This window comes from Burkholderia latens, assembly GCF_902499045.1.
Classification (GTDB): domain Bacteria; phylum Pseudomonadota; class Gammaproteobacteria; order Burkholderiales; family Burkholderiaceae; genus Burkholderia; species Burkholderia latens.
The window spans coordinates 1-115343 of sequence record NZ_CABVPL010000006.1; the positions used below are offsets into that span (position 1 = coordinate 1).

The window sequence follows — 115343 nt, forward strand, 5'->3', positions numbered from 1 at the left end:
TTTTCCGACGCGATCAGCTCGATGTGATCTTCCTGGCGGCGGTTTTCCTGCTCGATCGCTGCAAAAAGTTCGGGATCGACGTTGGCTACGGTGCTGGTAGAGCGATTGAACATGATGATTGGTCGAAAGAGAGTGATGGATTGACCCCGGCACGCCGGACTGCCCCGGACGCGCGATGCCGGCCGAACGGTTATTCGCCATTGCCATTCCAGCAGACGCAAATTCGTTCAGATAGAAGGATTACGACAATCCGCTAGGACGCATCGCGCGGCGCATCGGCAAAAAAAAGAAGGTCCGCAGCGATGCGGACCTTCGACGGAACCAGCCGTTCGTGGAGACGCTGCGCCCGGCCGGCAACTGCCTACGCCCCATCGGCACCGGCCGTCCGCGCTACATGCGTCCCCACTACCCCGTCACTCCTGCTGATCCTGCTGTTCCTGTTGCGCCTGCACCTGGCGCTGCTGGATGAACTGCCGCACGTCGCTCATCGTCACGCGACCGGTGTGTTTCGCATCGATCTCGTCGAAGTGCTTCGCGACGAACCCGAGCCCGCTGCTCTGCGCCTGCGCTTTCGTCACCGCCGCGCCGTTGCTCAGCACCGTGTTGCCGCCGAGCCGCGCATCGACGCGCTTCTGCGCCTGCTGCTGCAGCGTCGCGCCGGTCGACGGCAGCACCGGCGCCGCCCGGGTCGAAGGAAAGAACGGACCGTCGACGCCGTGCGCGCCGTGCGGCAGCTTCACCGGCGCGACCGCCTGCGGCGGCAGCGCGTACGCGCCGCTCGTCACGGCACCGGCGACGATCAACGCAGACATATGACGCATCAAGTTGAGTAGAGACATGATCGCTCGCATTCAATGGATGAATAGAGGGTTGCCGTTCGCACCGCAGCGGTCGCTCACGGCGCCGCCGCCAGCGTCGTCGCGGCCGTCGCGCCCGGCGTGCTGCCGGTCGGCGTGCCGGCCGGGTTCTCGTCCGGCCACGGCGGCGGCAGCGTGCGCAGCGTCAGCGCGGTCGGAATCCGCTTGCCCTGATAGAAGATCTTCAGGTCGCGCTTCATCTGCGGACGCGCGACGTCGTCCAGATACGTCATGTGCCCGCCCTGGAAGAAGTTCACCTGCAGCTTCGGATTCAACCCCTTGACCGTCTGCAGACGCGCGAGCTGCTTCTCCGTGTTGAAGAACGGCGTCGCCAGATCGTGCAGGCCGTTTTCCGCGAGCACGTGGAGCTTCGGATTGAGCTGCAGCGCGCCGAGCAGATCGGGAATCGTGTCCGGCATCGGCTGGCCGTCATGCGAGAAGTCCCACACCTGGATGATGTCGTCGTTCAGCGGCAGGTATGTCGCGTTCGGCGCGGTGTAGCCGAGGTAGTCGGGCATCTGCGCCGCGAGCGCATTCGTGAACGGCTGCGAGATCAGGATGTCCGACGGATCGCCGTCCGTTTGCAGCCGCGGGTCCGAGTTGGGCAGCGACACGCGTCCGTCGTAACGGCCGATCGTCGTGCCGGGCAAGAGGCTCGTGCCGAACGGATTCGCGTTGAAGTAGCCGCGCAGCGCCTGCAGCGTCAGGCTCGACGGCACCGACCACAGCGTCAGCGTCGCATCGCTCGGGAACACCGGCGTGCCGAGCGCATCCGGAATGCCGAGCTGGCTCAGCACCCACGACTGCGAGTATTTCTGCAGCTGGTTGTAGATCAGCGTCGTGAACAGTTCCGTCTGCAGTGCATACAGATACGGGTTGACGGGCGCCGGCGACACCTGGTTGAAGTACTCGGCGACCGCCGCGTAACCGGGCAGATAGCCGGCTACGGTATCGGTATCGAGCAGCAGCCCTTCGGTCGACTGCGTGATCGCGACCGCTTCGACCGCATCGGCGAAGTAGTTCAGGATCGCCGACTGCAGCACGATCCCCGTCAGGTGCACGCCGGCCGATTCGAGCGCGAGCGCGAGCATGTCGGTGCGCGGCGTGCCGTACGATTCGCCGTACAGGTAGATCGGCGACGCGCCGCGGCCGTTCACGCTCAGGTAGCGCTGGATGAAGTCGCGCATGATGTTCACGTCCGCGTCCGAACTCCAGTACTTCTGGTTCGTGTTCGGCAGCACGGCTTCCGACAACCCGGTTCCGGGCGGGTCGATGAACACGAGGTCGGTCGTGTCGATCAGGCTTTCAGCGTTGTCGACGAGCGGATAGTTCGGCCAGTTGCTGCCGAACAGCGGATCGGGCGTCGCGACGCGCGTCGGCGCGAACGAGCCGAGGCGCAGCCAGATCGACGACGAGCCGGGGCCGCCGTTATAGACGAACGTGACCGGCCGTGGCTTGCCGTTCGTGCTCGGCGCGGTGTACGCGACGTACGACATCGATGCTTCCGCGTTGCCGTTCGCGTCCTGCGCGGTCAGGTGGCCGGTGGTCGTCGTGTAGTCGACCGTCGTGCCGCCGGACTTCCACTGGTAATGCATCACCGCCGCCTTCTCCGACACCTGTGCGGGCGCGAGGCCGTCGGTGGCGTTCATCGAATACGCGACGGGGTCCACGTAAGGCTGGTTCGCCGCCGGCGTCTGGTTGGCGGCCGCCTGTTGCGCACTGGCCTGCCGGCTCACGGTGGCCTGCGCGAGGCTCGACGCGCCGGCGGACGACGAATCGTCGCCGCCGCAGGCTGCGACCGCGAGTGTCATCGCCGTCAATGCGCCTAGGCCGGCCAGCCGGCCGCGACGTTCGCGGCGGCTGCCGGTACTGCTCCTGTCTGGTTTCATGCCTCTGTCCTTGTGTTGGATCGGATATCGCTTCACACTCGGGCCGTCATCGCCGGCGAAAAACGCGCAGGCGCACCCGCCATTCGCGTTGCACGGTCGGCAGACGGCGATCGGGGATTGGACTACGTCGAGAGACTGAACTTGATACAGACACAGCAAACTGCTGGCGGAGAATGATGCGAGAACGCCGCCCCCTTGCAGTTGTGACGACTTTTGTATTACCTGAATTTACGACATCACAAAAATAGGCGGTGCTGCGCCGCGTTGTCAAAGATCATTCGGATATTAAAAAATCACTGATAATGCGGATGGAGAGCAGTGTCTGGATTTTGAAAGAAACCGGATTGTTCGCCTTTCCGGCGCGGCACGAGTCGTTTCGTATCGACCGCCGCCGCTGCGCGATTAATTGTGCGGCGCTCTCCGCCGTGCTGGTCTTGCGTCTGCAATCCCTTCAAATCGACAGGATTTTTCTTTCATTTCAATTATCCAGAATCGATCAGCACGAATCGTCGAATAAACTCACCACCACCCACAAAATACCGAATTGCCCGGTTTTCTCAATACTCGACGGAATTATTTACACGATATAAGAGTGGGAACGCGAGCCGCTTGAAATGTGCATTGAAGACTACTACGCCGGTATTCGCAATGAAGCCGCGCTCGTTCGTGCCGCGCAATGCAGACTGGATTGCGACCATCGCGAATCGGGCGCGCGATGCATGGGAAGGGAGAGCCGCGTGAGCGAGCGGCGGTGCCGCCGCTCACGCGCCGACATGCGGCTGACGCCGCACGCCGTACTTCAACTGCTCGACTCGGCCGTGCTCAGCGCCCGCCACCCGGCAGCGCGATATCGATCAGCACCGGATCGTGATCCGACGAGCGATACGCATCCGGCGCGTAGTACGTGCTCTGCTGCTCGGCCGACTTGTATGCGAGCGTGTACTGCAGCGCGAGCGGCTCGTCCGCGTTGATGTGCCATTCGTGCACGGCCTTCACGTGCGACGCGAGCGGCAGCGACGCGAGCGCGTGATCGAGATAGCCGGCTTCGCCGTTGTACACGTAGCTGTACGCGTTCGCGCCGATCCAGCGCGCGACGAGGTTGCGATAGCCGCGCGATTCGAGCAGGCGGATCGGATCTTCATACGTGTAGCTGTTGAAATCGCCGATCAGCAGCGTGCCCTGCCCCGCGACGCCCGTCGGCGTGCCCGCGAGCCAGTCGGCCAGCTTCGCGGCCGCACGCGTGCGCGTCGGGTTCCAGCAGCCCTGTCCGTCGCCCTGGTCGAGGTCGTCATTCGCCGCGTCCGGGCAGTTCTTCGACTTCAGATGGTTGACTGCGATCGTCAGCGCCTGCTTGCCGCCGATGCGGCGGAACGATTGCGCAAGCGGCTGGCGGTTCTTGTCGTCGATCGCGAGCGTCGCCGCGCGGCCGACCGGCTCCACCGAGCGGCTGTCGTAGATCATCGCGACCGCGATCGCATCGCCGCCGAGACGCGACGTGCCGGGATCGACCACGCGCCAGTGGCTGCCGAGCTTCGCCGCGAGCTGACGCACCGCGCTCAGTTCGCCGTAGCCGTTGTTCTGGATTTCCATCAGGCCGATCACGTCGGCATTCAGCGCCTTCAGCGCGCTGACGATCTTCGCTTCCTGACGCTGGAACTCCTGGTAGTTCTTCGCGCCGCGGTTGTTCGGATCGTCGAAGCCGCCGCCGAGACCGTTGCCGTTGAAGTAGTTGAGCACGTTGAACGATGCGACGCGCAGGTTCGCTTTCGGATCGCGCGCCGGCGCGCTCGTGCGCGGGTTCGAGCGCGCGTCGAACGCCGGCGCGGCCGCGCCCGGCAGCGGCTGCACGCGCCACGCGCCGTACCGCACTTCGAGCACGCCTTCGACGTCGCGCACCGTGTAGCCCGAGCGCAGCGTGTTCGCGGCCGACAGTTCCGGCGCCGGATACGGGACGCTCGCCGGATTCTGCTTGTTCGAGCCGTCGTCGAGGATCAGCCGGTTGCGTGCGTTCGCATCGATCTGCGTCTGCGCCTGCGACGGCGGCACCACGCTCGTCGGCGTGCGCAGGCGGCCGTTGCTCAGCATCACGCTGCCATAGCGGCCGAGTTCGTAGTTCTCGGTGACGGTCAGCGTCTGCGGCAGGCGCACCCGCATCCCTTCATACGCGGCGAACGTGGCCGCGTGGTCGACGGGCAGCGTGAGCGTCGCCGGCGTGACCGTCTGCCCGTTCGCGCACACCGCGATCGCGCCCGCCAGCGTGAGCTGCGTTTGCCCGTACTTCTCCTCGACCTTGCCCGTCACGTGCACGAGATCGCCGGCCTTCGCGCGCGCTTTCGGCGCGTAGACGAACAGCCCTTCCGACACGCCCGGCTGGTTGCGGCGCTGCGCGTCGGCCTGCTGGACGAAGAAGCCGCCGAAGCCGTCGGTGCCGCCGAAATCGGCGGTGACCACCGCTTCGATCGACACGTTCTGCCCGGCGAGCGGCGACGGCGCGCCCGGCCCCTGAATGTCGGCGATCGGCGTCGTGCTGCCGCCGCAGTTCGGGCTGACGGGAGCCGCCGTGGCGGCGAACACCGGCGCGGCCAGCGTCGGCAGCAGCAATAGCGGGGCAAACAGGCGGATTGTCGAGTGCATGGCGGGGAATCCCGGTGGTGAGGGTGGCGAAAGCTTAGCGGCGCTCGGTGACAGTTTTTGGTAATCGCAAGACAGCGGTATGTAATTTGCTCGGTCCGTTTTGCGCGCCGCCGTTCGCGTGCTGCCGGTGCGCCGGGCCGGGCTCGTGCGCGTTCCGGCAGCTGTGCGGCGGCCCGCCGCATCGCATCGTGACGCGCCGACGCACCCGTTGCGGCGCCGGACCGGCGGCAGCCGGTGCATGCTTGCCGAAAGCAGCCGCCTCGGCTAGACTGCCGTTCGTCTTTGGGGAGTAGCCTGCTTTCCTTCCCCGGAAAGCGAACGCGTCAACACACTCGGCCTGCGGCCGTGGCGCGTTCGGCCGAATCGGTCTGGCGAGACCATCGACGCATCGCGTCGTTCCTGGTCGGACGTCGGCAGATGCGTCATGGTTCGTCAACGTCCGACCACGGAGTCCCCATGTATCTCGTTGCCTTCCCTTCCCGTTTCGCGAATTCCTCGACCGCCCGTGCACGTGCCTGCGGAGGTGCCGCATGACGCTGATGCTCGTCGAACTGGCGTTCATGCTGCTCGTCATCCTGGTCGCCGCCGAACTCTTCACCAACGCGCTCGAACATCTCGGCGAACGGCTGAAGATCTCCGAAGGCGTGACGGGTTCGCTGTTCGCGGCGGTCGGTACCGCGCTGCCCGAAACGATGGTGCCGCTGCTCGCACTCGCGGGCGGCACGTCGAACGCGGCCGTCAACGAGGAGATCGGCGTCGGCGCGATTCTCGGCGCGCCGCTGATGCTCGCGACGCTGACCACGTTCCTGATGACGCTCGCCGTGATCGGCTCGCGCGGGCTGACGGGGACGATCACGCCGGAGCGAACCGGCTTCGTGCGCGACCTGAACTACTTCATCGCCGCGTTCGCGCTCGCGACGATCGCGATGTTCGTTCCGCATCACGTGTGGGCCGTGCGCGCACTGCTCGCCGCGATGCTCGTCGGCATCTATGCGCTGTACGTCGTGATGACGTTCCGCGCATCGACGCAACTGGTCGACGCCGGGCACGGCACCGAAGCGCCGCACGCGATGTTCCTGTCGCGCGTCGGGCTGCCGACGAATCTCGCGACCATCGCGCTGCAGCTCGCGGTCGGCGTCGCGCTGCTCGTCGGCGGTGCGAAGGGCTTCATTCACGGCGTCGAAGGCGTGTCGCACCTGCTCGGCATCTCGGCGCTGCTGCTGTCGCTGATCATCGTGCCGATCGCGACGGAGTTGCCGGAGAAGGTCAACAGCGTGCTGTGGATCCGCCGCAAGAAAGACACGCTCGCGTTCGGCAACATCACCGGCGCGATGGTGTTCCAGGGCACGCTGCTGCCGGCGATCGGCATCATGCTGACGCCGTGGGAGCCGCGCCCCGAAGTGCTGAGTGGCGTCGTCATCACGCTTGCGGCGGCGGTCTGGCTGCGCATCAATGCGCGTGCGCGCGGGCTCGCGATCTGGGCGCTGCTCGCGAACGGCGCCGGGTATGCGGGCTATCTGCTCGTGACGCTCACGCGCTGAACGGCGCGCCCCGCATCTGCCCCATCGAGAGAAACATCATGGAACTACACGCTACCGTCGGCGCGGCCACGTTCGACATCGACGACGATGAAAGTTGCGCGAACATCTATTGCCACGATGCGACGCAGGACTATTGCTTCTCGCTGCTGCGCTTTCCTGACGAGTCGGCGATCGAGGTGATGGTGCGCGACCGGCTCACCGCGCACGTGAAGGATCTGTCGGTGCGCCTGGCCGGCAACACGCTCGAAGTCGAGCTCGATGAGCGCACCGCCGCGCGACTCGACGGCACCACGCATTACGTGATCCATCTCGCGCCCGGTGAACACGATCCGGTCGTGCTGCGCGCCGCACTGAAGGAGATCTTCGACGGCAAGAACGGGTATCGCGACGAAAGCGCGGATGCGTAAGCCGCGTCCTCCCGATACGCCGACAACGCCGCTCACGACGCGCGTGTCGCGGCTCGATGCGCCGCACTACGCGGCCAGCGCGGCCGCCTTCACGTTGAACGCACGCAGCAGGTCCTCGCAGAACGCGTCGACGATCGGCTTGCCGCTCGCACTGCGTTTCATCGCGAGATGCAGCGGCACGTCGAAGCTGAACGTGTCGCGGCCGACGGCCTTCACGAGCCCGCGCTGCTCGAACGGCTCCGCATAGTGCGCGGGCAGGTAGCCGAGATGGCCGCCCGACAGGATCAGAATCGTCGCGGCTTCGATGCTGTCCGCGCTCGCGGTCACGCGCCGCTCCGGCAGCGGATACTGCTCCTCCGGCACCGGATACGTGCGCCATACCCAGTCGTGCGCCTGCAGGTCGTCGGCCGACACCGGGCGCGACGCATGAAAGAGCGGATGCCCGCGGCCGCAGTAGATCACCTGCTCCTCGGTAAACAGCGGCGTGTAGTCGAGGCCCGGCACGCGATGCCAGAAGTACCCGATCGCGAGGTCGAGCTGGTTGTTGACGAGGCTTTCCTCGAGCTCCTGCGGCGACGCGACCTTCATCGAGAACGTGACGGCCTGGTCGCGCTTGCGAAACGCACCGATCGCATCGGCGAGGCGCGCGTTCTCGACCAGCGGCGCCTGGCCGATCAAGCCGATCGACAGCGTGCCGACCAGCTTGCGGTCGATGTCGCGTACGCGCGCGACGAACTCGGACGTCGCGGCGACGAGCGTGCGTGCGGTGGCCGCGAACCGTTCGCCCTTCGACGTCAGCCGAAAGCCGCCGCGGCCGCGATCGCACAGCTTGAAGCCGACGCGCGCCTCGAGCGCGGAGAGCTGCGTGCTGATCGTCGATTGCCGCACGCCGAGCGACGCTTCGGCGGCGGTGATGCCGCGCGCGTCGACGACGGCCAGAAAGACCCGGATGAGCCGGAGATCGAGATCGGTGGTATTCGAGAACATGCTTGAAGCCGCTGCGCGTGCGCGCGTTGTCGGACCGGCACGGCACCGGCCGCGTTCGCCGATGGACCAGCCCGGACGCGCGCCGCCATCGGCAACGGCGCACGCCATACGCGTCGTTCATCGACTACCGTCGCTCACATCGGGAAGCCCATCGCCTTGATCGCGTTGATCCACGCGCGCTTCCAGCCGCCTTCGGCATCCGCGCCGTCGAACGCGTGAAACGTGATCTTCGCGGCGATCCAGCGCATCGGCTCGGGCGGGATGTAGCTCGGACTCTGGTTCGCGATGTCGAGCTTGCGCTCCGGGCTGTCGCGATCGAACAGGATGTTCAGCCCCATGAATGCGCCGAACCGGCTCGCGGCGACGCCGAAGCCCGTATAGCCGGCAACGAACACGGCCTTGCCGCCGAGATAGCGCTTCGCGAACACCGAGCCGCGCGAACAGTAGTCGATCGGGCCGCCCCACGCATGCGAGAAGCGCACGTCGCCGAGTTGCGGGAACGTCCGGTAGAACGCTTCCGCGAGCCGGTGGTAGGTTTCGCGCCGGCCGTCCTGATGCGGCTCGGGATCGCCGTCGAAGTGATAGCTGACCAGCCCGCCGAAGATGATGCTGTTGTGCTTCGTCAGCCGGAAATAGTTGAGCTGCGTGCGCGTGTCGTACACGCCCTGGCGGTTCTTCCAGCCGATCCGCGCGAGCTGCTCGTCGGTGAGCGGCTCGGTCGCGAGCACATGGTCGCGCACCTGCATCACGCGGCGGTTGATGTCGGCAATGCCGACCTTCGCCGTGCCGCTGCCGAACACGACGCGCGGCGCGCGCACGCTGCCCTTCGGCGTCGTGACGTACACGGTGCTGCCTTCGTCGGTGACGGTCGTGAGCGGCGTGTGCTCGTGCAGCTTCACGCCAAGCTGCAGCGCCGCGCGCTTGAGCCCCCACGCGAGCTTTGCCGGATGCACGATGCCGCTGCGATTGCGCGACCACAGCGCGCCCGCGAACAGCGGCGAATTCAGTTGCTCGAGCGTTTCGTCGCGGTTCAGCAGCACGACGTCGTGCCCGTATTCGCGATGCAGGTCGTAGTCGGCCTTCAGGTGCGCGACGTGCTCGGGGTCCACCGCGACCGTCATCTCGCCGTTCCACTCGATGTCGGCGTCGATGTCGTAGCGCTTCAGCGTGTCCTCGAAGCCGTCGAGGTTGCGATGGCCGAACGCCTCGAGCTGCGCGATGTCGTTCGGGAACACGCGCACCGCGTTCGGCAGCCCGTGCATCACCGACGTCGAGATGATCCCGCCCGCGCGACCCGATGCGCCGTGCGCGACCTTGCCGGCCTCGATCAGCACCACGTTCAGGTGCGGCATCTGCTCCTTCGCCTGCACGGCCGCCCACAACCCGGTGAAGCCGCCGCCGACGATCAGCAGGTCGGCCGTCGTGTCGCCGACGAGTTCCGGCTCCGCCGCCGGCGCGGCCGGGTTGTCGAGCCAGTACGGGAACAGCTTCGTGTTCGCGAGCGCGTCGGCGGCGCTCGGTGCGGCCGGTGCGCGGCGCGCGGCCTGCGCGTGAGCCGGTGCGGCGTGTGTTGCGCGTTGGGTGGCGCGTTGCGTTGCTTCGTTGACTTCCATGTCCATGATCCCAGCCAGTTCACGTGATCGCGACCGCGCATGCGATTCCTGCACGGCGTGCCGAATTCGCCCATCTCACCGATGTGCGCACTCGCCGCGGTTTCGCCGATGGCGACGACGATCCGCGCGTGCACCGCAAGCCGCAATGGATGCCGCCGGTGGAAACGCGGCAGACATCGGCGTCGTTTGCGGTCGATCGAAACCGCCCCCGCCGCCGGGCCTGCGTCAATCTGACGACCACGCCGCGGCGGCGGCTCCTCGCATCACGACTTCTCGAGCAGCACGTAGAACTTCTTCGCGTCCTCGATCGTCTCCCAGCGGCCCGCGAACCCGGCCGGCAGCAGGTAGCCCTGGCCCGGCGCGAATTCCTTGCGGTTGCCCTCGACGTCGGTCAGCGCGATACGGCCCTCGACGAGCCACACCGCTTCGTCGGCGGCGGTTTCAGGGAACTCGACCGAGCCGATCTTGCCTTCCCACCAGCCGACGACGTAGTTGCCGCTCTTGCCTTCGGCCGCGCGCCAGTCGCTCTCGTCCATCCCGAAGTCGAGCTTCGTGAATTCGCCAATGCCTGCGCCGAGCGGCAGGATGTCCTTGATCAGTTTGGTCATCTGAATCTTCGTCTCTCGATTGAAAAAAGCAGAAACAAAGTTACTCATTTACACTGCGCCGGTATGCCCCCCCTCGGGGGGGACAAACCGCGTTTTTCGGGCGCAAGCCGGGCGGCCGCGCACCCGCAGGTATTTCTCCCTACTGACGCTTCCGGCCGCAACCGCTAGAATCGCGCCCGATTTTCACCGGGGAACCGCATGCAGCTCGACGTGAACCCCTTCCACCGCGACACCGACCGTTTCAACGTGTCGTTCAAGGCGCTGGGCGAACTGATCGAGACGGTCGGCACGCCGCACTTCGTGCCGCGCCTCACGCAACTGCTGAACGAAGTCGTGCCGCTCGACGTCGCGCACGTCGAACGTTCGCGCGTCGACGGCTCGATGCCGACCGGCTATCGCTGCGAATGGATCGGCAGCAGCGGCATCGGCACCGCGACCGCCGAAATCTCCGACGTGATGACGCTCTATTACGAGCGCTTTCTCGACAGCGATCCGCTGTTCGCGGGGCTGCGCGGCAAGACGGGCACGATGCTCGTCGTGCGCGACATCGCGGCGATCCCGCCCGGCGAATTCCGGCAGCGGCTGTTCGACGACGTGCATATCGGCCACGAATGCGTGCTCGCGCGCGGCACCCGCTACGCGCAGCATTCGATCGCGCTCGAACGCGGCCGCGACCGCCCGCCGTTCACGCTCGCCGAGATGAACCGCTTTCGCAGCATCAGCGACGTGCTGTTCCCGCTGCTCGAATTGCACACGTCGACCACCGCCGCGCGGCGCGTCGCGCATCCGACGCCGGAAGTGCATCCGCTCGCGCAGTTCGATGCGCGGGTCGCGGCCGACGGCATCAAGCTGTCGAAGCGCGAATACGAAACGTGCAAGCACCTGATCTCGGGCAAGACCGTGCCGGAAGCCGCCGGCATCCTCGGCGTGCGCGTCGCGACGGCCGAGTCGTACGTGAAGCGCGCATTCGCGAAGCTCGGCGTGCGCACGAAGCGCGAGCTCGCCGCCTGGGGCTCGGCGGCGCCGGCATGTCCGTCCGCCGCGGCGCACGATGACGACATCGGCGCGCGGCCCGCGATCGCCGGTGATCCGGTCGCTCGCTGACGGTTGCATCGGATCGATGCGGCAGCGCCGTTCGCATCGAGATCCGTCGATGTAAACGTTGCGACTTCGAAATCTTCCCGCGCGCGTTCTCCTCTACCATCGGCCGATCGCTTTTCACCAGCACGAGGAGACGGCCCCATGCGCCGCGAACTGAACCAGCCGATGGGCGGCAACGAGATGCCGCGCTTCGGCGGCATTGCCACGATGATGCGGCTGCCGCAAGCCGCGACCACCGACGGCCTCGACGTATGCTTCGTCGGCGTGCCGCTCGACCTCGGCACGTCGAACCGCTCGGGTTCGCGCTTCGGCCCGCGCCAGATCCGCACCGAATCCGTGCTGCTGCGCCCGTACAACATGGCGACCCGCGCCGCACCGTTCGACTCGCTGCAGGTCGCCGACATCGGAGACGTCGCGACCAACCCGTACGACCTGAAGGATTCGGTGCGCCGCATCGAGCACGCGTACGACGACATCGTCGCGAACGGCTGCCGGCCGATCACGCTCGGCGGCGACCACACGATCGCGTGGCCGATCCTGCGCGCGCTGCACCGGAAGTACGGCAAGGTCGCGGTCGTGCACGTCGACGCGCATGCGGACGTCAACGACACCATGTTCGGCGAGAAGATCGCGCACGGCACGCCGTTTCGCCGCGCGGTCGAGGACGGCCTGCTGCAATGCGACAAGGTCACGCAGATCGGCCTGCGCGGCACCGGCTACCACGCGGACGATTTCGACTGGTGCCGCCAGCAGGGCTTCACCGTCGTGCAAGCCGAAGCATGCTGGAACACGTCGCTCGCGCCGCTGATGGCGCAGGTGCGCGAGCGCGTCGGCGACACGCCCGTCTATCTGAGCTTCGACATCGACGGGCTCGATCCGTCGTTCGCGCCCGGCACCGGCACGCCGGAAATCGGCGGTCTGTCGGTGCAGCAGGGTCTCGAAATCGTTCGCGGGATGAAGGGGCTGAACATCGTCGGCGCGGATCTCGTCGAAGTGTCGCCGCCGTACGATCCGACCGGCACCACCGCGCTCGTCGGCGCGAACCTCGCGTTCGAGATGCTCTGCGTGATGCCGGGCGTCGCGTACCGCTGAACCAGCCATTCGTCCGACAGGAACATCGACATGTCCGCTCCCGAGCTTTCCCCTTCCGCCGCGGCGCGCGTGCTGCCCGCCGCACACATCGGCGGCCAGCCGGTGCGCACGCATTCCGTCGAAGCCGGCGCGCCGATCTTCAACGCGTCGACCGGCGACACGATCGGCTGGCAGGAATTCGCGACGCCCGCGCACGTCGACGCCGCGGTCCGCGCCGCGCGCGACGCATTCGCCGGCTGGCGCGACACGCCGCCGGCCGAGCGCGGCCGGCTGCTCGCGAAGATCGCCGAGCGCGTCGAGGCCAATCGCGCGCGCCTCGCTGCATTGCAGATGCAGGTCAGCGGCAAGCCGCCGTCCGAAGCCGATGCCGACGTCGGCGACGTCGCCGCGACGTTCGCCTACTACGCGACGCTGTGCGACGACGCCGCGCTGTTCGCGGCCGAACCGGTCGCGCTGCCGGTCGACGCGTTCGCGGCCGAGCGCTTTTACGACGCGGTCGGCGTCGCCGCCCTCATCGTGCCGTGGAACTTCCCGATGGTCACGACCGCGTGGAAGCTCGCGCCCGCGCTCGCGGCCGGCTGCACGGCCGTGCTGAAGCCGTCCGAACTGACGTCGCCGGCCGAGCACGCGCTGCTCGAACTGATCGCCGAAGCCGGCGTGCCGGACGGTGTCGTCAACGTCGTCAATGGCGGCGCCGACGTCGGCGCGGCGCTGACCGCGCATCCGCAGATCGACAAGATCTCGTTCACCGGCAGCACCGCCGCCGGCCGCAAGGTGATGCGGTCCGCGGCCGACGACATGAAGCGCGTGACGCTCGAGCTCGGCGGCAAGTCGTCGCTGATCGTGCGCGACGATGCCGATCTCGACGTCGCGGTGTCGCTGGCCGTGGCCGGCGCGTTCACGAACGCGGGCCAGATGTGCTCGGCCACCGCGCGCATCCTCGTGCACGACAGCCTGTACCGCAGCTTCATGGCCGCGTTCGAGACGGCCGTGCGCGCGCTCGTCGTCGCGCCGCCCGGCACCGAACAGGCCGCGATGGGGCCGATGATTTCCGCCGCGCAGCGCACGCGCGTCGAGACGATGGTCGAGCAAGGGATCGCGGCAGGCGCGCGCGTCGCGTTCGGCGGCCGCGTCGCCGACGCGGGCGGCGGCGGCTTCTTCATGGCGCCCGTCGTGATCGCGGAACCGCCGGCCGACAACCTGCTGTGGACCGACGAAGTGTTCGGTCCGGTCGCGTGCGTGAAGTCGTTCCGCACCGACGACGAAGCGATCGCGCTCGCGAACGACACACGCTATGGGCTCGTCGCGACCGTCGTCACGCGCGATGCGGCGGCGGCCAACGCGTTCCGGGCGCGCGTGCGAGCGGGGCTCGTGTGGATCAATGCGCCGCAGCTCATCTATCCGCATGTGTGCTGGGGTGGCCTCGGGCTCAGCGGGATCGGCCGCGAACTTGGCGTGACCGGGCTGCGCAGCTATCAGGAACTGCGTCACGCGATGCGCGCGGTGGATTGATCGCGGCGGCCGCGCAGGGCGGACGCGGCGCGTCGGGAGCAGCGGGTTGGCGTTGTTTTTTTGGTGTGACTTCGCCGGATGCCGGCGAGCGCGGCAGAACCTCGTGGCATCCCGTTCGCCACGCTCGCATCCGCACCGCCATCGCGCACGAGGCAAGCGGAATACGGACCAGCCATTGCGCGCTTGGGGATGCGGCCCGCGTCTGCTATACATCAAGCCATCGCCCCCGCGAGAGATGCCCATGCCGCGTGTTATCCGCCCCGCAGGCGCCGACGACCTGCCAATCGCCGAAGCACTGGTCGTCCGCAGCATCAACGATCTGACCGTCCGTCATGGGTTCGGCTCGATCGCGACGTCGCGACCGCCGGATTTCCAGGCCTTCTGCGTCCGGGACGATTCACGCGGGGCGTGGCTCGCCGAAGATGGCGGCGAAATCGTCGGCTTTGCGCTGAGCTGGGTATGCGATCGGCTCTGGTTCCTCGCCGAATTGTTCGTCGCCCCCCGGGCACCAGGGGCAGGGCATCGGCGAAGCGTTGCTGGAGCGCACGCTCCAGCATGCAGACGCGGCCGGCGCCACCACCAGAAGCCTGATCACGTTCGCGTTCAACGTCGTATCCCAAGGGCTGTACGTGCGCCACGGCATGCTGCCGCACGTGCCGATTCACCTGTGCAGCGCCGCGCGCGACGCGTTGGCGTGTTGCGCGCACGGTCCATTGCTCCGCACGACGCCGATCCGGCTGACCGACGACGATCTCCACGTGCTGCGGCGGATCGATCTTGCCGCGCTGGGGGTCTCGCGGGAGAAGCATCACCGGTATCTGGCCGGCGACTCGACGATGCAACGCGTATTCGTCGAAGAGGCGGGCGAGCGTGTCGGCTACGCGTACGTTGCGGCCACCGGCCATATCGGTCCGCTGGCGGTCATGCATGCGCACGCAATGCCCGATGCATTCCGCACGGCACTCGCGCTGGCGCTGCGCGGCGACGCACCGCGGGTCTCCGCGTTCGTGCCCGGGACGAGCGACGCGCTGCCGATCGCCGCCAGCTGCGGCATGCGATTCACGCTTCCGATGGTGGCGATGTCCGCGCACGACAGCAGCGACTGGACGCGCTATCTTCCGAGGAATCCGGGCTTCATGTGACATCGCCTCGCGCGGCAGCCCGGCCCCGGGCATGTGTACGGCACCGTCACCGTCGATGAGCGGCCGCTTCGGCCTCGGTATCGTGATACTCGACGAACGCCGCGATCTTTCCGCAGTGGATCGTGAAGAGGTGCACCCAGTCGTCCTCGTACGTACGCCCGGTCGAATGGACGCGCCAGCGCTGCGTGCCGAGCACGACGACGCGGTCGCCGCTCGCGATGAATTCGAGCGGTTCGAACCGTTCCGCCGTCTGCGCGGACGCAAGCGCCGCGAAGAATGCCGCGACCTCCCGCGGCCCTTGTCGCCGGCCGGCGAACGGAACGACGTCCGCCGGGCCCGGGATGAACCAGTCGATGCTGTCGGACAGCGTCCGCAGAATGCCGTCGATATCGGCCCTGCCGAACGCCGCGTACGCGTGCTGCACCAGTTGCACGTTGGCTTGTTCGCTCATCGCGTCCTCCCGTCGTCGCCGGTCCGCCGTGTCGCGGCGCGGAGTCCGGCCGCAGACAATTCAGCATAGGCGAACCGACGCGCATCGCGGCGAGGATTCGCGAGCAATACGGTCGAGCGGATTCCTGTGAGCAATCGGCACACCGCTATCCGGCGGCGACGATGACGTGCGCCTGGATCTTGCCGGCCACCGGCCCGTCGCCATGGCGCGCCGCAATCGCCTCCGTCGCGCGGTCCATCGCGAGCTGAATCAGGCCGGGGTCGCGCGAGACGATTTCGTCGTACAGCGGCGTGCCGCGGCAATACGCGGTGGCGGCATCGCGTGCCGAAGCCGCGCGACTGGTCTTCTCGCGCGTCGCGACATCGACGTCGATGAAACCCGCGCGATGCAAGTCGTCGCGGATCAGCGCGACATCGTGATAGCCGTGCGGCGTGCGCGCGAGGAATCGTGGCGGGTCGTGCGGAAACAGCGTGGCGAGCGCGCCGGTGATTTCGTCGGCGAACGCGTTTTCCTCGATGCGGTCCCACACGCTGAAGACGAAATGCCCGTGCGGCGCCAGCACGCGCCGCGCCTCGGCGTAGCCGGCAACCCGGTCGGGAAAGAACATCGCGCCGAACTGACAGCAGACGACATCGAACGACGCGTCGTCGAACGGCAGCGCGAGCGCGTCCGCCTGCCGCCATTCGATACGGCCGTCGGGCGCCTGCCTGGTCATCGCGTAGTCGAGCATCGGCTGGTTGAGGTCGGTCACCACGTAGCGCGCATCCGCGCCGAGCCACGGCGCAAGCGCCCGCGTGACCGCGCCGCTGCCGGCAGCCGTTTCGAGCACCGTGCGGGGCGAAAACCCGGCCACGAGCGCCGCCAGGTCGGCCGCATAGGCGTCGAAGATCAGCGGGACCATCAGCGTGTCGTAGAACGCCGGGATCGGGCCCGCAAACACCTTGTCGCGATCGGTCATGACACCCCCTTCGTTCGCGTATTCGTTTCGCCACACGCGGCACCAAGCCGGCGCGGGACGGGCTTCATACAGGATAGGTGCTGGAACGGCGGAACGTGGCCCGCGACGAACGGGGCCGGAGCGTACCTTGTTGGGGCACTCGCACTCGGCAGTCGATGCGTGCCAGAATCCGCGCCGATATCGCGCATAATCGGGCGTTGAACGCTGCCGCAACGATGAAGCATCGTGCGCGCGCAGCCGCTCGAAGCAGGAACGGGCGCGATCCGGCTCGCCGCGGTGCGGCGGCGCTCGCGTTCGCGACAACCCAGGCAATCCCGCTGAAGACAGGACACCGACACATGGACCGAGCCGGGCACATCAGCATCGAGCAGGCAGCCGATCTGACCGCCGACGAACTGAACGGATGCGACTTCTCGTTCGACATCGCGTGGGAGCTGAACGCACCGTACGCGGACCTGCTCGACTTGCGCGCGCTGCCCGTGCGGCGCAAGGACTACGGCTTCGATCCGGCCGTCTTGGCGCGCGACGCGTCCGGCCGCAACGCGCTGTTCCGCGCGACCGTGGGCGGCCGCCTCGCGGGGTTCGTCGCGATCGGCGAAAGCTGGAACGGCATGGCCGAGATCGCGGAACTCGCGGTCGACCGCGCATGCAGGCGGCAAGGGATCGGCCAGTTCCTGCTGGCGGCCGCCGAAGCCTGGGCGCGCGGCTGCGAGTTCGGCTTCATGCGGCTGGAAACGCAGGCGAACAACGTCGCGGCCTGCTGCACGTATGCGCGTGCCGGCTTCGTCGTCGGCGGCCACGACCGCTTCCTGTATGCCGACGGCATAAACGACGGCGAAGTCGCGCTGTTCTGGTACAAGGATCTGCGCGACGGCCAGCGTGCCAGGAGCCGCATCGTCGATCCGGAATCGATGCGGCCGCTATCGTGACGTGCGGCCACACGCGGCGTCGCCGGTTGCGGTTCTACATTTTCATGACCGGCGAGTCGCGACGATGAACAGCCGCGGAAACGGCAGCAGCACGGTGCCGTCGTCGAGCACCGGATAGCCGTCCGGTCCGGCGAGCGCATCGCGGTAGCGCGCGATGAACGCATCGCGTTCGCTGTCGTCGTCCAGCGCGGCGAGGAATGGCCGCAACGCACTGCCCTTGAACCATTCGACGACCGCATCGGTGCCGCGCAGCGGATGGTAGTAAGTCGTGCGCCACACATCGACCCGAGAACACGACGGCGACAACAGCGCGTAGTAGTAGCGCGCGTCGAACCGCTCGGTGCGCGCGGCGTCTTTCAGCTTGTGCGACCACGGCCCGGCCGCCGCGACTTCGCGCATCAGCCGGTGCGCGGGTTCGTCGAGGTTGTCGGGCATCTGCACCGCAAGGTGGCCGCCCGGCGCGAGCCGCGCGACCAGCGACGGAAAGAGCGTGTCGTGCGCGGGCACCCATTGCAGCACCGCATTCGACAGGATCAGGTCGTAGCCGCCCGGATCGTCCCACGTCGACACGTCCGCGAGATCGAAACGCAGCGCGGGCAGCCGCTTGCGCGCGGCGGCGATCATGTCCGGCGATGCATCGATGCCGTGGACCGTTGCGTCGGGCGCACGCGCGATCAGCGCCTCGGTCGAATTGCCGGGCCCGCAGCCAATGTCGATCGCGGTACGGATCGGCGTATCCGGCACCGCGGCGAGCAGGTCGCGTACGGGGCGCGTGCGCTCGTCTTCGAATCGCACGTACTGGTTCGCGTATTGATCGAGTGGGGTCGTCACGGCATGCCTCCTGGTCGGCGTGGGTGGTGTCGGTGGTCGATCGGTCATCGACGCGGCCCATTCTGCGATTCCGTCGTTCGTCAGTAAAATGAATTTAATTTCGTCATTGATTCATATTTCTGATGAAGATCGATACGCTGGGTGTTCAGGCTTTCGTCGCCATCGCCGACGGTGGCAGCTTCAGGCAGGCAGCCGATTCGCTGCACGTCACGCAAACGGCCATCACGCAACGGCTGCGCAAGCTGGAGTCGTTTCTCGGTGTCGCGCTGATCGAGCGAACGACGCGCCGCACGACCCTCACCGAAATTGGCCGGCGTTTCCTGCCGCAGGCGCGGCGGCTGCTGAACGAGTTGTCGGACGCGCTGACCGAAATTCGCGAAACGGGCCTGAGCCAGCGCGGCGACGTGACGATCGCATGCGTGCCGACGGTGGGCGTGCAGTATCTGCCGCGCATTCTGCGCGCGTTCTCCGGACATCGGCCGCACGATCGCGTGAAGATCCTCGATCACGCTTCGGCATCGGTGCTGCAGGCGGTGCTGCGTCGCGAAGCGGAATTCGGCATCGGCATCGCCGGCGATCAGCATCCGGAACTCGTCAGCGTGCCGCTCACGCACGATCCGTACGTGCTCGTGTGCCGCGACGATCATCCGCTCGCAAAGCGGCGACGGATCCGCTGGGAAGCCCTGCAACCGCATCCGCTGATCTTCGCGGGCGAGGTCAGCGGCAATCGCGGGTTGCTCGAAGGTGCGCTGAAGACGAGCGGCGTGTCGCTGCATTCGTTCTACGAAGTGCAGCGCAGTTCGACCGCGCTCGGGCTCGTCGCGGAAGGCCTCGGCGCGGCCGTGGTGCCGAAGCTCGCGATCCAGAAGAACGCGTATCCGATGATCCGCACGATCGAACTCGTCGAACCGTCGGTGTCGCGCACGCTCGTGCTGGTCAAGCGCAAGGCCGCGCAGCTGTCGCCGGCGGCGCAGGCGCTGTACGACATGATCGTCGAGCGCGGCACGCCGGGACGATGACTCAGGGGCGCCTCTCAGAGCACCTTGACCATGAACACGCGCGCCGCCCCTTCCGGTTCGCACGGCACTTCGCCGAAAGCCTCGTACCCGTGCTTGCGGTAGAACTCGGGTGCCTGGAACGAAATCGTGTACAGCACCGCGCGCGCGCAGCCACGCCGCTTCGCCTCCGCTTCGGCCTCGCGCAGCAGCCTGCTGCCGAAGCCGCCGCCGCGCAACGATTCCGGCAGATAGAAGAGATCGATGAAGAACAGGCCGAGCGACGTGCGGCCGGTGAGGCCGCCGAGCACCTCGCCGGTCGCGGGATCGGTCACGTAGACGTCGAGCGCCGCCGAATCGGCGCGCCCCGTCATCGCATGGTTGAATTCGCCGAGCTTGCGACTGATGAAATCGCGCGCTGCCGGCTGCTCGGTATCCGTCAGTTGAAGGGAAACGGCGGGATGCGGGGTCATGAATGGCGAACGCGCGTCAGTTGTACCCGAGAATCGCGACCGCCGCGACATCCGGCCGATCGGCCGTCCCGCCGACCAGCGACGTCATCGGCTCTTGCAGCACTGCCTGATACGACGTGACCTGCGTTTCTTCCGGCGCGCCGGATTCGTCCCAAACGGGCTCATCGAATGCATCGAGGCCGGTGAAAAACTCAGGTTGCGTTTGCGTAAAAGTCATCTCCACTCCTGTTGATATGTCGTTGATGTTCTAACTTGCCTGCTTCAACGCCGCCGTGTGCACCGCCGGCGCGGCTGCGCGGTCATGCGCGGCCTCCGAGTGCGCCAGCTGCGCGCGCGTACGCCGCGTGATGTGAATCACCGCGAACACGACCGGCGCGATCAGCAGGCCTTCCGCCAGTTCTGGATCGACCGGCAGGTTCATCACGTGCAGCGCCTTGAACGCCGCGGTCGCGAGCGACAGCACATAGTACGAAATGGCCGCCACCGACAGCCCTTCGACCGCATGCTGAAGATGAAGCTGATTGCGCGCGGTGCGCTCCATGCCGGCCAGCAGCCGCGTCACGTCCTTTTCCTGCGCGAGATTCACGCGCGTACGCAACAGGTCGACCGCGCGCGCGATCCGCGCGGCGATCTGCTCGTGGCGCGCCCACACGCTGCGGCACGTTTCCATTGCCGGCGCGAAACGCCGCTCCATGAATTCGGCGATCGTCGGCATCCCTTCGATGCGCTCCTCGCGCAGTTCGTGAATGCGCGCCAGCACGAGCTTTTCGTACGCGCGCGATGCACTGAAGCGGCCGCCGGAACCCGACAGCGCTTCGACCCGCACTGCGAGGTGCGTGAGCTTCACGAGCAGCGCCGCGTCGTCGCCGTCGGCGCCGCTCGCGTCCATCCGCTGCATCAGCGCGTGCAGCGCCGCATGAATCTCGTCGAGCTCGCGGCTCATCTGCCGCGCGACCGGCAGCGCGAGCAGCGCCATCATCCGGTACGTCTCGATCTCATGGAAGCGTTGCAGCAGACGGCCGCCCTGTTCCTCGCGGAAATCCTCGTCGACGACGAGAAAGCGCATGAAGCCGTCGTCGCGCACATGCCAGTCGCAGAACACCTTGCCGCCGCCGAGCACGTTGCTGCCGACGAGCGCGGGCCCGTCGATCCAGCGGCGCAGGTCGCCGCACACGAGCCGCGCCGCATCGCCGGACAGCAGCTCCATGCGCACCGCGACGAAACGGATGCCCGCAAGCCGCGCGAACCACTCGGCAGGAATCCCTTCGATCGCCAGATCGTCGAAATAGCCGGTGTCGCGGCGCGGCGCGACGAACGTGAACGTCGAAAATTCGGTATGGCGCTCCCACTTCAGATGCCAGCCGCACGGCGACTGCGCCGCGTAGTGGGTCGCGCCTTCGTGCGGCGCGGTGATGCCGGTGTCGCGGCACAGCGCGTGCAACAGCGTTTCGTGGATGTCGGGCTGGCCGTCCGCGTAGATCGCGTAATGCGTAAGCGACACGGCTTCGGCGATCCGCAGGAATGGCCGCGCATGCAATTCCGCGGCCAGTGCGGCGCGCAACGGATGATCGATCATCGGTACACACTCTTCCCTGTTCAACGCTGCATGCCGGGCGCGCCGGCGTGATTTGCCGCCCTGCATCGAACGATACGGGGCCCGCTTCGTTCCACTATGGCAGACACATTGCGACAATAAAAACGCATAATGCTGATCGTTACGTTCAGTTTTCCTGATACCGATGAAGATGCTCGATCACGACGTGCTGGCCACCGTCGTCGCCGTTGCGGAAACCGGCAACATGACCCGCGCCGCCGAGGCGGTGAACCGCTCGCAGTCCGCCGTGAGCATGCAGATCAAGAGCCTCGAGGACGCGATCGGGCGGCCGCTGTTCGTGCGCAAGCCGCGCAGCATCGTGCTGACGCGCGAAGGCGAGGTGCTGCTGGGATTCGCCAGACGAATGCTGGCGCTGCGCGACGAGGCGTGGGCGGCCGTCGTGCGCCCGGAAGTGACCGGTAAAGTCGTGATCGGCGTGCCGGACGACTATGCATCGTCGCTGCTGCCGTCGGTGCTGAAGAAGTTTTCGGCGACCTATCCGAAGGTCGAGATCCAGGTGATCGGGCTGCCGAGCAGCGCGCTCGCGCCGCTTCTGAAGGAAGGCACCGTCGATCTCGTATGCGGCACGCGCATCAAGGGGCTGTCCGGCGATTTCATTCGCCACGAACCGATGGCGTGGGCCGCGATGACGAACGGCCCGCGCGTGTGGGAAGAACGGCCGCTGCCGATCGCGGTGTTCATGCCGGGCAGCGTCGCGCGCGAGAACGCAATCCGCAGCCTCGAACGCGCGAAGCTACCGTTCCGCACGTCGTATGAAAGCCCGAGCCTGCTCGGGCTGCTCAGCATGGTCGAGGCCGGCCTGGCCGTCGCGCCGCTCGCGCGCTGCGCGATTCCCGCGCAGCTGTCGATGCTCGGCCGCTCGCACGGGCTGCCCGATCTGCCGCCGCTGGAACTGATCCTCGCGCGCAGCACGAAATCGAAGCGCCCGCCGTGCGACTTTCTCGCGGAACAACTGATGGAAGACCTGCAACGGCAAACCGGCCAGACCGCCGACGCGTGAACCATCGTCAGGCGCGCGCCGCGTGCGCCGTCACGAACCGCCGGATTTCGAATGGTGCGACTGACCGGCCGTGATCAGCGCGGTGTTCACGATGCCCGCCACCGTGTCGACGAGCGCTTCCAGCGTGTCGCCATGCACGTGCCGTCCGGCGGGCGGAATGCATTCGTTGCGGCGGCCGCCCCACTTCGATCCGGCCGTCACGGATAGCGTCGCACCGAACCGGTTGCCGTGCCGCCGGCCGAAGATGCCGACGCGGTGCTCGCCCATATACGCCTGCTCGGGCAGAAACAGCCGGATCTCGACTTCGACCTGGTCGGGATCCGCGGCGCGCGCGTTCGCGTCGACCGTCGGCGGGAACACCTTCGCGACGCGGAACGTCACGTGTGAATCCCACGCGGCCAGCGGGCCGCCGGCCGCGTCGACACGCTCGATGTCGACCGACCATTGATGACGATCCGGCAACCGGATCGCCTGGCGCAGCAGCACGTCCGCCGCGCGAACCGTCACCAGCAGCTGCCGGGCAAGCTGTCTGCTCGACGGCAGCGTCACCACGCGCACGCGACGGCTGGCGGGGCGCGCGGTGTGTACTTCTTCGGTGAGATACATGGATCCTCCTTGTCGAAGGCCAGCGCCGCGTTCGACGCGGCGCACAAACGTCCGCCGCACGCGGCCGGCGGACAGCACGGCGGCCAGCGAAACGGCAGCGGATCGTACGAGCAATCAGCGTGCCTCCGCCGGCACCCCGCGCCCGCCGGCCGCCGACCGGCGTGCGACCGGGCCGATCACGGCGTCGGCCTGCTGCGCGATCAGCATGTGCAGCGTGAAGCCGAGGTCGTCGGGCGCGATGTCGAATCGCACATGGATCACGTCGTGCACGACGCGCGCACTGGCGACATATACGCCGAGCGGCGAATGCAGCAGCGCCGCCAGCCGGGCGGGTGCGGGCGCGCCGGCATCGGCCGTCAGCGTGACGGGCAACTGCAGGCGCGGGGACGGTGGAAGCCGGGCGACGGCGCGGCGGCCGCCAACGTCGAACGCGGGTACGGGATCGATGACGGGCATGGTGCGGACGGACGGCGTCCCAGGCTGTCGAACACGTCACCAGCTTAGAAAGCACGCCCTAAATACCGTGCAAAAAAACGGCATTGCGGTGCAAAAACGGCATGCGGTTCTTCCACCCGGCGTTCGCTGGCGGACAACGGTCGATCCGGCGGCTCGTCGGCCAACGCGCGCGCGCCGCGCGGCAGGCGGGCTGACGCTCCGCTGCGAGAATTCCGTGAGCGCCCCCTCGCCGCTCGTCGCAACGCGTCGACCGTCACGTCGTCAAGCAATACGAGCTCGCCTGTCGCCCAATCGCGGATGCCGATCCGGCCCCGACACGTGCGGTCGCATCGGAGCCGTGCGGACGACGAACGGCTACGGGCGCCCGCTCGCCGCCGCGGCGCGCCGCGCTCGCCGAAAGCGGCACGTCGTTTGCTTCCCTCTGGCCGCACAGGGACACGACCATGACGACTCATCTCGGGCAATCCGGACTTCCGCGCGGGCTGGCCGGGCGCATCGCCGGCCGGATCATGCGTCGGCACAACCGGCTGGACAACGTATGGACGCTATCGCTGTTGTCGGTTGGGGACAGCGACCGCGTACTCGAGGTCGGTTTCGGCCCCGGCGATGCAATCAAGCTCGCCACCGACATGGCGCCATCCTGCCGAATCGCCGGCGTCGATCATTCGCTGACGATGCTGGCCGCGGCGAAGCGTCTGAATCGCGCGACCATCGACGAGGGGCGCGTCCGCCTCGCGCTCGGCTCCGTCGACGCGCTGCCGTTCGCGGACGGTGCGTTCGACAAGGCGTTTTCGATCAACTGCATCTATTTCTGGCACGCGCCGATGCGCGGGTTGGCCGAATTGCGCCGCGTCGTCCGACGCGACGGAATCGTCGCGATCACCGTGCGCGACATCGATCGTGCGCCGTACGATGCGCACCGCCCCGAGAAACTCGCGCGCCTGATGACCGACGCCGGTTTCGTGTCCGTGGCCGTGCAGCGCAACGGCACGCCGTCGCATCCGCTCGCATGCGTGCTCGCGACGAAGTAGCGACCGCGCCTCCAACATCGGTCAACGAAAGCGCGGCACGGCAATCACGCCGCTTCTTCGATCGCGACCGCGCGCATCGCGACGATGCGCGCAGGCGGAATATTTGCCCAGACGATCCGGCTCGCGCCGGCAACAAATGCCGAATGACCCAGCGGACGACGGCCGGGCGGCCGCAAATCGTAAGTGAATTGAATCATCACGCCGCCGGCGGACAGCACGCGACGACATTGAGCGACGATCGCCGTCACGTCGTCTCGCGGCAGCGTGCGCAGCGACAGGCAAGACACGATCGCATCGACGCGCGCATCGGGCGGCAACATCCGCTCGAGCTGCCGCGCGTCCCCGGCAACGACCGTGATGCCTGGAAAGCGGCGCCGCAGATGCCGGACGAACGCGGGCGAGCGTTCGACCACGACGAGGCGCCGCGGCGCGACGCCGCGCTCGAGCAGTGCGGCCGTGATCGCACCCGTGCCGCCCCCGAGCTCGACGACGAGGCCGTCGCCGTCGGGCACCGCATCGGCCATCGCGCGCGCCAGATGCCGCGAACTCGGGCACAACGCCCCCACCGCGGCCGGGCGCCCGACCCACTCGCGTACGAACAATGCCGACACGCGCAACGCATTCGGCCACGTCATCGGCCCGCCTCGCGCGATGGCGCGTCGAGCTTCGGCATGCCAACGACCGCGCGGAACGGCGTTGCGGCGACACGGGGTTTTCTCACGCTCACGTGCATCCTCCTTGGACAAACCGGCCGCCGCGTCAGGCGGCGGCCAATCGATTCTAGGAAATGCAAACTTAAGGCGACGTGAAGATAGTCCCGGATTGCGCCGGGCGCGGAATGTCTGATTGGCGGTCGCGGTGTCGCCGGGATCGCGCGGATCGCGTCCTGCGATGAACGTGCGTTGCAGCGGCGCGCGACGCGTCTCTCCGTCATTCATCGGGCGACAGCGCCACATCGCGCCGTCGAAGCCGGGCCGGCCGAACCGATCGCCGATCGCCGGTCGCAAGCGCAACTCGCCGATCGCCCGGCGCGGCCGCGACCCCGTCGCCCGGCTACGTCAACGCAGGTTGGTCCGCCCGAGTTCGACGATTTCATCGCCGCGCCCGCTCAGGATCGCGCGCAGCATGAACAGGCTGAAACCCTTCGCATGCGCGAGCTCGATCTTCGGCGGCATCGCGAGTTCGTACTTCGACGTGACGACGTCGACCACTGCCGGCCCGTCGTGCGCGAACGCGGTGCGCAGCGCATGCTCGACGTTCTCCGAATGCTCGACGCGCACGCTGAAGATCCCCGCGCCCTTCGCGATCGCCGCGAAGTCGGTCGGGCTCAGGTCGACGTTCGTGTCGAGGTAGCCCGCCGCCTTCAGCTCCATCGACACGAAGCCGAGCAGGCTATTGTTGTAGACGACGATCTTGATCGGCAGCTTCAGCTGGCGTGCGGTCAGCAGATCGCCGAGCAGCATCGACAGCCCGCCGTCGCCCGACAGCGATACGACCTGCCGCCCCGGATGCGCGCCCTGCGCGCCGAGCGCCTGCGGCATCGCGTTCGCCATCGAACCGTGATTGAACGAGCCATGCAGCTGGCGCTTGCCGTTCATCGTCAGGTAGCGCGCGGCCCATAGCGTCGGCGTGCCGACGTCGGCCGTGAAGATCGCATCCTCCGCCGCGACTTCGTCGACGATCTTCGTCAGGTATTGCGGATGGATCGCGCGGCCCGGCGGCTCGGCCACCGCGAGATCGTCGAGGCCCTTGCGCGCGGCCGCGTAGTGCTTCAGCGCGTTCTCGAGGAAGCGCCGCTGCGTCTTGCGCGTGAGGCGCGGCAGCAGCGCCGCGATCGTGTCCTTGACCGTGCCGACGAGCCCCAGCGCAAGCGGCGCGCGATGTCCGAGCTGCGAGCCCTTCCAGTCGATCTGCGCGATCTTCGCGTCTGCCGGATAGAACGGCCGGTACGGGAAATCCGTGCCGAGCATCAGCAGCGTGTCGCACGATTCCATCGCGTGATAGCCGGAGCTGAAGCCGATCAGCCCGGTCATCCCGACGTCGAACGGGTTGTCCCATTCGACGAACTGCTTGCCGCGCAGCGCGTGCACGACCGGCGCGCCGAGCGTATCGGCCAGCGCGACCACTTCGTCGTGCGCGCCCTGCGTGCCGCTGCCGCACAGCAGCGTGACCGCGTCGGACCCGTTGAGCAGCGCCGCGAGCCGGTCGAGATCGGCGTCCGCCGGCACGATCGACGGCGGCGCCGATTCGCTCCACGCGGGTGCTTCTTCCGGGCCGTCGCCGAGCGCGATGTCGCCCGGCAGCACGATCACCGCGACACCGCGCTCGTCGATCGCAGTGCGCATCGCGCGCGCGAGCACGCGCGGGAACTGCGATGCGTTGGTCACGAGTTCCGCGAAATGGCTGCACTCGCGGAAGAGCTCCTGCGGATGGGTTTCCTGGAAGTAGCCGAGGCCGATCTCGGTCGATGGAATGTGCGCGGCGATCGCGAGCACCGGCTGGTGATTGCGGTGACAATCGTACAGCCCGTTGATCAGGTGAAGATTGCCGGGGCCGCAGCTGCCCGCGCACACCGCGAGCCGCCCGGTCGATGCGGCATCCGCGCCGGCCGCGAATGCGGCGCTTTCCTCGTGCCGCGTATGCATCCAGCGGATCGAGCCGATCTGGCTCAGGCTGAACGACAGCCCGTTCAGGCTGTCGCCCGTCACGCCCCAGATGCGGTCGACGCCCGCTGCCGCCAGCGTCTTCGCCAGATATTCCGCCATCGTCTGTCTTGCCATGATGCCCTCGCTCGTCGATTGGTCGTCACACGATTGATCCGGCTCCGGCGCCTGCTGCCTTCGCCGATGACGGGACGAGCATACGCGATCGTGCCGAACGGTGTCGTGACGGTGCATGCGGTATGCGCGCAGGCGCCGCGGGGCGGATCGCCGGGCGTTGTGCCGACCGGCAGGACGGCGCGACCGTGCGCGTCCGCGCAGCCGGGAGCCCTTTGCGCAAGTTCGGACGCGCGTCGCCGCTGCGCACGCAATTCCCGCCCACAGGCCAACGCGGGTTCGGCCGGGCGCCATCCGTCCGGCCCCCCGCGAGCGTCCGCCCGGCCGCCGCCACCGCGCTGCGCTACACCGGCAGCGCGTGCGTCGACAGGATCTCCTTGAGCACCATGAACGAGCGCACTTGCCGCACGCCGGGCAGGTACAGCAGTTGTTCCGCGTGCAGCCGGTTGAAGCTGTCGTTGTCGCGCGTACGCACCAGCATGAAATAGTCGAATTCACCGGTGACGACGTGACATTCGACGCACCCCGACACCTTCTGCGCGGCCTTCTCGAACGCGGCGAACGTTTCCGGCGTCGAGCGATCGAGCACGAAGCCGATCACGACCAGCATCCCGGCGCCGAGCGGCTTAGGGTCCAGCAGCGCGACGATGTTGCGAATCAGCCCCATTTCCTTCAACCGCTCGACGCGCCGCAGGCACGCCGGCGCGCTCAGCTTCACTTTCGCCGCAAGGCTCACGTTCGAGATCGACGCGTCCTGCTGCAGCTGCCGCAGGATCGCGCGATCGATGCGATCGAGCGCCGGTGCGGCATCGGCCGGCGATGCGTTGCCACGACCTAATTTCATTGCACGAATCTCCCGTTCTACGAATCGAAATTATCCGATTCCCGGTTTTATCGCCGATAACGTAGGTTGATGCAATTCATTTCGCAAGCTCATTTCCCGCGCTTCTGCCTATCATTTTTCTGATCGGCGCACGGCCTGCCGGTCGCGCCCGAACGATCCGATTCCCGTTTGTATTCCTTCCGGAGCCCTGCCGATGAACCTCCAACGCTTCCCTCGTTATCCACTGACGTTCGGCCCGACGCCCATCCTGCCGCTGAAACGCCTCAGTGCGCATCTCGGCGGCAAGGTCGAGCTGTATGCGAAGCGCGAGGACTGCAATAGCGGTCTCGCGTTCGGCGGCAACAAGACACGCAAGCTCGAATACCTGATACCGGATGCCCTGGAGAAAGGCGCCGATACGCTCGTGTCGATCGGCGGCGTGCAGTCGAACCAGACGCGCCAGGTCGCTGCCGTCGCCGCGCATCTCGGGATGAAGTGCGTGCTCGTGCAGGAGCACTGGGTCAACTACGAGGATCCCGTGTACGACCGCGTCGGCAACATTCAGCTGTCGCGGATGATGGGCGCCGACGTGCGGCTCGTTTCCGACGGTTTCGACATCGGCATTCGCCGCAGCTGGGAAGACGCGATGGAGAGCGTGCGCCAGGCGGGCGGCAAGCCGTATCCGATTCCGGCCGGCTGTTCCGAGCATCCGCTCGGCGGGCTCGGCTTCGTCGGCTTCGCGGAGGAGGTGCGCGAGCAGGAAGCGCAACTCGGCTTCAAGTTCGATTACGTCGTGGTCTGCTCGGTGACGGGCAGCACGCAGGCGGGGATGGTCGTCGGTTTCGCGGCCGACGGACGCGCGGATCGCGTGATCGGCGTCGACGCATCGGCCAAGCCGGAACAGACGCGCGAACAGATCACGCGCATCGCCCGCCATACGGCCGAGCTGGTCGGGCTTGGCCGCGACATCGTCGATCAGGACATCGTGCTCGACACGCGTTACGGCGGGCCCGAATACGGTTTGCCGAGCGATGGCACGCTGGAAGCGATCCGGCTGTGCGCGCGGCTGGAAGGCGTGCTCACCGACCCCGTCTACGAAGGGAAATCGATGCACGCGATGATCGACAAGGTGCGGCTCGGAGAATTCGAGCCGGGTTCGAAGGTGCTGTATGCGCACCTGGGCGGGGTGCCGGCGTTGAGCGCCTACAACGCCATCTTCCGCGAGGGTTGAGGGCGCGCGATGCGGCGCGGCGCGCGTCACGGCCCGCACCGCATCGCGCAGCGGTTCGCGCTCGCGCACCCATTGCGGCCGGCTGCGTCCAAGGTGCCGAAGCCGCAGTCGTCCCTTGCAAATCCGAGTGCGGTTGTTTCACTCGTCATCGGCCATCCCGATTTACATCTCGCTCCATCTCCAAGCGTTGCCCGGCGCGGCGCATCGCGATCGGAGTCGTCCGATACGGGGCAGTCGTATATGTATTGAAGCGGTCATACATCGTGCGATTGGCTCATGCGGCCACCCACTTCCACAAAATCAGACAAAACGCATCAACCACACCAATGCGCTAGTACTTATTCAATACCCATGCGCGCAAGCGTTTCGTAATATCCCCGGCATTCAACGTGTCGGCTCGCAAGCAACGAGCCGCCTTCGCAACAATGAATCCGAGGTGGGATATTCGCGCCATCCGTTGCATCAACGTGCCGGCAACTCTGGAAGCAACCGCGTCGAATGCCGGCGCTTCCGGGGACGCGCCATCGAGCACGCAGGCAGGCCGTGCGCCAGCATCCTTTCGCGTCGGCGGCATCGCCATCGCCCTGTTGATTCCCGGCCTCTCGCAAGCACAAGTGCCCAGCGCCGGCCAGACGATGCGCGATATAGAAACTACGCGGCCCACCGTGTCGGTACCCCAATCTCCCGACATCGATCTGCCCCGATCGGAACCCACCGCCCCGGCATCCGACGACACCGGCCCGCGGGTGGCCGTCCACGCGTTCGACTTGGAAGGCAACGCAGCCTTTTCCGCTGCCCAACTGAATGCGGTACTCGCCGACCTGATCGGCCATGACCTCAGCTTCGGCGAACTCCAGCAGGCAGCCGGCCGCATCACCGCCTATTACCGCGCGCACGGCTACGTGCTCGCCCGCGCTTACCTGCCGCATCAGGACATCGAAAACGGCGTCGTCCGCATCGCGGTCGTCGAAGGCCGGTACGGGAACATCGAACTGCACAACGGCACGCGCGTGCTCGAGCGCGCATTGCGCCAGCCGCTCGCGGCGTTGCAGCCCGGCGGCACCGTGCGCGGGCCGGACCTCGAGCGCAGCCTCACCCTGCTCGACGAAATGCCCGGCGTCGATGCCAAGGGTACGCTGAGGCCGGGCGCCGAACCGGGCACGACGGATCTCGTGATCGACGCCGAGCGCGGCCCGCTCGCGAACGGCTCGATCGAGCTCGACAACTTCGGCGATCCGCTCACGGGCCGCTACCGCGCCACCGGCAGCGTCGACGTCAATGCGCCGCTGCGGCTCGGCGACCAGTTCTCGCTGCGCGGCCTGACGAGCAATACGCACCAGCGCTATTACCGCACCGCGTATCAGGTGCCGGTCGGCCCGGCGTCAACGCGCATCGGCGTCGCCTATTCGGACATGAACTACCGGATAGGCGGCAGCCTCGAGGCGCTCGGCTATCGCGGCAGTGCGAGCGTGCGTAGCGCGTTCGTCACGCAGCCGCTGGTGCGCAGCCGCCGCGCGAGCGTGAATGTGCAGGTCACGTACGAGAACAAGCAGCTTCGCGACACGTACGGCGCCTACGGCATCGTCAGCGACAAGCACGTCGATCTGTGGTCGTTCGGCATCAGCGGCAACAGCCAGGACGGCTGGCTCGGCGGCGGCCGCAACGGCTTTTCGGCGATGCTCGGCACCGGCCGCCTGCGCGGCAACGATCCGCTCCAGATGAACGACTACGCGAAAACGCACGGCCGTTTCACGAAGCTCAGCGTCAACGCACTGCGGCTGCAGGCGCTCGGCGCCCGGTTCCAGCTGTTCACGCAATTCGGCGCGCAATTGTCGTCGCGCAATCTCGATTCGTCCGAGAAATTCAGTCTCGGCGGCCCATATGGCGTGCGCGCGTATGCGCTCGGCGCAGGCAGCGGCGACCAGGGCTGGCAGACCAGCGCGGAACTGCGCTATCTCGCGGCGCCCGGATGGCAGGTCAGCACCTTCGTCGATACCGGCCGCGTGCAGTTCAGCAAGCAACGGTGGAGCAACGAACGCAACACCGTGCAGTTGTCGTCGATCGGCCTCGGCGTCAGCTGGTTCGGCTCGCGCCGGCAGGTGAACGTGACGGCCGCGCTGCCGCTCGGCAACGCCGACAAGGTCGCAACGGTCACGCGTTCGCCGAGCGTCTGGTTACAGGCCGCCCAGTATTTCTGAGCGGTCAGGGACGACCTGGCCGGGCCCGGCTTCCGGCGAGCCCGGCCGGTCTTCACGCGGAGGGCGACGCCATCCGCGACGCATCGGGCGGCCTCCAGGCCGCTCGCCTCGCGATTTGATTAGGTTTACAGATCAAATCGCATCACCGGTACTCACTACAAGGACAAAATAACGATGAACAAGACCTACGCACTGGTCTGGAACCAGGCCCAGGGCTGCTGGAGCGCGGTCGGGGAAACCGCGCGCCGGCATGGCAAGTCGAGCGGCGGCAAGCGCCTCGCCGCCACCGCCGTCTCCCTGCTCGGCCTCGCTGCCCTGCCCGCGTTCGCACTGCCCACCGGCGAAGCCATCACCGCCGGCAAGGCCGACATCCTCCGCGATGCCGACGGCAAGTCGATGTCCATCAATCAGCATTCCGACAAGCTCGTCACCAACTGGCAGTCGTTCGATGTCGCCGGCGGCGAGCGTGTCTCCTTTCACCAGCCCGGCAGTCAGTCCATCGCGCTGAACCGCGTGATCGGCAACAACGGCAGCCAGATCCACGGCAGCATCGACGCCAACGGCAAGGTGTTCCTCGTCAACCCGAACGGCGTGCTGTTCGGCTCCGGCGCGCAGGTCAACGTCGGCGGTCTCGTCGCGTCGACTCAAGCCATTTCCGACGCCGACTTCCTCGCCGGCAACTACCGCTTCGCCGGTAACGCCGCCGCGTCGATCGTCAACGACGGCAAGATTACCGCGGCCGACGGCGGCAGCGTCGCGCTGCTCGGCGCGCGTGTGTCGAACAACGGCGTGATCCAGGCGAAGATGGGCCGCGTCGCGCTCGGCGCGGGCAATGCGTTCAAGGTCAATTTCGACGGCAGCGACCTGCTCAGCCTGCAGGTCGAGGGCGGCGCGGTCGATGCGCAGGCCATCAACGGCGGGCTGCTCAAGGCCGACGGCGGCGAAGTGCTGATGACCGCACGCGCGGCCGGCAACCTGCTCAACGCCGTGGTCAACAACACCGGCACGATCGAAGCGAAGGGCTTCGCCAGCCGCGGCGGCAAGATCACGCTCGACGGCGACACCGTCAACGTCGGCGGCAAGCTCGATGCCAGCGCAGCGGTAGCCGGTGCGCAGGCCGGCTCGATCGTCACGCGCGGCCAGCGCGTGAACGTCGCTGCCGATACGAACGTCGACACGCGTGCGGGCAATGCGGCTGGCACGTGGTCGATCGAAGCGGCCAACGCGGGCGTGAATGGCACGAACGGCGGTGACCGCTCGATCGCGGCGGACACGCTGTCGCGCAATCTCGGCACCACCAACGTCGCACTGAGCAATACGCAAGGCGACCTGAGCGTCGACGGCGCGCTCGCGTGGACCAGCGACAACGCACTGACGCTGACCGCGCGGAAGGGCAGCGTCGATCTTCGACAGGCATTGTCGGCAACGGGCACGAACGCTCGCGTGGCGGCCAACGCAGCCGACAAGATCCGCATCAACGACGCGGTCAAACTGACCGGCCAGAACGCACACCTCGAACTGAACGCGAAGAACGGCCGCGACCTAACCAACGACAGGGCCGTCGTCACGCTGTCCGGCAACAACGCGTCGTTCAGCGCGAACGGCGAAGGCTACACGGTCCTGCACACCGTCGACGATCTGCGTCGCATCGACAACGACCTGACGGGCCGCTACGTGGTCGGCAATGCGATCGACGGCCGCGGCGCCAGCTTCCGCAGCATCGGCATCGACAAGTCGTTCGTCGGCAAGTTCGACGGCCTTGGCAACACCGTCAGCCGCCTGAACGTGTCGAACCCCGGCTACAACGTCGTCGGCCTGTTCGCGGTGAACCACGGCTCCATCTCCAACCTCGCGCTGTCGAACATCACGGCGACCGCTGCAACCCGACCGTACGGCTCACCGGTTTCGGTCGGCGCGCTGGCCGGCTACAACTTCGGCACGATCTCCAACGTGGCGGCCAAGGATGTCGCGGTCACCGGCAAGGCCGGCACGATCGTCGGCGGCCTCGTCGGCAGCAACTACGGCGGCACGATCGAACACGCGTCGGTATCCGGTCGCGTCGAAGGCGAGCGCGACGCATTCGCCGTCGGCGGCCTCGTCGGGGAGAACTTCTCCAGAAAGGACTGGGTGAACGGTCAGTTGACCGACTGGATCGCCGCGACGATCCGCGACAGTCACACCGACGTGAATGTGAAGGTCGCAGGCGCGGGTACCACCGGCGGGCTGGTCGGCCACAACACGGGCACGATCGACGGCTCGTCGAGCAAGGGCACCGTGACGGCAACGGGCAATTCGGCAATGATTGGCGGCCTCGTCGGGCTGAACGATGACGGAGGCATGATCAGAAACGCGTCATCGTCCGCAACGGCAACCGTTGCGGCTGGCCAGAACGCCGTTGCCGGCGGCATCGCCGGCATGAACTTCGGCGCCATCTCGGCATCGCACGCCAGCGGCAAGATCGCGGTCGGTACCGACAGCACGGCGGGCGGCCTCGCCGGCATCAACTTCGGCGACATCGGCGCATCCACGGCCAACGGCGACGTGGCGGTCAACGGCAGCGGCACCGCTGGCGGTCTCGTCGGTGCAAACCACGGCCACATCAACGCGTCGAAAGCCACCGGCAACGTGACGGCAGGCAACGGAAGCTGGGCAGTCGGCGGGCTCGCCGGTACCAACTCGGGCGATATCGACGCGTCAACCGCCAGCGGCAATGTCGCCGTCGGCAACGGCGGCACGGCGGGTGGTCTGGTCGGCCGCAACGATCAAGCGGGGCGTATCCATGCGTCGAACGCGCTTGGTCAGGTGAAGGGGGGACTCCAATCGACGGTCGGCGGCTTCGCCGGTCAGAACGACGGGATCATCGAAGTCTCGAAGGCAAGCGGCACGGTTCTGGGCGGCCCAAGCAGCAACGCGGGCGGCTTCGTCGGCGCCAACGGCGCCGGCCGCATCAGCGCGTCCGATGCAACCGGCGACGTGATCGCGAGCGACAACGGCAACGCCGGCGGCTTCGCGGGCTTCAACTCCGGCGCCATCGACACGTCGAGCGCGACCGGCAACGTCACCGGCCGTTACGCGAGCGTCGTGGGCGGCTTCGCCGGTCTGAACCTCGGCATGCTGAAGTCGGTGAAAGCAAGCGGCAACGCGTCCGCCGGTTATTCCGCCGTCGTTGGTGGCCTGGTCGGCCGGAATTTTCAGGGAACCATCTCCGACGCTCGCGCCAGCGGGTCGGTCAAGGCGCTCGACAACGCGAGCGCCGGCGGTCTGATCGGCCATAGCCAAGGCGGTAGCGTGTCTCAGTCGACGGCTTCGGGCAACGTCGAGGCGGGTGCGAATGCCAAGGTCGGCGGGCTGGCCGGCCAGCTCGCCGGCACGATCGAGAAGTCGAGCGCGGCGGGCTCCGTCAAGGGCGGCGACGACAGCTTCGTCGGCGGTCTCGTCGGCCACGGTGGCGGCGTCATCCGGAATTCCTCGTCGAGCGGCACGGTTTCCGGCGGGCGATATGCGTTCCTGGGCGGCCTCGTCGGCGCCAATTTCGGCTCCATCTATGGCTCGTCGACCACCAGTCGCGTCGAAACCGTGGCCGGCTATGGGCAGACCTCCGGTTCGCTCGTCGGTCTCAATATCGGTGCCGTACGCCCGTGAGCGCGATTCGATGCGTTCGCCGGCGCCAAACGTCGTGACGGTTAGCCGGGTTCGCATCGCGGGCGCCTGACCACGTCCGGCCGGCGGCCGACTCGCCGCCGGTTCCGCGTCACCGGCCGATCGACGGTTCGGTCGGCCGGTCCCTAGAACCTTCATTAAGGATCGCATAACGATGAACAAGACCTACGCACTCGTGTGGAACCAGGCCCAGGGCTGCTGGAGCGCGGTCGGGGAAACCGCGCGCCGGCACGGCAAGTCGAGCGGCGGCAAGCGCCTCGCCGCCGCCGCCGTCTCCCTGCTCGGCCTCGCCGCGCTGCCCGCCTTCGCGCTGCCCACCGGCGAAGCCATCACCGCCGGCAAGGCCGATATCCTGCGCAACGCCGACGGCAAGTCGATGTCGATCAACCAGCACTCTGACAAGCTCGTCACCAACTGGCAGGACTTCAGCGTCGCCGGCGGCGAACGCGTGTCCTTCCACCAGCCCGGCAGCCAGTCCATCGCGCTGAACCGCGTGATCGGCAACAACGGCAGCCAGATTCACGGCAGCATCGACGCCAACGGCAAGGTGTTCCTCGTCAACCCGAACGGCGTGCTGTTCGGCTCCGGCGCCCAGGTCAACGTCGGCGGTCTCGTCGCGTCGACTCTGAACCTCTCCGACGCCGACTTCCTCGCCGGCAACTACCGCTTCGCCGGCACCTCCGCCGCATCGATCGTCAACGACGGCAAGATTACCGCGGCCGACGGCGGCAGCGTCGCGCTGCTCGGCGCGCGCGTGTCGAACAACGGCGTGATCCAGGCGAAGATGGGTCGCGTCGCGCTCGGCGCGGGCAATGCGTTCAAGGTCAACTTCGACGGCAGCGACCTGCTCAGCCTGCAGGTCGAGGGCGGCGCGGTCGATGCGCAGGCCATCAACGGCGGGCTGCTCAAGGCCGACGGCGGCGAAGTGCTGATGACCGCACGCGCGGCGGGCAACCTGCTCAACGCCGTGGTCAACAACTCCGGCACGATCGAAGCGAAGGGCCTCGCCAGCCGCGGCGGCAAGATCACGCTCGACGGCGACACCGTCAACGTCGGCGGCAAGCTCGATGCCAGCGCAGCGGTAGCCGGTGCGCAGGCCGGCTCGATCGTCACCCGCGGCCAGCGCGTGAACGTCGCCGCCGATACGAACGTCGACACGCGTGCGGGTAACGCAGCCGGCACGTGGTCGATCGAAGCGGCCAACGCGGGTGTGAATGGGACGAACGGCGGCGATCGCTCGATCGCGGCGGATACGCTGTCGCGCAATCTCGGCACCACCAACGTCGCGCTGACCAATACGCAAGGCGACCTGAGCGTCGACGGCGCGCTCGCGTGGGACAGCGACAACGCACTGACGCTGACCGCGCAGAAGGGCAGCGTCGATCTGCGACAGGCGCTGTCGGCAACGGGCACGAACGCCAGCGTGGCGGCCAACGCAGCCGACAAGATCCGCATCAACGACGCGGTCAAACTGACCGGCCAGAACGCACACCTCGAACTGAACGCGAAGAACGGCCGCGACCTAACCAACGACAGGGCCGTCGTCACGCTGTCCGGCAACAACGCGTCGTTCCGCTCGAACGGCGAAGGCTACAAGGTGCTGCACACCATCGACGATCTGCGTCGCGTCGACAACGACCTGAAGGGCCGCTACGTGGTCGGCAATGCGATCGACGGCCGCGGCGCCAACTTCCGCAGCATCGGCGCCGGCGGAACGTTCACCGGCGAATTCGACGGCCTCGGCAACACCGTCAGCCGCCTGAACGTCTCCAATCCGGGCCAATACGCAGTCGGCCTGTTCGCGAGGAACAGCGGTCGCATCGCGAACCTGACGCTCGACTCCGTTGCCGTCACGGGTGACAACTCCAACGGCAACGCGACCATCGGCGGTCTCGTCGGCGACAACTTCGGCGGCCGCCTGTCCAACGTCTCTGCGACGAACGCATCGGTCTCGTACACGGGCAACACGGGATGGACGATGATCGGAGGTCTCGTCGGCCGGAATGTCGCTGGCCAGATCGACCGCGCGCGGTTCGCCGGCAAGATCGCGGGCAGCGCCTATACGTTCGCGGTGGGCGGGCTGGTCGGCTACAACATGTCCGGTTCGATCGCGGACAGCCACGCTACCGCCGACGTCATGGTCGCAGGGTCGAGCTATCCGGATTTGTATGCGAACGTGCAGAGCGTGGGCGGCCTCGTCGGCGCGAATACGGGCACGCTCTCCGACGTTTCGGCCAACGGCCGTGTCACGGCAGGCAACCACTCGAACGTCGGCGGCGTCGTGGGCAACAACGACGGCGGCACGATCCGCCACGCGGTGGCATCTGTCGACGTAACCGCGGGTAAAAGCAGCCACGTCGGCGGCTTTGTCGGCTGGAACCATAATGGCGCGTCGATCGAGCACGCCAGTGCATCCGGCAAGGTGAACGCAAGCGGCGCGGCATCGATCGGCGGCTTCGCCGGCAACACCGACGGCAAGCTGAACGACGTCGCGTCGGACAGCATCGTGACCGATACGACGAGCAACCAGATCGGCGGGCTCGCGGGCGTCAACGGCGGCTTCATCGGCAACGCAAGCGCAACCGGTACGGTGAATGCCGGTAGCAAGAGCCTGGCGGGCGGCCTCGTCGGCGTGAACACCGGCACGGTCGATACCGCGAAGGCAAGCGTCAACGTGCTCGCCGGCGCCAACAGTCTGGCCGGCGGCCTGGTCGGCACGAATCGCGGCGGCAACGCCATCGTGCGTCACGCGTCGGCAACAGGTAACGTCACCGCCCAGCGTTCGCAGGTGGGTGGCCTCGTCGGCCTCAACGACGCGGGTGCGCTGATCGCCGATTCGACGTCGGCCGGCACGATCGGCGGCGACGGCTCGGACCTCGGCGGCCTCGTCGCGCAGAACTCGGGCACGATCCGTTCGTCGCGCTCGGGGGCAAAGCTGATGCTGCCACAGTGGCAAGGTGCCGCGGTCCAGGGCGGCCTGGTCGCACTCAACTTCGGTAACGTCGAATCGAGCTCGACCTTCGGCCCCGCGCGCGATGTCAACACGATCGGCTTGAGCCTCGGGAAGGTCGACGGCAAGTTCGTCTACGGCCCCGTGAGGTAACGTCGGCGCAGCCGGCCGGCGCCCCGCCGGCCGGCTTCGAACCACCGCGCGGCCGTAGCCCGTCAGGTTCGCTCGCGCGATCCATCCGCTGCGCGGCCGCACACGCGTTCGAGCGCGGCTTCGATCGATGCGCGCATCGCCCGCCAGCCGGCCGCCAACGCATCGATATCGCCGTCGGCCCGGGTCCGCTCGGCCTGTGCGCACGTGTCCCGCCCCGCCTCCTCTCCCGCGAGCGCAAAGCCCCCTCGCATCGAATGAAGCTCGACCTTGATCCGGTCGAGATCGCCATTCGCCAATGCGACTTCAAGTGCCGTCGGCGATTCGAGCGTCGCCACCCGCAGCGTGAATGTATATCGAACCAGCTGGCGGCTGCGCCGCGCCGCCCGGCGCAGCGCGCCGAACAACGGCATGATCCACGCGAAGACAGGCCGCGTCGCGTTCGACGCAGGCACTGCATCCAAGATCGACTTCGATGGCGGCGAATGCCGCTGACAAGAACCGCTCGAACGACGCAGTGAGACCGACCGGCGGCAACACGCCTCGAACTGCACGTGAAAAAGCGGCCACCCGCGCGCGTCGCACAACGCCACCGTCACGCTGTCCGGCGACAGCGTTCCTCCGCTCGAACCGGGAAGACCACAAGGTATGCCTACCGCTGCTAGTTCGTGGCGACCCGGCAAGCGGGATGCCACGCAACTTCCACGACGTGACCTCGCACGGACTGCGAAACGCCTGGATAGACATTGAAGTCGTCGACGGGATGACCGTCCACTTTTGCCCCCGTCACCCGATAACGCACGTTTCCGGTAGCCGTCAACCGCACGCCGGAAGCCTCGCACGCAACAGCAAGCGCTTCCCGGACCTCGGACGGCAGTTGCCGGACCAGGCCGCGGAACCCCATGCTCACGACGACGTTGGCGGACATTTTCCGCTGCTCGGTGCCCAGCAATTTGATTACCGGCGTCACGTCGAGCCGGTACACGGTTTCAGTCACAGCAACTTTCCGATCCGCGTCGACCTCGGTTAGAGCGACTGAGACTACCGATAATCGATCAGGATTTGAGCCGCGCCGCGCACCGAGCCGGCGTCGACGTTTGCGCCGGTCTGCACGTACTGCGCAACCAGCGGCACGGAATACGAGCCGCCGGTTGCCGTCGTGTAGGCGGTCAGCGTATTCGACGTATTGAACCGCACCGGAACATTGGCGCGATCGACCAGCTGGATGCCGACGCCGCTGCCGGTCGATCCTTGGCCCAGCGGCAGCGTTCCGCTGACTGCCTGAACCGGCGCGCCTATCGGCTCGATCGAATATCCGACGCGTGCGAATCCCGCCGGGCAGTTGTTGAATTTGAGCTCGAACGGCATCGAGCCGGCAAAGCCCGCCGTCGTCCCGATGCCGCCGAACCGCGCCGATGAAATGCCCGGGAGCACGATGGTCTGGTCCGGAATCTGGCAGGTCCCGGTCACGAGCCGGACGGCTCCGGACAGCACGATGGCGAGCTTCGTGTACGTGGACGCGCAATAGCCGCCGATGGTCTGTCGGTCACAAAGATAGAAATAGGCTGGGTTGCTACCGCCTTGACCGCCCGCGAGGCTACCCGGTGCCAAGGGTCGGCTATCTCGGATCAATTGCACTTCGAGTGGCTGCTTGATGGTCACCTTTTGGCCGGTGCCGTCCATTCGAACTTGTGGCACGCCATTGATCAGCAACCGGGCGGATATTCCGGACACATTCGTCATGACATCCGGACCTGGAGCCAGGCTCGACCCACCCAAGCTCCATAGCGACACAGCATTGAGCGTGCAGGTCGCCGAGCCGCACATCTGTTGCATCGATATATAGTCCCGCGACACAATCGCTCCGACAGGGAGCGCCCCCGGCATCATGATAGTCGAGCCAAAACCGGTCACTGTGCGGTCGATCGCATGGCTGGACGGCGCCCACAATGCATAAAGCGCGATCATCGCGGGCACGGCGATTCCTCTCACCTTCTGCGATCCTACAAAACACTTTCGAAGCATTGTAGAAGCCAGACCCATACGACGTTCTTCGCGGCTTTGGAGCAGCATCTCGGGTATTCCACGCGTCCTGATGTTTGCGCCGCCGCTCGTCTGCGAGCTGCCCGATCCTGCGTTGTGGTTGACGTTCACGCCATACGACACGTTGCTGTCTTCACCATTTGGTACTGACCGGCAACGGTGCCGCGCCGGCAGCCTTGGCCGGCGCATCTCGACGGGATGCCGAAGTCGCGTGTCTACTGGTAGCTCAAAGTAAATGTCGCGCGTGCATTCGCGCTACCCGCCCCGACTTTGGATCCGGTTTGCACATAGCACGCACTCAACGGGATCTTCAGTTCCGCCTGTCCCTGCGCGACCGTGCCTGCGTACCACTGGTTGATGTTGCCAACCGCTGTAGAGTCCGGGCCGTAGCCGAGCACCTGATCGCCCTTGAGAACCTGTATGCCGATCCCGGAAGCTGTCGAGTCTTTCGTCAATGACAAGGTCGTCGAAGTGTTGCCCACCAGGGTTGCATCGGTCAGGGTCACAAACGCCTTGGTCGCCGTCCCTTTGTCGCCCCCAGAACAGGCCAGTGAGATGTCAAACTGGCGTTTGAACGTTGTAGTACCTACGCCTGTGAACATTGCGGTGGTCACGCTTCCTAACGGGACAGTCACGTCAGGAGTTACCACCTTGCAGGTCGGTACTCTCGGTTGGATGACAACAGGCGAAGCGAAACGATACTCTACCAGAAGTGGCCCCGTGTCATCATTTGGGCGATATTGCGCATACGCCCCGCCAATGACACCAGCTGCCGTAATTTCTCCAGTTTTTATCAATTCGATCGTCAACTTGAATTGCTCATTCCATGATCCCGTCGAATTGGTGAAGACACCCCGGAATGGAACGTAGTTCGTCGACCACTTCATCCGAATGCCAATGTTTGGCATGGAAGTCGGATAAACGTATTTGATGTGGGTGCCAATTCCGTAAGTGCCCGCATAGAACGTCTCATTGCATTTATAAGTTGCCAAGCTTCCCTTCTTATTAGCAAAGACGGGCGAGCCAGTCATCGAGTATATGACCCCACCAATTGGAATCGTGCTCGGATCAAACGAAGGTGGATTGAAACCGGAAAGATTTGCGACGTAGTAACTCAACCCATCGCTAGTATCCTGGCTGCACGTGATTGCCGACGCCGAATTCGATACGCCTGCTAGAACACAGATCGCGACGAGAAACAGTGATTTCATCGATATTTCCTTGTAGAGGTAATGGCAGTGTCGCCGCGGCACTCTGTTGGTGGGCAGCTCCGCAGACGCGCCTTGCCTCTTCGCCTTTTCCGGAGACGGCAAGCGCTACCTGCACGCTCACGCATCGGGTTGCGCACGCCCCTTCGATACCGCCGGAGCGTAATCAGCCACACCACCCGCCACGCACGGCAACTCGAGACTCTGCAACGGCTGATACCCGCTCGCGCGCTTACGCACCGGCAGCGAATACGACAGGCTGCACACCGCCTTGCCGTCGTCCTTCTCCCACTGCACCTTCAGTTCGCCCTTCTCGTCGAGACCGCGCGCGAGCAGCTTGCCGCCCTGACCGATCACGCCGATATCCTTGCCCGCCCTGTCGGTAACGACCGCGCCGAACGGCACCGGCGAACCGTCCGCCTGCCGCGCACGGATCACCGCCGAACGGCCGTACTCGGTCTTGAACACCAGCATCGGCACCGCGCCGGCCAGCGGCGCGACACGCTGGCTCGTCTCCTTCAGTTCGACGTCGGTCGACAACCCCTTCGGGTCGAGCGAGATGTCGTTCATCGCGAACGGCGTCACGTACGGCACGATCGCGTAGCCTCGACTGTCCACCCGCACACCCGATGCGTTGGTGACGCGTGCGCCTTCCGCATGCTTCGCCTCGACGATCGCGAAGGTTTCCGACAGCGGCTGCGACAGCGTGATCCCGCCGCGATGCGCGACCAGTGCGCCGCGCGTACCGACCGAGAACTGCTGATAGTCCGCGCTCGCGCTGACGCTTCCGTTCACTTCCGCGAGCGAGCCGCGGTACATGATGTTTGCGCCGCCGCTCGTCTGCGAGCTGCCCGATCCTGCGTTGTGGTTGACGTTCACGCCATACGACACGTTGCTGTCTTCACCAAGCGAGCCGCTCAAGCTCGTCTGCACTTGCGTCGACCCGCGCGAATCATGGTTGAAGTTGGTCGACAGCGTCGCCGGCCGCGTGCGGCCGAGCGGAATCGACAACCCGGCATAGACGAGCGTGCTCGCCTTGCCCCACGCATCGCGCTGACGCGTCGCCGACACGTTGTACGAGACGTTGCGGAACGAATTGCTGTAGCCGACCGTGAAATCGGTGTCCGAGCCTTTGCGATTCCAGTACGTCGCCGTCGACGCGGTCAGGTTGAGGCTGCCGCCCTTCTCGCCGAGCTGCTGGCTCATCGTCAGCGACGCACGGTTGCGCTGGCGGTAGATCGCGGCCGACGACACGTTGACCTTCGCCTGATCGCGCGCCGCCACTGCATCATTCAGACCGAAAAAGCCGTTCGTCGAATAGCGGTATGCGGCGATCGCGACGTTCGTGCCGGTTGCGGCCACCGTCTTCGCGTAGCTGACGCGAAAGCTCTGCCCCGAGTAGGTACGCTCGTTCGGAATCTTCGTCGTCGCATGCGTGACGTCGACGCCGAACGCGCCCCACGACGTGTTCAGCACGGCGCCGGCCATCGCCGACAGGTAGCCTTGTGCGAACGACACGCCGCCATAGCCGGTCAACGTGTTCGTCAACCCATGCTGCCAGGTCGCCTGCGTGAACACCGGCTTCGTATTCGGCAGGTTGCGCACGGCGCCGGCCGTGAAGCTGTAGCGATGCTGCCCCGGGCGCAGCGACATCGGCACGGCCGCGTACGGCACGGAAAACGAATGCTCGGACCCGTCCGCTTCCGTGATGACCACACGCAGATCGCCGCCGTACCCGGTCGGGTAGAGGTCGTCGATCACGAAGCCGCCGGGGGCGACCGTCGTTTCGTACAGCTTTACGCCGTTCTGCGAGACCGTGACCTTCGCGTTGGTGTTCGCGATGCCGCGCACGACCGGCGCATAGCCGCGCTGCGATTCCGGCAGCATCCGGTCGTCCGAATACACGCGCACGCCGCGGAACGACGTCGAGTCGAACAGATCGCCGGTGGTATACGTGTCGCCGACCACGAGCTGCGACGACCACGACGCCAGATCGCGCTGCACATAGGTTGCCGCGTTCTCGTATTTGCGGCGGCCGTGGTCGTCCCAGTTGAACGAGCCGTTGTGACGAAAGTGCCAGCGCCCATAGTTGAACCCGCCATCGACGCCGACGTAGCCTTGCGTGCTGCCTTTCGCGCCGCTGGCCCGCGAGTTGTATACGTTCGCGTTGTAGCCGAGCATCGCGACGGGCACGCCTTCGGTCCACTGATCCGGGCTCACGTAGCCGCGCGCCTTGCGCAACATCGACACTTGCGGAATGCTCAGGTCGAGCCGAAGGTCGTTGAAATCGAAGCTGACGGACGCCTCGGGAATCACCTGGCCGATACGCAGGCTCGCGCCTTCCTGACCGAGCGCCTCGCGCACGTCCATCGGCAGCCGTGTCAGGTCGACGCCGATCCGGTCAAGCAGCGCCTTGTCGAAATACGGCTGCGCGTCCGGCGTGTTGGGCGCTGACTTGAACTGCACCTCGGCGCGGCCGACCCAGTTGCCGTCCACGTAGATGTCCGGGTTGTACATACCGGCACGGACCACGTTGCCGCGCTGATACCGCGTGACGTCGATCGCACCGCCGCCGTGGTTCAAGAACCCGCCTTCGAACTCGACCTGCGCGAACTCCGTCTGCGCGATCTGCATCGTCCCGGCGTCGGCGATCTGGATCGCCGCCGTGTCGACGGTTTGCGTCGCCCGCGCGGCCTCCTGCCATCCGGCAATGATCGTGAAAAGCAACGCGCAAATGGGCTTCAGCTTGGGCATGCTCTCCGCCAGCCCACCTGTGTTTCGCTTCTCCATCGTTCATCGCATCCCGTAGTTTTTTGGTTTCACTGCATGAAGTCCATTGATCGCTGCCTGCGTGAAGGCAGCGTCTGACCTAACGCGCCTTCATTTGCCGACAGTCGCCTCGTGGCCGTGGTTGGCGCCCCAGTCGTCGACGCTGCTGTACAGCACCGTCGCGCCGGCGAAGTTGGCCCCGATCGGACTCTTGATCAGGAACGAAGCCGTTTCGCCGGGCAGCACGTGACCAAGCGCCACCTCGTAAGACTTGCCGCCGGTCTTCAGTTCGATACCGGCCAGATTCACGACATAGGCGCTCGGATTAGTCGCCTTCAACACCGGGCGATGCGCGTCGTCGGTGCCGACGCTCCATTTCAGTCGTGCCGGCGCGTCGGCCGGGGTGCCCGGCAGCTTGTCGGGCCGGTACATCAACTTGACCCGCGTACGGAACGCGAACTGCAGCCGGTTCACGTCGTCGCCCGCCGACGCCTTGGGCGGCACGTCGAGCACGTTCAGCCAGAACAGCGATTCCTTGTCCGTCGGCAGCGCCTCGCCGGAATGGATGATCCGCAGCGTCTGGCCCTTGCCCGGTTCGACGCGAAAGACCGTCGGCGTGATCACGAACGGCACGTCGATCGTGTCCGGTGCTGCTCGTTCGTCGCCCCTGTCGAGCCATGCCTGCACGAGCGCCGGCAACTTCCCGTCGTTCGTGAGCTGGAGCGTGACTTCCTTTTCACGCCCGTCAAAAACGACGCGCGTGCCGGACAGCGTCACGCTCGCTTGCGCGTTCATGCAGAACAGCATGGACATCAGGACCAGCAGGATTGCGTAGGGACGATTCGCGTTCATCTTCGATACGACTCCGTAATTAGTACTTCGAATTGATCGACGATCATCGATACGCCGAACTTTCCGCGCACCGGCCGCCTCGCGGCGGCCGGTGCGTTCCCTCAGGCGATCGAATGCTTAGGGATAGACCAGCGAGTACGTGACGAACGAGTTCGCCGAACCGCCCGACACCGCGTCGCCCGTCGCGACGTATTGGGCTGCAAACTGCAGCGTCGCCGTGCCGGTGCCGCCTTCGGCCGTGTCGATGTCGACGATCTGCGCACCTTGAGTCGAGCTTTCCGCGCCGATCTTGATCGGCTCGTACTTGTCGTTCAGGATCGCGATCTCGACGCCCTTCGCTGCATCGGCGCCGGTCGGCTTCAGGCGGCCGGTCGCGAGGTTCACGTTCGGCCCCGGTTCGAACGCCACCGAAACCTTCTTCACCGGAGCGGGGATGGTGTTTTCACCGTCCTTCTTGTCGGTCGTACAGCCCGACAGCGCCAGCGTGAACGGCGTACGGCCGGCCGTCGCGCCCGCAGCCGCGAGCTGGTTGGTCGCCGCCTTCGGCAGCGGGACCGTCAGATCGTTCGTCCCGCCGTTGATCTTGCAGGTCGACGCGACCACGGAGCCGGTGAAGTTGATCGTGCCGTCCGAAGCGTGAGCCGCGTTCATGGCCACGAAGGCGAGACCGGCAGCCGACATCATCATCGCGAGTTTTTTCATTTTCAGTTAACCCAAACATTAACGATTAATTAAAAGCGGTATCAATCAACCAGGACATTCCACCGCACCACCACACAAACATCCTCGATAAAACCAGATCCGCCACTGAATACTGAAAATCAGACATCCAGAATAGTTCACGACAATCAAGAACCACGAATGCCATGAATCTCACGGAATCACACTGAAATATCGAGCAAATCGAAACGAAGATCTTCTTGCACCCCAAACCACAGATCCAATCAGACACTTGATTAAGTGTCCGAAATTTCGTCGGGCGTTGCCAAACAAGGAGATCACCTTTCGATTCCGATTTGCCGCCCGGCCCTTGAAAAATCAAACGACTACAGGCGACGGATGAATTCTACCGAGCCGCCTGTACATCAGCACTAGAACGAGTTCTAAATGGATTAGCCAACTATTAGTACGAGTACTAAAACGAGAAAATCGCTCACATCCGGGGCGCCGGACCATCCGCAGGCAGCTCGCTCGCGAAATCGGGGCAGACGTTTTTCTTGACGGCCTTGCGCCATTGCGCTTCGGCCTTCATGCCTGAATATGAACCTTCGCACCGCCGGCAACTTTGCGACAGTGATATATCACGCGACGACGATTCGAAAATGCGGATTGAATCGCCGATTAACGCGACAAAGCAGCGGCTATTCGGACGGGCGGAGTCGGATCACGTCGGTGCTGCACATCGGGCAGGCGATAAAAAAGCACCCGATCGAAGAGGTTCGACGTAGTGGCGGAACGAGAGAAAATCGAGTCGCGCGAGCCGCTTCGAGAAGAGATTGCAAGCCATTGCCGCGCGGTGATTACGGCGCGCGATCGGCGCCCGGGTGAGCGGTGTCGCACAACCGCGCGAGCGCGAGCCGAATCTCGTCCTGAAAGGCGGGCCAGCGAATGCGCAGTTCGGCCATATCGGCTTCCTTTTCCGTCCGTTCCATCTGCGCACATGCGGCTGCCGACTCCGCGTCGCCGACGAGCGCGAAGCCGCCCCGCATCGAGTGCAATTCCTGCCGGATCGCCTGACGGTCGCTGCTCGCCAGCGCTGCGTCGATGGCCGGCAGAGACCGCAGCGTCGCGGCATGCAGCTTTCGGCGCATCTCGTCCGTTACCGTGATCGACCGGCGCCGGTCCTGCTGCGCTGTCGCACCGCGCCCCGCATGCCGCCGCAACACCGTGTCGAGCGCATCGATCGACAACGGCTTCAGTACGACTTCCGCCGCGCCGACCTGCGCGCAGCGCCGTCGGTCCTCCTCGGTCGCATGCGCGGTCATCGCGATCACGGGTACCGTCGCGCCCTGCTCGCGCAGGAAATTCGCAAGCGCGAAACCATCGAGTTCGGGCATGCCGAGGTCGGTCAACACCACGTCGAACGGCTGCGCGAAATACGCGCGCATCGCTTCGACACCGTTCGACACGAGCGTGGCGTCGCAGTGCAGCGCGTCGAGCTGGTCGCGCAGCAGCGCACGGCTCGCCGGATGGTCCTCGGCAACGAGCACGCGCAGCGGCACCTCGCCGTCCGCGGGCGCCGTCGACGGCACGACACCGGCTTGCGTTTCGTCGAACGCGGTACGCGCGCCGGGCGGAGCGGCAGGCAACGGCAGCGACACAATGAACGCCGAGCCCTGGCCAGGCACGGTTTCGACCGCCAGGTCGCCATGCATCAGCCGCGCCAAGCGCCGGCACAACGGCAGTCCGAGCCCCGTGCCCCCGAAGCGGCGGTAGATCGACGCATCGGTCTGCACATACACGTCGAACAACGTCGGCAGCCCCTCGGGCGCGATGCCGATACCGGTGTCGCGTACCACGATCTCGACGCCCCGCGCTTGACTCGCCGTGCCCGTCGGTCTCGCGTCGATCGTCACGCCGCCGTGCTCGGTAAACTTGATTGCGTTGCTGACGAGATTCGACACGATCTGGCGCAGGCGGGTCGGATCGCCAACGTAAGCCTCGGCCAGTTGCGGATCGACCGTGCAATCGAGCGCGAGCTGCTTGGCCGCGGCGAGCGGATGAAAGATCGCCTCGACGTCGCGCAGAACCGCGCGCAGGTCGAACGGCACCGCTTCCAGCACCATCTGGTTCGATTCGGCCTTCGACAGGTCGAGCACGTCGTTGATCACGTGCAGCAATGCATCCGACGACGACATCACCGTGTGCAGGCGCCGCCGCTCCTCCGGCGGCAACGGCGCACGCTCCATCAATTCGAGATTGCCGACGATCGCGTTCAGCGGTGTGCGGATCTCGTGACTCATCGTCGCGAGGAACGTCGACTTCGCCTTGTTCGCGTCGTCGGCCGCTTCACGGGCCTCGCGCAGCTTGTCCTCCATCTGCCTGCGCGCGGTGATGTCGGTCAGCGTACAGAGCAGCACATCGACGCCGCGATAGCGGGTGCGAGCGATATGCGCGGCGAGATAGGTCGTGCTGCCGTCGGCAAGCCCGATCGACAACTCGTGCGTGACGACGCCGGGTGCACGCGTGCCCGAGATACTGCTACGGTAGGCCTGCCAGATGCGCTTGCCGAGCGCGGCCACCGCACCGGCGTCGCCGAACGCGCGCGCGGCGTCGTTGCGCACCAGCGTGTCGCCGTTGGCGAGCGACAGCAGCATGAGCCCGGCCGGCGCCGTGCGAATCAACGCCCGGTTCAGCGCCTCGCTTTCGATCAACCGGATCGCACGCCGGTTGGCCGGGCGCAGCGCGCGCCGATCGAACATGACGATCGCGAACCACACCGTTCCGATCGCGAGCAGCGCAAGACCGACGGCAATGCCCAGCCGGACGGCCACGTCGCCGAACAGGCTGCGCCACGACATCGTCGCGGTCAGCACTTCGCTGAACCCGGGCATCGGATCGCCGATCACGATATTCATGCCGACGCGATGGGCCACCGCCCGCTGACCGCGGGCCACATGGGCGAAGTCGAGGGCTCGGGCGGTCAGCGCGGAATCGGCTTCGCGTCCGGTCAGGACCTGCGCGCCCGGGCTGACCAGCGCGTAATCCTTGCCGTTGGACGACGAACGAAGAAAATCGTCGATCGCGGGCCGGGCGACCACGACGAACCATGCGATCGGCTTGCCCTGCGCGTCGCGCACAGCCTGCACGAATCGCAACACCGATCGCCCGAGCAGCGGGTCGTCGCGCCGGCCGAGCGAGATCGCCCGGTAATCCGGCGCAGCCGCCGCCGACACGAATTCGCGCGGCGGCTGCAATTGCCGGACCAACGCCTTGATGTCGAAGCCCGCCGGCAGGGCCAACGCCTGCTTGACCAGCGGATAGCCGGTTACTATGACGAAATTGCCGTTCGGGTCGATCAGATATCCGCCCATTCCCGGATCGCCGATCCGTTGTGCCGGCGCGATGCCCGTGACCTGACCTTGAGCCAGCAGCTTGGCGAGCAAGGGCGCGTACGGTGTCGCCGGTTGCGACGATGAAGGATCCGCGAACGCGGCGAACGCCACACGCCCTGCCTGGCCGACGGCAACCAGCCTGCCGCGATCGTCGACGTAACGCGCGAGCGCATCGGGCGATGCGGCCGGCCCATGACTCGCTATCATCTCGAGGTTTTCGACGTAGCGGTTCTGGAGTGCCCTCACCACCTCCATCTCCGCCAGCAGGTCGGCCTTGCGGACCAGAAACTCCGATCGGAACTGCACGACCGATTCGTGAAAGTCGAGCCGCGCGACAAGTGCCGCGCAGACCAGCACGAACACCGTGATCGCCACACCGCTCCCATACAGCATCCATTGCTGCTGACGCCGCACGCGGCCGGGCTCGAATGGCTTGCGTCCCGCGGCCGCGGCATGCGCAATCAGTGTTTTCAGTTTAGTGGGCATGCGCGTCGTCGAAGTCGTATCGGCGCCGGCACGGCATCATGTGCCGTACGGATTGCCGGTACTGTCGGTCAGGGGCGTCTATGCATCCGTCAGGGGCAAGTCGGGCAACCGGCCCTCGCTTGCATAGCGAATCAGATCGGCATCGCGAACGATACCGAGCTTCTTCATCGCGCTCGACTTCTGCGAACTGATCGTCTGCTTGCTGCGGTGCAACTGGACGGCGATCTCGCCGACCGTCAGGCCGGCCCCATACAGCCGCACGACTTCGATTTCGCGCGCGGTGAGCGTGCGGATACCCGCGGACGGCTGGCACTCCTCCAGCAGCTTCTTGACGAACGGGGACAGATAGTTCGCACCGACGAACGCCGCATGAACGGCGCCGACGAGATGCGAAATGGCGTCGGACTTGCTCAGGATGCAGCCGACCCCCTGCTTCCGAATCGCGAGCAACACGCTCGGGTTGTCGATCATCGTGATCGTCACGAGGCGCAGCGCCGGGTAGCGACGCTGCAGAAACGACAGCAACGACAGGCCGTCGCCATATTTGCCGCCGGGCATCACGTAATCGACGACGAGCACATCGCTCTGCTGCTCGTCGAGCATCGCCACCAGGTCGGTCGAATTGGAGACGGTACCCAGCAGCTTGATCGTGCTACTGCCCGCGAGCGCCTGCGACATCCCGAGGGCGGACGAAGGATGATCGTCCGCCACCATCACTCGCACAAAAAATTCATCCATCTCTCTTCTTCTCCCGATACACGCGGCCTAACGTGTCATGTTGTACGACGCGCCGTCATTCGAACCGATCCCGCAGCACGGTTGCATGGCGGCGTTCGGCGAACCCGGCGGTGCGCAGCGCAATTTTAAGATAATGTGGACGGGTTCTGCGCTGCGGCGGTGCGATTGGGCAGGGCGGGTCTACGCCCGCCGCGATTCGATGCAACCTCAGCCCCGCCGAACAACACGCCTGGCACGGCCTAGCCGCATGAACCTGCGCCGATCCGACGCCCACGGGCAACCGATCGGCAGCGCCCCCAAGCGCTGCCGATCGATCGCGTTCCGCACGGCGGCCGGAGCCGCCGGCTAACGTTTGACCACGGATTTGTCCGGTTCGCCCGCCCCGTCATCCGCAGCGTGCTGCCACTCGGTGATGATTCGCCGCTTCTGCGATGGCGACATCATCATGAATTCGTTCAGCTTCGTGAGGAAATCCCGTCTGGACTTCTCCGGCAGCGTCGCAAATCCAAGCAGCAGCCCGAACACCTTTCCCATATAGCGCACGGCCTTACCCTTCCTTCTTCAGTCGAAATCACGCGGCACCGAAGCGATGCTGCGTGTCTGCCTTCCCTGTTCTGACGTAGGCGATCTTCGCCGCCCTGACGTCGCTTTTTCTTATCGTCCCGGCCAGTGCGTCGCTGCGGCCGCCATGACGATCGATGCGGACCGATCCTGCGCTGCGGCAGCGGGAAACGCGATCCCGCGCCGCCGCGCGATGCGTGCCAGGCCGCGCCGCAGGTCGGCGAGCGTCACCGGCTTGGTCAATACGCATTCGACGTTCGACGCGGCGTAATGCCGTGCGTCATCGGGCGCGAGATGCGATGCGACGACGATCATGTCGCACGGCAGCGCACGTGCGTGGACGGCCGCCGCCAGTTCGCGCGCGGACATGTCGCACAGGTCGGCGCCGAGCAGGATCACGTCCCACGACCCGCCGGCGAGCGTGTCGAGCGCCGCGCCGCCGGACGACACGCACCGGACCACGCAGCCGAGCACGTCCAGTTGCTCGCGGAAAATCGACCCGTTGACCGACGCGTCGTCGGCCACCAGCACGCGCGGCACACGCGTGCTGAGGGACGGCACCGCCGGCCCGGCGGCATCGGGCGCGCGGCCGTCCCCGCGCGGCGGTTCGGCCGTGACGGCGCGCGCCTGCTCGATCGCCGTGCGCAACCCGTTCAGCGAGTAGCTCGACACGCGGATCGTGCGGCCCGCCACGTCAGGCTGTAGTGGGCCGTCCGGCGTCGCCAGCACGATCGGCGTGCCCCCGTCGAGGCTGTCGAGCTCCTCGCGACGCCAATGGTCGGAATCGCCGAAGAGTACGATCGCGTGTGCACGCGCGAGGCACCCGGCGGCAATCCCGATCGGACTCGGATGCATCGCGACGTCGAAACCCCACGCACGCAGATGCGGAAACGCGAACGCGCGCCACGCATCCTCCGACGACACGACGATCAGCGTCTGACCGGCGCACGCAACCGCGCCGGCCGGGGCTTTCAGCACAATCTCCATACGCAGCGGCAGACGCACGGTAAACAGACTGCCGATGCCCGGCGCACTGTCGACCGCAATCGTCCCGCCCATCGCCGCGACCAGCCGATCGCACAGCGCGAGGCCGAGACCCGTGCCGCCGTAACGCCGCGTGATCGACGCGTCGACCTGCGAAAACGGCTTGAACAGCCGCGCCTGTTGCGCGCGGTCGATTCCGATGCCCGTGTCCTGAACGCCGATCGCGAGCTCCGCCGCGCCGCGCGCATTGCGCCCGACCGTCACACGCACGGCGAGGTGCCCTTCGCTCGTGAACTTGATCGCGTTGCCCAACAGGTTGCCGACCACCTGCGCGAGCCGCGTGGGGTCGCCGCGCATCCGCTGTGCGCCGCTCGCGTCGAGATCGGCGAACAGCGGCAGCCCTTTCGCCTTCGCGACTGGCGCGAACGCCGCGAGCTCACGCTCGATCACGGCGATCACGTCGAACTCGATCGACTCGACCGACATCGCGCCGGCCTCGATCTTCGAGAAGTCGAGGATGTCGCTGACGATCCTGAGCAGCCCTTCGGCCGACGCGCGCAGCGTCTGCACGCGGCTCTGCTGCGATGCATCGAGCGCGGTGCGTTCGAGCAGCTCGAGATTGCCGAGGATCACGTTCAGCGGTGTGCGGATCTCATGGCTCGTCGCGGCGAGAAACGACGACTTGGCCGCATTCGCCGAATCGGCCGCGCGCACCGCCTCCTCGAGCTGATGCACGAGCCGGCGCTGCGCGGTCGTGTCCGCGAAGATCGCGATCAGCACATCCTCACCCTGGTAACGCGCACCATGCGCGATGATCTCCAGATGCAGCGGCGCATCGCCGTGCGCGTTGACCACGAGCTCGGTCATCATCGTCCGGCCATTTCCGCCGTTCGCGACGAACGCGTCGTACTTCTCGAGCACCTGCGTGGACAGAAGATGCGGATCGCCGCCGTGCGGCAGCAGCATTTGCGTCAGCACGTCGCTCGCGAGCATCACGCGGCGGTCGGACAACGACACGAGGCCAATGCCGACCGGCGCCATCGCGATCACGCTGCGGCACAGCGCCTCGCTGTCGAACACGCGCGCCGAGCGCGCGTAGACCGGCACGAGCACACGCCGGTGGAAACGCGCGAGCAGCAGCCACATCACGACGATCGCGACGAGCGTCGAGCCCGCGAGCGCGCCGGCCTGCACGCCGATGCCGGCCGCCACGTCCGCCCACGACAGCGCATAGGCAATCGTCCAGCCGGTGGCGGCGAGCTTGCTGGCGAACACGATCGCGCCGTCGCGAAAACGCGGCGCGCCGGGCGCCTGGCCGCTATGCGCGACGTCGAGTTTCAACAGATGCCGGGTTAGCGCGTTGGTGCGCTCGACCTCGGGATCGATCGCGATCACGCGGTTGTCCGCCGACGTGATGAAGAACACGCCGGCCGTGCCGCGCCCCGGCAGCCACGAGAACAGGTATTCCGGCGCATATTCGGTGACCAGCACCGCGAACGGCTGGCCGTCGGCGCGCGCTTCGGCGGCAATCCGGATGCGCGCCTCGCCGGTCACGGGATTGATGTAGGGCGGCAGCCAGCGGACGTGCGGCCGGCCGTCGTTCGCGGCCGGTGCCGGGCCGTCGAAATCGACGTGCAACGCCGCGAGCACCTGCGCACGCGTGTCGGCCGACGCGAGCGCGGGGTTGTCGCGCGCCAGATGCGGGACGATGCCGAAGATTCCCGTGCGCGTGCTGTAGTGGTAGCCCTCGAGCGTGCGACCGCGATTGATCGAACTCGCCGCGCAGATGCGCGACAGCAGGAACGAAAGTGCGAGATAGCGTGCGACCTCGTCGCGCCGCGCGGTTTGCCCCGGCACGCCGACCACGAGCGACGGATACGGCGTGATCGCGAGCTGCTGGCCGTTCGCGAAGAACTCGTTCACGACCCGCGCGGGCGCGGCGCCCGTCTCGCGCCAGATCAGTTGCGTGTTCGTGACGCCGTTGCGGAACGAGGTTTCGGCGACCTGCAACTCGTCGACGGCTTCCTCGACGCCGTTCAGAAAGTTGCGCCGCTCGCTCTCCAGATAGCCGTAGACGATCGACGTGATCCCGAGCCCGCAGGCAATCAGGATCAGGATCGTGACGACGATGCCGCCCCCGAACATCGAGATGCTCTGGTAGCGGCGGATGGACTGAAGCGTGCTGTATGGCATGACCTGGCGTGACGGCGCTCTGAGGGCGAACCGGCGGCAGATTTCATGTCGCACCGGACGTCACGATGAAAACATTCGGGATAGTGATAGCCCGATCATGCCAAACGACACCGCGAAAATCAGTCGTGCATTATCTTTTTAGTACACGTACGACTTATTTGATTTTGAATTTTGAACTTGAACGAGAGTTCGTCACGAAATCGCGCAACGGCGCGCGCGTCCAGCCGGACAGGTCGCGTCGTCGATCCGCCGCGGGACACAGCGCGAAATGAAACGCCGCCGGCAAGCCGGCGGCAAAAGGCGCATCCGTGGGGGACACGGCACACCCGAGGCACTCGATACGGCGCGTCGGCCGACGGATACCGATCCGATACCGTTGCGTCGAAACGCCCGCTCCGTTCCGCGCGAGCGGATTCGGCGTCGTGCACGGGAAACCCGTGCAGTTCCGCGGCTTGAAACGGAGCGATACACCAGGATCGGCGGCACACCGTCCCGGCCTGCACCGTCAGTCGACACGCAACTAGCCGCCGAGGTCGCGTCGTCGCGATCGACGGAGTCGCTGTGTCCGGCTTCGTTGGTCGTGCGGACTTCGGCCAGCCCGCCAGCGTGGCGCGCGATGGTGGTCTCCCCGCAGCAGCCCGCGTTGGTTCGTTCTATTTGCACTGCGCCGTTTCGCGATATTGCGCGCGCAAGCGCATACCGGGTTTGCGCGCGGCGACGCGAATACAATTCGCAAACGCCGACACGCAATCCAAGGCTCTCTCAGGCTCTCTCTTCGAATCGTTCGTCACTTCGCGTGCGTCGTTTCGTGCGGGTCGATCATCGCCAACCTCGGTCTCCAAACATGACGCGTCAAACAATAGTGACGTGGTGAGCAATAATAATCGAGAAATATGGCATGTCAAGGTCAATCTCGATTTTGAAGTTTGCGTATCGCGTCACTTTTGAATATGCTCTTCGTCGCCAAAGCCCAGGAGACCCCATCGAGATGCCCAATAGCGAGCAGGCCAACGCCGATCTCATCACCGCCATCAAGGTGCGCGATCTGCTGACGCGCAACGGTATTCCGCCGCGCAGTCACAACACGACGATCGCGAACGTGCTGGGGCTCAGTTTCTCGGTCGTCACGCGCAAGATGAAAGGGCTGATCCCGTGGAACCTGTCGCAGTTGCAGGACATCGCGACGCACTTCGGCGTGCCGCCCGCGATCCTGCTCGACGACAAGGGCACGCAACCGCCCGCCGCCGAGATGATCGACGCGACGCTCGTGATCGAGTCGCGCCGCTTTCGCTGCCGCGCGGCGATCTCGGCGAAGGCCAGCAGCCAGATCGACACCGATTTCGTCGCGCTGCAGTGGCAGGGCGAATGGATCGTCACCGAGCGGCAGCATGCACGCGAAGGCCGCACCTATCCCGTCGACGTCATCGAGCTGCGCTCGAGCCAGCCGAACGTGTACGCGGCGCGGATCGCGGTGGTCGACGATTCGCAGGACGTCGCCGAAACCGTGTGCGAGTACTTCGTCGAAAAAGGCGTGAACGCGATTCCGTACTACGACGGCGCATCGTTCCGCAAGGCGCTGGAAGTCGAGGATTTCGACGGCTACATCCTCGACTGGATGCTCGGCGACCAGACCGCGGCCGAACTCGTGCGCGGCATCCGCTCGAGCGAGAACGGCGACGCGCCGATCTTCCTGCTCACCGGCAAGATCTCCACCGGCGAAGCGAGCGAGGACGAAATCGCGCACATCGTGTCGCACTACAACGCGCGCTGCGAGGAGAAGCCGGTGCGCCTGCCGATCCTGTTCGCCGAAGTCGCCCGCGAGCTGAAGCTCGCGCAGCCGGCGCCCGCCGCGGCAACGGCCGCGAATTGACGCCACGCCGAAAGACGATCACCACACGCACACACGTACGAAGGGACCGACATGCGCATTTCGACCATCTGGATCAAGAGCCTGCTCACCGCCGGCCTGCTCGGCATCGCCGCCGCGAGCTGGGCCGCGTCGTTCACGTTCACCGTCGACGGCAAGATCGGCCGCGGGAACCAGCCCGGCAAGACGACGTTCGTCTTTTCCGAGCAGGCGCTGATGGCGCTGCCGCAGCACACGATCGTCACGTCGACGAGCTGGACACCGAAGGCGACCTTCACCGGCCCGCGCCTGTCCGACGTGCTGAAGGCCGTCGACGCGCACGGTACGCAGATCGAATTCCACTGCATCGACGAATATACGTTCACGGTCCCCGTGTCGGATGCCGACAAGTACGGCGTGATCCTCGCGCGCACGATGAACGGCAAGGTGCTCGGCAACGACAACTACGGCCCGCTGTGGATCATGTATCCGCGCGACGAGTATCCGGACGAGCTGAAGACGCCGCTCGGCGAAGCGAAGTTCGCATGGCAGGTCATCGGCCTCACCGTGAAGTAAGTGCGCGGCATCATGCGCGGGCGATGGAAGAACAGGAAAATCATCGTGGTCCTGGGATCGCTGTGGATCCTGGGATGCGCCGCGTGGGCGTTCCTGCTGTGGGACCTGCTGGCGACGTCGGTCAACGAGGGCGTGCTCGAAGGCCCGCGTGAAGGCGTGTTCTGGACCGCGTCGCAATACCGGAACGTCTACACGCGCTTCGATCGCCAGCTGATCCTCTACGCAACGCGCGTGGACCGCGACTACGGTCACGTGCAGACGCAGCTCGACAGCCTGTCGGTGTCGTTCGGGTTCCTGCAGCGGCCGTCCGAAGTCTCCGAATATTGGCTGCGGATCCCGCGCGCACGCGCCGAGATCGCGGCGCTCGGCGAATTCATGGCGCGCCTGAAGCAGGAGGTGCCGCTGCTGCGCACGTCCCCGGACGGCGCGCAGCGCGTGATCGACGAAGTCAACGCGTACTGGCCGAAGGTCAACGGCCTCGCGAACTATTTCCGCGCGATCGAGATGGCGCAGCGCGATTTCACGTTCCATCAGCTGAAGGAGCGGCAGCGGGCGATCCTCGCGCTCGGCATCATCCTCGGCGTGATCCTGTGCGCGCTGTTCCTGCTGCTGTTCTATACGATGCGCACGCGCGACGACCTGCTCGAGCGGCAGAACGCGGCGCTGGACGCGGAACGCAAGGCGTCCGATCGCGCATTCGAGATGATCGAGGCGAAGAACGCGTTCCTCGGGATGGTCAGCCATGAGCTGCGCACGCCGCTGCAGGCGATCTGCGGATCGATCGAGATCCTGCTCGCGCGGCCGCAGTCCGACGCAAACCTGAAGACGATCCGGCGGCTGCAGAATTCCGCGTCGTCGCTCGAGGCCCTCGTCAAGGACCTGACCGATTACATCAAACTGCGTTCGACCAAGCGCCTTGCCGAAGCCGAGACGGTCGGGATGGCATCGCTGCTCGCCGAAGTGCTCGATCCGTTGCGCGAGAAAATCGCGGCGAAACGGATCGACGTCACGCAGCACGTCGAGCCGCACGACCTCGCGATCCGGTCCGATCGCAAGCTGCTGCGGCAGGTGTTGTCGAACCTGATCGAGAACTCGGTGAAGTACACGGTCGACGGGTCGATCGACGTATCGATCACGCTCGTCGACGCGCCGGCCGGCCGGCAGTTGAAACTCGTCGTGCGCGACACCGGCGCCGGGATCGCGAAGCAACATCTGTCGAAAATCTTCGAGCCGTTCTATCGCGCGAACGATGCGGTCGGCCTGCACGTCGACGGTATCGGCATGGGGCTCGCCGTCGTTCGCGAAATCGTGACGACGCTGCGCGGCCACGTGGACGTGCGCAGCACGGTCGGCGAAGGCAGCGAGTTCGTCGTCACGCTGCCGGCCGAAGCACCGGATGCCGGCGACGCGGCCGCCGACGCGCCCGCATGGCCGGCCGCCGCCGTGCTTCGGAACCGCCGCGCGCTCGTGGTCGACGACAACGACAACGCGCGCGAGACGCTCGGCGCGATGCTGTCGGCGCTCGGTCTCGACACGGATCTGTGCGGCACGGGGCACGAAGGCGTCGCGCGCTTCAACGACGCGCATTACGACCTCGTCGTGCTCGATCTCGAACTGCCGGACCTGAGCGGCCTCGAAGTCGCGCGCCGCATCCGCGCGGTCGCGCAGCCGAACGGCGACGGCAGGCTTCCGTCGATTCTCGGCGTCAGCGCGTACGAATCGGCCGCACTGCGCGAGAACCAGCGGGTGTTCGACGAATTCCTGCCGAAGCCCGTTCACTTGCGCGAGCTCGGCGCGCTCGTCGAGAAGCTGCTCCGCTGAACGCGGCCGCGACGCGTCGCGCGTGCGGCCGCGCGGCGGCACCCGCTCGTGCCGGCTGCACGTGCCCGCCTCCCCCCCCGCCTATTCGCCTACTCGCCGATCAGATGCAGCACGAGGTCGCGCCGGTGCGCCGCGCGACGATGCTCGAACAGGTAGATGCCCTGCCACGTGCCGAGCACCATGCGCGCATGCTCGACCGGAATCGACAGCTGTACCTGCGTGAGCGCGGTACGCAGATGCGCGGGCATGTCGTCGGGCCCTTCGGTGTCGTGCTCGTAGCGCGTGTCGTCCTCGGGCGCGAGCGTCGCGAAGTAGCGCTCGAGATCGCGCTGCACCGACGGATCGGCGTTCTCCTGGATCAGCAGCGACGCGGACGTGTGGCGGCAGAACACGGTCAGCAGCCCGGTGCGGATCGCCTGCTGGTCGACGAACGCGCGCACCTGCGGCGTGATCTCGACGAGGCCGCCCCCGCGCGTCTCGACGGCAATGTGCGTGATGGCCTGTTGCATGATCACGGCCTCACGCGAGCGCGGCAAAGCCGTCGGCTTCGATCTGCTTCGCATTGGTCGGGCGCACGACACGTGCGACTTCGACCCCATCGCGCAGGAACACCAGTGTCGGCCACAGCTTCACGCCGAACGAACGGCCGAGCGGCCTGCCGGGGCCGTCCTCGATCTTCAGATGCCGCACGGCCGGATGCGCGGAGAACGACTCGACGATCGCGGGCTGCGCGCCCGCGCAGATCCCGCACCAGTTCGCGCCGAATTCGATGACGGTGGCACCGGCCAGTGCGTCGACTTCCGCGCGCGTCGGCGCGTTGGCGGTGTAGCGTTGCTCAGTGTCCATCGGAACCCTCGTGTGCAATTGCGGAACGCGGCCGCCGCGCGCCGGCGTGCGCGGCACAGGCGGCCGATGATTTCCTACTGTAGCGGAAATGTTCGCGGGACGCCGGCCACGGCCGAGCCATGCGGGCGGCCCCGCTAGCGCCGCCCGATTCGAATGACACGACAAGATCCGGAGCGCCGCGCGGCCGCGACGCGATCAGCATGAGAGCCGATCCCGTCAACGAAGGACGACCATGAACGCTCCGCATCGCGTCACCGAACCCAACATCCTCTATTTCGGCACGCCCGTCGTGCTGATCAGCACGCTGAATCCGGACGGCACGGCCAATCTTGCGCCGATGTCCTCCGCGTTCTGGCTCGGCTGGCGCTGCATGCTCGGGCTCGCGGCCAGTTCGCAGACCACGCACAACCTGATCCGCACCGGCGAATGCGTGCTGAACCTGCCGTCGTCGGCGCAAGCGCACGCGGTCGACCGGATCGCGCGCACCACCGGCTCGGATCCGGTGCCCGAATCGAAGCGGGCACGCGGCTATGTTCACGAGCCCGACAAGTTCGGCACTGCCGGGCTCACCGCAACGCCGTCGCAGACCGTCGCGCCGCCCCGGGCGCTCGAGTGTCCGGTGCATCTCGAGGCGGTGGTCGCCGCGACGCACGGCCTCGGCGACGATTCCGAAGATTTGCGCGGCCGCATCCGCGTGTTCGAAGTGCGTATTCAGCGCGTGCACGTGCATCCGGATCTGCTGATGGACGGTCATCCGGACCGCGTCGATCCGGACAAGTGGTCGCCGCTGATCATGAGCTTCCAGAAGTTCTACGGCCTCGCGCCACGGCAAGTGCATGCGTCGCGGCTCGCCGAGATTCCCGAGCGCGCATATCGCAGCCCCGACATCGACCGCGCGCGAGACGCGGATGCGTCGATGGACGCCGCGCGGCGATAACGCGTGGCGGCCTGCGTGGCCGGGATGTTCGGCGCGACGCGCGGCGTCGTCATGGCGGACGCGCCGTACGGTGCGCGACGCATCTCGGCGAGCGGTGGAGCGTGGGTATCGGGCGCGCAGCCGCATAACGATCGGATAAGATACGGGCCGATTGGCCCATGACCGAACCGACGGAGCGTTTCAGTGATTCAACCGACCCAAGTATTCAAGGACAACCTCGCGCAACTGCCTGCCATCGACGGCATCGCGCGCATCGATCTCGTCGGCGCGAACGGCGACGTGGTCGCCAGCATCGAGAACCAGCCGGGCAAGCAAGGCTCGCTCGCGGTGTACAACTACCTGAAGCAGGCGTTCGGCACGCTCGATGCGAAGGCTGCCGAGCACGGCCTCGCCGTGTTCGCCGAGCACACCGCCGACGCACGCAATCGTCCGGGCGCGCACCCGAACGTCGATCGGCTGCTCGCGATCGTCGATGGCGGCGCAGCGCTGCGCATCGACGTGATCGCGAAGGTCTGAGCGGCGCACCCGAGGATCGCGGCGGCTGCCGGACCCGCAAACACTGCAGCCGCTGAAAGCCGTGCGCGGTTCGATCGCCACGCGATCCTCGATTTCGGCGAATCGCCGCATGCGCCGCAATACGTAGTCCGTACGACCCGATCTCCCGCTTTCATCGCGACGATTTCGCCTCATCGCGCGATCGCAACGCGAATCATCACGGTGCATCGCCGCACCGGCACCGCGCCGCGCGCACGCCGGCAGTGCCGCCGTCCACGCGCGATCCCCGCTGCCGCCGACACCCGGTTTCCCCGCAAAGCACGCCCCACGCCGCATCCGTCGAAATCGGCCGCCGCGGGCATACATATTGCCAACGACGACCTGACGCCGTGACGCGGCGCCATGCAATGTTCCGACCGATCCCGCCGGTGTCCGACCGGCCATCCGCAGAGGGCTCATCATGACGCGTTTGCGCACCTCCCTGCAGAGCGGCAACTGGCGCTCGCTGCTCGCATGCTTCCTGTATTTCGACACGGGCTTCACCGTCTGGGTGCTGTACGGCCCGCTCGCGCCGTTCATCGGCAAGGACATCGCGATGTCCGCGGCGCAGCAGGGCTTTCTCGTCGCGGTGCCCGTCCTCGCCGCCGCGATCCTGCGCGTGACGCTCGGCAACCTGTACCAGTCGGCGAACGGCCGCACGATCGCACTGATGGGCGTCGCACTTTCCGCGCTGCCGGCCATCGTATTGCCATGCGTGCCCGGTACGCCGTCGTATGCGCTGCTGCTCGTGCTCGGCGTGTTCCTCGGCATGGGCGGCGCAAGTTTCGCCGTCGCGCTGCCGATGGCGGGCAGCAGCTATCCGCCGAAAGTGCAGGGGCTCGTGCTCGGCCTCGCCGCGGCCGGCAACATTGGCGCGGTGCTCGACGGCTTCATGTTTCCGCATATCGCGGCCGCCGTCGGCTGGAAGCTGTCGACCGCCGCCGCACTGCCGTTGCTCGCGATCGCGGGCGCCGCGATCGCCGCGTGGGCCGACGACCGCAGCGAAAAATCCGGCAGCGTGCCGCATGCGCTCGGCGCGTTCGCCGTCACGCTCGCGGGCCTGGTCGCGCTCGTGCTGGCCGTGCACGGCGGCCTGTTCGGCGCCGGCAAGACCGGCGTGCTGCTGCTGCCGGTGATGGGTGCGCTGCTCGCGGTCGCGATCCTGCCCGCGCGCTACCGCACGGTGCTCGCCGAGCGCGATACGTGGGTCATCATGCTGATCTACAGCATCACGTTCGGCGGCTTCGTCGGGATGTCGTCGTACGTGACGCTGCTGCTGACGTCGCTGTATCAGATGCCGAAGATCGACGCCGGCCTGTTCATGTCGCTGCTCGCGTTTCTCGGCGCGATCGTGCGGCCGTTCGGCGGCTTCGTCGCGGACCGCGTCACCGGCGTGCGTGCGCTGATCGTGCTGCTCGCGGCGATCGCCGTCGCGGATTTCGCATTCGCCGCGTGGATGCCGCCGCTGGCCGGCGGCATCGCATTGCTGATCTGCCTGTACGTCGCGTTCGGGCTCGGCAACGGCGCGACGTTCCAGCTCGTACCGCACCGCTGGCACGGCAAGACCGGCCTGCTGTCCGGCATCGTCGGCGCGGCTGGCGGAATCGGCGGCTTCTATCTGCCGGTCGTGATGGGCATCGCGAAGGAAAGCACCGGCAGCTATCAGCTCGGCTTCGCGACGTTCGGTGCGCTCGCCGCCGGTGCGTGCGGCGCGCTCGTGTTGCTGCGCGGGCAGTGGCTGCGCTGGGCGGCGCCTGCCGGCACGCGGGCGGCCGGCGCAGGTGCGATACCGGCGTCGGGCATGACGCATGTCGCCGAGTAAACACGGTCGCGCGGGCGATTCATCGGCTCGCACTGAACGCGTAGCGCGGCGTGCACGACGGGAAACACGCGAGGCTCGATGACGCGGCGTCAGCGACATGCGTGCGGCGCTGTCGGCATGACCGTGGGCCGTCGAAGCTGCCGCGGTGTCTGCTCGGCATGCGTGGGGCCCGGCCGCGCGATGCGCTGCGGCCGGGTGAAACCAACTGCGATCTTCAGCGCCGCGCGCCGAGCGCGACCCGCAGCCGCTCCATCAGCCGCGTGTAGTGCCGCAACACGTCGGCCTTGTCCGTAACGTTCGCGGTCGCAAAGCGCTCGGCCCACGCGGCCTTCCACTCGTACGTGCCGTGCACGCTCCGGTCGCCGTCCGGCGACTGGATCAGCGAACGGATCCGCGCGTCGCGCCCCGGCCCCGTATGCACGTCGAACAGCGCGTGGATGAACGTGTGATACGCGTCGTACACGTCGTCGTCGAACAGGTAGCGGTAGATGTGGAACGTGCGGTCGAGATCGCGCTTCGCGCGGATCACGTCCTCCGGCGAGATGTCCTTCCAGTAGCCGATCCACGTGTAGAAGCACAGCAGCGCATTGAGCTGCGGCGCGACCGTGTCGTACAGCGTGAGCCGCTTCTCGATCAGCCGCTGATTGGTCCACTGCACGAGTTCGAGCCGCTTCAGCCGGCGGGCGACCAGCCAGCCGAGACACGCGACCGACAACGGCGTCAGCACGCCGAGCACCAGCTTGACGATTTCCAGCGAATTCCACGGATTGTTGAATGGCTGCATGAATCGCTCGACAAGAAAGACGCACCGACCGGCGGAGCGCAGCGCACGCAATGCGCGTTGCGCGTGCTCGCCGATGGCGTCGCGGTTGACCGTTAGTTGCTTGCGCTGCGCGATCGCACCGATGCAGCGGTGCGCGGTGAAGCGGCGCGTGACCCAGTGTATCGGCCGAACGTCACCGGCCGATGACGACGCGCCGGATCGACGCCCTCCCCCGCCCGCGCCGCGTTACGTCGGCAGCGCCGACGTCAGCTTGACCTTCTGCATCGGAATGTCGGTCTTCACGCTCAGCACGCCCGGGATGCGCGTCAGGTACTCCATCTGAAAGCGCCGGTAGTCGTCGATGTCGGCGGCCACCACGCGCAGCAGGAAATCGCAATCGCCGGCCATCAGGTGGCACTCGACCACTTCCGGCATCTGCTGGACGGCCTCGGCGAAGCGGTTCACCGATTCCGCGTCCTGCCCCTTCAGCCACACGCGGGTGAAGATCGTCAGCCCCTTGCCGACCTTCGCCGGGTTCAGCACGGCCACGTATTTCTCGATCACGCCCGCTTCCTCGAGCAGCCGCACGCGCCGCAGGCACGGCGACGGCGACAGCCCGACCTCGTGCGCGAGCTCCACGTTCTGCATGCGGCCGTCGCGCTGCAGCGCATTCAGGATTCGCCGGTCGATAGCATCAAGCTTCATTGGCATCAAATTCCACAAATTTCATGAATCGTTCGTTCCATGCCAAATTCTCCGCAATATATGGCCACAACGCAACCCGATTCGAGTCAAAAAAGCAGACAATCCTTCTCCCGAAGGAGGAGTGATGAGCAGTAGCGTTTCAACGTCGTCCGGGCTTCGCGACAAGCCCGTCCATGTCGCCGAGATGGGTCGCGGATTGCGCGCGGCGCTGCCCGTCATGCTGGGTTTCGTGCCCTTCGCGCTGGTGCTCGGCGCGCAGGCCGCGCAAAAGGGGCTGAGCCTGTTCGAGGTGCCGATGATGACGGGCCTGAACTTCGGCGGCGGCTCCGAGTTCGCGGCGATCCATCTGTGGACGTCGCCACCGCACATCGCGCTGATCGTCGCGATGTCGTTCCTCGTGAATTCGCGCCACATCCTGATGGGTGCGGCATTCGCGCCGTACCTGCGGCGCCTGCCGCGCCGCCGCGCGTTCGCCGCGCTGTTCTTCATGTGCGACGAAAGCTGGGCGATGTCGCTCGCCGACGCGCGCGCTCGCTCGGCCTCGCACATCAGCGCCCCGTATTACGCGGGCATCTGCTCCGGGCTTTACCTGACGTGGATCTCGATGACGACGCTCGGCGCGGCAATCGGCCCGACGATCGGCAACGTCGAGCAGTACGGCTTCGACATGGCGTTTACGGCCGTGTTTCTCGTGCTGCTGCGCGGGATGTGGAAGGGCATGCGCGCGAGCCGTCCGTGGTTCGTGAGCCTCGTCGTCGCGGCGGCCACGCATCTGGCCGTGCCGGGCGCGTGGTACGTCGCGGCCGGCGCGTGCGCGGGGCTGATCGCCGCGCTGCTGTGGGAGCCGCGCGATGCTGCCTGATTTCGCGACGGTCGCGACCATCGTGCTGATGGCCTCGACGACCTACCTGTCGCGCATGCTCGGCTACGTGCTGCTGCGCAACCGCACGCTGAGCCCGCGGATGGCGTCGGTGATGGAGAACGTGCCCGGCTGCGTGCTGATCTCGGTGATCGCGCCGGCGTTCGTGTCGACGCGCCCGGCCGATCTGCTCGCGCTCGCCGTCACGCTGATCGCGGCGACGCGGCTGTCGATCCTGCCGACCGTCATCGTCGGTGTCGTGTCGGCCGGCTTGCTGCGGCATCTGCTCGGGTAGCGCGGCGAGCGCGGCAACGCGACTTCCGCGTGTCGCGGCGCGAGTTTTTCGATACTGGAACGGGCGCGCAATGCGCCCGTTTTCGCATCCGCGCGCGGCGGCAAGCGGCGCCACGCCACGCCACGCCACGCCACGCCACGGCTCGGCTCGGCTCGGCTCGGCATGACACCACGACACGCATCGCGACGGAATGCTAGCCTTGCGGCTGTACCTGCGATACCTTCCCCCGTCATTTTGCCTATCTGCGAGGATCGTCCCGATGCAAGCAATCCGCCCGCTGTTCGACCGTGTCCTGCTCACCAACGACGACGGATTCGACGCCCCCGGTCTCGAAGTGCTCGAACAGGTCGCCACCCAACTGGCGCGCGAAGTCTGGATCGTCGCGCCGGCGGAAGACCAGAGCGGCACGTCGCATTCGCTGAGCCTGCACGAACCGCTGCGCGTGCATCGCAAGGGCGAGCGCCGCTTCGCGGTGCGCGGCACGCCCGGCGATTGCGTCGCGATCGCGGTCAGCCATTTGATGAAGGGCGCGCGGCCCGACTTCGTGCTGTCCGGCGTGAACCGCGGCGCGAACCTCGGCACCGAGACCGTGTTCTCCGGCACGGTTGGCGCCGCGATGACGAGCATGCTGGTCGGCGTGCCGGCGATCGCGCTGAGCCAGGCGTTCACAGACCGCAACGCAGTGCCGTGGAATACGGCGCTCACGCATGCGCCGGACGTGATTCGCCGGCTCGTCGAAGCCGGCTGGGACAGCGATGCGTGTCTCAACGTGAATTTCCCGGCGCGGCCGGCCGGCGACGTGCGCGCGCTGAAGGTGACGAACCAGGGCGCCGGCACGCTGCAAGGCGTCGACATCGTGTCGGGGCGCGATCCGCGCGACATCGAATACCACTGGCTGAAGCTGGCGCGTGCGCCGCGCGACGACGACGCGGATTCGGAAACGGTCGCGCTCGGCGAAGGGCATATCGCGGTCACGCCGCTCAAGTTCGAACGCACGCACGATCATGCGCTCGCGCGGTTGCGGGCGAGTCTCGGCTGATTTCTCGACCGGCGGTCTGCGGAGCCGCCAGGCGGTCCTGGCGGCGGCGCATGACGCCGCCAGGACCGCATCGGAGCCGCACGCCGCATCACCGCATCACTCCATCTGCGCTTCAACGCTTCAACGCTTCGACGCATCAATCGCCCGCGATCAAGTGAGGTTCATCCCGCCGTCGAGCATCACGACCTCGCCCGTCACGTAATCGGACGCGACGAGCATCGCCACCGTCTGCGCGACGTCGTCCGGCGTCGCCGCGCGGCGCATCGGCGCGCGCTCGCGCCACAGTTGCTGCGCTTCGGTCCAGTCGGCGGTCAGCGGCGTATCGACGAGCCCCGGCGCAACCGCATTGACGCGGATCGCCGGCGCAAGCGTGCGCGCGAGCAGACGCGTCGTGTGATTGAGCGCGGCCTTCGCCGCCGCATACGGAATCGATGCGCCCTTCGGCCGCACGCCCGCATGCGAGCTGACGTTGACCACGCACCCGGCGCGCCCGCCCGACGCCGCCTCGAGCAGCGCCGGCTGCGCTTCGGCGACGAGCCGGAACGGCGCGATCACGTTGATCTCGTGCATCTCGCGCCACACGTCGGGCGTCGCGGCGGCGAGATCGTCGTGCGGAATCACGCGGCTCGTGCCCGCGTTGTTGACCAGCACGTCGAGCCGCCCGTGCACGGCGAGCGCGTCGCGGATCAGCCGCACGCGCTGCACGTCGTCGGCGAGATCGGCCTGCACGTACGCCGCGCCGAGCTCGTGCGCCATCGCACGGCCGATTTCGGCGGAACGGCGCGAATGCAGGATCACCGCGTAGCCGTCCGCCGCGAGGCGTCGCGCGATGGCCGCGCCGATGCCGGACGTCGATCCGGTGACGAGCGCGACGGGCCGCTGCACGCGCGACGCGCGCGGCTCCGCGGCGGTTTCGGTGTCCGGCTCCGTGTCGGAAACGGGAGCGTTCATCGGCGGATGCGGTGCGTCCATGGGATCGAATCCTGTCGGTGCGTTTCCGCATCATAAGCGCGACGCCGGCCGATGCGAAAACGTACGGCTTACGACTGTTTGGGCAGCTCGACGAAATCCTCGAGCGCGCCGGCGATATGAAGCCGCTTGCCGATCCTCGGGTATTCGCACACGTCGTGTTCGAGGCGCTGGCCCATGATCAGCAGTTCGAGCGGCGCATCCCCGGTGTTCTGCAACGTGTGTGCATCGCCGCCGCGCGGAAAGCCCAGAAAATCGCCCGGCCCGATTGCGTACTCGCGTTCGCCGATCGTGGCCGTGCCCGTGCCGGACAGCACGTATGCGCATTCTTCCTCGTACAGGTGCCGGTGATATTCGGCCGACTCGTGCCCCGGCATCAACGTCAGCAGATGCGCGCCGATCTGCGTGAGGCCGGTCAGGTCGCCGAGCTGCCTTTTGAGACGAACGGCATTGGGATTCAGCGAATGCACTGCGCGCACCGGCTCCATCTTCGCGATATCGGCGGCCTTCAGCAGTTCCCGGGGAGGTGTCGTGGACATGCGGATCTCGTCAGCGTGAATGCAGTGGTCGGACGCGCCGCCCGTGCCGGCGCGGCGCGCATGCCGAGCCATTGTCCGACATTTTTACGTGGACGAGAAAGGCGGTGATGCCCGCCGGCGTACATCGACACGCGCCGCTATCGCGCGCAATCGGCCGGCAGGCCAGCCGGCACCGACGTGCGTTGCGCGAGGTGCGCCGGATGCGCGCCGTCGGGGCTGGTGATGAGCCGGCCCGGCCTTGCACGTAACGAACGCGCGCCGCCGATGCACGTCAGCCGACGTGCACGCCGCGCAGCTTCGTCAACAACGCGACGAGGCGATCGATGTGTTCGTCTTCCGTCCGCCACGACGACACGCTGATCCGGAACGCCGGCCGCCCCTGCCACACCGTCTGCCCGAACCACACGTCGCCCGAATCCTGAGCGGCCTGAAGGATCGCGATCGTCTCTTCATCGGTGCCGGCCCGCACGAGCACCTGGTTCAGCACGACACGGTTCAGCACGTCGTAGCCGGCCGCGCGCAGGCCGTCCGCGACGCGCTGCGCCTGCGCGCAATGCCGTTCCACCATCGTCGCGACGCCGGCGCGGCCGAGCGCGCGCAGCGCCGCCCACACCGGAATGCCGCGCGCTCGCCGCGAGAATTCGAGGTTCAGGTTCTTCTGCGCATCGTGCGCGCCGCTCAGGTACGCGGCATCGCTGTTCATCGCGGTCGCGAGCGCGGCCGCGTCTCGGCAGATCACCATCGCGCCGTCGTACGGCGTGTTGAGCCATTTGTGGCCGTCGGTGGTCCAGCTGTCCGCGCCGTCGATGCCGTCGGTCAGCGCACGCTTCGACGACGCACGCGCCCACAGTCCGAACGCGCCGTCCACGTGCACCCACGCGCCGGCGGCCTTCGCAACCGGAATCAACGCAGCGAACGGATCGAATTCGCCGGTGTTCACTTCGCCGGCCTGCACGCAGAGGATCGTCATGTCGTCGAGCGGCGGCAGTTGCGCGGGATCGATGCGGCCATGCGCGTCGACCGGCGCGACGATCAGCCGCTTCATCCCGAAGCCGAGTACGCGCAGCGCCTTCTTCACCGTGATGTGCGCGAGCTCGGACAGCACGACCTTCACGCCGGGCGCGCCGCTGAGGCCGTCCTCGTCGACGTCCCAGCCCTTGCGCGCGAGCAGCGCCCGCCGCGCGGCTACCAGCGCGACGAGCGTGCAGGCCGTCGCGCTCGTGCCGAAGCCGACGGCGCTGCCTTCGGGCAATCCGAGCACGTCGACGACCCAGCGCGCGGCCTGCCGCTCGATCGTCGCGGCCACCGGCGAATTCGCGAACGACGACGCGCACTGGTCCCATGCGAGCATCAGCCGCTCGGCCGCGGCCGCCGCCGGCAGCGTCGCGCCGATCACGAAGCCGAAGTAGTTCGGGCCGTTCGATGCGACGGTCGCGGGCGTGCCGTTGTCATCGAGCAGGCGCAGCACGTCGTCGGCCGGGTAGCCCGTATCGGGCAGCGGCTCGTCGAAGGCCGTCAGACCGGCGAGCGCGGCCGCATCGGGATACGCGCGCCGTTCGTTCGTGGCGGCGAGATACGCGTGCGCGCGCCGGTCGGCGTCGGCCAGCAGGGCAAGTTCATCCATGTCGGTTGCCTCTGTGAAGGTCAGAGTTGCAGGAGATCGCGGCCCAACTGATGCAATGCATCGTCGATCCGCTTGTAGTACGTGAACTTGCCGACGCGCGTCGCCTGCACGAGCCCCGCATCCGCGAGGATGCGCATGTGGCGCGTGGTCGTCGCCGGCGCGATGCCGAGCTTCTCGGTGATGTACGTGCAGCACACGCCGAGTTCGTCGAAGTCGCCGTGCGGCTGCGGCGGGAAATGCTTGCGCGGCTGCTTGAGCCAGCGCATCACGGCCAGCCGGCTTTCGTTCGCGAGTGCGCTGATGCGGGTGACGTCGTCCATGGAGTCGGCCTCGTTTAACGTTTTGAATATTAGCTAAATGACGAAATATGGACAACCGGTTCGGCGGGGAATTCTGCATTCGCTGCCGAACTGCGCGCCGCGTCGTTCGTCACTGCGTCGCATTCGTCGTCATCACATCGGACGGTTGACATGGAAGCGCGGCCGGCCCAGCGCGATCCGCTTGCGCTCACTCGCCCGACAACGCGTGCGCCAATCGCTCGATCAGCGCCCGCACGCGCCTCGGCTGCACGCCTCCGCGCGGATAGACGATCTGCAAGTCGACTTCGCCCGGCGAGAAGTCGCGCAGGATCTCGACGAGCGCGCCGGACGCCAGATCCCGCTCGACGTCGAGCAGCGACTTCAGCGCGATCCCGTGCCCGGCGACGCACCACGCGCGCACGAGCGCGCCGTCGTTCGCCACGCGCCGTCCGCGCACCATCACGCGCTTCAGTTCGTCGTCGATCCGAAATGGCCATTCCGCATATAGCTCCTGGCCGAAGCGCATCACGATGCAGTCGTGCTCGGCGAGGTCGCGCGGATGCCGCGGCGTGCCGTGCGCGGCCAGATACGCGGGCGCCGCGCACACCGCGCGCCGCGACCGGCCGAGCGAACGGCTGCGCAGCGTGCTGTCCGCGAGCGTGCCGCGCCGGATCGCGAAATCGAGCCCCTGCCCGACGAGGTCGACGTAACCGTCGCCGAGATGCAGGTCGACCGTCACGCCCGGATGCTCGGCGAGGAACGCATCGACGACCGGCACGACGCGCGCCTGCCCGAGATCGGCCGGCGCGCTCAGCCGCACGGGCCCCGACAGCGTCTGCGCGCCGCGCCGCACGCGGCTTTCCAGTTCGTCGGCCTCGGCGAGCAGCCGCCGCGCGCCGGCGACCAGCGTGCGGCCCTCGTCGGTCAGGCTGATCGCGCGGGTCGTGCGCGCGAGCAGTGCCGCGCCGTAGTAGCTCTCGAGCGCCGCCAGCCGCTCGGAGACCGTGGCCGGCGACAGGCCGACCTCGCGGCCGGCCGCCGCCAGCCCGCCCTTTTCGACGATGCGCAGGAACAGCGCAAGGTTATCGAGCAGCATTCTTCGCTTCCTCCGAAGGATATTTTCGAAGTCTGCCCAATTATCCGGATTGGCCGCAAGCGCTACAGTGAACGCTCACCTGCCGACGCCCGCATGCGCGCCGGCCCCGACGAACGGAGGACGTACGACATGGAATACCGCACGCTCGGCCGCTCCGGCCTCAAGGTTCCCGTGCTGAGCTTCGGCGCGGGCACGTTCGGCGGCGCCGGCCCGTTGTTCGGCGCGTGGGGCAACACGGGCGTCGACGAAGCGCGCCGGCTGGTCGACATCTGCGTCGAGGCCGGCGTGAACCTGTTCGACACGGCCGACGTGTATTCGGACGGCGCATCCGAGCGCGTGCTCGGCGCCGCGATCCGCGGCCGGCGCGACCGGGTACTGATCTCGACCAAGACGGGCCTGCCGACCGGCGACGGCCCGAACGACGCCGGCACGTCTCGCGCGCGGCTGATCCGCTCCGTCGACGACGCGCTGCGCCGCCTCGATACCGACTACATCGACCTGCTGCAGCTTCACGCGTTCGACGCGGCGACGCCGGTGGAGGAAGTGATGTCGACGCTGGACGACCTGGTCCGCGCGGGCAAGCTGCGCTACATCGGCGTATCGAACTTCTCCGGCTGGCAGATCATGAAATCGCTTGCGGCGGCCGAACGGCACGGCTGGTCGCGCTACGTCGCGAACCAGGTCTACTACTCGCTCGTCGGCCGCGACTACGAATGGGATCTGATGCCGCTCGGTGCGGACCAGGGCCTCGGCGCGCTCGTGTGGAGCCCGCTCGGCTGGGGCCGGCTCACCGGCAAGATCCGCCGCGGCGCGCCGCTGCCGGAACGCAGCCGCTTGCACGACACGGCCAGCTTCGGGCCGCCCGTCGACGACGAACGCCTGTACGACGTCGTCGATGCGCTCGACGCGATCGCCGACGAAACCGGGAAGACGGTGCCGCAGATCGCGCTGAACTGGCTGCTGCAGCGGCCGACCGTGGCGTCGGTGATCGTCGGCGCGCGCAACGAGGAACAGCTGCGCCAGAATCTCGGCGCGGTCGGCTGGTCGCTGACCGATGCGCAGATCGCCAGGCTCGACGCGGCGAGTGCGGTCGAGGCGCCGTATCCGCATTTCCCGTATCGCCGGCAGCACGCGTTCGCGCGGCTCGATCCGCCGATGCGCGGGTAAGCGGATCGGGGCGCCGCTGCGGCGTGACGTGCCGTGAGGTACCGTGGCGTGCCGTACCGTGACGTTCCGCACTGGGATGCGACGTGACGTGATATGCCGCGCCGTGACGTCACGCGCCGCACCGGGGGCGCCGCCACGGCCATCACCGCCCGGCCAGCACGCGGTCGATCATCTCGCCGATCCGGCGCGCAAGCGCATCCATTCGCTCGGCCGGCACGCCGCCGTAGCCGAGCACGAGTCCGTTGTAGCCGTGCGCGGCACCCGGCAGGCAGAACGACGACAGCGGCCGTAGGATCAACCCGTGCGCGTACGCGACGCGGCTCAGTTCCGTATCGGCGACCGGCACGTCGAGCCGTGCGGACAGATGCATGCCGCCCGCGCCGCCCGACACCGTCAGCCGCGTGCCGAGCCGCCGCGCCAGCGCGTCGTGCAGCGCGTCGCGCCGCTGCGCATATACGCGGCGCATGCGTCGCAGATGCCGCGCGAAATGCCCGGCCTCGATGAACTCCGCGAGCGCACGCTGCTCGACCGCGCGGCCCTGCAGCAGCAACGCGCCCGCCGCGTCGCGCAGCGGCTGCGCGAGCGCGCGCGGCACGACCATGAAGCCAAGCCGCAACGCGGGGAACATCACCTTGCTAAACGTGCCGACGTAGATCACGGGCGCGTCGTCCACGAGGCCCTGCACGGCCGCATGCGGCGTGCCGTGGTGGCGGAATTCGCTGTCGTAGTCGTCCTCGACGATCCACGCGCCGGCCGCCCGCGCGTGCGCGACGAGCGCGAGCCGCCGCTCCAGGCTCATCACTGCGCCGAGCGGATACTGATGCGACGGCGTGATGTAGACGAGCTTCGGCGGCCGATCGCGCCAGTCGTCCGGATGCGGCGCCAGCCCTTGCGCGTCGACGCCGATCGGCTCGACGCGCAGATCGGCCGCCAAAAACGCGTTGCGGGCGCCGTGGTAGCCGGGGTTCTCGATCCATGCGACGTCGCCCGCGTCGGCCAGCGCGCGTGCGCACAGGTCGAGCGCGCTCTGCGTGCCGTCGGTGACGATCACCTGCGCGGCGTCGCAGCGCACGCCGCGCGACACACGCAGATACCCGGCGATCGCTTCGCGCAGCACCGCATCGCCTTCGGCGGGCTGATAGCCGAGTTGCGCGGAGCCGGCCGCGCGCCATGCGCGTTCGATGCAGCGCCGCCACTGCACGAGCGGAAATTCGTCGACGGCCGGTGCGCCGGGCATGAACGGCAGCGATTCGTCGACACCGCTCGTCGCGCGCTCGGCTTGCGCGACGCGCCGCGACAGTACGGCCGTATCGCCGGCGGGCGCCGCAGCGCTGTCTTGCGACCCGCGCAAGCCCATCCGCGCGACCACCGTGCCCTGCCGCGTGCCCGTCACGAACCCTTCCGACGCGAGCCGCTCGTACGCGTACAACACCGAATTGCGCGCGATACCGAGTTCGTCGGCCAGCGTACGCGACGCGGCCAAGCGCGCGCCTTCGGCGATCCGGCCGCCCAGGATCGCGGCGCGCAGACACGCGTACAGCCGCTGCTGCTGCGACATCCGCGCGGCCGCGTGCGGCCCCGCTTCGCGCTCGAAGGTCGACAGCAGCACCGCGTAATCCATCGTGGCTCCAGAATGTGTGGGTGTCATGGGTCTACACATGGTGCCACGAAGTTCTTATCGTGGCGGTCTGTCTTGCGTTTCCGGCCGTGCCGGCAACGCCTTCTTTCATCCATCCACGAGAGATTCGCGACCATGAACGCAACCGACGCCGGCGTGACCGTACGCGCCGTACGCGAAGACGATTTCGACGACTGGCTGCCGCTGTGGGACGGCTACAACCGCTTCTACGGCCGCTTCGGCGACACCGCGCTGCCGCGTGAGATCACGCAGCTCACATGGTCGCGCTTCTTCGACGGCTACGAGCCGGTGCACGCACGTGTCGCGGAACGTGCCGGCCGGCTCGTCGGGCTCGCGCATTTCCTGTATCACCGCAGCACGACGCTCGCCGGGCCGACCTGCTATCTGCAGGATCTCTTCACGCTCGAAAGTGAGCGCGGCAAGGGCGTGGGGCGCGCGTTGATCGCAGCGGTGTACGACGCCGCCCGCGCACAGCGTGCCGAACGCGTGTACTGGCAGACCCACGAAACAAATCGCACGGCGATGCGCCTTTACGATACCGTGGCCGAGAAAACCGGATTCGTGATCTACCGGAAAGTGTTGCCGCGCTGATCGCGGCAGCGCAGTCGCGACGCATTCAGTCCAGCGGCCGCGCCTTGATCCACAGGAACAGCGGCACGCGCGACCACTGCTTCAGCGTGTCCGTGTCGGCGCGATCGGGCAGCGGCTCGCGCAGCGATACGATCGCGAGGCCGGCTGCCTCCAGCGCGTCCGTGTACGCGTGAAGCGGCAGCGACCAGCCCGCGAAGTGCATCGATAACCCGTCGCGCGTTTCCACGCCTTCGAAATGCTCGCTGCCGAAGTACGTACCGTCGAGCACGAACGGCGCGTCGGGCTGCGGCCCCGCAAAACGGCCGCGATCGCGAAACGGATGCACGATCGACACGAACAGCAGCCCGCCCGGCTTCAGCACACGGCGCGCTTCGCGCAATGCGGTTGCCATGTCGTCAAGGTCCATCAGCACGTTGTATGCCATCACGAGATCGAAACTGGCCGGATCGAACGGCAGCGAGGCGGCATCGGCAAGCGCATAACGGTGCGCGGAATTCGCGCGGCGCGCGGCGTCGAGCATCGCGGGTACCGCGTCGCTCGCGGTCACGTCGTAGCCGAGCGACTTCAGCTCGCGACTCACGCGGCCCTCGCCGCAGCCAATCTCCAGTGCGCGGCCGGTGCCGCGCCCGATGTACGCGGTCAGCCCGTCGCGATACTTCCAGAACGCATCGTGACCCGGCCTGCCGGCCCAGTCGATCCATTGGCTGGCGACGTGCGTCCAGTGTCTTGCAATGGGTTTCGTGTCGGTCATGTCGGCTCCCGCTCCGCGTCCGTGATGCTGGCCCAGGATGCGCATGGTAAGCCAAGCGGCACGGCGCGTGAGCGGGATTCCGGTGCGGCGCGTACCGCTCGGCGCAGCACGGGCTGGTTTCCGTTTCCGGCATCGCCGTCCTACAGTTACGGGAAACACCTTGCGCAGCGGCGATCGCGCGCGTCCGGTCCGCGCCTGCCGATGCGCACCCGATTTCGAGGAACGTCCATGCCGAGTATCGTCGCCGGCCCCGCCACGCTTCCGCCGAGCCCCGTCGCCGCCGAAACGCGGATGGTGCACGACGTCGCCACGCTTCGGCCGTCCGGCTATCGTTCGGCCGACGGTGCGCCGTGGGTCATCGCGACCATCACGCCGGCCGCGGACAGCGGCGCGAACGTGACCGGCGCCACCTACTTCGATACCGCGACACAGCAGACCGTCGCGGTACCCGACGCGCGCCGCCGCTACGCGAATCGCGGCACGTGGCAGATGGTCGCGAGTTCGAGCCCGTCGGTGCCGGCCACGGGCCGCTACGACTGGCTGACGCTCGCATGGCTGCCGATCAACCGCCGGCCGCTGCCGAGAACGCCCGAGCATCTGTATTCGCCGTTCGTCCACGGCGGCACGATCGTGTACCGATGGAATCCGGCCGCTCAGGGCGGCGAGCAGTTCGGTAACGTGCGGGTGATTTTTCCCGAATGGGCGCGACAGGTCGCGGACGTGCTGCGCGCCGCGCCCGCCGACGACACGCGAGCAGCCGCCGCTTCGCGGGCGTCGCCGCTCGATCGCGTCGAGCAGGACACCAATCCAATGACCGCCGTACTGGACTTCGGCGCCGCGCTGCAGCAGGAACCGGCCGATCGGATCGCCGCGCGCCTGCCGGCGCTGCTGCGCGCGAGCGACCTGCACGAAGTATCGGCGATCGTGTTCCAGTGCTTCGCCGCATCGCGCGAAGACGATCGGCCGCGCTTCGTCGAAGCGATCATCGGGTCGGTCTTCTCGATCGACGACCACGCGCGGCTGCTCGCGATCGCGTACGGCGCGTTCGCGGCCGGCAACGCGCCGCCGCGTCCGTTCGGCGATGCCGCGCAGACGGCGCGCATCAACGACGTGTTCCGCGCATTGAAGCAGCGCACGTCGGCGCTCGGCGTGCCGGCCGGGCAGGGGTCGCCGTGGTACGAGTTCTTCACCGCGTACCGGCTCGGCGGCGCGGCATCCGTCAACGGACGGTAATCGCCGGCCAAGCGCCGGCACCGCGACGGCAACGGTCGATTTCTTGCGCGCGTCGGCGCTGGCCGCGCCGGCGGCTTCATGGTTCATCGGCGCATCGGCGCGGCGGCGCGGCGGCGCGGCGGCGAATGAATGCCGAACCGATGCTCGAACTTTCCCGTCTTTTCGACGAATTGAATGGATTCGCCGCGTGTTAGATTCAGTTCCGGCTACCCAGCCTGTTCAAAATAACCCCAATCAAAAGACCAAACCATGAAATCTCTTTTCCGTCATGCCGCTCTGGCACTGGTGACGATCGGCTTTCTGTCGGGTTGCGCAAGCAGCGTGACACGCGATGCGAGCAAATCGGCGGGGGCCCCCGTAACCGCATCGACGGCCCACTTCGGCACGAAGCCCGTGATCGTGAAGGTCACGCTCGACGATACCGCGCGCGAAGAATTGAAAGACAACCTGAAATTCGACGCGAAGAAACTGCAGGAGAAACTCGAAACCGCGCTCGACGCGCGCAAACTGCTCGCCAAAGCGGATGCCGCCGATGCGATGCACCTGAATGTCGAAATCACCGGCATCCGCGTGCGGTCGAGCTTCTCCGCGGTCATGTTCGGATTCATGGCTGGCAACGATCATGTCAACGGTACCGTGACGCTCGCCGATGCCGACAATCATCCGGTCGACAACTTCAAGGTGTCGGCGTCGTATGCGCTCGGCGGCATCGCCGGCATCGACAGCATGCGCATGGACTGGCTGTACGAGAAATTCACCGAGGAGACGCTCGCGACGCTCGATCCGGCAACCGCTGCGAAGCAGGCGGGCGCGGCGCCGGGCAACTCGAAGAAGCTGTAAGGTCCGACGCCTGGCCGGTCGCGGAATCTCCGGATCGCGGCCCGCCAGGCAGCGGTCGCGGCGCCCGAGCACGCTGCAGCGAACGCCGACTGCCGACTGCCGACGGAGAAACGGCCGTCGACCAGATATTCGTGGATCGGATACCGTCCGCGCCTGCGCTGATCAGCATATCGATCGTTCACGATCACGTCGCGCTGACCGCCGGCCCGATCCGATTCCCGGGTCGTCCTCATCGAAGCGGTGGTGTCCCGCGTACCGGCGGCCTTCGACAGATGATCCGCCATATCGCCGGACGCGGAAACGCGCCGTGGCCGCCACCGCGGGAACCCCGCATACGCTGCCGGGTCGAAGCGCGACACGGACCGTCCACGGTGTCGCTTTCACCGCCCCCCTCTCCATCCTGATTCTCTCGCTTCCATGCTGAGCCTCGGCCCCTTCTCGATCCGCGTCGTTGCGGTAGCCGCCGCCGCGCTGCTGGCGTGGCTCGTCGCCCGCCTCATCCAGCGCCGCCCACCCGACGGCCGGCACAAGACCGCATCGAGCCTGATCCTGGACGTGCTGCTGCTCGGATTGATCGCCGCACGCATCGGCTACGTTGCGCAATGGTGGCACGACTATGCGGCCGCGCCGCGCTCGATCGTCGCGCTCGGCGACGGCGGCTTCGACTGGCGCATCGGCATCGCGGCCGCCCTCATGTTCGCGGTGTGGCGGCTGCGCCGGCTCCCGGCGCTGCGCAAGCCGGTGGCGGCCGGCATCGTCGCGGGGCTCGCCGCGTGGGGCATCGCGCAGGGCACGCTCGCGACGCTGCAGCGCGTCGCGCCGCCATTCGCCGCGATGCAGCTCGAAGCGCTCGATGCGACGCCGGTGCTGCCGCAACGCTTCGCCGGCAAGCCGGTCGTCGTGAACCTGTGGGCAACGTGGTGCGCGCCTTGCCGGCGCGAGATGCCGATCCTCGAACAGGCACAGCGCGATCACCCGGAACTCGCGGTGCTGATGCTCAATCAGGGCGAAAACGCGCAAGCCGTGCGCGCGTTCCTCGAGCAGCAGGGGCTGCGCTTCGACAACGTGCTGCTCGATCCGTCGCTGCATGCGATGCATGCGTATGGCTCGCGCGGACTGCCGACCACGCTGTTCTTCAATGCGAACGGTGAGCTGGTCGAATCGCACATGGGCGAGATCACTGCGGCGCGGCTGAAGGACGCCGTTGCGCAGCGCTTCGGGCAGTGACGACCGGCGAACGGCTGCGGCCGTGACCCTCGGCGATTGGGGAACGCACGCGTGGAGACTCGCTGCATGTGCGCGCATTCGCGACGGCCGGGGGACAGCAGCGTGACGGGTTGCGCGTCGGCTGACGCGCTGGCGCTTTCGGGCACCACTGCCGTTTGACACGCTCTCTGACACATCGCCGACGAAGCGGCGATGCGGCCCGATCGTACGATCGCGCCGGATTCACTGACAGGCAAGCATCTGAAACATCGATCCGCCTGGCGATACCGGCAAAGCGAATCCCAGCCGCTCCTGACGCCGGCCCAACTCCGCTAGAGTGACTGCATGTTATCGCGTGAATGCACGCATCATTTCGGCATGCCGAGCAGGTGCCGACACGGCGTCGATATCCATCGCGTGAACGGGCGGGCCCGCAGGTGCGGACGCACCAGCGGGCCGCTGACCACAACCCACACACTTGGAAGTTGGTCATGGCTGACGCGGAATATATCGCAGCGGCGCTTTCACAAGATTGCTTCGCCGATACCCCGGAATCCCGCCGATTTCGCCGCACCTTGTTGTCTTCGCAGTCCGTCGGTGACGAATCACACTATCGATCCTGCAATGAGCCAAGCGCCGCCGGTGAAGCGCCCCTGTTCAAGTTCGGCGTGAGCCGGTCAGCACGTTTCGCCGGCACCGCACCCTCTCCACTGAGATCCGGCTTCGGCGTATGCGTTCGGTGGTGGTCGGTGAGCGCGGCCACGACAGAGACACTCATGTTGAAACAGCACGCTGCCATATGCGAACACCGAGCGTCTGCTCCGAAGCCGGTTCTCGTCGCCCTCCCCTCTGCGCATCTCGTCCATTATTCAAAAAATCGCGACACGCGACGATATAGTTTCACAAACGTATCGGATTAAAATTCATTAAATTCGAGACATTCGTTCAAATCATTTCAATCCTGGATTTATTGAATAATTTCGACCCCCATCTGAATATTTTTTTATTTATTTTTCGCCATGCTGATCAAACCGTGTTTCAAACGGCAAACGTTTGCGCGACACGGTAGCGACGGTGGCCAACGTATCGCCGATCGATGTTCCACGCAGTTCCCTGCATCTCGCTCATTTTCGCGCCTGCGGCACGGCGAATGCGGTCGTCCGCGGCACGAAAACGAACATTCCATCAACACGAGGACGACATGTCACAACCGTTTACCCATGACGATCTGTACGCGCTTCTGCAACTCGCCGGCAACGATGCAACCGCCGTGCAGGCGAACGGCGACCAGGCAGTGCTCGACCGGATGCGCCAGTTCATGACCGCGCAGCTCGTGGAAAAGCTGCCGCAATACGATGTGTTCGTCGACATCGCGACGATCCCGTACAGCTTCGACGTCGGCAGCTGGCAGAACAAGGTGAAGACCGATGCGGCGGGACAAGTGGTCGCGTGCACGGTCACGTGGGCCGGCGCGCCCGGCGTGCTGCCCGGCGCCGCGGCGAAGTTCGGCGTCGGCGCGGTGGTCAACTACTTCTCGAAGGCGACGCCGCAACCGCAACCCGCGCAGCCGGACACCACGGCAACCGGCGGCGAACGCGACGGCGTCTTCAATCTGCCGCCGAACATCAAGTTCGGCGTGACGGCACTCGTCAATTCGGCCGCGCAGCAGACGATCGAAGTCTTCGTCGACGACAACCCGAAACCGGCCGCGACGTTCCAGGGCGCCGGCACGCAGGACGCGAACCTGAACACGCAGATCGTCAACTCGGGCAAGGGCAAGGTGCGCGTGGTCGTGACGGCGAACGGCAAGCAGTCGAAGATCGGCTCGCGACAGGTCGACATCTTCAAGAAGACCTACTTCGGGCTGGTCGGGTCCGAGGACGGCACGGATGGCGACTACAACGACGGGATCGCGATCCTGAACTGGCCGCTGGGTTGACGGGCCGAGTATTGCGTCGAAGTAATCCGCCGGGCGCTTGGCCGCCCGGCGGTTTGCGTTGTCGCGCTCGATGCGTGTCGCGGACATCGCGCACACGCTTTCGAGCCGGCTCGCGCGCGCCTTGCGAGCCGTCGACGGAATCGGTTCACTGACCGTTCGCTCGTCCCAGCCCGACGACCGGGGAATGTGCGGGCGACGTCCGGCCCGAAACGATATCGGCGAATGATGTTGCGTTCCGTCACGCCGCCGCAGCAAACGCGTATGCGCCGCTCAACCGGCCTGCGGCGCAGTGACCTTCGACATCGCGACCGGCTGCGACCATTCGGCCGCCGCGAGGCGCGTGGTCGCGGCGCGCGCGACCCGGTCGAACGCCACCCGCTGCTGCCCTTTCAGCACCGCCGCATTTGCCGCCTGCACCAGCGCGACCGGATCGACCGGGCGATTGTTCCGCCGCATCTCGAAGTGCAGGTGCGGGCCGGTGGCCGTGCCGGTGCTGCCCACCGCGCCGAGCCGCTGGCCGCGCGCGATCCGCATGCCGGTGCGCAGCGACGGCTCGAACGCCGACAGATGCGCGTAGTACGACGCATAGCCACGGTCATGCCGCACGACCACGTATTTCCCATAGCCGCCAGGCTCCGTGCCGATGAACGACACGACGCCGCGCTCCGACGCGTGGACTGCACGGCCCGCGGGTGCCGCGAGATCGACGCCGGAATGCACGTGACGCACGCCGCTCACCGGGTGCACGCGCGTACCGAAATGCGAACTGGTGCGTGTCGCGCTGACCGGCATCGCAAAGCGGGTGCCGGCGAACGGCGCGCCGTCGAGACCGTAATACGCGCCCGGCGCTCCCGCGTGTGCGGAAAACCACACCGCGGCGACCCGCTGGTCGCGAAAACGGATATCCAGCGCCGTCACACGCGGGCGGCCGGGGCGCAACGCATCGGCGTCGGGTTCGAATGCCACTCGGAAGGTATCGCCGGCGACGCCACGCTGCGACACGTCGAGCCGCCCGGCCAGCAGCCGCAGGACCTGCGCGGCGACACCGGCCGGCAGCCCGTCACGCGCGAGCGATCCGCGCAGGCTGCCGCGGATCGCGCCGGCCCGCGTGCCGCTCTGCGGCTCAGCAAGCATGAATGGCTCGGCAGCCGACAGATCCGCGCGACGCGGCTCGAATACCGATCGCGTGCCGGCCACCGGTAGCGGCGATGCAAAACCGTAGGCGAAACGCCCGGCATAGCCGCGCTCGATCGCCGCACGCGCGGCATCGCACAGGACGACGTACGGCGCACAGGCGCCGGCGCGCACGACGAACATGCCGGGATACGCGTCCGCATGCACGCGCGCCATCCGTGCGTCCAGCGCGACGCCCGGCGTCGCCGACGGAGCCAGCAGGCCGCCCCAGATGGTCCGGGCGGAATTGAAGAACGGCACGTCGACAAGGTCGGCCGCCTGCGTCGCTGCGGGCGGAAGGCGCCCGGCATCGGCGAGCGCCATTGCGAAAGCGCCCTGCGTGCCGGCAACGCACGCCGCCGCGACGATGCCGTGCGCGAGCGCGCGGCGAATCGGAAAGCGGACGGCGCCGCATCGCGCGGATCGACCTCGTTCGCGTGCGAGACGTAAACACAGGTCGAACCGCATCGCGTCGTCACTCGCTATCAATGAAAAACTGAAAAATAACCGGGTGACGCGGACGAACGATCGTCGCGCTCCGATAGCCTGACAGCGAGTGTATCGGCGCGGCGAATATGCCTGAATAGGACAAATCCTATTTTTTCCAACATCAACTTAGTACACGAATGAAATCGAAATTCCGCCGGGAAAACGCGTGAAATCGGACCTGTGCGCTCGCGCCACATCGCGCATCGCGTGTACAGTCGAGGGTTGCCCGCGCGCGGGCGCACGACCGCGACCACGGCGGGTGTGCCGCGCGTCGCGGCCTGTGTCTTCAAATTGGAATTCCGCCATGTTTCTCGATCATCTTCATCCGGAACGCTGGACGTTCCTGTGGAATGCATTGTCCACGCTCTCGCTCAGGCTCTGCGGCGGTCTCGCACTGCTCGTCGCCGGCTGGTGGCTGTCGAAACGCATCGGCAACTGGCTGAATCGGCTGCTCTCGAACAAGGAACGCGTCGACGACACGCTGCGGCCGATCCTCTGCGACGTCGCCGTGTGGGGCATCCGCATCGTCGCGATCGTCGGCGCGTTGTCGCAGCTCGGCATCGAAACCGCGAGCATCATCGCGGTGCTCGGCGCGGCCGGCCTCGCGATCGGCCTCGCGCTGCAAGGCACGATGCAGAACATCGCGGCCGGCATCATGCTGTTGCTGCTGCGGCCGTTCAAGGTCGGCGATTACATCGACGGCGGTTCCAGCGTCGCGGGCACGGTCGACGAGGTCGGCCTCTTCATGACGCGGCTGACGAAACCGGACGGCATTTGCGAATACGTGCCGAATAGCGCGCTGTGGGGCAGCGCGATCCGCAACTACACGCGCAACCCGACACGCCGTCTCGATCTCGAAGTGGAAGTGTCGGTGCACGACGACATCGACCGCGCGCTCGACGCGCTGCGTGCGCTGGCCGAAGCCGATCCCGACGTGCTGAAGGATCCCGCGCCGGACGTGATGGTGATGCGCTTCGACGACAGCACGGCGATCGCGAACATGCGCGTGTGGACGCACACCGACAAGTTCTGGGCCATGCGCTGGCGCCTCGCGCGCCAGGTGCGCAAGACGCTCGACGATGCGGACTGCGCACTGCCGATCCGCACGCGCGAGCTGCACATCGTGCACGACGCCGAACAGCAGACGCGGCCGGGCGACCCGCGCCGCGTGCGGGCGTCGTAGCGGCGGCGGCGCAGCCGCGCGGCGCCGCGCGGTTGCGCGCCCGCCCGGCGTCGTTACATCCTGGCGATCGAACGCGCGGTGCGATCACGTTGCCGACGCCGGCCGCGCAGACGTGCGCGAGCACCGTCTCGGCGCGAAACGGGTTGTCGAGCGAGGGTTTGGCGACAGTCTATCGACGCCGTCCGGCAATATCTTTGCTTTTCGCTTCTTCGTTTCATACAGTTTCGAGAGAACCGTCTACGGAGACGCGCGGATGAACAGAAATCGAGCTTCGGTCCACCTCGGCGCGTATGCGGAATTCGTCGAACGCGCGCTGCGCAAGCAGGCCTGTGTGTCGTCGATCCGGTCCAGCGTCGCGCGTGCCGGCGCGGATGCTTGATCGCCCCTTCGCCCTGCACGGGCGTCCGCTGTCGATCATCAACCCATGGAGCGCTACCCGATGAAATCCTTCACGCCTTCGATGTCGATTGCAGCGACGATCGCCGTCGCGCTTGCACTGGGCGCGTGCGCGACGCAGCCGCCTTCCCCTCTGCCGCCCGATGTCGCCGGGCGCGACACGCAGACCGCCCACGCTACCGCGTCGATGGTCGGCGGCGATCGCGATGCGCACGGTTGCATCGGCTCGGCCGGCTACGCATGGTGCGAACAGACGCAGCAATGCGAACGCCCGTGGGAACTCGCGAAGCAGAAAGGCTTTCAGAATTCGGCGCAGGCGTACGAGCAGTTCTGCCGCAACAATTTGGCGAAGTGACGGCGTCGCGGCGCGATGCCGCGACGTCACGATGAAATATCGATGCGGCGCTCGGGGCGCCGGGGGCGTCATATCGGGCATTGAACCGATGCATTCGCGAAGCGACGAATGAATCGGTGTTTGTCCGTTACGCCGCTGCGTCGCTCCACGCCGGTGCCGCACATGCCGAACGCGTGCGTCCGCACTTCTCCGCTTTCCGCCGCTTTCCCCGTTCCGCGCGCCCGCTTTCCGGAAACCCGGACACGCAAAAAACCCCACGAAAACAAGGATATTTCGCGCGTGCGACACGGGAATCGAGTTCGGTTATATTACGCGCCCCTTGCCATCCCGGCCCCGCCGGACACATCGCGCACAGTCTCTGTCGACACTGCCTGAAGCACCGTCCGGCGAGCTTTGCCGCACGGGCCTGCATGCGTCGCGCACGACGGCGGTGCACGCGTGCGCATGCGTACGAAGCCGATCCGAAGGTGTCCTTCGCAACGGCTTCACGTGCGCAAATGCAACGGCGAACGCGGCCGATCCGGAATTCCGGATTCGCGGTCCGGATCTCCGGATACGGAAACCGGATCCGGTCCGGCACGGCCGGGCGAGGTGGCAAACCGATGCATCCAAGTTGAAAAAGGGATCTGCTGTGATCAAAACGTTACGGGTAATACTGTCGGCGCTCGCGCTGTGCGTCGCCGCGTCGTCCGCGCACGCCGCCGATACGAAGAAGGTCGACGTCCTGCTGGTGGGCGGCGGCATCATGAGTTCGACGCTCGGCGTGTGGCTGCACGAGCTTCAGCCCGACTGGTCGATGACGATGGTCGAACGCCTCGACGGCGTCGCGCTGGAAAGCTCGAACGGCTGGAACAACGCCGGCACCGGCCACTCGGCGCTCGCGGAGCTGAACTACACGCCGGAGAAGGCGGACGGCAAGATCGACATCTCGAAGGCCATCGAGATCAACGAGTCGTTCCAGATCTCGCGCCAGTTCTGGGCGTGGCAGGTCCGGCAGGGCGTGCTGAAGAACCCGCGCTCGTTCATCAACTCGACGCCGCACATGAGCTTCGTGTGGGGCGACGACAACGTCCGCTTCCTGAAGAAGCGCTACGACGCGCTGCAGGCAAGCCCGCTGTTCCGCGGGATGCAGTATTCGGAAGACTACGACCAGATCAGGCAGTGGGTGCCGCTGATGATGGAAGGCCGCGACCGTTCGCAGAAGGTCGCCGCGACGTGGACGCCGATCGGCACCGACGTGAACTTCGGCGAGATCACGCGCCAGTTCGTCGGCTACCTGAAGACGCAGCCGAACTTCACGCTGTCGCTGTCGAGCGAAGTGCGCGAGATCACGCGCAACGCGGACGGCACGTGGCACGTGTCGTGGGTCAAGCTGCATTCCGACGAACCGCCGCAGGCCGTCGACGCGAAGTTCGTGTTCATCGGCGCGGGCGGCGGTGCGCTGCATCTGCTGCAGGCGTCGGGCATCCCTGAAGCGAAGGACTACGGCGCGTTCCCGGTCGGCGGCTCGTTCCTCGTGACCGACAACCCCGAAGTCGTCAAGCGGCATCTCGCGAAGGCATACGGCAAGGCGTCCGTCGGCTCGCCGCCGATGTCGGTGCCGCACCTCGACACGCGGATCATCGACGGCAAGAAAATCATCCTGTTCGGGCCGTTCGCGACGTTCTCGACCAAGTTCCTGAAGAACGGCTCGTACTTCGATCTCGCGAAGAGCACGAACCTGCACAACGTCGCGCCGATGATGCGCGTGGGCGTCGACGAATTCCCGCTCGTCCAGTATCTGGCCGGCCAGCTGATGCTGTCGGACGACGACCGCTTCCACGCGCTGAAGGAATATTTCCCGGACGCGAAGAAGGAAGACTGGCGCCTGTGGCAGGCCGGCCAGCGTGTGCAGATCATCAAGCGCGATCCGAAGAAGGGCGGCGTGCTGAAACTCGGCACCGAGATCGTCAGCTCGCAGGACGGCAGCATCGCGGGCCTGCTCGGCGCGTCGCCGGGCGCGTCGACGGCCGCGCCGATCATGCTGAGCCTGATGCAGAAGGTGTTCAAGGACAAGGTCGCGACGCCCGAATGGCAGCAGAAGATCCGCCAGATCGTGCCGAGCTACGGCACCAAGCTGAACGACAGCCCGGCGAAGGTCGTCGAGGAATGGACGTATACGAGCGACGTGCTGCAGCTGTCGCCGCCGCCGAAGATCGACATGGCGGCGCCGTCGCAGGCACCGGGCGCGGCGCCTGCGCGCGCGGCGAAGGCATCGGCGGACATGGCGCTGTAACGCGTCCAGCCCCGATTCGCCGCACCGCACGGCCGCCCTTCGGGGCGGCCGTTTTTCATGGCGGTGGCCGGCGGGCGCGCCGTGCTGCGGCGCGGGACGGCGGCCGCCGCCGCGGCCGGGAGACCCGCCGCTGGCTCGCCATTGGCCGTCTGCCGCCGGTTGTCTGTTTCCGGTGTCCGTCGCCGGCCGCCCGCTGCTGCTCGTCTGCTGCCGATGCCCGCCGCCGGTAGTCCGCTGCCTGCCCCCGCATCCGCTAGAATTGCGGGCACGCGCGACGTCGTCGCCACCCGATCCACCATCCGCATCGACGCGGTCCATGCGACCGCCGGTGCGGCCCGCGCCCGAGCCGCGCGAGCGCCGCACCTCGCTGCCGCGCCCGCCGGGCGCGCCACCAACCGAACTCAGCTGGAGAATGACCGTGTTTACCTGCCGAAACCAGAGCTGCGGCACGCAGTGGGAGACGTCCGACGTCGTCATCAAGGACGAAGGCCAGGGGCTGCTGTTCCGCTGCCCGCTGTGCGGCGCCCGCAACTATCTCGAACGCTTCGAAGACGACGAAGGCAACGTCCTCTACGAGCAGATGGAAGGCCGCCCTTACCTCGGAGATCTGTCTTGACGCAATCGACCGCCACGCCGTTCAGCGCGCTGCCGCTGACGCCCGCCACGCTCGCGAACCTCGCGCAGCTCGGCTACGTCGACATGACGCCGATCCAGGCCGCGAGCCTGCCGATCGCGCTGGCCGGCCATGACCTGATCGCGCAGGCGAAGACGGGCAGCGGCAAGACCGCCGCGTTCTCGCTCGCGCTGCTCGCGCGCCTCGACGCGCGCCGCTTCGACGTGCAGGCGATGATCCTGTGCCCGACGCGCGAACTCGCCGACCAGGTCGCGCAGGAAGTGCGCCGCCTCGCGCGCGCCGAGGAAAACGTGAAGGTGCTGACGCTGTGCGGCGGCACACCGATGCGCCCGCAGGCGCAGAGCCTCGAACACGGCGCGCATATCGTCGTCGGCACGCCGGGCCGGATCATGGATCACCTCGACCGCGGCAACCTGAAGCTTGATGCGCTCAACACGCTCGTGCTGGACGAAGCCGACCGGATGCTCGACATGGGCTTCTTCGACGACATCGCGAAGGTCGCGCGGATGTGCCCGACGACGCGCCAGACGCTGCTGTTCTCGGCGACCTATCCGGACGGCATCGCGAAGCTGAGTCAGCAATTCCTGCGCAATCCGAAGGAAGTGAAGCTCGAGGAGCGCCACGACGACAGCAAGATTCGCCAGCGCTTCTACGAAGTCACGGAAACCGAGCGGCTGCACGCGGTCGGCCAGCTGCTGAACCACTACCGGCCGGTCAGCACGATCGCGTTCTGCAACACCAAGCAGCAATGCCGTGACCTGCTTGACGTGCTGCATGCGCAGGGCTTCCACGCGCTCGCGTTGCACGGCGAGCTCGAGCAGCGCGAGCGCGACCAGGTGCTGATCCAGTTCGCGAACCGCAGTTGCTCGGTGCTGGTCGCGACCGACGTCGCCGCGCGCGGGCTCGACATCGCGCAGCTCGAGGCCGTGATCAACGTCGACGTGACGCCCGATCCCGAAGTGCACGTGCACCGCATCGGCCGCACCGGCCGCGCGGATCAGGAGGGCTGGGCGCTGAGCCTCGCGAGCATGGACGAGATGGGCCGCGTCGGCGCGATCGAGCAGGCGCAGAAGCGTGAGGTCGAATGGCATTCGCTCGCCGAGTTGAAACCGACCGGCAACGATACGTTGCTGCCGCCGATGGAAACGCTGCAGATTCTCGGCGGGCGCAAGGACAAGATCCGCCCGGGCGACGTGCTCGGCGCGCTGACCGGCGACGCCGGATTCGACGGCAAGCAGATCGGCAAGATCAACGTGACCGAGTTCTCGACCTATGTCGCGATCGAGCGCGGTGTCGCGCGCGACGCGCTGCGCAAGCTCAATGCCGGGAAGATCAAGGGCAAGCGGGTCAAGGTCCGGTTGATGGACGAAGCGTGATCGCAAGCGGCGCGGCGGCCGTCACGGCAGCCGCGCCGCGTCACGCCAGCTCGGGATATCCGTGCGCGGCCGCATCCCGCGCGAGCGCGTCAATCGTGTCGTATGCGCGCGGCGGCACACGTTCGAAACCCTTCAGCCGCAGCTCCGCCGCCCGTTCCGCGTCTGCCGCGATCGCGTGATCCAGCGCATCCTGCAACGCCTCCACCCGCCTTCCTTCGAGCGTCTTCGACGCGATCAACGGCAACCCGGGCGCCGAAGCCGTCATGCCGATGATCCGGATCTCATTCAACAATTCGGGCAGCGCGTCGCGCACATACGCGAACGTCACGCAGTCGATCGCCGCGCAATCGGCAGCGCCGTCGGCCAGTGCACGCAGCACGTTCAGGTGCGAGCCGAACGATTCGGCCGAGCCGAAGAAACGTCCGTCGTGCGCGTGCGGCGCGACCGCATGCCGGAATGCGTTCATTCCGCTGTGCGAATCCGCGCCGTTGAATGCCGCGCGCAGGCCGCGACAGGCCGCAAGTGTCGTCGCACCGCCCGCATGCACGCGTGCCGACACGACCAGCACGCTGCTGTAGCGTGCGCCGTCGCAGCCCGGCGCGTCGAACGCCGGCGTCGCGATCAGGTGGACGACATCGCGCAAGCCGAGCATCCGGTACGGATAGCCGCACGTCTGCGACAGCAGCAGGTCGTTGCGCCGCCACAGCGCATGCAGATCCCCGAACGGCTCGTCGAGCAGCGCGACGCCGCCCGGCCCGCCGGTGCGTGCGAACGCATCGAGCGCGTCACGCAGCAGCGCACGCCACAGTGCGGCGTGGCGCGGCGTCACGTTGTACATCGGCAGGGCGGCGATCCATTGGCTCATGCGCGCATTCTACGCATCGGCCGTGCGTTCGAGGAAGGCGGTTCGCGCGCATTTGGCGCAATTCATCTTCCATTCATGGCTACCGATACTTATCGGCCGCGCAGCGATAAGCAAATGCAAATTGCTTGGTTGGCGCGATTGTGCGGCGCGGTTAGCGTTCCAGTGTCGCGATCGCTTCGAGCGAGCGCGCGCCTGTCGGCCAACCGCATCGTGTCCCGCACCGGGGCGCGATCGTCCGCTATCCGTATCACCCGTACCGCACGTTTCGTCCCGCCTGAGCATCATGGCCGAATACTTCGACGTCGACCACGCGCGCGCGATCGCCACGCTCGACGCCCGCTTTACCGCCCGCACCGAGTGGCCGACGTGGCTGCTGATCGTCGCGATCTACGGCGGCTGGCTCGCCGTGCTGCTGCTCGTGCGTGCCGGGTGCCTGCCGCTCGCGGCCGCGACGCCGCCGCTGATCCTGCTCGGCGCGTGGCACATGTCGCTGCAGCATGAACTGCTGCACGGCCATCCGACGCGCTCCGCGTTCGTGAACCGGCTGCTCGGCTATCCGCCGCTGACGATCTGGTATCCATACACGCTCTATCGTGACACGCACCTCGAACATCACCGCGACGAGGATCTGACCGTTCCCGGCGTCGATCCGGAATCGAACTACGTGTCGCGCGACGAGTGGGCGCGACTGCCGCGCTGGCGCCGCGCGCTGACGGTTGCACGCACAACGTTCATCGGACGCCTGGTGTTCGGGCCGCCGACGAGCATCGCTGCAATGTTCGCCGACGCATTCCGCACGTTCCGGCGCGGCGACTTCCGCTATCTGCCGATGTGGGTCGCGCACGCCGCATGCGCGATCGCGCTGCTCGCATGGCTGCAGCGGGCAATCGGCGTGCCGTGGCGGTATTACCTGCTGGCGATCACGTGGCCGGCGCTGTCGCTCGCGATGATCCGGTCGCTGTTCGAGCACCGCGCCGCGCGGCACCCGAAGGCGCGCATCGTGATCAACGAAGCCGGCCTCGCGATGCGGCTGCTGTACCTGAACAACAACTATCACCTCGTTCATCACGACCTGCCGAAGCTGCCGTGGTATGACCTGCCGCGTGCGTACCGGATGCGGCGCGACGCGTATGCGGAAAAATGCGGCGGTTTCGTGATACGCGGCGGCTATCGCGAACTGCTGGCGCGCCACGCGTGGACGCCCACCGACGGGCCCGTGCATCCGTTCGACCACGGCACGGCGTCGCTGTCGACGGGGAGCGGCGCGAAGGTCGCCGCGGTCGACGGGTATCTTCAGATCAGTACATGAATCGGCCGGCCGGGCGCGCTTCGCCGCGAAGCCGCCTGTTCCGTCGGCGGCCCCGGCAACGCCGTGAGCGCGCCCGCTCGCACGTTTCTTACGAACTGCCGACAATCGCTGATCGTCAGCGGAGAATTGCCAATTCCATCGGCTATGCCCAGAATGACGGCTCGTCCGGGGCTTCCAACAATCATTCGCCCCGGCTCAGCCCGCCGGCCGCGCGCCGCACTTCCCCGAACGACGATGCAACCCAACACCTCGCACGGCGCGATCCGCTCGATCGGCAACGACTGGTCCGTCTCCGCGATCACCGCGGGCTTTCTCGCGGTGCTGATTTCCTATGCGGGGCCGCTCGCGATCTTCTTCCAGGCGTCACAGGCCGCACATGTATCCAACGAGATGGTGACGTCGTGGGTCTGGGCGATCTCGGTCGGCGCCGGCGTGTCCGGGCTGTTCGCGAGCTGGAAGCTGAAGGTGCCGGTCGTGACCGCGTGGTCGGCGCCCGGCACCGCGCTGCTGGTCGGCCTCTTTCCGCAATTGACGCTGCACCAGGCCGTCGGCGCGTACATCACGGCCGCGTTGATCATTCTCGCGATCGGCATCACCGGTTATTTCGATCGCCTCGTGCGCCACATTCCGCGCGGCATCGCGTGCGGGATGATGGCCGGCATCCTGCTGCCGTTCGGGATGCACGCGTTCTCCGCGGCGACCGCGCAGCCGGTGCTCGGGTTCGGGATGATCGCGGCGTACGTGATCTTCAAACGCCTGCTGCCGCGCTACAGCATCGTGCTCGTGCTGCTCACGGGCGCCGCACTCGCGACGCTGCTCGGGATGACGCACGTCGGCAACGTGTCGCCGAGCATCGCGCGGCCGATCTTCATCGCCCCCGAATGGACGCTCGGTACGACGCTCAGCCTCGCGCTGCCGCTCGTCGTCGTCAGTCTTACCGGCCAGTTCCTGCCGGGGATGACGATCCTGCGCGTGTCCGGCTATCACACAAGCGCGCGGCCGATCATCACGGCGACCAGCGTGATGTCGCTCGTGGTCGCGTGTTTCGGCGGAATCACGATCGTCGTCGCGGCGATCACCGCGGCGCTGTGCACCGGCAAGGATTCGCACGAGGATCCGGAGCGTCGCTATATCGCGGGCATCGCGAATGGCGTGATCTATCTGATCGGCGGGCTCTTTGCAGGGACGATCGTCGCGCTGTTCTTCGCGTTGCCGAAGGCGTTCGTCGCGATCCTGGCGGGGCTCGCGCTGATCGGTGCGATCGGCGCCAACGTGCACGGGATCTTCGAGGACGACGACCATCGCGAAGCATCCGTGATCACGTTTCTTGCGACCGCGTCGGGGATGACGTGGCTCGGGCTCGGGTCGGCGTTCTGGGGGATCGTGATCGGGTCGGTCGCGTATGCGGTGTTGAGCAGGGCACGGGGGCGTCGAGGGGATTGACGGCGTGCGCCGCGCCGCTACGCTCGAGCGCGCGTTGCCGTGTCTGCTCGGGCGCAGGATCGTCGGATCTCGCGATTCGCTTCATCGAATGGGCGAATCGGGTCGAGTAACGTCCTTGCATGTCGAAGATCGTAACGGCGACCGGCCCGTCACGCACTACCTCGATGTGTTGCGCGGAGCGCCGCTGACAAGCAGAAGCTGATCGACGAGTTCGAGTTTCAACGGCTTGTCCGCGTCGAACTTCTTCTTTTCGATCGCGTACTTCCACCCGTCGCCATTACCCGGGTTGCGGTAGAACGCCACGACCGCGACGTAGTGCGTATCGGCCTGCATCGGTTGCGTAAGGCTCGCAGACGCGCCGGGATTCAACACGGCGGCAAGGTCCGCCTGCAGATCCATCTTGCGGTCCCTCAACTGATACACGTGCGCCGCGACAGATGTTGCGCGGCCGGCGTCGTCGCGGTTCAGCGCCTCGCGGGCGGACAGATCGACGTTGAGCATGTTGACTTGCTTGAAGAGCACCGCTCGATATGCGCTCGACGACGCGTCGGAAACGGATTGCCAGGCGCCGCACGCAGACAGCAGCATGACGGACGAGAAGATCGAAACAGCGAAACGGACGGACATCGGTCTTCCTCGGCAATGCATGGCGTAGGTCATGCGTGTATTGGTGTCGGCTGTCGTCGGTCGAACGCACGACACGAGCCGGCCGCAGAAGAACGGATGCACCGGCTGAAGCGCGCGCGCGTCATTCTGATCAAGCAAGCGATGCGGCGAGATGTGGATTCGGTGCCGGTGTGGGAACAGCCTCGTAGACGCCGAGCGCGATATTGACGATCCGCTCCTCGTCAGCGGGCAGCACGGTGGTCCAGCCGAGCCGGCGCGTATCGCGACGGCACTTCCATACGGACGTGCACGTCTGCCTTCACGCCAACATAGAGCTGCACGAAGGCCATCAGATCGCGATGCAGTCATGCACCGGGCAGCAGATCCTGCGCTTGTCGAGCATCCGCTGGGCGCAACGTCACCCGCACCGCCCGGCTCCGATATCCTCGAAAACGACGAACCCGGCGTGCTGGTGAGTTTTGAAATGACGTGCCATCTGAAGAAAGCCGGACTCGTGCGTTTCGGTACGTACTGCGAGCCGCCTCGGCGCATGTGGCTGACACGCGCGACCAAAGCGCATCGTTAACGTGCCGGCTGAATACCGGATCGGGTTTCGTCGCTTGCCGATCCGGCCAACCGATGTCGATACCAGCCGCGGCCCGCCCGCATCACACCGGCGCCGCATGCGCGCGCACCAGCGCAGCCAGCGCGTCCGCCGGTCGCGTCGCACCATAAACCCGCTCCGACACGCCAGTCTCCACATCGATCTGCCCCGCGTTGTGCGCGTCGTACAAATCGACGATCAGTTGCGCATGGCGCTCGCTGAGCCCGGCGCGCAATAGCGTCGCGGTCCATGCGTCGCGCGGAAGCGCTTGCGCGGCGATCTCCCGATCGGCCGCCGCGCCGAGCATATCCGCAATGTTCCGCACGCTCACGCGCTGCGGCCCCTCGATGCTGACGATACGCGGCCCGCGACTGAATTCAGCACGATCGATCAGCAGCCGCGCCGCCGCGATGCCCACATCGGGCGCCCAGACCGTCGGGAATACCTTGTCGACCGGATGATGAAAGCTCGGCAGCACGCCGGTCGCGAGCGCGACGGGCAGCACGCGCGTCCAGTTCTGCACATGTTCGGCCGAGCGCAGCAGCGTGAGCCGCGTCGGAACCGTCTTCAGATTTTGTTCCAGACGACGAAAAAGCCGCGTGATACCCGTGTTGCCGTCGCGCTCCGCGCCATAGTCCGACAGCGCCAGCAGCGCCGGCGGCGGGTTCGCGGCCAGCGCGCCCGTCACGACGTCGATCGTGTGCGCCATCGTCGCGGCCGGGTCGCGGTCTGCGACCGGCACCGGACACAGCATCTGCACCGCGTGCGCGCCGTCGATCGCTGCGGCGACCGCGCGTGCGTCGGACAGCTCGGCGATCGCGACGTCGCAGCCGAGTTGCACGAAGCGCTCTTGCTGGCGTGCGTCGCGCAACACCGCGCGCACGGGATGGCCTGCATGACGCAACGTCGTCACGGTCGACAAGCCGACGTTGCCGGATGCTCCGAATATCACGAACACGATCCGCTCCTGGGGATGAAGGTGACGTGATTGTCTGCGCTCACGGCCGACGCGACGCACACGGACAGATGATCCGGACAGGAACGGATGACGGATCAGGCGGCGGCCGGCGTCGCTGGCCGCAGGCCGGCAAGCCGCTGGACGATCGCGTTGGGGCCGCCCCGCTTCACCGGGCGAGCGGAAGCGCTCGGCGCGGCGCGTGCTTCAAGCGCTGCCGATCGCGAATTCGCCAAGCCACGGCGACACGGGGCTCGATCGCGCGCAACGGTGATCAATCATCCTTGCCGTCGTAAGCCAGCCTCGGCCCGCGCTGCGCGCCGGAGCGCGCGATTTCGGTCGGCGTCGCGCCGAGCACGCGGTTCATCCAGTTCGCCATGTGGCTCTGATGCGCGAACCCAGCCTCGAGCGCGATCTGGCTGATGCTGAGCCGCCCTTCGAGCAACAACGTCTTCGCGCGCTCGACGCGACGCCGTACCACATACTGATGCACCGGCATCCCGAGCGTCTCGCGAAACAGCACCTTGAAGTGCGGCACGCTGATCGACACGAGCGCCGCGAGTTCGGCCAGCGTCATCCGCCGTTCGAGATTGGCTTCGACATAGTCGATCACGCGCGCGGCCGCTTTCGGCGCAAGCGTCCGCCTGCGCTCGCGGAACGCCGGCTGGCTGTCGGCGAGCCGAGCGACCAGCGCCGTGCACAGGCTCTCCGCATAAAGCGGATCGGATGCGTCTTCCGCTTCGAGTTCGGCGGCCATCGCCCATGCGATGTGCTGCAGCCGCGGGTCGCGCACCTGCAGACGCCGCCGGATCTGCGCCTGCGCCGGCTTCAGTTCCAGTTGCTCGAACGTGCGCCGCACGAAGGCGTCGCTGAGCGCGATGTGCAGGATCCGGCAGTCGGCGCTGTCGGTCCACTGGCCCGGCAGCCCGGCCGGAACCACGTCGACGTCGCCGTGCGCCTGGATGCGCGACACGCGTTGGCCGTCGCACACGCAATCCGCGCGAACCGGCGAGCCGATATGCACGCCGATGCGGTGATGATCGGCAGCCGGAATCCGGTAGGTGCCCGCGCGAATCTGCAGCAGCGACGCGCCGAAGCCGCGCCAACCGAGCCCGCGGCTGGAGCGCAGACTGATCGGCACGCCGTTGTCGGCCGGCGCGGCGAGAATCGGATCGCTCATGGTTCCCCTCCACCAGATCGAGTGTCGAACGCGCATTGTGACGCTTTTTCGGCGCGCTTGCCGGCCTGGGCGCCGGCCTCCGTGCCGGTCTGATAAAAGATCATCCGTTTCTGCTCGAACCCGATCCGGACCTGCGCGCCAGCCGGCGCCGATACGCTTACGATCGCGTCATCCGACACCTACGGAGCCCGCCATGTCCGATTGCTGCCCGCGTCGCGCGGTGTTCACCGCACCGCCGCCGTCTCGCGCGCCCCGTCCGGCGCCGCGTCCGCGCTTGCGCGCTCATTCCCGTTTCGGTCGCGTTCGCGCCGCACTTGCCGCGTGCTGCCTGCGCATGATCGGCTGGTACCGGCTCGAACGGCTGCTCGCGTCGATTCCCGACAGCAACGACGACTTCGGCATCGCCTGAGCGCGCGAACGCGCCGCGCGACACGCCGAATTCACCGCCTATTTGCGCCGCCGCTCGTGCGGCGTCACCGTCGCGCCGTCGATCACCGGCGCGCCCTGCTTGATCAGGAAGTCGCGGAACAGCCCCGTCACCTGCGAGATTCGCCGGTCGGCGAGCGTGATCACGTACCACTCGCGCACGATCGGGTTGCCGGGAAACGGCAGTTGACCGAGCAGCCCGGTGCGCAGCTCGAGCGCACACGCGTGCAACGACAGGAACGCGACGCCGAGCCCGGCTTCGGCCATCTGCTTGATCGCCTCGTTGCTCGACAGTTCGGAGCCCACATGAAAGCGGTAGCCGGCCGTCTTGAACAGGCTCTCGACGGTCGAGCGCGTGCCCGCGCCGCGTTCGCGCACGAGCAGGTGCGCGGATTCGAGATCCTTCAGCGCGACGCGCTTGCGCTGCATCAGCGGATGGCCCGGCGCGGCGACGAACACCATCGGATGCTTCGCGAACTCGACCGCATGCGTGCGCAGCTCCTTCGGCGCGCTGCCCATCACCGCGAGATCGATTTCATGCGTCGCGAGCATGCGGATGATGTCGTCGCGATTGCCAACCTTGAAATACGTCTTCACGTGCGGACGCGTCGCGGTGAACTTCACGAGCAGCGGCGGGATCAGGTATTCGGCCGTCGTGATCGCGCCGATCCGCAGCGTGCCGCCGAGATCGCCGGTCAGCGCCGCCACTTCGTCGCCTGCCTCGCTCCACAAATGCAGAATCTCGCGCGCATACCGCGCGACGATCTCACCGGCTGCGGTCAGCTGCACGCCGCGCCCCACCCGCTGCAACAGCGCGGCGCCCACGGCCTCTTCGAGCAGGCGGATCTGCAGCGATACGGCCGGCTGCGTCAGGTTCAGCTCCTCGGCCGCGCGGGACACGCTGCCGAGCCGCGCAATCATGTCGAGCGCCTTCAACTGTCTGAACGTCGCGGTCTTTCCTATAAGTGAATACATATGAGTCGCTTATAAACATTAAATTGTTCGCGTAGGTTCAAAACTATATCGTCGGTCCTTGAGCAATGTCATCCGAATCGTCATCAGCGGGAGCCACAACATGGACACCATCACGCGTACCCTTGCAACGCAGCGCGCAGCGCGCGTGCCGCGCATTGTGATCGTCGGCGGCGGCGCCGGCGGCCTGCAACTCGCCACGCGGCTCGGCGACACGATCGGACGCCGCGCGCAAGCCGACATCGTGCTCGTCGACCGCTATCCGACGCACTTCTGGAAGCCGCTGCTGCACGAAGCGGCATCGGGCCATCGCGATCCGGCATCCCATACGATCGAGTACGCCGCGCAGGCGAAGCGACACGGCTTTCGCTTCGTGCAGGGCGCGCTGCAGCGGGTCGACCGCGCGGCCCGCACGGCGACGATCGCCGCCGTGCACGACGCGGATGGCACGGAGATCCTGCCGCAGCGCGAGCTCGACTACGACGATCTCGTACTGGCCGTCGGCAGCGTGACGAACTTCTTCGACGTGCCGGGCGCCGCGCGCCACGCGTTGCCGCTGGAAAACCTCGACCAGGCGGAAGACTTCCGCCGCAAGTTCCTCGCGGCATGCACGAAGGCGAACCACGCGGCCGAGCAGCAGCCCGCGCGGCGGGCCGCCCCGGTCTGCATCAACGTGATCGGCGCGGGCGCGACGGGCGTCGAACTGGCCGCGGCGCTGCGTGACGCAATCCAGCAACTGACGACGTATCGCTTCAAGGCGCTGGTGTCGGCGCGCGACGTGCACATCCGGCTGATCGAAGGCGGCCCGCGCATCCTGCCGGCGCTCGACGCCCGGCTGTCGGCGAAGATGCACGCGCGGCTGCGTTCGCTGAACGTCGACGTGCTGACGAATACGCGCGTCGCGGAAGTCGGCGCGGATGCGGTCACGACGGCTACCGGCGAGCGGCTTGCGAGCGACATCACGATCTGGGCGGCCGGCGTCGCGGGCCCGGCGATCTTGCGGGAAGTCGGCGACATTGCGCTCAACCGGTCGAATCAAGTGATCGTGACCGACATGCTGCAGACGCCCGACGATCCGCACGTGTATGCGTTCGGCGACTGCGCGGCGTGCCCGTCGGCCGATGCGGGCGGTTTCCTGCCGCCGCGCGCGCAGGTCGCGCACCAGCAGGCCGTGTATCTGAGCGACGCGCTCGCACGCCGTCTCGCGGGCAAGCCGGTCGCGGGCTTCACGTTCCGAGACGCGGGCACCGTCGTGTCGCTCGGCCAGGCCGGCGCCGTGTACCAGGCCGATCTCCGCGTGCGTTCGCGCTCGCTGATCGTCGACGGGCTGGCCGCAATCGGCCTGTACAAGCTCCTGTACCGCAAGCATCTGTTCAGCGTGTACGGGCTCAAGCGCGCGCTGTTCCAGTCGCTGGGCCATTGGCTGCAAAGCCGCAACCAGCCGTCGATCAAGCTGCACTGATCGCCGGCTGATACGCGGCATCGCGAGACGGCGTATCGGGCGCGAATCGCCCGATACGCCGTTTTTTTCATCCGCACATGCCCGGTGCATCCGTATCGTTCGCGTATCGGGTGCATCACATTGAAGCGCGTCGATGCAGCACGAATCGCGCGCAACCGGCGCATCCGCCGTATCCCGCGCGGGCTCTGGCTCACCCCACGATTCATTAGCTGAACCGTATGAGTCACATATAAATATTAATTGGTCGTATTTTCGGGATCGACGCTAAGGTGTGTGGCATTCCCGTCCGCGAACGGATCGTCACGTCTCAGGAGAGGAATCACCGTGGTCATCGAAGCCATCGTCACCCGTCTCGACGCCGCATTCGCGCAGATCGAAGCGACACCGGATTCGCATGAATCGCGCAATCAGCGCGATGCGATCATCCAGTGGCTCGACAGCGCATCGGAGCAAGGATATCGGCTCGGTCTCGTCACGACGCTGCCGGCTGCCCGGCTCAGCGACATGTTCGAAGGCCAGTTCGGCCGTGCGAATCTCGACCGCTTCTCGGTCGTCGTGACGGACGCGCATCAGCAGGAATCCGTATCGAATCAGCACCCATTCGACGTCGCGCTTCAGGCGCTGGGCGTGCCGCGCGAGCGCGCGGTGGCCGTCGCGAGCAGCGAACCGGAGCGTCGCGAAGCGGAGACGTTCGGCCTGTCGCGTTGCGTGCGCATCACCGATACCGTGCGCTCGATCGCACCGGCTGGCGTGCACTGATTGCCGCCCCTTCACGCGGGCCGGCCGCATGTCGACGATCGCGCGTCGAACGATCGACGCGCTCGCCGGCTTTCTTGTTGCTCAATGCTGAACCGTCGTGCTCACGCGTGCTACCTGCGTTGCCGTGCGCTTCGCGGCGACGTGAACTTTCGCGGCAGCGCCTGCAGCAGGTTGAGCCTTCGGCGCCTTTGCCTTTGAAGGTGCCGATGGTGCTTTCGACTCGGGTCTCGCGCCGACATGCGCGGCGGCCGTCACGTTCGGCGTCGCGCGAACGGTGTGCCGCACCGGCTTCGCGGTGACTGCATTGCTCGCTGCGGCGGGTGCGCGCTTGACCTGCGCCGCATACGTCTTGACGTCCTGGTCGCTCATCCACGATTCGGTGTAGGCCGCCGATACGGGATGCGACAGGTTGAAGTAGGCAACCGATGCCACAAGAAACGCACGAATATGCGTGCGACGATTGAATGCGCTGATGACGAATGCTCCTTGCGATCTGGCTTGATGCGCCGTGCTGGCGCCGTCGTGGCGGCACGATAAATGACGGCACCCGGCACCGCAAGCGTTCGAAGGGCAATTCAAACGATTCTTAACGTTTGAAACAGGACGTGCGCAGGTCGCCGCTGGACGCGCAATCGTCGCAGCAAGGGCTCAGCCGGCAGCGGGCGCGGCCCGCGAATACCGCTCGCGCTCGAAACGGCATCGTTCACGTGCGGCGTCCGCCGGCCGTTGAGCGTGGAATGCAAAACGGCAGGCCACGCCGAACTCCGATCCGGCGACGATGTCGAACCCGCATCGCCGGAGACTCCCATGAAACACGCCGCTTCGTTCGCCATCCTGATCCTGTTCGCCGCCGCGAGCTGGCCGGCCGCCGCCGGCACGGGCGAGGGCATGGGCACTCCTGCTGCGCAAGCGTCACGGCCGGCGAGAAACTGCGTGCCGCCGCGCAATACGTCGTCCGGCAGCGCGCCCGACGCCCGCGCTGCATCGAAAGCACCGCCGATTCGCGTGTGCGTCGGCGATTCCGACACGCAGTTGAACCTGCCGTGGTTCCTGACCGACGTGCTCACCGCCGTGGACACGCATCAGTCGCCACGCGAGTTGTTCCATAAGATGCGCAACGACTTCTGAGTCCGAGCGCCCGCGCCCCGAAGCGCGACACGCAAGCCCCCACAACAAGCGGCGGCAAGCACGCTGAACGTCGTCGACCGCGATCCGGCGACCTGAATCGCCCGAGGTGACGCGCGACGCAAATATTTCCTGTTGAGCATCAATCGCGCAAATACACCATTTGTTGAATATTATTATTTCGTAATCGAGCGTCCCATCGTATACTTGCGGCGCACCCTCCTCGTGCCAAGAGACGGTGTCTTCCATCCCGACCGCGCAACGACGCGGTCGGGGTTTTTTTCGGTGCGCGCCGCCAATATACATGCATAATCAATGTATGTTAGGGAGAAACGCGCCGAACCCGACGATTCCGCCGCGATGCCCGTTGATTGAATTCGCGAGCATGGAATCGACCCGCGCGCCGGCATCGGCGCGCATTACCGTGCCCGGGCCAGGCACGGCGCATGCATCGCGTCCATCCATCGACCGGTTCGACCTGCATTCCCATGCGTACAACAACAAATGCGATCCGAGGAGCCTCCGCACCGACGCCAGGCCCGAAGCCGGCATTCCAGCGCAGCGGGGTGTGGCTGCGCGTTGTCTCGTTCGTTGCGCTGCTCGTCTGCGTGCTGGTGCTCGTGCTGGCGTTGATCGTGGCCGAGCGCCTCGCGCGCGAATCGGTTGCCCGGCACGAACGCATCGTCGCGAACGACATCGTCGTCTCGGTCAACCACATCCTCGACGGGATTCGCTCGCGGCATCGGGACGAATTGAATGCGCTGGTCGGGCGGCCGTGCACCGCAATCTTCAGGACGCTCGCCGAAATCGGCACGCATCTGCGCTATCTGCGTGCCGTCGCGCTCGCCAACGACGGCCGAGTCACATGTTCGTCGGCGCTGGGCGCGATCGACGTATCGCTCGACGCATACCTGCACGCGCCGGAACCGGGGATGACGGCCATCGCGCTGCTTCAGCAGACGCCGTTTCAGCATCGCGTTCCAGTGCTCGCGGTATTTCGCGCGACTGCGCGCCAATCCGGCGTTCTTTATCTGGTCGAAGGCGACTATGTGGCCGACATGCTCGCGCACGGCACGCGCTTCGGCGCGGAAACGGCCACGCTGGCGGTGGAGGGCGCGGGCGGCATCGATCAGCATGGCCGGTTCGTGCCGCCGTCCGGTGCGGCGCGGACCGCAGGCAGCGCGATCGCTTCGCATACGTGGCCGTTCACGGTGTCCGTCACGTCGTCGCACTCCTACGTATCGCAAGTGACGCGTCGCTATCGGCTCGTCTGCATCACGATCGCGCTGCTGGTGAATGGACTCGTCGCGGCGGCCTACCTGCTCGCGATGGCGCCGCGCCGGCTGCTGCTGAAAGCCGTGCGCAATGCGCTGAACCGCAACGAATTTCATGTCGTGTACCAGCCGATCGTCGACGTCCAGACGCGCCGGACCGTCGGCGTCGAAGCGCTGCTGCGCTGGCAGCATCCAAAATGGGGGGCTATCAGCCCGGCGGTGTTCGTCCCGCAGGTCGAGTCCAGCGCGATCCTGCCGAAGGTCACCGAATTCGTGCTTCGGACGGCGGTAGCGGAACTGACCGACATCGCGCCGCCGATGCCGCTGCGCATCGCGATCAACATCGCGCCGAAGGATCTCGAACGCCCGCGCTTCGTATCGATCGTCGAAGACGCGATTCGCCGGCTTCCGCCGGGCTTCACGCTGGTGCTCGAAGTGACCGAGCGCATCCTGCTCGAAAAGAACGCGCGCACCACCGCGCTGTTTGCCGCGCTGCGCGCAGCGGGCGCGAAATTCGCAATCGACGACTTCGGCACCCATCACAGCAATCTCGACATGCTGTCGCGCTTTCCGTTCGACTACGTGAAGATAGATCGCCAGTTCATCTCGCAACTGACGACGGGCAACGCCCGGCTGATCGAAGGGATCGCCGCGCTCGCGCACCATTACGGCCTGAAGATCATTGCCGAGGGCGTGGAGACGGAGGAGCAGCACCGCGCGCTGCACGCGGTCGGCATCCAGTATGCGCAAGGCTACCTTTATCAGCGGCCGCAACGCGCGGAGCAGATGAAGCCGGATTGCACGCGGATGTCGGCCTGAGCGGTGCCCGGCGCGTCGCGCGCCGCACGAAAGGCGTCGAACGCGTGCCGGCACCCCGGCAACGTCACGCCAATCCTCGTACACTGAAGCACAGGGCCGGTACCGGGCGCGCGACGGCATCGCATTGCCATTACCGCGCGGAACGGTTGCACGCCCGCTCGTCGCGCGCTTCGAGCGGCGCAATCCGCGCGAATCGTGCCGCAGCACGGCCGCGCGCGGGCACGCCGCGATGCGGGTGCACCCGCTTTGATTCAGTGCGTCCAAGCCGCTATTCTTTTTTCGATCCCGATCAACCCGCGACCGGGCATGAATCCCTTGCGCTGTCATGGAATTCGCAGCGCAACTGCCACGTTGAACGAGTTTCCCGATGACGCCAGACCAGCCACAGCCCATTCTTTCGGACCCTCAGCCGGCCGCGCACGATCAATCGCTGCTCGACCGCTACGCGGAGTTCCGCTTTCAGACGGTCGTGGCGTCGATTACCGACTATGCGGTCTTCATGCTCGACCCGCACGGCAACGTCGCGACGTGGAATACCGGCGCGGAGCGCATCAAGGGATACCGCGCGGACGAAATCGTCGGCACCCATTTCTCACGCTTCTATCCGGCCGAGGCGGTCGCCGCCGGCATCCCCGCGCATGCGCTCGAGGTCGCGGCCGCGTACGGCCACTTCCAGGACGAAAGCTGGCGCCTGCGCAAGGACGGGTCGCGTTTCTGGGCAAGCGTGACGATCACGGCCGTGCGCGACGATTCGAACGAACTGCGCGGCTTCATCAAGATCACGCGCGACATGACCGAGCGCAAGCGTGTCGAGGAGCTCGAAGCGGCCGCGCAGCGGCTGGACGTCTTCATCGCGACGCTCGCGCACGAGTTGCGCAACCAGCTCGCGCCGCTGCGGCATACGATCGGGATTCTGCACAGCGTGCCGCCGTCCGAACTGGGCCCCACGCTCACGCAATGCAAGGACATCGCCGATCGCCAGATCGGGCAGCTGGTCCGGCTCGTCGACGATCTGCTCGATATCGGCCGCATTAAATCGGACAAGATCGAATTGAAGATGACGCCGCTGAACGTGTGCGACATCGTATATCGCAGCGTACAAGGCATTCAGCCGAAGGTCGACGCACGCGGCCAGCAGATTCTCATGCGGCTGCCGCCGGCGCCCGTGATCGTGAACGGCGACGACGTGCGGCTCGTGCAGGTGCTGTACAACGTGCTCGACAACGCGTCGAAATATTCGCCGAACGACGAACGCATCGAGATCCACGTGCGCACCGAGGGGAACGTGGTGGCGATCGATGTCGTCGACCGCGGGATCGGCATCGTGCCCGGCGCGCAGGAATCGATCTTCAACCTGTTCGAACAGGAGACCAGCGCGGGACGCTACGCGGCCGGCGGGCTCGGCGTCGGCCTCGCGATCAGCCGGAAATTCGTCGAGCTGCACGGCGGCAGCATCACCGCCGACAGTACCGGCATCGGCAAAGGATCGTCGTTTACCGTGCGGCTTCCAATCGCGCGGCAGCACGATCGTGCGGACACGGCGCCGGCCGCGCCGGCGGCCTCGGCGACGCACCCGCTACGAATCCTGATCGTCGACGACAATCAGGAAGCGGCCGATACGCTCGGCATCCTGCTGCAGATCAAGGGGCACACGACGCGCGTCGCGTATCACGCGCGAGACGCGCTGCCGCTTGCGCGCGAGTTCGCGCCGCACCTGATGCTGATCGATCTGAGCATGCCGGACGTCAGCGGGTTCGAGCTGCTGCAGCAGTTGAAGACGACCGGCGCCGCACCCGATGCGATGTACGTCGCGCTGTCGGGCCACGTGCGCTCGTCGGATCGCAAGGATACCGAAGATGCCGGTTTCCACGATCATTTCGCGAAGCCGATTCCGATCGATGCGCTCGACGGCTTGCTTGCGCGCGTCGAGGACGATGCGCGGCGCCGCGGACGGCTGTGACGATGCGCGCGAGCGCTGCGATCCTGCTGCGCGCCGCGCATTCGCATCTGTATCCCGGCCGTATCGGGACGGCGGAAAACGTGGCGGCGCGCATCGCGGCGCCCGCGTCTTCGCGCGGCCGATCCCGCCGCACCGCATGGCGCGTCGCGCGGCGGCGCCCTGCCGCCTGATGCCAGCGGCGCCGCGTTCGGCGGCATTCGCCCGCAGGCGCTAAAATCCGCCGCCTGGGCATCCACGACGAGCAAGCGTTTTGACGGAGTTCGAGCAGGGTTTCATCCTCACCCGCCACTGGCGGGATACGGCGTCCGGCATCGAGATCGAGTTCTGGCTGGCAACCGGACACGGCCCGCGCCGCGTGCGGCTGCGCCCGCAGGAAGCCGTCGCGTTCGTGCCGGCCGAGCAGCAGGCGCTCGCCGAACGCGCGCTTGCAGGCGAACGCGATGCCGAACTGCGCCCGCTCGCACTGCGCGACTTCCGCCAGCGCCCCGTCGCCGGGCTCTACTGCCGCCGCTACCGCCATCTGTCCGGCCTCCAGAAACGCCTTGCGGCAGCCGGTATCGACGTCTACGAAGCCGACATCCAGCCGCCCGACCGCTACACGATGGAGCGCTTCATCACCGCGCCGGTGCTGTTTCGCGGCACGCCAAGCCGCGACGGCACGCTCATCGACGGCGAGCTGAAACCCGCGACTGGCTATCGCCCGACGCTGCGCTGCGTGTCGCTCGATATCGAGACGAGCGTGCACGGCGAGCTGTATTCGATCGCGCTCGAAGGCTGCGGGCAGCGGCAGGTCTACATGCTCGGCCCGCCGAACGGCGACGCGCGGCATGCGGCCGGCTTCCGCCTCGACTACTGCGACAGCCGCGCCGAGATCCTCGCGCGGCTCAACGACTGGTTCGCCGAACACGATCCCGATGCGGTGATCGGCTGGAACCTCGTGCAGTTCGACTTGCGCATCCTGCACGCGCACGCGGAACAATACGGCGTGCCGCTGAAGCTCGGGCGCGGCGGCAGCGTGCTCGAGTGTCGCGCGCACGGCCAGCAGCCCGATCACTTCTTCGCGGGCGCGGCCGGCCGCCTGATCCTTGACGGCATCGACATGCTGAAATCGGCGACGTGGACGTTCCCGTCGTTCAGCCTCGAATACGTGTCGCAGTCGCTGCTCGGCGAAGGCAAGTCGATCGACAATCCTTATCAGCGGATGGACGAGATCCAGCGCCGCTTCGATCACGACAAGCCCGCGCTCGCGCACTACAACCTGAAGGACTGCGAACTCGTCACGCGCATCTTCGAGAAGGCCGACCTGCTGTCGTTCGCGCTCGAACGCGCGACCGTCACCGGCCTTGCGGCGGATCGTACCGGCGGCTCGGTCGCCGCGTTCACGCACCTGTACCTGCCGCGCATGCACCGGCTCGGCTACGTCGCGCCGAACCTCGGCGACGTCGTCGGACAGAACAGCCCCGGCGGCTTCGTGATGGACTCGCGGCCCGGCCTGTACGACTCGGTGCTCGTGTTCGACTACAAGAGCCTGTATCCGTCGATCATCCGCACGTTCCTGATCGACCCCGCCGGACTCATCGAAGGGCTCGCGCATCCGGGCGACGATACGTCCGTGCCCGGCTTTCTCGGCGCGCGCTTCTCGCGCACCGCGCATTGCCTGCCCGACATCGTGCGGCACGTCTCGGAAGGCCGCGACGAAGCGAAACGCCAGCACAACGCGCCGCTGTCGCAGGCGCTGAAGATCATCATGAACTCGTTCTACGGCGTGCTCGGCTCGACCGGCTGCCGGTTCTTCGATCCGCGCCTTGCGTCGTCGATCACGATGCGCGGCCACGAGATCATGCATCGCACGCGCGAGCTGATCGAGGCGCAGGGTTACGAAGTGATCTACGGCGACACCGATTCGACGTTCGTGTGGCTCGGACGCGAGCACGACGACGATGCGGCGGCCGCCAAGGGCCGCGCGCTCGTCGAACACGTGAACCGCTGGTGGCACACGCATCTGCGCGATCGCTTCGGACTGGAGAGCGCGCTCGAACTGCAATACGAGCGCCATTACCGCCGCTTCCTGATGCCGACCGTGCGCGGGGCGGAGGAAGGCAGCAAGAAGCGCTACGCGGGCCTCGCGCGCGCGGCGGATGGCGGCGAAGACCTCGTGTTCAAGGGGCTCGAAACGGTGCGCACCGACTGGACGCCGCTCGCGCAGGAATTCCAGCGGGAACTCTATCGGCGCGTGTTCAAGCGCGAACCGTACCAGGAATTCATCCGCGATTACGTGCGGCGCACGCTCGCGGGCGAGTACGACGCGCAACTGGTCTATCGCAAGCGGCTGCGGCGGCCCTTGAGCGAATATCAACGCAACGTGCCGCCGCACGTGCGCGCCGCGCGGATCGCCGACGAGTTCAACCATGCGCAAGGCCGCCCACTGCAATACCAGCGTGGCGGCTGGATCAGCTACGTGATGACGATGGCCGGCCCGGAGCCGCTCGAGACGATGCGCGCGCCGATCGACTACGCGTTTTACGTGAGCCGTCAGTTGCAGCCGGTTGCCGATGCGATCCTGCCGTTCCTGCGCGACGACTTCGAACGCGTGATTTCAGGGCAGGGGCAATTGTTCTGATGCCTACGCCGGACCACATTCGGCCCCGCTGCGCCCGATAAAGCGGGACACGGCATGCGAGCCAGCCGGCGCCACGCCCATCCAGCTAAAATACCGCGCTGCCGCGCGTCCCGCCGCGGCCGGAGGACACTCACATGACCGCACGTCGCGGTGCCGCGGTCGCAATCGCGCCCGGTCACGAGACAGCCAGCCTGTCGAAAGCGCAGAAAACGTTCAATACGCTCGTCAAGCAGATCGAAAAGCGGCGCGAGCGGCTCGGCGCATGGGACGCGGTGATGCCCGCGTTCCAGAAGAAGTTCATCGACGGGCTGTTGCCGCTCGAACGGGAATCGACCGCACTGCGGATTCAACTGATCCATCTGCTCGACGACGCGTTCCTGCAGAAGGGTCTGAGCAAGGCGGAGCAACGCACGCTGTCCGACCTGATCGCCGGCATGGCGAGCGATTTGCTGCAGGTCAGCGACGACGCGACGCTGAAGGTCATTTACAACCGGCATGCCGAAGCCGCGCACGCCGGTCTCGCAGCGGCTGCTTCCGAGCCGGCCGAACCTGAACGAGAACCCGAATCGCAATCGCAGGACGATCTCGATTCGCTGTCGCCCGACGAGCTTGCCGAGCGGATGCAAGCCGAACTCGATGCCCAGTTCGAACGCGACATGGCCGCTCACGCGGCGCGCGAGGCGCAGCGCGCAAAGCGCAAGAAAGCACCGAAGCAATCGGCCGCGCAGGCGCGGATCGAAGCCGAGCAGGCCGAATCGAACAAATCGATTCGCGAGATCTATCGCAAGCTGGCCAGCGCACTGCATCCCGATCGCGAATCCGATCCGAACGAACAGGCGCGCAAGACCGCGCTGATGCAGCGGGTCAATCGCGCTTACGACAAGGGCAACCTGCTGCAGCTGCTGGAACTGCAGCTGGAGATCGAACAGATCGACCGGCGTGCGATCGACGGTCTCAGCGAAGCGCGGCTCGCGCGCTACAACGGCATCCTCGACGAACAACTGCGCGAACTCGATCAGGAAATCCAGCACGTCGAGAACGATTTCCGGCGCACCTACGGCATCGCGTCGTCCACGAAGGTCGCACCCGATACCGTGCTGCGCATGCTCACGCGCGACATCGCCGGCATGCAGCGCAGCAACCAGGACCTGACCGTCGCGCTGCGCGAGTTCGAGGATCCGGACAACGTCCGGGACTGGCTGAAGGACTTGAAGCGGCGGCCCGCATCGTCACGCTTCGACGACGATTCGTATTGAGCGGCCCCGCCTGCATCACTGCGGCTCGCCCATCCCGCCCATCAGCCTCATCAACTGCTCGCGCAGCCACTGGCTGCCTTGATCCTGATCGGCGCTGCGATGCCAGTAGCAGAAGTATTCGAGCCCCGGCATCTCGAACGGCAGTTCGAGAATCCGCGCCGGATAGCGCCGCAGCAGCCTGAGCGGTGCCGTCAGCGCAAGATCGCTGCGCATCGCGATCAGCGGCGCGACCATGTAGTGCTGCACGCGCATCTGGATGGTGCGGCGCAGCCCGAGCCGCGTCAGTTCCGCGTCGACGTGCCCGCTGCCCTTGCGGCGGCTCGACACGTGGATGTGCCCCATCGACAGGTAGTCGTCCATGGTCAGCGTGTCGCCCTTGAACGGGTGATCGTCGCGGATCATGCACGCGTAGCGGTCGCGCACGAGCAGCGTCTGGTGCAGATGCGGATCGCCGATCAGCGGCGCGTCGATCGCGATGTCGACGGAGCCGTTCGCGAGCGCGGTCGCCACTTCGCGGCGCTCCATCGTGTAGCTGCGCACGTGCATGCCGGGCGCATGCGTTTGCAGCAGTTCGCCGAGCGCGGGCAGCAGCAGCGCTTCGGTCAGATCGCTCATGCTCAACCGGAACACGCGCTCGGACGAACCCGGATCGAACACGTCGCCTTCGTGCGCGCTCGAATCGAGCAGCTGCAGCGCCTCACGCACGCGGCCGACGATGTTCTCGGCCATCGGCGTCGGCATCATGCCGGCCGGCGTGCTGACGAACAGCGGATCGTTCAGCGTCTTGCGCAGCCGCGCCAGCGCGTTGCTGACGGCCGGCTGCGTGAGGTTCAGCACCTCGGCCGCGCGCGTCAGGTTGCGCTTGTTGTAGATCGCCTCGAATACGACGAACAGGTTCAGATCAATCTTCGAAAGACGCATCGCCGGCCTCCTGTAGGGCCTGTTCCCGCTCATAACGGGCTTGCGCTGGCCGCCAGAAGGATTTTTTAGATCAGGGGAACGTGCGTTCGCAAGCCCGTTATGAGCGGGAACAGGCCCTACATCTTACGGCGTGCGCCATTCGTTCGTCCACGCCGCGCCGCTCAACCGCGCGGCGGGCGCGTCAGGTACGGTTCCGTCGCGCCGCGCACCGCATCCTTGATCTCCATCCGCGCGATCGCCTGCAGATGCACCTCGTCCGGGCCGTCGGCGAAGCGCAGCGCGCGGCCCCAGGTCCACATATCGGCGAGCGGCGTGTCCGGGCTCAGGCCCATCGCGCCGAACACCTGCATCGCGCGGTCGCACACGTCGGTGTACACGGTCGGCACGAGCGCCTTGATCATCGAGATTTCCTTGCGCGCCGCCTTCGCGCCGACCTTGTCGATCATCCACGCGGCCTTCAGCACGAGCAGCCGCGCCTGGTCGATCTGGATGCGCGAGCGCGCGATCCACTCGCCGATCGTGCCGTGCCGGTTCAGCGGCTTGCCGAACGCCTCGCGCGACTGCGCGCGGTCGATCATCAGTTCCAGCGCGAGCTCCGCCGCGCCGATCGAACGCATGCAGTGGTGGATGCGGCCCGGCCCGAGGCGCGCCTGCGCAAGCGCGAAGCCGCTGCCTTCCTCGCCGAGCAGGTTGCGCGCCGGCACGCGCACGTTGTCGAACGTGATCTCGCAGTGGCCTTCCGGTGCATGGTGATTGACCACCGTGATGTTGCGCACGACCGTCACGCCCGGCGTGTCGCGCAGCACGAGGATCATGCTCTGCTGCCGGTGCGATTCCGCTTGCGGATCGGTCTTGCCCATCACGATGAAGATCTTGCAGTTCGGATGCGCGGCGTTCGTGATGAACCACTTGCGGCCGTTGATCACGTAGTCGCCGCCGTCGCGCTCGATGCGCGTCGTGATGTTGGTCGCATCCGACGACGCGACGTCGGGCTCCGTCATCGCGAACGCCGAGCGGATCTCGCCGCGCAGCAGCGGCAGCAGCCACTGCTCGCGCTGCTCGGGCGTCGCGAACATGTGCAGCAGCTCCATGTTGCCGGTATCCGGCGCGTTGCAGTTGAACACCTCCGACGCCCAGCTCACGCGCCCCATGATCTCGGCGAGCGGTGCGTATTCGAGGTTGGTCAGGCCCGTGCCGGGCTCGTCGTCCTTCAGGTGCGGCAGGAACAGGTTCCACAGCCCTTCGGCCTTCGCGCGTTCCTTCAGTTCCTCCATGAACGACACGGGATACTGCCCCGCGTGCACTTCGTCGTTCCACTGCCGGATGCGCGGCACGATGTGCGCATCCATGAACGCACGCACGCGTTCGCGCAATTCTTCCACTTTCGGGGTGTAGCCAAAGTCCATGATCGACTCCTCGAGATTCCGTGTTTCCGTTCGTTCGGTTCAGAAGGCCGACACGCCGCCGTCGACGGCGACGGCCTGCCCGGTCAGATAGGTGTTTTCCTTCGCGCACAGCATCAGCATCGCCGCGACGACTTCGTCGGGCCGGCCGAGCCGCTTCATCGGCGAGCCCTGCGCGAGAAAGTCCTGACGGTCGCCGATGTCGCTGTCGGTGACCATCGGCGTCGTGCTGTAGAACGGGCACACCGCATTCACGCGAATGCCGTGGCGCGCGTATTCGAGTGCGGCCGTCTTCGTGAGCCCGACCACCGCGTGTTTCGATGCCGCATACGCAGCGAGCTTCGGCGCGCCGCCGAGCCCCGCCATCGACGCGACGTTCAGGATCACGCCTTCACGCTGCGCGAGCATCTGGCGGATCTGATGCTTCATCCCGAAGAACACGCCTTTCGCGTTCACCGCGAAGCTGACGTCGAGATCGGCTTCTTCGGTATCGATCAGCGCCTTCATCGGCGGGGCGATGCCCGCGTTGTTGATGCCGACGTCGAGCCGGTCGAAGCCGGCGACGGCCGCCTGCACCAGCGACGCGACGTCGGCTTCGACGCGCACGTCGCAGCGCTGCGCGATCACGTCCGTGCCGCCCGCGCGCAGCTGCGCGGCCACGCGTTCGAGCGCTGTGTCGTTGACATCACCGAGCGCGAGCCGCGCGCCCATCGCGGCCAGCTCGCTCGCGAGCAGCGCGCCGAAGCCGCTCGCGGCGCCGGTGATCATCACCGACTGCCCGGCGTAGCTGTCGAGTTTCATCGCGCGCTCAGATCGTCAGGCCGCCGTCGACGACGATGCATTCGCCGTTCGTGTAGCTCGCCGCGTCCGACACCAGGTACAGCACGGTGCCGGCCATCTCGCGCGGCTCCGCGTGGCGGCGCAGCGGGATCTTGGTCATCCAGGTTTCGTAGATGTCCTTGTCGGCGAACAGCGCACCGGCGAACTTCGTCTTCGTGAGGCCCGGCAGCAGCGCGTTCACGCGGATGCCGAACGGCCCGCATTCCTTCGCGAACGCTTTCGTCATGTTGACGACCGCGGCCTTCGTGATCGAGTAGATGCCCTGCCGGTCGCCCGGCTGCAGCGCATTCACCGACGCGGTGTTGACGATCGCGCCGCTGCCCTGCGCCTTCATCAGCTTGCCGGCTTCGACCGACATGAAGAAGTAGCCGCGGATGTTCACGTCGACGGTCTTTTCATACGCGGCGAGATCGGTGTCGAGGATATGCCCGAAATACGGGTTCGCGGCCGCGTTGTTCACGAGGATGTCGAGCCGGCCGTGCTTGCCGCGGATCGACTCGAACGTCGCGGCGATGTCCTCCAGCCGCCCGACGTGGCACGCGAGCGCTTCCGCGCGGCCGCCCGCCGCGACGATCGCGTCCGCGACCGCCTGGCAGTCGTCGAGCTTGCGGCTCGACACGATCACGTGCGCGCCCTGCTGCGCGAGCAGCTTCGCGATTTCCTCGCCGATGCCGCGGCTCGCGCCCGTCACCAGCGCGATCTTGCCCGTCAGGTCGAACAGATTCGTTGCCATGTTGCTGTGCTCCTCCATTGATGTGTTGTCGGGTCGCGGCGTGGCGACGCAACCGATGTCCGCGCGTTCAGCGATGCGCGTCGATCACGCCGACGGCCATCTCGGCCAGCCGGCCGGCCATCGCGCCCACGCGCAGCGCCTGCTCGCTCGACGCGTTGCCCTGCAGCGCGCGCGCCTTCACGCCCTGCGCGATCGCGGCGAGCCGGAAAAAGCTGAACGCGAGATAGAAATGCCAGTCGCGAATCGGTTCGATCCCGCGCAGTTCGCAATAGCGCGCGACGATCGCCGCTTCGTCGGGGATCCCGAGTGCCGCGCGATCCTGGCCCGCGAGCCCGCGCACCTGTCCGCCCGACGGCAATCGCAGGCACATGCAGAAATACGCGAGATCGGCGAGCGGATTGCCGAGCGTCGACAGCTCCCAGTCGAGCACGGCCTGCACGCGATAGCCGTCGCGCGCGAACATCAGGTTGTCGATCCGGAAGTCGCCATGCACGAGCGCGGGCCGGCTCACGTCTTCCGGGCAGGCCTTCGGCAGCCAGCCGATCAGCGTCTCCATCGCGTCGAGGCGCTCGGTTTCCGCCGCGCGATACTGCTTCGTCCACACGCCGATCTGGCGCTCGAAGTAGTTGCCGGGGCGGCCGTAGTCGGCAAGACCGACCGCGTCGACGTCCACGTCGTGCAGCGCGGCCATCGTGCGGATCAGCGCGTCGTAGCACGTCGCGCGATCGGCCGTCGGCAATTCCGGCAGCGCCGGATCCCAGAAGATCCGGCCGTCCTCGAAGCTCATCACGTAGAACAGGCTGCCGATCACGTCGCGGTCTTCGCAGAGGTGATACGGATGCGCGACCGGCACCGCGGTGCCCGACAGCGCGCTTAGCACGCGGAACTCGCGATCGACCGCATGCGCGGACTTCAGCAGCTCGCCGGGCGGCTGGCGGCGCAGTACGTAGCGGCCGCTCTTCGCATGCAGCAGGAAGGTCGGGTTCGACTGGCCGCCGGCAAACTTCTCCATGTCGAGCGGGCCTTCGAAGCCCGGCACGTGCGCTTCCAGATAGCGTGTGAGCCGGGCTGCGTCGAGGGGCTGGGAAGGGTTCGTCATCGTCGCGATCGTTCGGAAGGTCAGCCGTACGTGCGCCACGCATGTCGTTCGGGATCCTCGAGGTGCGGGATGCCGTTGAACGACGCCAGGTGGAACGCGTCGGCGTTGAAGAAAAACTGCGAAAGACTGCTGTTGCGGATCTGCAGGTTCAGCGCGATCGCGCTCGACGGCGGGGCGGCGAGCACCTGCTGCACCGTCACGGCGATCGGGCCGCCGGAACTCACCGCGAGCACGCGCTGGCTGCCGCCGGCGCGGATCGCGGCGCGTGCGTCGGCCACGCGCTGCTGGAAGTTCGACCAGGTCTCGGGCGCGGTGTCGCCGAGCTTGTCGTCGGCCCACAGGTGCAGCACCTGGCGCAGTGCGCGGAAGTGCTCCTTCATCGAGCCGGCCGCGAGCCGCGCGATCTCCGGATAGTCACTGGCCGCTGCCGCGAACAGCCCGTGGAAGTCGTATTCGTTCAGGCCGGAATGGCGATCGACGTGCACGCCTTCGCCGCCCATCCCGCGCAGGATCGCGGCGACCGTCTGCGCATGGCGGTTCATCGTGCCGCAGATCACGCGGTCGAACGTCAGGCGCTGATGCGCGAAGTATTCGCCGAGCCACACGCCTTGCTGCTCGCCCGCGGCGGACAGGCGGTCGTAGTCGTCCGTGCCGAACGACGCCTGCCCGTGCCGTACCAGAAAGAGTTCAGCCATTTGCCCGCCTGCCGCGTGAGGGAAACCGAAGGCCCAGCATAGCGACCGGGCCCGCATTTTTGAAATTTATTTTCTGAATCGATCAGTATTCATCGCGTGAATTCATGGGTGGTCGGCCTATTCAGACAATGCGCTTGCAGTGCCTTTCACCTCCCGGCGTCGCGGCACGCGAATTGCGACATCCGCCATCGTCATGTCACCACGTTCAGGAGGGATGCGATGCTCGGTACGATCCTTATCATCGTTCTGATTCTGCTGCTCATCGGAGCATTTCCCGCGTGGCCGCACAGCCGTGAGTGGGGCTACTGGCCGTCGGGCGGTCTCGGGCTGATCGTCATCATCGTCGTGGTATTGGTGCTGTTGGGGCGGATCTGACGGCTGCCGGCGCCGGCACGCGGCGAGGAACGGGCGGCCCGCGCGGTCCTGCCGGCCCCTTCGTCGTGGATTCTTTACACGACAGGGTCGGCAAGGACACGCAGCATACGGGCGCGCCGCCCGTTACTGGCCGCCTTCCAGCCGCAGCTGGAGCCGGCTCTTCACCGACGTCACGCCCGCCACCTGGCGGGCCGCGTCGACGGCGGCCCGGTCCTGCGCTTCATCGGTGATCAGCCCGGCCAGCGTCACGTCGCCGGTTTTCGCCCGCGCGAACACCGTGACCTGCGCGTTGCCGATACCGGGCGCCTTCATCACGGCCTGACGCACCTTCTTCGCAAACGCGCGATCGGCCGCTCGCTCGGCTTTCCTTGCTGCGCGCGGCGATGCGTTCGGCGCGGACGCCGACGCCACGGCGGTGGCGGTATCGGACTGCGCATGGCCGGCCATCGGCGACAGCGCCACGAAACCTGCAATGACGATTGCAAAACGGTGCTTCATCAGATTTCTCCTGGACGGGAACAAACGGGAAAGGACAAGCCGCCAGCCTTCAGGCCGTGGCGACGGTCAACGCGTGCACGCGCGCGCGACCACGGCCGCGCGGCACCGCGAGCGCGGCAAGCGCGCGTTCGTCGGCCTGCAGCGCGAGCGCCAGCGTCGCGCGCACGTGATCGACGAACGTGCGGACTTTCGCATCGACGAATCGGCGGGACGCATACATCACGTACACGTCGAGCATCGTCAGCCGGTAATCGGGCAGCACGCGCACGAGCCGCCCACTGCGCAGATCGTCGATCACCGAATAGATCGCGAGCGACCCGATGCCGAGACCGGCATGCAGCGCGATCGACAGCGATTCCGGCGCGTTCGCCTGAAACGGCGCGTCCGGCACCGCATGGACGACCGTGTCGCCGGCGGCGCCGTGCAGCCGCCATTCGCCATGTGCTTCGGCGGGCGTATCGAGACGCAGGCAAGTGTGGTTCGCGAGATCGGCCGGCGTCGCCGGCGTGCCGTGGCGCTCGAGATAGGCACGCGACGCGACCAGCACGCTGTGCGACGTCCCGCACGAATGCGCGATGTAGCCCGAGTCGGGCAGGTTCGACGCGGTAACGATCGACACGTCGTAGCCCTCCTCGACGAGATTCGGCATGCGTTGCGAGTAGGTCATCTCGATCGAGACGTCAGGAAAGCCGGCCTGATACGCGATGGCCGCCGCGGTCACGTGGCTCTGCCCGAGGCCGGGCATCGTATGCACGCGCAGGCGCCCGTACGGGCGCACCAGCGCATTTCGCGCCTCGGCGTTGGCCTGGTCGACGTCGCCGAGGATCGACAGCAGGCGTTCGAAGTAGCGGCGCCCGCTGTCGGTCAGCGCGATCTTGCGGGTAGTCCGGTGCAGCAGGCGGATCTGCGCATACGCCTCCA

General features: G+C 66.8%; 102 protein-coding genes, 2 pseudogenes and 1 riboswitch (1 of these 105 running past the window's edge). Of the genes and pseudogenes, 49 read left to right on the forward strand and 55 right to left on the reverse strand.

The annotated features are described in order from the left end of the window. Positions 1–413 precede the first annotated feature (413 nt). Together BSE24067_RS06130 and BSE24067_RS06135 are read right to left on the reverse strand one after the other, a co-directional pair. Positions 414–839, reverse strand: a complete 426-nt coding sequence (locus tag BSE24067_RS06130; RefSeq protein ID WP_244130511.1) for a 2-oxoglutarate dehydrogenase — start codon at positions 837–839, stop codon at positions 414–416. A 56-nt stretch (positions 840–895) separates the two neighbouring features. After that, complete coding sequence (locus BSE24067_RS06135) at positions 896–2746, reverse strand: S10 family serine carboxypeptidase-like protein (protein ID WP_151066414.1); 1851 nt, start codon at positions 2744–2746, stop codon at positions 896–898. A 308-nt stretch (positions 2747–3054) separates the two neighbouring features. On the opposite strand from BSE24067_RS06135, the gene BSE24067_RS06140 reads away from it, so the two are divergent. After that, a complete protein-coding gene (locus tag BSE24067_RS06140) occupies positions 3055–3336 on the forward strand; it encodes a hypothetical protein (protein WP_174904711.1) in 282 nt (93 codons plus the stop codon). A gap of 232 nt (positions 3337–3568) precedes the next feature. On the opposite strand, the gene BSE24067_RS06145 is transcribed toward BSE24067_RS06140, so the two are convergent. Beyond that, positions 3569–5380 (reverse strand): ExeM/NucH family extracellular endonuclease, encoded by a 1812-nt coding sequence (locus BSE24067_RS06145; RefSeq protein ID WP_151066416.1) that lies wholly within the window; start codon positions 5378–5380, stop codon positions 3569–3571. A 272-nt stretch (positions 5381–5652) separates the two neighbouring features. Then, positions 5653–5789: riboswitch (yybP-ykoY riboswitch) on the forward strand. Positions 5790–5910: 121 nt separating this feature from the next. On the opposite strand from BSE24067_RS06145, the gene BSE24067_RS06150 reads away from it, so the two are divergent. Then, a complete protein-coding gene (locus BSE24067_RS06150; RefSeq protein WP_151066417.1) occupies positions 5911–6921 on the forward strand; it encodes a sodium:calcium antiporter in 1011 nt (336 codons plus the stop codon). 38 nt (positions 6922–6959) lie between these two features. Continuing rightward, on the forward strand, positions 6960–7328 hold the full coding sequence (locus BSE24067_RS06155) for a hypothetical protein (RefSeq protein WP_151066418.1): 369 nt from the start codon (positions 6960–6962) through the stop codon (positions 7326–7328). Positions 7329–7394: 66 nt separating this feature from the next. On the opposite strand, the gene BSE24067_RS06160 is transcribed toward BSE24067_RS06155, so the two are convergent. From BSE24067_RS06160 to BSE24067_RS06170, 3 genes are all read right to left on the reverse strand, one after another. Then, entirely contained in the window at positions 7395–8315 is a 921-nt protein-coding gene (locus BSE24067_RS06160) for a LysR family transcriptional regulator (protein WP_151066419.1), read from the reverse strand. Positions 8316–8449: 134 nt separating this feature from the next. Next, positions 8450–9934, reverse strand: a complete 1485-nt coding sequence (locus tag BSE24067_RS06165; protein WP_151066420.1) for an NAD(P)/FAD-dependent oxidoreductase — start codon at positions 9932–9934, stop codon at positions 8450–8452. 257 nt (positions 9935–10191) lie between these two features. Then, positions 10192–10536 (reverse strand): cupin domain-containing protein, encoded by a 345-nt coding sequence (locus tag BSE24067_RS06170; protein ID WP_151066421.1) that lies wholly within the window; start codon positions 10534–10536, stop codon positions 10192–10194. A 198-nt stretch (positions 10537–10734) separates the two neighbouring features. Here BSE24067_RS06170 and BSE24067_RS06175 point away from each other — a divergent pair, with 198 nt between their 5' ends. The 4 genes from BSE24067_RS06175 (at position 10735) to BSE24067_RS06190 (ending at position 15383) form a co-directional block, all read left to right on the forward strand. After that, positions 10735–11640 carry a helix-turn-helix transcriptional regulator gene (locus BSE24067_RS06175; RefSeq protein ID WP_151066422.1) on the forward strand — a complete coding sequence of 302 codons (906 nt, stop codon included), beginning with the start codon at positions 10735–10737 and terminating at the stop codon, positions 11638–11640. Between the two features lie 138 nt (positions 11641–11778). Further along, positions 11779–12729 (forward strand): agmatinase, encoded by a 951-nt coding sequence (gene speB / locus BSE24067_RS06180; protein ID WP_151066423.1) that lies wholly within the window; start codon positions 11779–11781, stop codon positions 12727–12729. Between the two features lie 30 nt (positions 12730–12759). Next, positions 12760–14241 carry an aldehyde dehydrogenase family protein gene (locus BSE24067_RS06185; protein WP_151066424.1) on the forward strand — a complete coding sequence of 494 codons (1482 nt, stop codon included), beginning with the start codon at positions 12760–12762 and terminating at the stop codon, positions 14239–14241. Positions 14242–14774: 533 nt separating this feature from the next. Further along, a complete protein-coding gene (locus BSE24067_RS06190) occupies positions 14775–15383 on the forward strand; it encodes a hypothetical protein (RefSeq protein WP_244130510.1) in 609 nt (202 codons plus the stop codon). A 46-nt stretch (positions 15384–15429) separates the two neighbouring features. Here the strand turns inward: BSE24067_RS06190 and BSE24067_RS06195 are convergent, their stop codons facing one another. Together BSE24067_RS06195 and BSE24067_RS06200 are read right to left on the reverse strand one after the other, a co-directional pair. Then, the gene (locus BSE24067_RS06195) at positions 15430–15834 is read right to left on the reverse strand and encodes a nuclear transport factor 2 family protein (RefSeq protein ID WP_151066425.1); all 405 of its coding nucleotides are present in this window, start codon (positions 15832–15834) and stop codon (positions 15430–15432) included. Positions 15835–15979: 145 nt separating this feature from the next. Then, positions 15980–16792, reverse strand: a complete 813-nt coding sequence (locus BSE24067_RS06200) for a class I SAM-dependent methyltransferase (protein ID WP_151066426.1) — start codon at positions 16790–16792, stop codon at positions 15980–15982. A 338-nt stretch (positions 16793–17130) separates the two neighbouring features. Between BSE24067_RS06200 and BSE24067_RS06205 the strand changes: the two genes are divergently transcribed. Next, a complete protein-coding gene (locus BSE24067_RS06205) occupies positions 17131–17721 on the forward strand; it encodes a GNAT family N-acetyltransferase (RefSeq protein ID WP_151066427.1) in 591 nt (196 codons plus the stop codon). A 42-nt stretch (positions 17722–17763) separates the two neighbouring features. Here the strand turns inward: BSE24067_RS06205 and tam are convergent, their stop codons facing one another. Continuing rightward, complete coding sequence (gene tam / locus BSE24067_RS06210) at positions 17764–18552, reverse strand: trans-aconitate 2-methyltransferase (protein WP_151066428.1); 789 nt, start codon at positions 18550–18552, stop codon at positions 17764–17766. A gap of 122 nt (positions 18553–18674) precedes the next feature. Here tam and BSE24067_RS06215 point away from each other — a divergent pair, with 122 nt between their 5' ends. After that, the gene (locus tag BSE24067_RS06215; RefSeq protein ID WP_151066429.1) at positions 18675–19571 is read left to right on the forward strand and encodes a LysR family transcriptional regulator; all 897 of its coding nucleotides are present in this window, start codon (positions 18675–18677) and stop codon (positions 19569–19571) included. A 14-nt stretch (positions 19572–19585) separates the two neighbouring features. On the opposite strand, the gene BSE24067_RS06220 is transcribed toward BSE24067_RS06215, so the two are convergent. Genes BSE24067_RS06220 through BSE24067_RS06230 form a run of 3 tightly spaced genes read right to left on the reverse strand, consistent with a single transcriptional unit; the run spans position 19586 to position 21596 of the window. Next, on the reverse strand, positions 19586–20020 hold the full coding sequence (locus BSE24067_RS06220; protein ID WP_151066430.1) for a GNAT family N-acetyltransferase: 435 nt from the start codon (positions 20018–20020) through the stop codon (positions 19586–19588). Positions 20021–20036: 16 nt separating this feature from the next. Continuing rightward, the gene (locus BSE24067_RS06225) at positions 20037–20237 is read right to left on the reverse strand and encodes a hypothetical protein (RefSeq protein ID WP_151066431.1); all 201 of its coding nucleotides are present in this window, start codon (positions 20235–20237) and stop codon (positions 20037–20039) included. Between the two features lie 30 nt (positions 20238–20267). Beyond that, positions 20268–21596, reverse strand: a complete 1329-nt coding sequence (locus tag BSE24067_RS06230; RefSeq protein ID WP_151066432.1) for a DUF3422 family protein — start codon at positions 21594–21596, stop codon at positions 20268–20270. Positions 21597–21759: 163 nt separating this feature from the next. Here BSE24067_RS06230 and BSE24067_RS06235 point away from each other — a divergent pair, with 163 nt between their 5' ends. After that, positions 21760–22635, forward strand: a complete 876-nt coding sequence (locus BSE24067_RS06235; protein WP_151066433.1) for a LysR family transcriptional regulator — start codon at positions 21760–21762, stop codon at positions 22633–22635. A gap of 30 nt (positions 22636–22665) precedes the next feature. Here BSE24067_RS06235 and BSE24067_RS06240 read toward each other — a convergent pair whose 3' ends face one another. Both BSE24067_RS06240 and BSE24067_RS06245 read right to left on the reverse strand, forming a co-directional pair. Continuing rightward, positions 22666–23241 (reverse strand): hypothetical protein, encoded by a 576-nt coding sequence (locus BSE24067_RS06240; RefSeq protein ID WP_151066434.1) that lies wholly within the window; start codon positions 23239–23241, stop codon positions 22666–22668. Between the two features lie 114 nt (positions 23242–23355). Further along, positions 23356–23697 carry a hypothetical protein gene (locus BSE24067_RS06245; RefSeq protein WP_151066435.1) on the reverse strand — a complete coding sequence of 114 codons (342 nt, stop codon included), beginning with the start codon at positions 23695–23697 and terminating at the stop codon, positions 23356–23358. Between the two features lie 443 nt (positions 23698–24140). Here BSE24067_RS06245 and BSE24067_RS06250 point away from each other — a divergent pair, with 443 nt between their 5' ends. Then, positions 24141–24728 (forward strand): class I SAM-dependent methyltransferase, encoded by a 588-nt coding sequence (locus tag BSE24067_RS06250; protein WP_151066436.1) that lies wholly within the window; start codon positions 24141–24143, stop codon positions 24726–24728. Positions 24729–24772: 44 nt separating this feature from the next. Here BSE24067_RS06250 and BSE24067_RS06255 read toward each other — a convergent pair whose 3' ends face one another. The 3 genes from BSE24067_RS06255 to BSE24067_RS06265 all read right to left on the reverse strand — a co-directional run bounded on the left by BSE24067_RS06255 (position 24773) and on the right by BSE24067_RS06265 (position 28349). Next, on the reverse strand, positions 24773–25363 hold the full coding sequence (locus BSE24067_RS06255) for a class I SAM-dependent methyltransferase (protein ID WP_151066437.1): 591 nt from the start codon (positions 25361–25363) through the stop codon (positions 24773–24775). A 423-nt stretch (positions 25364–25786) separates the two neighbouring features. After that, a complete protein-coding gene (gene poxB / locus BSE24067_RS06260) occupies positions 25787–27508 on the reverse strand; it encodes a ubiquinone-dependent pyruvate dehydrogenase (protein WP_151066438.1) in 1722 nt (573 codons plus the stop codon). Positions 27509–27848: 340 nt separating this feature from the next. Further along, a complete protein-coding gene (locus BSE24067_RS06265) occupies positions 27849–28349 on the reverse strand; it encodes an Lrp/AsnC family transcriptional regulator (RefSeq protein WP_151066439.1) in 501 nt (166 codons plus the stop codon). 193 nt (positions 28350–28542) lie between these two features. Between BSE24067_RS06265 and BSE24067_RS06270 the strand changes: the two genes are divergently transcribed. The 4 genes from BSE24067_RS06270 to BSE24067_RS06285 all read left to right on the forward strand — a co-directional run bounded on the left by BSE24067_RS06270 (position 28543) and on the right by BSE24067_RS06285 (position 38520). After that, positions 28543–29559: a 1-aminocyclopropane-1-carboxylate deaminase gene (locus BSE24067_RS06270; RefSeq protein ID WP_151066440.1), complete on the forward strand. Its 1017-nt coding sequence runs from the start codon at positions 28543–28545 to the stop codon at positions 29557–29559. A 635-nt stretch (positions 29560–30194) separates the two neighbouring features. Beyond that, entirely contained in the window at positions 30195–31757 is a 1563-nt protein-coding gene (locus tag BSE24067_RS06275; RefSeq protein WP_151066441.1) for a ShlB/FhaC/HecB family hemolysin secretion/activation protein, read from the forward strand. A gap of 174 nt (positions 31758–31931) precedes the next feature. Then, positions 31932–35399: a GLUG motif-containing protein gene (locus tag BSE24067_RS06280; protein WP_174904712.1), complete on the forward strand. Its 3468-nt coding sequence runs from the start codon at positions 31932–31934 to the stop codon at positions 35397–35399. A 172-nt stretch (positions 35400–35571) separates the two neighbouring features. After that, positions 35572–38520, forward strand: coding sequence for a two-partner secretion domain-containing protein (locus BSE24067_RS06285; RefSeq protein WP_151065383.1), 2949 nt, complete (start codon positions 35572–35574; stop codon positions 38518–38520). Between the two features lie 62 nt (positions 38521–38582). On the opposite strand, the gene BSE24067_RS06290 is transcribed toward BSE24067_RS06285, so the two are convergent. The 11 genes from BSE24067_RS06290 to BSE24067_RS06340 form a co-directional block, all read right to left on the reverse strand. Next, positions 38583–38924: an Hpt domain-containing protein gene (locus BSE24067_RS06290; protein WP_151065384.1), complete on the reverse strand. Its 342-nt coding sequence runs from the start codon at positions 38922–38924 to the stop codon at positions 38583–38585. Between the two features lie 254 nt (positions 38925–39178). Beyond that, entirely contained in the window at positions 39179–39514 is a 336-nt protein-coding gene (locus tag BSE24067_RS06295; protein WP_151065385.1) for a hypothetical protein, read from the reverse strand. Between the two features lie 44 nt (positions 39515–39558). Continuing rightward, positions 39559–40590, reverse strand: a complete 1032-nt coding sequence (locus BSE24067_RS06300; RefSeq protein WP_174904713.1) for a fimbrial protein — start codon at positions 40588–40590, stop codon at positions 39559–39561. 185 nt (positions 40591–40775) lie between these two features. Beyond that, positions 40776–41771 carry a fimbrial protein gene (locus BSE24067_RS06305; protein ID WP_151065387.1) on the reverse strand — a complete coding sequence of 332 codons (996 nt, stop codon included), beginning with the start codon at positions 41769–41771 and terminating at the stop codon, positions 40776–40778. A gap of 117 nt (positions 41772–41888) precedes the next feature. Then, the gene (locus BSE24067_RS06310) at positions 41889–44522 is read right to left on the reverse strand and encodes a fimbria/pilus outer membrane usher protein (protein ID WP_420883494.1); all 2634 of its coding nucleotides are present in this window, start codon (positions 44520–44522) and stop codon (positions 41889–41891) included. A 126-nt stretch (positions 44523–44648) separates the two neighbouring features. Continuing rightward, on the reverse strand, positions 44649–45389 hold the full coding sequence (locus BSE24067_RS06315) for a fimbrial biogenesis chaperone (RefSeq protein WP_151065389.1): 741 nt from the start codon (positions 45387–45389) through the stop codon (positions 44649–44651). Positions 45390–45506: 117 nt separating this feature from the next. Further along, positions 45507–46091 carry a fimbrial protein gene (locus BSE24067_RS06320; protein WP_151065390.1) on the reverse strand — a complete coding sequence of 195 codons (585 nt, stop codon included), beginning with the start codon at positions 46089–46091 and terminating at the stop codon, positions 45507–45509. A gap of 818 nt (positions 46092–46909) precedes the next feature. Continuing rightward, complete coding sequence (locus tag BSE24067_RS06325; RefSeq protein WP_151065391.1) at positions 46910–49930, reverse strand: ATP-binding protein; 3021 nt, start codon at positions 49928–49930, stop codon at positions 46910–46912. 78 nt (positions 49931–50008) lie between these two features. Then, entirely contained in the window at positions 50009–50668 is a 660-nt protein-coding gene (locus tag BSE24067_RS06330) for a response regulator (RefSeq protein ID WP_151065392.1), read from the reverse strand. Between the two features lie 345 nt (positions 50669–51013). Next, entirely contained in the window at positions 51014–51202 is a 189-nt protein-coding gene (locus tag BSE24067_RS06335) for a hypothetical protein (protein WP_151065393.1), read from the reverse strand. A 120-nt stretch (positions 51203–51322) separates the two neighbouring features. Continuing rightward, positions 51323–54406, reverse strand: coding sequence for an ATP-binding protein (locus BSE24067_RS06340; RefSeq protein ID WP_151065394.1), 3084 nt, complete (start codon positions 54404–54406; stop codon positions 51323–51325). A 561-nt stretch (positions 54407–54967) separates the two neighbouring features. Here BSE24067_RS06340 and BSE24067_RS06345 point away from each other — a divergent pair. The 4 genes from BSE24067_RS06345 to atsR are packed head-to-tail and all read left to right on the forward strand — an operon-like array spanning position 54968 to position 58649. Further along, on the forward strand, positions 54968–55354 hold the full coding sequence (locus BSE24067_RS06345) for a hypothetical protein (RefSeq protein ID WP_170297492.1): 387 nt from the start codon (positions 54968–54970) through the stop codon (positions 55352–55354). Positions 55355–55394: 40 nt separating this feature from the next. Further along, positions 55395–56276, forward strand: coding sequence for a response regulator (locus tag BSE24067_RS06350; RefSeq protein ID WP_170297493.1), 882 nt, complete (start codon positions 55395–55397; stop codon positions 56274–56276). Between the two features lie 51 nt (positions 56277–56327). Continuing rightward, positions 56328–56828 carry a putative pterin-binding protein gene (locus BSE24067_RS06355; RefSeq protein ID WP_151065396.1) on the forward strand — a complete coding sequence of 167 codons (501 nt, stop codon included), beginning with the start codon at positions 56328–56330 and terminating at the stop codon, positions 56826–56828. A gap of 9 nt (positions 56829–56837) precedes the next feature. Continuing rightward, a complete protein-coding gene (atsR, locus tag BSE24067_RS06360) occupies positions 56838–58649 on the forward strand; it encodes a hybrid sensor histidine kinase/response regulator AtsR (RefSeq protein ID WP_151065418.1) in 1812 nt (603 codons plus the stop codon). A gap of 89 nt (positions 58650–58738) precedes the next feature. Here atsR and BSE24067_RS06365 read toward each other — a convergent pair whose 3' ends face one another. Then, positions 58739–59158, reverse strand: a complete 420-nt coding sequence (locus BSE24067_RS06365) for a secondary thiamine-phosphate synthase enzyme YjbQ (RefSeq protein ID WP_151065397.1) — start codon at positions 59156–59158, stop codon at positions 58739–58741. A 10-nt stretch (positions 59159–59168) separates the two neighbouring features. Continuing rightward, the gene (locus tag BSE24067_RS06370) at positions 59169–59495 is read right to left on the reverse strand and encodes a thioredoxin family protein (protein WP_151065398.1); all 327 of its coding nucleotides are present in this window, start codon (positions 59493–59495) and stop codon (positions 59169–59171) included. A 232-nt stretch (positions 59496–59727) separates the two neighbouring features. Between BSE24067_RS06370 and BSE24067_RS06375 the strand changes: the two genes are divergently transcribed. The 3 genes from BSE24067_RS06375 to BSE24067_RS06385 all read left to right on the forward strand — a co-directional run bounded on the left by BSE24067_RS06375 (position 59728) and on the right by BSE24067_RS06385 (position 62788). After that, positions 59728–60432: a flavin reductase family protein gene (locus BSE24067_RS06375; RefSeq protein WP_151065399.1), complete on the forward strand. Its 705-nt coding sequence runs from the start codon at positions 59728–59730 to the stop codon at positions 60430–60432. Between the two features lie 183 nt (positions 60433–60615). Then, a complete protein-coding gene (locus tag BSE24067_RS06380; protein ID WP_151065400.1) occupies positions 60616–60948 on the forward strand; it encodes a DUF2322 family protein in 333 nt (110 codons plus the stop codon). Positions 60949–61387: 439 nt separating this feature from the next. Further along, positions 61388–62788 (forward strand): MFS transporter, encoded by a 1401-nt coding sequence (locus BSE24067_RS06385; RefSeq protein ID WP_151065401.1) that lies wholly within the window; start codon positions 61388–61390, stop codon positions 62786–62788. Positions 62789–63002: 214 nt separating this feature from the next. On the opposite strand, the gene BSE24067_RS06390 is transcribed toward BSE24067_RS06385, so the two are convergent. Together BSE24067_RS06390 and BSE24067_RS06395 are read right to left on the reverse strand one after the other, a co-directional pair. After that, positions 63003–63572 carry a hypothetical protein gene (locus BSE24067_RS06390; protein ID WP_151065402.1) on the reverse strand — a complete coding sequence of 190 codons (570 nt, stop codon included), beginning with the start codon at positions 63570–63572 and terminating at the stop codon, positions 63003–63005. A gap of 225 nt (positions 63573–63797) precedes the next feature. Then, positions 63798–64256 carry an Lrp/AsnC family transcriptional regulator gene (locus tag BSE24067_RS06395; protein ID WP_040139061.1) on the reverse strand — a complete coding sequence of 153 codons (459 nt, stop codon included), beginning with the start codon at positions 64254–64256 and terminating at the stop codon, positions 63798–63800. A gap of 124 nt (positions 64257–64380) precedes the next feature. Here BSE24067_RS06395 and BSE24067_RS06400 point away from each other — a divergent pair, with 124 nt between their 5' ends. From BSE24067_RS06400 to surE, 3 genes are all read left to right on the forward strand, one after another. After that, the gene (locus BSE24067_RS06400; RefSeq protein ID WP_151065403.1) at positions 64381–65118 is read left to right on the forward strand and encodes an AzlC family ABC transporter permease; all 738 of its coding nucleotides are present in this window, start codon (positions 64381–64383) and stop codon (positions 65116–65118) included. Continuing rightward, positions 65108–65410 (forward strand): AzlD family protein, encoded by a 303-nt coding sequence (locus tag BSE24067_RS06405; protein WP_170297494.1) that lies wholly within the window; start codon positions 65108–65110, stop codon positions 65408–65410. Before BSE24067_RS06400 ends, BSE24067_RS06405 begins: the two co-directional genes overlap by 11 nt. Positions 65411–65669: 259 nt before the next feature. Then, positions 65670–66449: a 5'/3'-nucleotidase SurE gene (gene surE, locus BSE24067_RS06410; protein WP_151065404.1), complete on the forward strand. Its 780-nt coding sequence runs from the start codon at positions 65670–65672 to the stop codon at positions 66447–66449. A gap of 150 nt (positions 66450–66599) precedes the next feature. Here the strand turns inward: surE and BSE24067_RS06415 are convergent, their stop codons facing one another. The 5 genes from BSE24067_RS06415 to BSE24067_RS06435 form a co-directional block, all read right to left on the reverse strand. Further along, positions 66600–67421 carry an SDR family NAD(P)-dependent oxidoreductase gene (locus BSE24067_RS06415; RefSeq protein WP_151065405.1) on the reverse strand — a complete coding sequence of 274 codons (822 nt, stop codon included), beginning with the start codon at positions 67419–67421 and terminating at the stop codon, positions 66600–66602. A 68-nt stretch (positions 67422–67489) separates the two neighbouring features. Then, entirely contained in the window at positions 67490–67957 is a 468-nt protein-coding gene (locus BSE24067_RS06420; RefSeq protein ID WP_151065406.1) for a cupin domain-containing protein, read from the reverse strand. A 271-nt stretch (positions 67958–68228) separates the two neighbouring features. After that, positions 68229–69581 carry a pyridoxal phosphate-dependent decarboxylase family protein gene (locus tag BSE24067_RS06425; protein ID WP_151065407.1) on the reverse strand — a complete coding sequence of 451 codons (1353 nt, stop codon included), beginning with the start codon at positions 69579–69581 and terminating at the stop codon, positions 68229–68231. 20 nt (positions 69582–69601) lie between these two features. Beyond that, the gene (locus BSE24067_RS06430; protein ID WP_059464945.1) at positions 69602–69901 is read right to left on the reverse strand and encodes an ArsR/SmtB family transcription factor; all 300 of its coding nucleotides are present in this window, start codon (positions 69899–69901) and stop codon (positions 69602–69604) included. Between the two features lie 187 nt (positions 69902–70088). Then, entirely contained in the window at positions 70089–70976 is an 888-nt protein-coding gene (locus tag BSE24067_RS06435; RefSeq protein WP_151065408.1) for a LysR family transcriptional regulator, read from the reverse strand. Positions 70977–71105: 129 nt separating this feature from the next. On the opposite strand from BSE24067_RS06435, the gene BSE24067_RS06440 reads away from it, so the two are divergent. Then, complete coding sequence (locus tag BSE24067_RS06440; protein WP_151065409.1) at positions 71106–72143, forward strand: aldo/keto reductase; 1038 nt, start codon at positions 71106–71108, stop codon at positions 72141–72143. Between the two features lie 142 nt (positions 72144–72285). Here BSE24067_RS06440 and pdxR read toward each other — a convergent pair whose 3' ends face one another. Continuing rightward, complete coding sequence (gene pdxR, locus BSE24067_RS06445; protein WP_151065420.1) at positions 72286–73764, reverse strand: MocR-like pyridoxine biosynthesis transcription factor PdxR; 1479 nt, start codon at positions 73762–73764, stop codon at positions 72286–72288. A 132-nt stretch (positions 73765–73896) separates the two neighbouring features. Between pdxR and BSE24067_RS06450 the strand changes: the two genes are divergently transcribed. Then, complete coding sequence (locus tag BSE24067_RS06450) at positions 73897–74373, forward strand: GNAT family N-acetyltransferase (protein ID WP_151065410.1); 477 nt, start codon at positions 73897–73899, stop codon at positions 74371–74373. Positions 74374–74398: 25 nt separating this feature from the next. Here the strand turns inward: BSE24067_RS06450 and BSE24067_RS06455 are convergent, their stop codons facing one another. Beyond that, positions 74399–75124 carry a class I SAM-dependent methyltransferase gene (locus tag BSE24067_RS06455; protein ID WP_151065411.1) on the reverse strand — a complete coding sequence of 242 codons (726 nt, stop codon included), beginning with the start codon at positions 75122–75124 and terminating at the stop codon, positions 74399–74401. A gap of 228 nt (positions 75125–75352) precedes the next feature. Here BSE24067_RS06455 and BSE24067_RS06460 point away from each other — a divergent pair, with 228 nt between their 5' ends. The 4 genes from BSE24067_RS06460 to BSE24067_RS06475 all read left to right on the forward strand — a co-directional run bounded on the left by BSE24067_RS06460 (position 75353) and on the right by BSE24067_RS06475 (position 80342). Beyond that, a complete protein-coding gene (locus tag BSE24067_RS06460) occupies positions 75353–76357 on the forward strand; it encodes a hypothetical protein (RefSeq protein ID WP_151065412.1) in 1005 nt (334 codons plus the stop codon). 249 nt (positions 76358–76606) lie between these two features. After that, the gene (locus BSE24067_RS06465; RefSeq protein WP_151065413.1) at positions 76607–77197 is read left to right on the forward strand and encodes a DUF4410 domain-containing protein; all 591 of its coding nucleotides are present in this window, start codon (positions 76607–76609) and stop codon (positions 77195–77197) included. Positions 77198–77614: 417 nt separating this feature from the next. After that, the gene (locus tag BSE24067_RS06470) at positions 77615–78424 is read left to right on the forward strand and encodes a TlpA disulfide reductase family protein (protein WP_151065414.1); all 810 of its coding nucleotides are present in this window, start codon (positions 77615–77617) and stop codon (positions 78422–78424) included. Between the two features lie 1180 nt (positions 78425–79604). Beyond that, positions 79605–80342, forward strand: coding sequence for a fucose-binding lectin II (locus BSE24067_RS06475; protein WP_151065415.1), 738 nt, complete (start codon positions 79605–79607; stop codon positions 80340–80342). Between the two features lie 270 nt (positions 80343–80612). Here BSE24067_RS06475 and BSE24067_RS06480 read toward each other — a convergent pair whose 3' ends face one another. Further along, complete coding sequence (locus BSE24067_RS06480; protein WP_151065416.1) at positions 80613–81983, reverse strand: M23 family metallopeptidase; 1371 nt, start codon at positions 81981–81983, stop codon at positions 80613–80615. Positions 81984–82308: 325 nt separating this feature from the next. Here BSE24067_RS06480 and BSE24067_RS06485 point away from each other — a divergent pair, with 325 nt between their 5' ends. The 6 genes from BSE24067_RS06485 (at position 82309) to dbpA (ending at position 88223) form a co-directional block, all read left to right on the forward strand. Continuing rightward, positions 82309–83187 (forward strand): mechanosensitive ion channel family protein, encoded by an 879-nt coding sequence (locus tag BSE24067_RS06485; RefSeq protein WP_151065417.1) that lies wholly within the window; start codon positions 82309–82311, stop codon positions 83185–83187. A gap of 253 nt (positions 83188–83440) precedes the next feature. After that, on the forward strand, positions 83441–83566 hold the full coding sequence (locus BSE24067_RS32770; RefSeq protein ID WP_279612899.1) for a hypothetical protein: 126 nt from the start codon (positions 83441–83443) through the stop codon (positions 83564–83566). A gap of 60 nt (positions 83567–83626) precedes the next feature. Beyond that, entirely contained in the window at positions 83627–83938 is a 312-nt protein-coding gene (locus tag BSE24067_RS06490) for a hypothetical protein (protein WP_151066179.1), read from the forward strand. Positions 83939–84569: 631 nt separating this feature from the next. Continuing rightward, entirely contained in the window at positions 84570–86213 is a 1644-nt protein-coding gene (mqo, locus tag BSE24067_RS06495; protein WP_151066178.1) for a malate dehydrogenase (quinone), read from the forward strand. A 418-nt stretch (positions 86214–86631) separates the two neighbouring features. Further along, positions 86632–86829 (forward strand): hypothetical protein, encoded by a 198-nt coding sequence (locus BSE24067_RS06500; protein ID WP_059447636.1) that lies wholly within the window; start codon positions 86632–86634, stop codon positions 86827–86829. Further along, positions 86826–88223, forward strand: coding sequence for an ATP-dependent RNA helicase DbpA (gene dbpA, locus BSE24067_RS06505; RefSeq protein WP_151066177.1), 1398 nt, complete (start codon positions 86826–86828; stop codon positions 88221–88223). Before BSE24067_RS06500 ends, dbpA begins: the two co-directional genes overlap by 4 nt. Positions 88224–88263: 40 nt before the next feature. Here the strand turns inward: dbpA and BSE24067_RS06510 are convergent, their stop codons facing one another. Then, positions 88264–89088: a phosphate/phosphite/phosphonate ABC transporter substrate-binding protein gene (locus BSE24067_RS06510; RefSeq protein WP_151066176.1), complete on the reverse strand. Its 825-nt coding sequence runs from the start codon at positions 89086–89088 to the stop codon at positions 88264–88266. Between the two features lie 283 nt (positions 89089–89371). Here BSE24067_RS06510 and BSE24067_RS06515 point away from each other — a divergent pair, with 283 nt between their 5' ends. Both BSE24067_RS06515 and BSE24067_RS06520 read left to right on the forward strand, forming a co-directional pair. Then, a complete protein-coding gene (locus BSE24067_RS06515; RefSeq protein ID WP_151066175.1) occupies positions 89372–90397 on the forward strand; it encodes a fatty acid desaturase in 1026 nt (341 codons plus the stop codon). A gap of 234 nt (positions 90398–90631) precedes the next feature. Further along, positions 90632–91840, forward strand: coding sequence for a benzoate/H(+) symporter BenE family transporter (locus tag BSE24067_RS06520; protein ID WP_151066174.1), 1209 nt, complete (start codon positions 90632–90634; stop codon positions 91838–91840). 156 nt (positions 91841–91996) lie between these two features. Here BSE24067_RS06520 and BSE24067_RS06525 read toward each other — a convergent pair whose 3' ends face one another. Together BSE24067_RS06525 and BSE24067_RS32400 are read right to left on the reverse strand one after the other, a co-directional pair. Next, positions 91997–92467: a type VI secretion lipoprotein TssJ gene (locus BSE24067_RS06525; protein ID WP_174904719.1), complete on the reverse strand. Its 471-nt coding sequence runs from the start codon at positions 92465–92467 to the stop codon at positions 91997–91999. A 130-nt stretch (positions 92468–92597) separates the two neighbouring features. After that, positions 92598–92889, reverse strand: a pseudogene (locus BSE24067_RS32400) (type VI secretion system baseplate subunit TssG); the annotation flags it as partial. On the opposite strand from BSE24067_RS32400, the pseudogene BSE24067_RS06530 reads away from it, so the two are divergent. Then, positions 92886–93032: pseudogene (locus BSE24067_RS06530) on the forward strand (type VI secretion system baseplate subunit TssE); the annotation flags it as partial. The pseudogenes BSE24067_RS32400 and BSE24067_RS06530 overlap by 4 nt on opposite strands. Positions 93033–93114: 82 nt before the next feature. Here BSE24067_RS06530 and BSE24067_RS06535 read toward each other — a convergent pair. Further along, complete coding sequence (locus BSE24067_RS06535; protein WP_151066173.1) at positions 93115–94008, reverse strand: NAD(P)H-binding protein; 894 nt, start codon at positions 94006–94008, stop codon at positions 93115–93117. Positions 94009–94279: 271 nt separating this feature from the next. Further along, on the reverse strand, positions 94280–95185 hold the full coding sequence (locus tag BSE24067_RS06540) for an AraC family transcriptional regulator (RefSeq protein ID WP_151066172.1): 906 nt from the start codon (positions 95183–95185) through the stop codon (positions 94280–94282). 274 nt (positions 95186–95459) lie between these two features. Here BSE24067_RS06540 and BSE24067_RS32775 point away from each other — a divergent pair, with 274 nt between their 5' ends. Further along, positions 95460–95594, forward strand: a complete 135-nt coding sequence (locus BSE24067_RS32775) for a hypothetical protein (protein WP_279612898.1) — start codon at positions 95460–95462, stop codon at positions 95592–95594. Positions 95595–95632: 38 nt separating this feature from the next. Here the strand turns inward: BSE24067_RS32775 and BSE24067_RS06550 are convergent, their stop codons facing one another. After that, positions 95633–96586 carry a LysR family transcriptional regulator gene (locus BSE24067_RS06550; protein ID WP_151066170.1) on the reverse strand — a complete coding sequence of 318 codons (954 nt, stop codon included), beginning with the start codon at positions 96584–96586 and terminating at the stop codon, positions 95633–95635. A gap of 100 nt (positions 96587–96686) precedes the next feature. Between BSE24067_RS06550 and BSE24067_RS06555 the strand changes: the two genes are divergently transcribed. Together BSE24067_RS06555 and BSE24067_RS06560 are read left to right on the forward strand one after the other, a co-directional pair. Beyond that, complete coding sequence (locus tag BSE24067_RS06555; RefSeq protein ID WP_151066169.1) at positions 96687–98045, forward strand: NAD(P)/FAD-dependent oxidoreductase; 1359 nt, start codon at positions 96687–96689, stop codon at positions 98043–98045. A 324-nt stretch (positions 98046–98369) separates the two neighbouring features. Further along, positions 98370–98804: a phosphatase gene (locus tag BSE24067_RS06560; protein WP_151066168.1), complete on the forward strand. Its 435-nt coding sequence runs from the start codon at positions 98370–98372 to the stop codon at positions 98802–98804. An 81-nt stretch (positions 98805–98885) separates the two neighbouring features. Here the strand turns inward: BSE24067_RS06560 and BSE24067_RS06565 are convergent, their stop codons facing one another. Continuing rightward, complete coding sequence (locus tag BSE24067_RS06565; RefSeq protein ID WP_174904715.1) at positions 98886–99173, reverse strand: transcriptional regulator; 288 nt, start codon at positions 99171–99173, stop codon at positions 98886–98888. 438 nt (positions 99174–99611) lie between these two features. On the opposite strand from BSE24067_RS06565, the gene BSE24067_RS06570 reads away from it, so the two are divergent. From BSE24067_RS06570 to BSE24067_RS06590, 5 genes are all read left to right on the forward strand, one after another. Continuing rightward, complete coding sequence (locus tag BSE24067_RS06570) at positions 99612–99932, forward strand: hypothetical protein (RefSeq protein ID WP_151066166.1); 321 nt, start codon at positions 99612–99614, stop codon at positions 99930–99932. Positions 99933–100375: 443 nt separating this feature from the next. Then, entirely contained in the window at positions 100376–102022 is a 1647-nt protein-coding gene (locus tag BSE24067_RS06575; RefSeq protein ID WP_151066165.1) for an EAL domain-containing protein, read from the forward strand. 367 nt (positions 102023–102389) lie between these two features. Next, entirely contained in the window at positions 102390–103982 is a 1593-nt protein-coding gene (locus BSE24067_RS06580) for a PAS domain-containing hybrid sensor histidine kinase/response regulator (protein ID WP_151066164.1), read from the forward strand. A gap of 250 nt (positions 103983–104232) precedes the next feature. Next, positions 104233–106602, forward strand: coding sequence for a DNA polymerase II (locus BSE24067_RS06585; RefSeq protein WP_151066163.1), 2370 nt, complete (start codon positions 104233–104235; stop codon positions 106600–106602). A 134-nt stretch (positions 106603–106736) separates the two neighbouring features. Then, positions 106737–107858 (forward strand): J domain-containing protein, encoded by a 1122-nt coding sequence (locus BSE24067_RS06590; protein WP_151066162.1) that lies wholly within the window; start codon positions 106737–106739, stop codon positions 107856–107858. A gap of 15 nt (positions 107859–107873) precedes the next feature. On the opposite strand, the gene BSE24067_RS06595 is transcribed toward BSE24067_RS06590, so the two are convergent. The 6 genes from BSE24067_RS06595 to BSE24067_RS06620 form a co-directional block, all read right to left on the reverse strand. Then, the gene (locus tag BSE24067_RS06595; protein ID WP_151066161.1) at positions 107874–108779 is read right to left on the reverse strand and encodes a LysR family transcriptional regulator; all 906 of its coding nucleotides are present in this window, start codon (positions 108777–108779) and stop codon (positions 107874–107876) included. Positions 108780–108940: 161 nt separating this feature from the next. Beyond that, positions 108941–110185 (reverse strand): acyl-CoA dehydrogenase family protein, encoded by a 1245-nt coding sequence (locus BSE24067_RS06600; RefSeq protein WP_151066160.1) that lies wholly within the window; start codon positions 110183–110185, stop codon positions 108941–108943. Between the two features lie 39 nt (positions 110186–110224). Further along, complete coding sequence (locus tag BSE24067_RS06605; RefSeq protein WP_151066159.1) at positions 110225–110983, reverse strand: SDR family NAD(P)-dependent oxidoreductase; 759 nt, start codon at positions 110981–110983, stop codon at positions 110225–110227. A gap of 7 nt (positions 110984–110990) precedes the next feature. Further along, positions 110991–111755, reverse strand: a complete 765-nt coding sequence (locus BSE24067_RS06610) for an SDR family oxidoreductase (RefSeq protein WP_151066158.1) — start codon at positions 111753–111755, stop codon at positions 110991–110993. 67 nt (positions 111756–111822) lie between these two features. Then, positions 111823–112854 carry a phosphotransferase gene (locus tag BSE24067_RS06615; protein WP_151066157.1) on the reverse strand — a complete coding sequence of 344 codons (1032 nt, stop codon included), beginning with the start codon at positions 112852–112854 and terminating at the stop codon, positions 111823–111825. 20 nt (positions 112855–112874) lie between these two features. Then, complete coding sequence (locus BSE24067_RS06620) at positions 112875–113549, reverse strand: histidine phosphatase family protein (RefSeq protein ID WP_151066156.1); 675 nt, start codon at positions 113547–113549, stop codon at positions 112875–112877. Positions 113550–113768: 219 nt separating this feature from the next. On the opposite strand from BSE24067_RS06620, the gene BSE24067_RS06625 reads away from it, so the two are divergent. Next, positions 113769–113924 carry a DUF3309 family protein gene (locus tag BSE24067_RS06625; protein ID WP_151066155.1) on the forward strand — a complete coding sequence of 52 codons (156 nt, stop codon included), beginning with the start codon at positions 113769–113771 and terminating at the stop codon, positions 113922–113924. 123 nt (positions 113925–114047) lie between these two features. On the opposite strand, the gene BSE24067_RS06630 is transcribed toward BSE24067_RS06625, so the two are convergent. After that, positions 114048–114422 carry a BON domain-containing protein gene (locus tag BSE24067_RS06630; RefSeq protein ID WP_151066154.1) on the reverse strand — a complete coding sequence of 125 codons (375 nt, stop codon included), beginning with the start codon at positions 114420–114422 and terminating at the stop codon, positions 114048–114050. A 49-nt stretch (positions 114423–114471) separates the two neighbouring features. Further along, on the reverse strand, positions 114472–115343 hold the 3' portion of the coding sequence (locus BSE24067_RS06635; RefSeq protein ID WP_151066153.1) for a LysR family transcriptional regulator. 118 nt of this gene lie beyond the right edge of the window; the window shows 872 of its 990 coding nt (coding positions 119–990); its start codon lies beyond the right edge, outside the window — the gene reads right to left on this strand; its stop codon occupies positions 114472–114474.

Coding starts and splice junctions, on each gene's coding strand:
- BSE24067_RS06155 (WP_151066418.1), top strand. CDS start 6,960: ATGGAACTACACGCTACCGTCGGCGCGGCCACGTTCGACATCGACGAC.
- BSE24067_RS06625 (WP_151066155.1), top strand. CDS start 113,769: ATGCTCGGTACGATCCTTATCATCGTTCTGATTCTGCTGCTCATCGGA.
- BSE24067_RS06470 (WP_151065414.1), top strand. CDS start 77,615: ATGCTGAGCCTCGGCCCCTTCTCGATCCGCGTCGTTGCGGTAGCCGCC.
- BSE24067_RS06375 (WP_151065399.1), top strand. CDS start 59,728: ATGAACGCTCCGCATCGCGTCACCGAACCCAACATCCTCTATTTCGGC.
- BSE24067_RS06250 (WP_151066436.1), top strand. CDS start 24,141: ATGACGACTCATCTCGGGCAATCCGGACTTCCGCGCGGGCTGGCCGGG.
- BSE24067_RS06230 (WP_151066432.1), bottom strand. CDS start 21,596: ATGATCGATCATCCGTTGCGCGCCGCACTGGCCGCGGAATTGCATGCG.
- BSE24067_RS06235 (WP_151066433.1), top strand. CDS start 21,760: ATGAAGATGCTCGATCACGACGTGCTGGCCACCGTCGTCGCCGTTGCG.
- BSE24067_RS06320 (WP_151065390.1), bottom strand. CDS start 46,091: ATGAAAAAACTCGCGATGATGATGTCGGCTGCCGGTCTCGCCTTCGTG.
- BSE24067_RS06280 (WP_174904712.1), top strand. CDS start 31,932: ATGAACAAGACCTACGCACTGGTCTGGAACCAGGCCCAGGGCTGCTGG.
- BSE24067_RS06510 (WP_151066176.1), bottom strand. CDS start 89,088: ATGAGCCAATGGATCGCCGCCCTGCCGATGTACAACGTGACGCCGCGC.
- BSE24067_RS06245 (WP_151066435.1), bottom strand. CDS start 23,697: ATGCCCGTCATCGATCCCGTACCCGCGTTCGACGTTGGCGGCCGCCGC.
- BSE24067_RS06490 (WP_151066179.1), top strand. CDS start 83,627: ATGAAATCCTTCACGCCTTCGATGTCGATTGCAGCGACGATCGCCGTC.
- BSE24067_RS06265 (WP_151066439.1), bottom strand. CDS start 28,349: ATGAAATTAGGTCGTGGCAACGCATCGCCGGCCGATGCCGCACCGGCG.
- BSE24067_RS06150 (WP_151066417.1), top strand. CDS start 5,911: ATGACGCTGATGCTCGTCGAACTGGCGTTCATGCTGCTCGTCATCCTG.
- BSE24067_RS06160 (WP_151066419.1), bottom strand. CDS start 8,315: ATGTTCTCGAATACCACCGATCTCGATCTCCGGCTCATCCGGGTCTTT.
- BSE24067_RS06515 (WP_151066175.1), top strand. CDS start 89,372: ATGGCCGAATACTTCGACGTCGACCACGCGCGCGCGATCGCCACGCTC.
- BSE24067_RS06440 (WP_151065409.1), top strand. CDS start 71,106: ATGGAATACCGCACGCTCGGCCGCTCCGGCCTCAAGGTTCCCGTGCTG.
- BSE24067_RS06425 (WP_151065407.1), bottom strand. CDS start 69,581: ATGGATGAACTTGCCCTGCTGGCCGACGCCGACCGGCGCGCGCACGCG.
- BSE24067_RS06525 (WP_174904719.1), bottom strand. CDS start 92,467: ATGTCCGTCCGTTTCGCTGTTTCGATCTTCTCGTCCGTCATGCTGCTG.
- BSE24067_RS06415 (WP_151065405.1), bottom strand. CDS start 67,421: ATGGACGCACCGCATCCGCCGATGAACGCTCCCGTTTCCGACACGGAG.
- BSE24067_RS06165 (WP_151066420.1), bottom strand. CDS start 9,934: ATGGACATGGAAGTCAACGAAGCAACGCAACGCGCCACCCAACGCGCA.
- BSE24067_RS06465 (WP_151065413.1), top strand. CDS start 76,607: ATGAAATCTCTTTTCCGTCATGCCGCTCTGGCACTGGTGACGATCGGC.
- speB (WP_151066423.1), top strand. CDS start 11,779: ATGCGCCGCGAACTGAACCAGCCGATGGGCGGCAACGAGATGCCGCGC.
- BSE24067_RS06475 (WP_151065415.1), top strand. CDS start 79,605: ATGTCACAACCGTTTACCCATGACGATCTGTACGCGCTTCTGCAACTC.
- BSE24067_RS06310 (WP_420883494.1), bottom strand. CDS start 44,522: ATGCCCAAGCTGAAGCCCATTTGCGCGTTGCTTTTCACGATCATTGCC.
- BSE24067_RS06555 (WP_151066169.1), top strand. CDS start 96,687: ATGGACACCATCACGCGTACCCTTGCAACGCAGCGCGCAGCGCGCGTG.
- BSE24067_RS06600 (WP_151066160.1), bottom strand. CDS start 110,185: ATGGACTTTGGCTACACCCCGAAAGTGGAAGAATTGCGCGAACGCGTG.
- BSE24067_RS06225 (WP_151066431.1), bottom strand. CDS start 20,237: ATGACTTTTACGCAAACGCAACCTGAGTTTTTCACCGGCCTCGATGCA.
- BSE24067_RS06205 (WP_151066427.1), top strand. CDS start 17,131: ATGGACCGAGCCGGGCACATCAGCATCGAGCAGGCAGCCGATCTGACC.
- BSE24067_RS06580 (WP_151066164.1), top strand. CDS start 102,390: ATGACGCCAGACCAGCCACAGCCCATTCTTTCGGACCCTCAGCCGGCC.
- BSE24067_RS06275 (WP_151066441.1), top strand. CDS start 30,195: ATGCGCGATATAGAAACTACGCGGCCCACCGTGTCGGTACCCCAATCT.
- BSE24067_RS06605 (WP_151066159.1), bottom strand. CDS start 110,983: ATGAAACTCGACAGCTACGCCGGGCAGTCGGTGATGATCACCGGCGCC.
- BSE24067_RS06455 (WP_151065411.1), bottom strand. CDS start 75,124: ATGACCGACACGAAACCCATTGCAAGACACTGGACGCACGTCGCCAGC.
- BSE24067_RS06130 (WP_244130511.1), bottom strand. CDS start 839: ATGTCTCTACTCAACTTGATGCGTCATATGTCTGCGTTGATCGTCGCC.
- BSE24067_RS06405 (WP_170297494.1), top strand. CDS start 65,108: ATGCTGCCTGATTTCGCGACGGTCGCGACCATCGTGCTGATGGCCTCG.
- BSE24067_RS06305 (WP_151065387.1), bottom strand. CDS start 41,771: ATGAAATCACTGTTTCTCGTCGCGATCTGTGTTCTAGCAGGCGTATCG.
- BSE24067_RS06590 (WP_151066162.1), top strand. CDS start 106,737: ATGACCGCACGTCGCGGTGCCGCGGTCGCAATCGCGCCCGGTCACGAG.
- BSE24067_RS06570 (WP_151066166.1), top strand. CDS start 99,612: ATGAAACACGCCGCTTCGTTCGCCATCCTGATCCTGTTCGCCGCCGCG.
- BSE24067_RS06395 (WP_040139061.1), bottom strand. CDS start 64,256: ATGAAGCTTGATGCTATCGACCGGCGAATCCTGAATGCGCTGCAGCGC.
- BSE24067_RS06220 (WP_151066430.1), bottom strand. CDS start 20,020: ATGACCCCGCATCCCGCCGTTTCCCTTCAACTGACGGATACCGAGCAG.
- BSE24067_RS06215 (WP_151066429.1), top strand. CDS start 18,675: ATGAAGATCGATACGCTGGGTGTTCAGGCTTTCGTCGCCATCGCCGAC.
- BSE24067_RS32770 (WP_279612899.1), top strand. CDS start 83,441: ATGAACAGAAATCGAGCTTCGGTCCACCTCGGCGCGTATGCGGAATTC.
- BSE24067_RS06365 (WP_151065397.1), bottom strand. CDS start 59,158: ATGCAACAGGCCATCACGCACATTGCCGTCGAGACGCGCGGGGGCGGC.
- BSE24067_RS06620 (WP_151066156.1), bottom strand. CDS start 113,549: ATGGCTGAACTCTTTCTGGTACGGCACGGGCAGGCGTCGTTCGGCACG.
- BSE24067_RS06135 (WP_151066414.1), bottom strand. CDS start 2,746: ATGAAACCAGACAGGAGCAGTACCGGCAGCCGCCGCGAACGTCGCGGC.
- pdxR (WP_151065420.1), bottom strand. CDS start 73,764: ATGGATTACGCGGTGCTGCTGTCGACCTTCGAGCGCGAAGCGGGGCCG.
- BSE24067_RS06485 (WP_151065417.1), top strand. CDS start 82,309: ATGTTTCTCGATCATCTTCATCCGGAACGCTGGACGTTCCTGTGGAAT.
- BSE24067_RS06550 (WP_151066170.1), bottom strand. CDS start 96,586: ATGTATTCACTTATAGGAAAGACCGCGACGTTCAGACAGTTGAAGGCG.
- BSE24067_RS06285 (WP_151065383.1), top strand. CDS start 35,572: ATGAACAAGACCTACGCACTCGTGTGGAACCAGGCCCAGGGCTGCTGG.
- BSE24067_RS06185 (WP_151066424.1), top strand. CDS start 12,760: ATGTCCGCTCCCGAGCTTTCCCCTTCCGCCGCGGCGCGCGTGCTGCCC.
- BSE24067_RS06340 (WP_151065394.1), bottom strand. CDS start 54,406: ATGCCATACAGCACGCTTCAGTCCATCCGCCGCTACCAGAGCATCTCG.
- BSE24067_RS06575 (WP_151066165.1), top strand. CDS start 100,376: ATGCATCGCGTCCATCCATCGACCGGTTCGACCTGCATTCCCATGCGT.
- BSE24067_RS06630 (WP_151066154.1), bottom strand. CDS start 114,422: ATGAAGCACCGTTTTGCAATCGTCATTGCAGGTTTCGTGGCGCTGTCG.
- BSE24067_RS06540 (WP_151066172.1), bottom strand. CDS start 95,185: ATGAGCGATCCGATTCTCGCCGCGCCGGCCGACAACGGCGTGCCGATC.
- BSE24067_RS06350 (WP_170297493.1), top strand. CDS start 55,395: ATGCCCAATAGCGAGCAGGCCAACGCCGATCTCATCACCGCCATCAAG.
- BSE24067_RS06300 (WP_174904713.1), bottom strand. CDS start 40,590: ATGCTGCTCCAAAGCCGCGAAGAACGTCGTATGGGTCTGGCTTCTACA.
- BSE24067_RS06175 (WP_151066422.1), top strand. CDS start 10,735: ATGCAGCTCGACGTGAACCCCTTCCACCGCGACACCGACCGTTTCAAC.
- BSE24067_RS06330 (WP_151065392.1), bottom strand. CDS start 50,668: ATGGATGAATTTTTTGTGCGAGTGATGGTGGCGGACGATCATCCTTCG.
- BSE24067_RS06400 (WP_151065403.1), top strand. CDS start 64,381: ATGAGCAGTAGCGTTTCAACGTCGTCCGGGCTTCGCGACAAGCCCGTC.
- BSE24067_RS06315 (WP_151065389.1), bottom strand. CDS start 45,389: ATGAACGCGAATCGTCCCTACGCAATCCTGCTGGTCCTGATGTCCATG.
- BSE24067_RS06200 (WP_151066426.1), bottom strand. CDS start 16,792: ATGACCGATCGCGACAAGGTGTTTGCGGGCCCGATCCCGGCGTTCTAC.
- BSE24067_RS06565 (WP_174904715.1), bottom strand. CDS start 99,173: ATGAGCGACCAGGACGTCAAGACGTATGCGGCGCAGGTCAAGCGCGCA.
- BSE24067_RS06195 (WP_151066425.1), bottom strand. CDS start 15,834: ATGAGCGAACAAGCCAACGTGCAACTGGTGCAGCACGCGTACGCGGCG.
- BSE24067_RS06460 (WP_151065412.1), top strand. CDS start 75,353: ATGCCGAGTATCGTCGCCGGCCCCGCCACGCTTCCGCCGAGCCCCGTC.
- BSE24067_RS06240 (WP_151066434.1), bottom strand. CDS start 23,241: ATGTATCTCACCGAAGAAGTACACACCGCGCGCCCCGCCAGCCGTCGC.
- BSE24067_RS06450 (WP_151065410.1), top strand. CDS start 73,897: ATGAACGCAACCGACGCCGGCGTGACCGTACGCGCCGTACGCGAAGAC.
- BSE24067_RS06595 (WP_151066161.1), bottom strand. CDS start 108,779: ATGCGTCTTTCGAAGATTGATCTGAACCTGTTCGTCGTATTCGAGGCG.
- BSE24067_RS06520 (WP_151066174.1), top strand. CDS start 90,632: ATGCAACCCAACACCTCGCACGGCGCGATCCGCTCGATCGGCAACGAC.
- BSE24067_RS06430 (WP_059464945.1), bottom strand. CDS start 69,901: ATGGACGACGTCACCCGCATCAGCGCACTCGCGAACGAAAGCCGGCTG.
- BSE24067_RS06435 (WP_151065408.1), bottom strand. CDS start 70,976: ATGCTGCTCGATAACCTTGCGCTGTTCCTGCGCATCGTCGAAAAGGGC.
- poxB (WP_151066438.1), bottom strand. CDS start 27,508: ATGGCAAGACAGACGATGGCGGAATATCTGGCGAAGACGCTGGCGGCA.
- BSE24067_RS06270 (WP_151066440.1), top strand. CDS start 28,543: ATGAACCTCCAACGCTTCCCTCGTTATCCACTGACGTTCGGCCCGACG.
- BSE24067_RS06255 (WP_151066437.1), bottom strand. CDS start 25,363: ATGACGTGGCCGAATGCGTTGCGCGTGTCGGCATTGTTCGTACGCGAG.
- BSE24067_RS06370 (WP_151065398.1), bottom strand. CDS start 59,495: ATGGACACTGAGCAACGCTACACCGCCAACGCGCCGACGCGCGCGGAA.
- BSE24067_RS06385 (WP_151065401.1), top strand. CDS start 61,388: ATGACGCGTTTGCGCACCTCCCTGCAGAGCGGCAACTGGCGCTCGCTG.
- surE (WP_151065404.1), top strand. CDS start 65,670: ATGCAAGCAATCCGCCCGCTGTTCGACCGTGTCCTGCTCACCAACGAC.
- BSE24067_RS06335 (WP_151065393.1), bottom strand. CDS start 51,202: ATGGGAAAGGTGTTCGGGCTGCTGCTTGGATTTGCGACGCTGCCGGAG.
- BSE24067_RS06615 (WP_151066157.1), bottom strand. CDS start 112,854: ATGACGAACCCTTCCCAGCCCCTCGACGCAGCCCGGCTCACACGCTAT.
- BSE24067_RS06170 (WP_151066421.1), bottom strand. CDS start 10,536: ATGACCAAACTGATCAAGGACATCCTGCCGCTCGGCGCAGGCATTGGC.
- BSE24067_RS06480 (WP_151065416.1), bottom strand. CDS start 81,983: ATGCGGTTCGACCTGTGTTTACGTCTCGCACGCGAACGAGGTCGATCC.
- BSE24067_RS06145 (WP_151066416.1), bottom strand. CDS start 5,380: ATGCACTCGACAATCCGCCTGTTTGCCCCGCTATTGCTGCTGCCGACG.
- BSE24067_RS06610 (WP_151066158.1), bottom strand. CDS start 111,755: ATGGCAACGAATCTGTTCGACCTGACGGGCAAGATCGCGCTGGTGACG.
- BSE24067_RS06355 (WP_151065396.1), top strand. CDS start 56,328: ATGCGCATTTCGACCATCTGGATCAAGAGCCTGCTCACCGCCGGCCTG.
- BSE24067_RS06140 (WP_174904711.1), top strand. CDS start 3,055: ATGGAGAGCAGTGTCTGGATTTTGAAAGAAACCGGATTGTTCGCCTTT.
- BSE24067_RS06325 (WP_151065391.1), bottom strand. CDS start 49,930: ATGCCCACTAAACTGAAAACACTGATTGCGCATGCCGCGGCCGCGGGA.
- BSE24067_RS06420 (WP_151065406.1), bottom strand. CDS start 67,957: ATGTCCACGACACCTCCCCGGGAACTGCTGAAGGCCGCCGATATCGCG.
- BSE24067_RS06390 (WP_151065402.1), bottom strand. CDS start 63,572: ATGCAGCCATTCAACAATCCGTGGAATTCGCTGGAAATCGTCAAGCTG.